Annotated in this window: 98 protein-coding genes (1 of these 98 only partly in view); 66 read left to right on the forward strand and 32 right to left on the reverse strand. The window is 67.2% G+C overall.

The window, feature by feature from the left end:
* Positions 1-116 precede the first annotated feature (116 nt).
* From ACFXP9_RS12745 to ACFXP9_RS12770, 6 genes are all read left to right on the forward strand, one after another.
* On the forward strand, positions 117-989 hold the full coding sequence (locus ACFXP9_RS12745) for a branched-chain amino acid ABC transporter permease (protein WP_397208936.1): 873 nt from the start codon (positions 117-119) through the stop codon (positions 987-989).
* Positions 990-991: 2 nt separating this feature from the next.
* Positions 992-1,948, forward strand: a complete 957-nt coding sequence (locus tag ACFXP9_RS12750; protein WP_397208935.1) for a branched-chain amino acid ABC transporter permease — start codon at positions 992-994, stop codon at positions 1,946-1,948.
* Positions 1,945-2,718 (forward strand): ABC transporter ATP-binding protein, encoded by a 774-nt coding sequence (locus ACFXP9_RS12755; RefSeq protein ID WP_397208934.1) that lies wholly within the window; start codon positions 1,945-1,947, stop codon positions 2,716-2,718. Before ACFXP9_RS12750 ends, ACFXP9_RS12755 begins: the two co-directional genes overlap by 4 nt.
* A complete protein-coding gene (locus tag ACFXP9_RS12760) occupies positions 2,711-3,412 on the forward strand; it encodes an ABC transporter ATP-binding protein (protein ID WP_397208933.1) in 702 nt (233 codons plus the stop codon). The genes ACFXP9_RS12755 and ACFXP9_RS12760 overlap by 8 nt, the downstream gene beginning before the upstream one ends.
* Before the next feature lies 1 nt (position 3,413).
* A complete protein-coding gene (locus ACFXP9_RS12765) occupies positions 3,414-5,360 on the forward strand; it encodes a 3-hydroxyacyl-CoA dehydrogenase NAD-binding domain-containing protein (protein WP_397208932.1) in 1,947 nt (648 codons plus the stop codon).
* A gap of 267 nt (positions 5,361-5,627) precedes the next feature.
* Complete coding sequence (locus ACFXP9_RS12770) at positions 5,628-6,710, forward strand: glycosyltransferase family 2 protein (RefSeq protein WP_397208931.1); 1,083 nt, start codon at positions 5,628-5,630, stop codon at positions 6,708-6,710.
* Here ACFXP9_RS12770 and ACFXP9_RS12775 read toward each other — a convergent pair.
* Together ACFXP9_RS12775 and ACFXP9_RS12780 are read right to left on the reverse strand one after the other, a co-directional pair.
* Positions 6,692-7,708 (reverse strand): NAD-dependent epimerase/dehydratase family protein, encoded by a 1,017-nt coding sequence (locus tag ACFXP9_RS12775; protein ID WP_397208930.1) that lies wholly within the window; start codon positions 7,706-7,708, stop codon positions 6,692-6,694. The two genes, ACFXP9_RS12770 and ACFXP9_RS12775, sit on opposite strands and share 19 nt — an antisense overlap.
* Positions 7,708-8,874 carry a nucleotide sugar dehydrogenase gene (locus tag ACFXP9_RS12780; protein ID WP_397208929.1) on the reverse strand — a complete coding sequence of 389 codons (1,167 nt, stop codon included), beginning with the start codon at positions 8,872-8,874 and terminating at the stop codon, positions 7,708-7,710. The genes ACFXP9_RS12775 and ACFXP9_RS12780 overlap by 1 nt, the downstream gene beginning before the upstream one ends.
* 267 nt (positions 8,875-9,141) lie before the next feature.
* Here ACFXP9_RS12780 and ACFXP9_RS12785 point away from each other — a divergent pair, with 267 nt between their 5' ends.
* The gene (locus ACFXP9_RS12785) at positions 9,142-12,270 is read left to right on the forward strand and encodes a DUF6973 domain-containing protein (RefSeq protein ID WP_397208928.1); all 3,129 of its coding nucleotides are present in this window, start codon (positions 9,142-9,144) and stop codon (positions 12,268-12,270) included.
* 20 nt (positions 12,271-12,290) lie between these two features.
* Complete coding sequence (locus ACFXP9_RS12790; RefSeq protein WP_397208927.1) at positions 12,291-12,680, forward strand: hypothetical protein; 390 nt, start codon at positions 12,291-12,293, stop codon at positions 12,678-12,680.
* A 169-nt stretch (positions 12,681-12,849) separates the two neighbouring features.
* Here the strand turns inward: ACFXP9_RS12790 and ACFXP9_RS12795 are convergent, their stop codons facing one another.
* Positions 12,850-13,854 carry a hypothetical protein gene (locus ACFXP9_RS12795; protein WP_397208926.1) on the reverse strand — a complete coding sequence of 335 codons (1,005 nt, stop codon included), beginning with the start codon at positions 13,852-13,854 and terminating at the stop codon, positions 12,850-12,852.
* A 191-nt stretch (positions 13,855-14,045) separates the two neighbouring features.
* Here ACFXP9_RS12795 and ACFXP9_RS12800 point away from each other — a divergent pair, with 191 nt between their 5' ends.
* The 16 genes from ACFXP9_RS12800 to ACFXP9_RS12875 all read left to right on the forward strand — a co-directional run bounded on the left by ACFXP9_RS12800 (position 14,046) and on the right by ACFXP9_RS12875 (position 25,224).
* A complete protein-coding gene (locus tag ACFXP9_RS12800; RefSeq protein ID WP_397208925.1) occupies positions 14,046-14,828 on the forward strand; it encodes a hypothetical protein in 783 nt (260 codons plus the stop codon).
* A gap of 14 nt (positions 14,829-14,842) precedes the next feature.
* Positions 14,843-15,148, forward strand: coding sequence for a hypothetical protein (locus ACFXP9_RS12805; protein ID WP_397208924.1), 306 nt, complete (start codon positions 14,843-14,845; stop codon positions 15,146-15,148).
* 10 nt (positions 15,149-15,158) lie between these two features.
* The gene (locus tag ACFXP9_RS12810; RefSeq protein ID WP_397208923.1) at positions 15,159-15,632 is read left to right on the forward strand and encodes a hypothetical protein; all 474 of its coding nucleotides are present in this window, start codon (positions 15,159-15,161) and stop codon (positions 15,630-15,632) included.
* 2 nt (positions 15,633-15,634) lie between these two features.
* Positions 15,635-15,856, forward strand: coding sequence for a hypothetical protein (locus tag ACFXP9_RS12815; protein WP_397208922.1), 222 nt, complete (start codon positions 15,635-15,637; stop codon positions 15,854-15,856).
* Between the two features lie 231 nt (positions 15,857-16,087).
* Positions 16,088-16,432, forward strand: a complete 345-nt coding sequence (locus tag ACFXP9_RS12820; RefSeq protein ID WP_397208921.1) for a hypothetical protein — start codon at positions 16,088-16,090, stop codon at positions 16,430-16,432.
* A complete protein-coding gene (locus ACFXP9_RS12825; protein WP_397208920.1) occupies positions 16,426-16,776 on the forward strand; it encodes a hypothetical protein in 351 nt (116 codons plus the stop codon). Before ACFXP9_RS12820 ends, ACFXP9_RS12825 begins: the two co-directional genes overlap by 7 nt.
* A 53-nt stretch (positions 16,777-16,829) precedes the next feature.
* Positions 16,830-17,642, forward strand: a complete 813-nt coding sequence (gene sctJ / locus ACFXP9_RS12830; protein ID WP_397208919.1) for a type III secretion system inner membrane ring lipoprotein SctJ — start codon at positions 16,830-16,832, stop codon at positions 17,640-17,642.
* A complete protein-coding gene (locus ACFXP9_RS12835) occupies positions 17,639-18,466 on the forward strand; it encodes a hypothetical protein (protein ID WP_397208918.1) in 828 nt (275 codons plus the stop codon). Before sctJ ends, ACFXP9_RS12835 begins: the two co-directional genes overlap by 4 nt.
* Positions 18,463-19,212 (forward strand): hypothetical protein, encoded by a 750-nt coding sequence (locus ACFXP9_RS12840; protein ID WP_397208917.1) that lies wholly within the window; start codon positions 18,463-18,465, stop codon positions 19,210-19,212. Before ACFXP9_RS12835 ends, ACFXP9_RS12840 begins: the two co-directional genes overlap by 4 nt.
* Positions 19,209-20,543 carry a FliI/YscN family ATPase gene (locus tag ACFXP9_RS12845; RefSeq protein ID WP_397208916.1) on the forward strand — a complete coding sequence of 445 codons (1,335 nt, stop codon included), beginning with the start codon at positions 19,209-19,211 and terminating at the stop codon, positions 20,541-20,543. The genes ACFXP9_RS12840 and ACFXP9_RS12845 overlap by 4 nt, the downstream gene beginning before the upstream one ends.
* Positions 20,540-21,046 carry a hypothetical protein gene (locus tag ACFXP9_RS12850; protein ID WP_397208915.1) on the forward strand — a complete coding sequence of 169 codons (507 nt, stop codon included), beginning with the start codon at positions 20,540-20,542 and terminating at the stop codon, positions 21,044-21,046. Before ACFXP9_RS12845 ends, ACFXP9_RS12850 begins: the two co-directional genes overlap by 4 nt.
* Positions 21,043-22,437 carry a FliM/FliN family flagellar motor switch protein gene (locus tag ACFXP9_RS12855; protein ID WP_397210263.1) on the forward strand — a complete coding sequence of 465 codons (1,395 nt, stop codon included), beginning with the start codon at positions 21,043-21,045 and terminating at the stop codon, positions 22,435-22,437. Before ACFXP9_RS12850 ends, ACFXP9_RS12855 begins: the two co-directional genes overlap by 4 nt.
* A gap of 6 nt (positions 22,438-22,443) precedes the next feature.
* Positions 22,444-23,103, forward strand: a complete 660-nt coding sequence (sctR, locus tag ACFXP9_RS12860) for a type III secretion system export apparatus subunit SctR (RefSeq protein WP_397208913.1) — start codon at positions 22,444-22,446, stop codon at positions 23,101-23,103.
* Positions 23,103-23,363, forward strand: a complete 261-nt coding sequence (gene sctS, locus ACFXP9_RS12865) for a type III secretion system export apparatus subunit SctS (RefSeq protein WP_397208912.1) — start codon at positions 23,103-23,105, stop codon at positions 23,361-23,363. Before sctR ends, sctS begins: the two co-directional genes overlap by 1 nt.
* Positions 23,363-24,205: an EscT/YscT/HrcT family type III secretion system export apparatus protein gene (locus ACFXP9_RS12870; protein ID WP_397208911.1), complete on the forward strand. Its 843-nt coding sequence runs from the start codon at positions 23,363-23,365 to the stop codon at positions 24,203-24,205. The genes sctS and ACFXP9_RS12870 overlap by 1 nt, the downstream gene beginning before the upstream one ends.
* Positions 24,202-25,224: an EscU/YscU/HrcU family type III secretion system export apparatus switch protein gene (locus ACFXP9_RS12875; RefSeq protein ID WP_397208910.1), complete on the forward strand. Its 1,023-nt coding sequence runs from the start codon at positions 24,202-24,204 to the stop codon at positions 25,222-25,224. Before ACFXP9_RS12870 ends, ACFXP9_RS12875 begins: the two co-directional genes overlap by 4 nt.
* 140 nt (positions 25,225-25,364) lie before the next feature.
* On the opposite strand, the gene ACFXP9_RS12880 is transcribed toward ACFXP9_RS12875, so the two are convergent.
* Positions 25,365-26,357, reverse strand: a complete 993-nt coding sequence (locus tag ACFXP9_RS12880; RefSeq protein WP_397208909.1) for a hypothetical protein — start codon at positions 26,355-26,357, stop codon at positions 25,365-25,367.
* Positions 26,358-26,635: 278 nt separating this feature from the next.
* Between ACFXP9_RS12880 and ACFXP9_RS12885 the strand changes: the two genes are divergently transcribed.
* From ACFXP9_RS12885 to ACFXP9_RS12920, 8 genes are all read left to right on the forward strand, one after another.
* Positions 26,636-26,887: an EscE/YscE/SsaE family type III secretion system needle protein co-chaperone gene (locus ACFXP9_RS12885; RefSeq protein ID WP_397208908.1), complete on the forward strand. Its 252-nt coding sequence runs from the start codon at positions 26,636-26,638 to the stop codon at positions 26,885-26,887.
* A 15-nt stretch (positions 26,888-26,902) separates the two neighbouring features.
* Complete coding sequence (locus ACFXP9_RS12890) at positions 26,903-27,067, forward strand: hypothetical protein (RefSeq protein WP_397208907.1); 165 nt, start codon at positions 26,903-26,905, stop codon at positions 27,065-27,067.
* Positions 27,068-27,185: 118 nt separating this feature from the next.
* Positions 27,186-28,169, forward strand: a complete 984-nt coding sequence (locus ACFXP9_RS12895) for a SctD/MshK family protein (protein WP_397208906.1) — start codon at positions 27,186-27,188, stop codon at positions 28,167-28,169.
* 28 nt (positions 28,170-28,197) lie between these two features.
* Positions 28,198-28,572, forward strand: a complete 375-nt coding sequence (locus ACFXP9_RS12900; protein WP_397210265.1) for a hypothetical protein — start codon at positions 28,198-28,200, stop codon at positions 28,570-28,572.
* A gap of 20 nt (positions 28,573-28,592) precedes the next feature.
* Positions 28,593-29,195 carry a tetratricopeptide repeat protein gene (locus ACFXP9_RS12905; RefSeq protein WP_397208904.1) on the forward strand — a complete coding sequence of 201 codons (603 nt, stop codon included), beginning with the start codon at positions 28,593-28,595 and terminating at the stop codon, positions 29,193-29,195.
* On the forward strand, positions 29,192-31,252 hold the full coding sequence (gene sctV, locus ACFXP9_RS12910) for a type III secretion system export apparatus subunit SctV (protein ID WP_397208903.1): 2,061 nt from the start codon (positions 29,192-29,194) through the stop codon (positions 31,250-31,252). The genes ACFXP9_RS12905 and sctV overlap by 4 nt, the downstream gene beginning before the upstream one ends.
* Positions 31,249-32,475 carry a type II and III secretion system protein family protein gene (locus ACFXP9_RS12915; RefSeq protein ID WP_397208902.1) on the forward strand — a complete coding sequence of 409 codons (1,227 nt, stop codon included), beginning with the start codon at positions 31,249-31,251 and terminating at the stop codon, positions 32,473-32,475. The genes sctV and ACFXP9_RS12915 overlap by 4 nt, the downstream gene beginning before the upstream one ends.
* Positions 32,476-32,483: 8 nt before the next feature.
* The gene (locus ACFXP9_RS12920) at positions 32,484-32,915 is read left to right on the forward strand and encodes a hypothetical protein (RefSeq protein ID WP_397208901.1); all 432 of its coding nucleotides are present in this window, start codon (positions 32,484-32,486) and stop codon (positions 32,913-32,915) included.
* Positions 32,916-32,927: 12 nt separating this feature from the next.
* Here the strand turns inward: ACFXP9_RS12920 and ACFXP9_RS12925 are convergent, their stop codons facing one another.
* The 5 genes from ACFXP9_RS12925 to putA form a co-directional block, all read right to left on the reverse strand.
* Positions 32,928-33,680, reverse strand: coding sequence for a tetratricopeptide repeat protein (locus ACFXP9_RS12925; protein ID WP_397208900.1), 753 nt, complete (start codon positions 33,678-33,680; stop codon positions 32,928-32,930).
* A gap of 264 nt (positions 33,681-33,944) precedes the next feature.
* Complete coding sequence (locus ACFXP9_RS12930; protein WP_397208899.1) at positions 33,945-34,499, reverse strand: SMI1/KNR4 family protein; 555 nt, start codon at positions 34,497-34,499, stop codon at positions 33,945-33,947.
* Positions 34,500-37,523, reverse strand: coding sequence for a DUF4781 domain-containing protein (locus ACFXP9_RS12935; protein WP_397208898.1), 3,024 nt, complete (start codon positions 37,521-37,523; stop codon positions 34,500-34,502). It lies immediately after the preceding gene.
* A 140-nt stretch (positions 37,524-37,663) separates the two neighbouring features.
* Positions 37,664-38,779 carry a CaiB/BaiF CoA transferase family protein gene (locus ACFXP9_RS12940; RefSeq protein WP_397208897.1) on the reverse strand — a complete coding sequence of 372 codons (1,116 nt, stop codon included), beginning with the start codon at positions 38,777-38,779 and terminating at the stop codon, positions 37,664-37,666.
* Between the two features lie 82 nt (positions 38,780-38,861).
* Positions 38,862-42,332 carry a bifunctional proline dehydrogenase/L-glutamate gamma-semialdehyde dehydrogenase PutA gene (gene putA, locus ACFXP9_RS12945; protein ID WP_397208896.1) on the reverse strand — a complete coding sequence of 1,157 codons (3,471 nt, stop codon included), beginning with the start codon at positions 42,330-42,332 and terminating at the stop codon, positions 38,862-38,864.
* Between the two features lie 118 nt (positions 42,333-42,450).
* On the opposite strand from putA, the gene ACFXP9_RS12950 reads away from it, so the two are divergent.
* On the forward strand, positions 42,451-42,906 hold the full coding sequence (locus tag ACFXP9_RS12950) for an Lrp/AsnC family transcriptional regulator (protein WP_397208895.1): 456 nt from the start codon (positions 42,451-42,453) through the stop codon (positions 42,904-42,906).
* A gap of 6 nt (positions 42,907-42,912) precedes the next feature.
* Here ACFXP9_RS12950 and ACFXP9_RS12955 read toward each other — a convergent pair whose 3' ends face one another.
* From ACFXP9_RS12955 to glpD, 6 genes are all read right to left on the reverse strand, one after another.
* Positions 42,913-44,025, reverse strand: coding sequence for an ABC transporter permease (locus ACFXP9_RS12955; RefSeq protein WP_397208894.1), 1,113 nt, complete (start codon positions 44,023-44,025; stop codon positions 42,913-42,915).
* A gap of 7 nt (positions 44,026-44,032) precedes the next feature.
* Positions 44,033-46,810: a ribosome-associated ATPase/putative transporter RbbA gene (gene rbbA, locus ACFXP9_RS12960; RefSeq protein ID WP_397208893.1), complete on the reverse strand. Its 2,778-nt coding sequence runs from the start codon at positions 46,808-46,810 to the stop codon at positions 44,033-44,035.
* Positions 46,807-47,874, reverse strand: coding sequence for an HlyD family secretion protein (locus ACFXP9_RS12965; RefSeq protein WP_397208892.1), 1,068 nt, complete (start codon positions 47,872-47,874; stop codon positions 46,807-46,809). Before ACFXP9_RS12965 ends, rbbA begins: the two co-directional genes overlap by 4 nt.
* Positions 47,875-48,003: 129 nt before the next feature.
* Positions 48,004-49,110, reverse strand: coding sequence for a Hint domain-containing protein (locus ACFXP9_RS12970; protein WP_397210268.1), 1,107 nt, complete (start codon positions 49,108-49,110; stop codon positions 48,004-48,006).
* A 225-nt stretch (positions 49,111-49,335) separates the two neighbouring features.
* The gene (glpK, locus tag ACFXP9_RS12975; protein WP_397208890.1) at positions 49,336-50,823 is read right to left on the reverse strand and encodes a glycerol kinase GlpK; all 1,488 of its coding nucleotides are present in this window, start codon (positions 50,821-50,823) and stop codon (positions 49,336-49,338) included.
* Complete coding sequence (gene glpD / locus ACFXP9_RS12980) at positions 50,820-52,427, reverse strand: glycerol-3-phosphate dehydrogenase (RefSeq protein ID WP_397208889.1); 1,608 nt, start codon at positions 52,425-52,427, stop codon at positions 50,820-50,822. The genes glpK and glpD overlap by 4 nt, the downstream gene beginning before the upstream one ends.
* A gap of 159 nt (positions 52,428-52,586) precedes the next feature.
* On the opposite strand from glpD, the gene ACFXP9_RS12985 reads away from it, so the two are divergent.
* From ACFXP9_RS12985 to ACFXP9_RS12995, 3 genes are all read left to right on the forward strand, one after another.
* Entirely contained in the window at positions 52,587-53,357 is a 771-nt protein-coding gene (locus ACFXP9_RS12985; RefSeq protein WP_397208887.1) for a DeoR/GlpR family DNA-binding transcription regulator, read from the forward strand.
* Complete coding sequence (locus ACFXP9_RS12990) at positions 53,330-53,782, forward strand: hypothetical protein (RefSeq protein ID WP_397208886.1); 453 nt, start codon at positions 53,330-53,332, stop codon at positions 53,780-53,782. The genes ACFXP9_RS12985 and ACFXP9_RS12990 overlap by 28 nt, the downstream gene beginning before the upstream one ends.
* Before the next feature lie 81 nt (positions 53,783-53,863).
* Complete coding sequence (locus ACFXP9_RS12995; protein ID WP_397208885.1) at positions 53,864-55,222, forward strand: PepSY-associated TM helix domain-containing protein; 1,359 nt, start codon at positions 53,864-53,866, stop codon at positions 55,220-55,222.
* 67 nt (positions 55,223-55,289) lie between these two features.
* Here ACFXP9_RS12995 and ACFXP9_RS13000 read toward each other — a convergent pair whose 3' ends face one another.
* Genes ACFXP9_RS13000 through ACFXP9_RS13015 form a run of 4 tightly spaced genes read right to left on the reverse strand, consistent with a single transcriptional unit; the run spans position 55,290 to position 57,356 of the window.
* Complete coding sequence (locus ACFXP9_RS13000) at positions 55,290-55,682, reverse strand: type II toxin-antitoxin system VapC family toxin (RefSeq protein WP_397208883.1); 393 nt, start codon at positions 55,680-55,682, stop codon at positions 55,290-55,292.
* Positions 55,682-55,933, reverse strand: coding sequence for a type II toxin-antitoxin system Phd/YefM family antitoxin (locus tag ACFXP9_RS13005; protein ID WP_397208881.1), 252 nt, complete (start codon positions 55,931-55,933; stop codon positions 55,682-55,684). The genes ACFXP9_RS13000 and ACFXP9_RS13005 overlap by 1 nt, the downstream gene beginning before the upstream one ends.
* A 53-nt stretch (positions 55,934-55,986) precedes the next feature.
* Complete coding sequence (locus tag ACFXP9_RS13010) at positions 55,987-56,358, reverse strand: hypothetical protein (protein ID WP_397208880.1); 372 nt, start codon at positions 56,356-56,358, stop codon at positions 55,987-55,989.
* Positions 56,355-57,356, reverse strand: a complete 1,002-nt coding sequence (locus ACFXP9_RS13015) for a 3-hydroxyacyl-CoA dehydrogenase NAD-binding domain-containing protein (RefSeq protein WP_397208879.1) — start codon at positions 57,354-57,356, stop codon at positions 56,355-56,357. Before ACFXP9_RS13015 ends, ACFXP9_RS13010 begins: the two co-directional genes overlap by 4 nt.
* 154 nt (positions 57,357-57,510) lie before the next feature.
* Between ACFXP9_RS13015 and ACFXP9_RS13020 the strand changes: the two genes are divergently transcribed.
* Positions 57,511-59,115: an adenine deaminase gene (locus ACFXP9_RS13020; RefSeq protein WP_397208878.1), complete on the forward strand. Its 1,605-nt coding sequence runs from the start codon at positions 57,511-57,513 to the stop codon at positions 59,113-59,115.
* Between the two features lie 21 nt (positions 59,116-59,136).
* On the opposite strand, the gene ACFXP9_RS13025 is transcribed toward ACFXP9_RS13020, so the two are convergent.
* On the reverse strand, positions 59,137-60,429 hold the full coding sequence (locus tag ACFXP9_RS13025) for a replication initiation protein (RefSeq protein WP_397208877.1): 1,293 nt from the start codon (positions 60,427-60,429) through the stop codon (positions 59,137-59,139).
* Between the two features lie 685 nt (positions 60,430-61,114).
* On the opposite strand from ACFXP9_RS13025, the gene ACFXP9_RS13030 reads away from it, so the two are divergent.
* From ACFXP9_RS13030 to pbpC, 4 genes are all read left to right on the forward strand, one after another.
* On the forward strand, positions 61,115-62,506 hold the full coding sequence (locus ACFXP9_RS13030; RefSeq protein ID WP_397208876.1) for an AAA family ATPase: 1,392 nt from the start codon (positions 61,115-61,117) through the stop codon (positions 62,504-62,506).
* Positions 62,493-63,569, forward strand: a complete 1,077-nt coding sequence (locus tag ACFXP9_RS13035; RefSeq protein WP_397208875.1) for a ParB/RepB/Spo0J family partition protein — start codon at positions 62,493-62,495, stop codon at positions 63,567-63,569. The genes ACFXP9_RS13030 and ACFXP9_RS13035 overlap by 14 nt, the downstream gene beginning before the upstream one ends.
* 273 nt (positions 63,570-63,842) lie before the next feature.
* Complete coding sequence (locus ACFXP9_RS13040) at positions 63,843-69,395, forward strand: alpha-2-macroglobulin family protein (protein ID WP_397210269.1); 5,553 nt, start codon at positions 63,843-63,845, stop codon at positions 69,393-69,395.
* Positions 69,396-69,492: 97 nt separating this feature from the next.
* Complete coding sequence (gene pbpC / locus ACFXP9_RS13045; protein WP_397208938.1) at positions 69,493-71,523, forward strand: penicillin-binding protein 1C; 2,031 nt, start codon at positions 69,493-69,495, stop codon at positions 71,521-71,523.
* Here the strand turns inward: pbpC and ACFXP9_RS13050 are convergent, their stop codons facing one another.
* Positions 71,524-72,684, reverse strand: a complete 1,161-nt coding sequence (locus ACFXP9_RS13050) for an alpha-D-ribose 1-methylphosphonate 5-triphosphate diphosphatase (protein WP_397208873.1) — start codon at positions 72,682-72,684, stop codon at positions 71,524-71,526.
* Positions 72,685-72,995: 311 nt separating this feature from the next.
* On the opposite strand from ACFXP9_RS13050, the gene ACFXP9_RS13055 reads away from it, so the two are divergent.
* Both ACFXP9_RS13055 and ACFXP9_RS13060 read left to right on the forward strand, forming a co-directional pair.
* Positions 72,996-74,030: a calcium-binding protein gene (locus ACFXP9_RS13055; RefSeq protein ID WP_397208872.1), complete on the forward strand. Its 1,035-nt coding sequence runs from the start codon at positions 72,996-72,998 to the stop codon at positions 74,028-74,030.
* A 187-nt stretch (positions 74,031-74,217) separates the two neighbouring features.
* On the forward strand, positions 74,218-75,033 hold the full coding sequence (locus ACFXP9_RS13060; protein ID WP_397208871.1) for a glycosyltransferase family 61 protein: 816 nt from the start codon (positions 74,218-74,220) through the stop codon (positions 75,031-75,033).
* 4 nt (positions 75,034-75,037) lie between these two features.
* On the opposite strand, the gene ACFXP9_RS13065 is transcribed toward ACFXP9_RS13060, so the two are convergent.
* Positions 75,038-75,769 (reverse strand): helix-turn-helix transcriptional regulator, encoded by a 732-nt coding sequence (locus tag ACFXP9_RS13065; RefSeq protein ID WP_397208870.1) that lies wholly within the window; start codon positions 75,767-75,769, stop codon positions 75,038-75,040.
* A gap of 102 nt (positions 75,770-75,871) precedes the next feature.
* Here ACFXP9_RS13065 and ACFXP9_RS13070 point away from each other — a divergent pair, with 102 nt between their 5' ends.
* From ACFXP9_RS13070 to ACFXP9_RS13080, 3 genes are read left to right on the forward strand one after another with little or no spacing between them, the layout of a single operon-like run.
* Entirely contained in the window at positions 75,872-76,831 is a 960-nt protein-coding gene (locus ACFXP9_RS13070) for an MBL fold metallo-hydrolase (protein ID WP_397208869.1), read from the forward strand.
* Positions 76,832-76,836: 5 nt separating this feature from the next.
* Positions 76,837-78,456, forward strand: a complete 1,620-nt coding sequence (locus ACFXP9_RS13075; protein ID WP_397208868.1) for an FAD-dependent oxidoreductase — start codon at positions 76,837-76,839, stop codon at positions 78,454-78,456.
* Positions 78,453-78,641: a DUF2783 domain-containing protein gene (locus ACFXP9_RS13080; RefSeq protein WP_397208867.1), complete on the forward strand. Its 189-nt coding sequence runs from the start codon at positions 78,453-78,455 to the stop codon at positions 78,639-78,641. The genes ACFXP9_RS13075 and ACFXP9_RS13080 overlap by 4 nt, the downstream gene beginning before the upstream one ends.
* A 142-nt stretch (positions 78,642-78,783) precedes the next feature.
* Here ACFXP9_RS13080 and hmgA read toward each other — a convergent pair whose 3' ends face one another.
* Both hmgA and ACFXP9_RS13090 read right to left on the reverse strand, forming a co-directional pair.
* Positions 78,784-80,136 (reverse strand): homogentisate 1,2-dioxygenase, encoded by a 1,353-nt coding sequence (hmgA, locus tag ACFXP9_RS13085; RefSeq protein ID WP_397208866.1) that lies wholly within the window; start codon positions 80,134-80,136, stop codon positions 78,784-78,786.
* Between the two features lie 62 nt (positions 80,137-80,198).
* Positions 80,199-80,660, reverse strand: coding sequence for a MarR family winged helix-turn-helix transcriptional regulator (locus ACFXP9_RS13090; protein WP_397208865.1), 462 nt, complete (start codon positions 80,658-80,660; stop codon positions 80,199-80,201).
* 147 nt (positions 80,661-80,807) lie between these two features.
* Between ACFXP9_RS13090 and fahA the strand changes: the two genes are divergently transcribed.
* Together fahA and maiA are read left to right on the forward strand one after the other, a co-directional pair.
* The gene (gene fahA / locus ACFXP9_RS13095; RefSeq protein ID WP_397208864.1) at positions 80,808-82,016 is read left to right on the forward strand and encodes a fumarylacetoacetase; all 1,209 of its coding nucleotides are present in this window, start codon (positions 80,808-80,810) and stop codon (positions 82,014-82,016) included.
* A complete protein-coding gene (gene maiA, locus ACFXP9_RS13100) occupies positions 82,016-82,657 on the forward strand; it encodes a maleylacetoacetate isomerase (protein ID WP_397208863.1) in 642 nt (213 codons plus the stop codon). The genes fahA and maiA overlap by 1 nt, the downstream gene beginning before the upstream one ends.
* On the opposite strand, the gene ACFXP9_RS13105 is transcribed toward maiA, so the two are convergent.
* On the reverse strand, positions 82,654-83,286 hold the full coding sequence (locus ACFXP9_RS13105; protein ID WP_397208862.1) for a TetR/AcrR family transcriptional regulator: 633 nt from the start codon (positions 83,284-83,286) through the stop codon (positions 82,654-82,656). The two genes, maiA and ACFXP9_RS13105, sit on opposite strands and share 4 nt — an antisense overlap.
* Positions 83,287-83,541: 255 nt before the next feature.
* On the opposite strand from ACFXP9_RS13105, the gene ACFXP9_RS13110 reads away from it, so the two are divergent.
* Positions 83,542-85,233: an alpha-keto acid decarboxylase family protein gene (locus ACFXP9_RS13110; RefSeq protein WP_397208861.1), complete on the forward strand. Its 1,692-nt coding sequence runs from the start codon at positions 83,542-83,544 to the stop codon at positions 85,231-85,233.
* Positions 85,234-85,350: 117 nt separating this feature from the next.
* On the opposite strand, the gene ACFXP9_RS13115 is transcribed toward ACFXP9_RS13110, so the two are convergent.
* From ACFXP9_RS13115 to ACFXP9_RS13135, 5 genes are all read right to left on the reverse strand, one after another.
* A complete protein-coding gene (locus tag ACFXP9_RS13115) occupies positions 85,351-86,595 on the reverse strand; it encodes an ATP-binding cassette domain-containing protein (RefSeq protein WP_397210271.1) in 1,245 nt (414 codons plus the stop codon).
* A complete protein-coding gene (locus tag ACFXP9_RS13120; protein ID WP_397208859.1) occupies positions 86,592-87,821 on the reverse strand; it encodes a hypothetical protein in 1,230 nt (409 codons plus the stop codon). The genes ACFXP9_RS13115 and ACFXP9_RS13120 overlap by 4 nt, the downstream gene beginning before the upstream one ends.
* Positions 87,818-88,651, reverse strand: a complete 834-nt coding sequence (locus tag ACFXP9_RS13125) for an ABC transporter permease (protein ID WP_397208858.1) — start codon at positions 88,649-88,651, stop codon at positions 87,818-87,820. The genes ACFXP9_RS13120 and ACFXP9_RS13125 overlap by 4 nt, the downstream gene beginning before the upstream one ends.
* 479 nt (positions 88,652-89,130) lie before the next feature.
* Positions 89,131-90,534 (reverse strand): aldehyde dehydrogenase family protein, encoded by a 1,404-nt coding sequence (locus ACFXP9_RS13130; protein ID WP_397208857.1) that lies wholly within the window; start codon positions 90,532-90,534, stop codon positions 89,131-89,133.
* Positions 90,535-90,630: 96 nt separating this feature from the next.
* The gene (locus ACFXP9_RS13135) at positions 90,631-91,497 is read right to left on the reverse strand and encodes a helix-turn-helix domain-containing protein (RefSeq protein ID WP_397208856.1); all 867 of its coding nucleotides are present in this window, start codon (positions 91,495-91,497) and stop codon (positions 90,631-90,633) included.
* Between the two features lie 293 nt (positions 91,498-91,790).
* On the opposite strand from ACFXP9_RS13135, the gene pcaF reads away from it, so the two are divergent.
* The 12 genes from pcaF to ACFXP9_RS13195 all read left to right on the forward strand — a co-directional run bounded on the left by pcaF (position 91,791) and on the right by ACFXP9_RS13195 (position 102,965).
* Positions 91,791-92,996, forward strand: coding sequence for a 3-oxoadipyl-CoA thiolase (gene pcaF / locus ACFXP9_RS13140; RefSeq protein ID WP_397208855.1), 1,206 nt, complete (start codon positions 91,791-91,793; stop codon positions 92,994-92,996).
* Positions 92,997-93,023: 27 nt separating this feature from the next.
* Positions 93,024-94,016 (forward strand): 1,2-phenylacetyl-CoA epoxidase subunit PaaA, encoded by a 993-nt coding sequence (paaA, locus tag ACFXP9_RS13145; RefSeq protein ID WP_397208854.1) that lies wholly within the window; start codon positions 93,024-93,026, stop codon positions 94,014-94,016.
* Between the two features lie 95 nt (positions 94,017-94,111).
* Positions 94,112-94,396, forward strand: coding sequence for a 1,2-phenylacetyl-CoA epoxidase subunit PaaB (gene paaB / locus ACFXP9_RS13150; protein ID WP_397208853.1), 285 nt, complete (start codon positions 94,112-94,114; stop codon positions 94,394-94,396).
* Entirely contained in the window at positions 94,396-95,250 is an 855-nt protein-coding gene (gene paaC / locus ACFXP9_RS13155; RefSeq protein ID WP_397208852.1) for a 1,2-phenylacetyl-CoA epoxidase subunit PaaC, read from the forward strand. The genes paaB and paaC overlap by 1 nt, the downstream gene beginning before the upstream one ends.
* A 4-nt stretch (positions 95,251-95,254) precedes the next feature.
* Positions 95,255-95,767, forward strand: a complete 513-nt coding sequence (gene paaD / locus ACFXP9_RS13160; protein ID WP_397208851.1) for a 1,2-phenylacetyl-CoA epoxidase subunit PaaD — start codon at positions 95,255-95,257, stop codon at positions 95,765-95,767.
* Between the two features lie 29 nt (positions 95,768-95,796).
* Complete coding sequence (gene paaE, locus ACFXP9_RS13165; RefSeq protein WP_397208850.1) at positions 95,797-96,867, forward strand: 1,2-phenylacetyl-CoA epoxidase subunit PaaE; 1,071 nt, start codon at positions 95,797-95,799, stop codon at positions 96,865-96,867.
* Positions 96,868-96,879: 12 nt separating this feature from the next.
* Positions 96,880-97,632 (forward strand): Phenylacetic acid catabolic protein, encoded by a 753-nt coding sequence (locus tag ACFXP9_RS13170; RefSeq protein ID WP_397208849.1) that lies wholly within the window; start codon positions 96,880-96,882, stop codon positions 97,630-97,632.
* 10 nt (positions 97,633-97,642) lie between these two features.
* Entirely contained in the window at positions 97,643-99,697 is a 2,055-nt protein-coding gene (gene paaZ, locus ACFXP9_RS13175) for a phenylacetic acid degradation bifunctional protein PaaZ (RefSeq protein ID WP_397208848.1), read from the forward strand.
* Between the two features lie 303 nt (positions 99,698-100,000).
* Entirely contained in the window at positions 100,001-100,480 is a 480-nt protein-coding gene (locus tag ACFXP9_RS13180; protein ID WP_397208847.1) for a hypothetical protein, read from the forward strand.
* Between the two features lie 142 nt (positions 100,481-100,622).
* Positions 100,623-101,660, forward strand: a complete 1,038-nt coding sequence (gene exbB / locus ACFXP9_RS13185) for a tonB-system energizer ExbB (RefSeq protein ID WP_397208846.1) — start codon at positions 100,623-100,625, stop codon at positions 101,658-101,660.
* A 4-nt stretch (positions 101,661-101,664) separates the two neighbouring features.
* Entirely contained in the window at positions 101,665-102,111 is a 447-nt protein-coding gene (exbD, locus tag ACFXP9_RS13190) for a TonB system transport protein ExbD (protein ID WP_397208845.1), read from the forward strand.
* On the forward strand, positions 102,108-102,965 hold the full coding sequence (locus tag ACFXP9_RS13195; RefSeq protein WP_397208844.1) for an energy transducer TonB family protein: 858 nt from the start codon (positions 102,108-102,110) through the stop codon (positions 102,963-102,965). Before exbD ends, ACFXP9_RS13195 begins: the two co-directional genes overlap by 4 nt.
* Before the next feature lie 168 nt (positions 102,966-103,133).
* On the opposite strand, the gene ACFXP9_RS13200 is transcribed toward ACFXP9_RS13195, so the two are convergent.
* On the reverse strand, positions 103,134-105,809 hold the full coding sequence (locus ACFXP9_RS13200) for a molybdopterin-dependent oxidoreductase (RefSeq protein WP_397208843.1): 2,676 nt from the start codon (positions 105,807-105,809) through the stop codon (positions 103,134-103,136).
* Between the two features lie 118 nt (positions 105,810-105,927).
* Between ACFXP9_RS13200 and ACFXP9_RS13205 the strand changes: the two genes are divergently transcribed.
* On the forward strand, positions 105,928-106,647 hold the full coding sequence (locus ACFXP9_RS13205) for a response regulator (RefSeq protein ID WP_397210273.1): 720 nt from the start codon (positions 105,928-105,930) through the stop codon (positions 106,645-106,647).
* A 105-nt stretch (positions 106,648-106,752) separates the two neighbouring features.
* On the opposite strand, the gene ACFXP9_RS13210 is transcribed toward ACFXP9_RS13205, so the two are convergent.
* Complete coding sequence (locus tag ACFXP9_RS13210) at positions 106,753-109,689, reverse strand: ATP-binding protein (protein WP_397208841.1); 2,937 nt, start codon at positions 109,687-109,689, stop codon at positions 106,753-106,755.
* On the opposite strand from ACFXP9_RS13210, the gene torT reads away from it, so the two are divergent.
* The 4 genes from torT to ACFXP9_RS13230 form a co-directional block, all read left to right on the forward strand.
* Positions 109,640-110,647, forward strand: a complete 1,008-nt coding sequence (gene torT / locus ACFXP9_RS13215; RefSeq protein ID WP_397208840.1) for a TMAO reductase system periplasmic protein TorT — start codon at positions 109,640-109,642, stop codon at positions 110,645-110,647. The two genes, ACFXP9_RS13210 and torT, sit on opposite strands and share 50 nt — an antisense overlap.
* Before the next feature lie 10 nt (positions 110,648-110,657).
* Positions 110,658-111,773 (forward strand): NnrS family protein, encoded by a 1,116-nt coding sequence (locus tag ACFXP9_RS13220; RefSeq protein WP_397208839.1) that lies wholly within the window; start codon positions 110,658-110,660, stop codon positions 111,771-111,773.
* 66 nt (positions 111,774-111,839) lie between these two features.
* Positions 111,840-112,940, forward strand: coding sequence for an ABC transporter ATP-binding protein (locus ACFXP9_RS13225; RefSeq protein ID WP_397208838.1), 1,101 nt, complete (start codon positions 111,840-111,842; stop codon positions 112,938-112,940).
* A 195-nt stretch (positions 112,941-113,135) separates the two neighbouring features.
* On the forward strand, positions 113,136-113,889 hold the 5' portion of the coding sequence (locus tag ACFXP9_RS13230) for an extracellular solute-binding protein (protein WP_397208837.1). 269 nt of this gene lie beyond the right edge of the window; only the first 754 of its 1,023 coding nucleotides appear in the window; it begins with the start codon at positions 113,136-113,138; the stop codon falls past the right edge of the window.

Here is a 113,889-nt window from a genome sequence, read left to right on the forward strand (position 1 = left end):
CCCCCCCCCCCCCCCCCCCCCCCCCCCCCCCCCCCCCCCCCCCCCCCCCCCCCCCCCCCCCCCCCCCCCCCCCCCGCAGCCAAGACGTGCCGCACAGCAGCCTTACGGGAAAAGCGATGTCTGAACTTTTACAGTTTCTGTTGTCAGGGGTGACGGTGGGCGCGGTTTACGCGCTGGTCGCCCTTGGCTTTACCATCATCTTCAACGCCTCGGACGTGGTGAATTTCGCCCAAGGGGAATTTGTCATGCTGGGGGGGATGATCACCGTCTTCACCTATGCCGCCGGGCTGCCGCTGCCGCTGGCGGCGCTGATCGCGGTGGCGGTGACCGCCGCTGTCGGCGTGGCGCTGAACAAGCTGGCCATCGAACCCGCGCGCGGTGCGCCGGTGGTGTCGCTGATCATCATCACCATCGGGGCCTCGATCTTTTTGCGCGGGCTGGCGCAGGTGATCTTTGGCAAACAGATCCACCGCTTTCCCGCCTTTTCCGGCGATGACCCCATCCGCGTCATGGGCGCGACCATCCTGCCGCAAAGCCTGTGGGTGATCGCGGGGGGGCTGGCGGTGTTCGGGGTGCTGTATGTGTTCTTCACCCGCACCCTGACCGGCAAGGCCGTGCTGGCGACCAGCAATAACCGCGTCGCCGCACAGCTGGTGGGCATCAACACCAACTGGGTAATGACGCTGTCCTTCGCGCTGTCGGCGGGCATCGGGGCGCTGGCCGGGGTGCTGGTGACGCCGATCACGCTGACCAGCTATGACGTCGGGATCGCGCTGGCGCTGAAGGGCTTTGCCGCGGCCATGCTTGGCGGCATGGGCAAACCCGCGGGGGCGCTGGCGGGCGGGCTGATCCTTGGCCTGCTTGAGGCGCTGACGGCGGGCTATCTCAGCAGTCAGTACAAGGACGCGGCGGCCTTTGTCGTCATTCTGGCGGTGCTGTTCGTCATGCCGCAGGGCCTGTTCGGCGCCAAGACCACGGATCGGGTGTGACCATGCGGATAACTGCGAAACAAGCCACGCTTGGCGTGCTGGCGGTGCTGGTGCTGCTGACGCCGTTCTTCTTTCCGTCCAGCTTTTATTACCGCGTGGGCGCGCTGATCTTCATCAACGGTCTGGCCGTCACCGGGATGGTGATCCTGATCGGCTATGCCGGGCAGATCAGCCTTGGCCATGCGGGGTTTGCCGGGATCGGGGCATACAGCTGTGCGCTGATGCCGGTGCATTTCGGCCTGCACCCGGCGCTGGCCGCCGTGGCGGGCGCGGCGATTTCGGCCGCGATCGCCTGGCTGGTGGGGCGCCCGATCCTGCGGCTGAAGGGCTATTACCTTGGGGTGGCGACGCTGGGGTTCGGCATCCTTGTCTATATGGTGCTGACCAATGAAACCGCGCTGACCGGCGGCCCGGATGGCATGGCCGTCCCCGATATCGGCCTGCGCGGGCTGCTGAAGGATATGGGCCTGAACATCAAGAACACCCAGTTCTGGTATTACTTCTGCGGCCTGTTCCTGATCCTTGGGGCATGGCTGGCGCTGAACCTGTATGACAGCCCGACGGGCCGCGCCCTGCGCGCGCTGCACGGGTCCGAGGTCGCGGCCCGCACCGTGGGCGTCGATGTCGCGCGTTACAAGCTGAAAGCCTTTGTGATTTCGGCGGTTTACGCATCGGTTGCCGGGTCGCTGCTGGCGCTGCAAAACAAATTCATCACCCCCGATGTCGCGGGCTATATGCACTCGGTCGAGATGGTGACCATGGCGGTGCTTGGCGGCGCGGCCAGCGTGATCGGCGCCATCCTTGGTGCCGGTATCCTGACGCTGCTGCCGCAGGTGCTGACCGTGTTCGCGGAATACGAACAGCTGGTGCTGGGTCTGGTGATGATGCTGGTGATGATCTTCATGCCCTCGGGGCTGTTGCCGTCGATCATCCGCCTGCTGAGGGGGAAAGACGAATGACCAAACTTTTGTCAGTCGAGGGGCTGGGGATCAGCTTTGGCGGTTTGCGCGCCGTCAATGACGTCACCTTCGGGGTCGAGCCGGGCGAAATCGTGTCCGTCATCGGCCCGAACGGTGCCGGCAAGACCACGCTGTTCAACATGATATCCGGGGTCTATACCCCCAGCGCCGGCAAGGTGGCCCTGTCGGGCGAGGACGTGACCGCGATGCGGCCCGACCTGCTGGCCCGGCGCGGCATGTCGCGGACCTTCCAGAACCTTCAGGTGTTCCAGAACATGACCGTGCTGGACAATGTGATCGCCGGGTTCCACCTGACCGAATCGGGCGGGCTGCTGGCCGATATGCTGTCGCTGCCCGCCTCGCGCCGCCGCGCCCGCGTGGCCCGCGATGCCGCGATGGGGCTGCTGGACCGGGTGGGGCTGGACCGCGCCGCCGGGGTCGAGGCCGCGAACCTGTCCTATGGCAAGCTGAAACGGCTGGAAATCGCCCGCGCGCTGGCGATGAACCCGCGCGTGCTGTTGCTGGACGAACCGGCGGCGGGCTGTAACGCCGTCGAGACCGAGGAAATCGACCATCTGATCGCACAGGTCGCCGCCGATGGCGTGGCGATCCTGCTGGTCGAACATGACATGAAGATGGTGATGCGCATTTCCAATCACATCGTGGTGCTGGATCACGGCGAAAAGATCGCCGAGGGCGACCCCGCCACCGTCAGCCGCAACCCGGCGGTGATCGCCGCCTATCTGGGATCGGAGGCCGCCCATGCTTGAGGTCAGTCAACTGCGCTCGCGCTATGGCCGTATCGAGGTGCTGCACGGCGTGGACCTGAACGTCCAGTCCGGCGAGATCGTGACCGTTGTCGGCGCGAATGGCGCGGGCAAGACCACGCTGCTGCGCTGTATTTCCGGCATCCAGCCGGTATCGGGCGGCCAGATCGCCTTTCGCGGCGACACCATCACCACCGTGCCCGCCCATCGCCGCCTGAGGCGCGGCATCGCGCAATCGCCCGAGGGGCGGCAGATCTTTACCAACCTGACGGTCGAGGAAAACCTGCGCCTTGGCGCGTTTCTGTTCAGCGACGACCGGGTGGAAAAGGACATGGACGACGCGTTCCAGATGTTCCCCATCCTGCGCGAGAAACGCAATCTGGCGGCGGGCGGCCTGTCGGGCGGCCAGCAACAGATGCTGGCGATTGCCCGCGCGCTGATGGGGCGGCCCTCGTTCCTGCTGCTGGATGAACCGTCCATGGGTCTGGCGCCGATTCTGGTGCAACAGATCTTTGACGTGGTCAGCGGGCTGAAGGCGCTGAACGTCACCGTGCTGCTGGTCGAACAAAACGCCTTCGGGGCCTTGAAGATCGCGGACCGGGGCTATGTGATGGAAACCGGCCGCATCACCATGGACGGCGCGGCCACCGACCTGATCGCGGACCCCCGCATCCGCGAAGCCTATCTGGGGATTTGACATGACCGACACACCCGTTTCCATCGCCCGCGACGGCGATATTGCCATCGTTACCGTGAACAACCCGCCGGTGAACGCGCTGGGTCAGGCCGTGCGTCAGGGGCTGTGGGATGCTGTTGCCACGCTGGACGCCGATGACAGCCTGCGCGCCGTGGTGCTGACCTGCGCGGGCCGCACCTTCATTGCCGGGGCCGATGTGCGCGAATTCGGCAAGCCCCCGGTCGAACCGCACCTGCCCGATGTCGTCGCCCGGATCGAGGGCGCGGCAAAGCCATGGTGCGCCGCCATCCACGGCAGCGCCCTTGGCGGCGGGTTCGAGGTCGCCATGGGCTGTCGCTGGCGCGTGGCGCTGGACACGGCGCAGATCGGCCTGCCCGAGGTGAGCCTTGGCATCATCCCCGGTGCCTCGGGGACGGTGCGCACGCCGCGTCTGGCCGGGGTGCCGGCGGCGGTCGATCTGGTGACATCGGGCAAGCCGGTGCGCGCCGCCAAGGCACAGCAGATGGGGCTGATCGACGCGGTGATCGACGGCGACCTGACCGCCGCTGCGGTCGCGTTTCTGCGCGCTGCCCTGACCCGCGACCTGCCGCCGCCCGCCAGCCAGCGCCCGATCAGCGCCCCGGATGCCGGGTTCTGGGATCAGGCCCGCGAACAGGTCGCCAAATCGGCCAAGGGCGCCGCGGCGCCGCTGGCGGCGCTGGACCAGATCCGATTTGCCGCCGAACATGATTTCGACGACGCCATGGCCCGCGAACGCCAGACCTTCATCACCCTGCGCGACAGCGATCAGGCCGCCGCCCTGCGCCGGATCTTCTTTGCCGAACGCGCCGCGACCCGGCCCGACAGCATCAGGGGCGTCACCCCGCGCCCGATCACCCGCGTCGGCGTGATCGGCGGCGGCACGATGGGGGCGGGCATCACCGCCGCGCTGCGCGATGCCGGGCTGCCGGTGGTGCTGATCGAACGCGACGATGACGCGCTGGCCCGTGGCATGGCCAACCTGACCGCCATTTTCGACGGCGGCCTGAAACGCGGCAAACTGACCGCCACCAGCCATGCCGAGCGTCTGGCCGGTGTCACCCCCAGCACCGATTACGCCGCGCTGGCCGATGCCGATCTGGTGATCGAGGCGGTGTTCGAGGATCTTGCCGTCAAGCGTGCAGTCTTTGCCGAACTGGCCAGGGTCTGTCGCCCCGATGCCGTGCTGGCGACCAATACCAGCTATCTGGACCCGCGCGCCATTGCGGATGGCGTGACCGGGCCGGAACGGGTGATCGGGCTGCATTTCTTCAGCCCTGCCAATATCATGAAATTGCTGGAAATCGTCCCCACCCCCGACACCGCGCCGGATGTTCTGGCCACCGCTTTCGCGCTGGCGGCGCGGTTGAAAAAGATGCCGGTTCAGGCGGGGATCTGTGACGGGTTTATCGGGAACCGCATCCTCAAACGCTATCGCAACGCGGCCGAATCGCTGCTGCGCGAGGGGGTGGCCGTGGCAGAAATCGACGGTGCCATGCGCGATTTCGGCATGGCGATGGGCCCGTTCCAGATGACCGATCTTGCGGGCCTCGACATCGGCTATCTTCAGCGCAATGCCGCCCGCGAACGCGGCGAGGACGTGCCCCCCGCGCTGGCCGACCTGCTGGTCGAGGCCGGGCGCAAGGGGCAGAAAACCGGCGGCGGCTGGTATGACTATGCCGAGGGCGACCGCAAGCCGCGTCCATCTGCGGCGGTGGCCGATCTGCTGGCGCCGCATGTCGCCGCGCCCAACCCGATGCCCCGCGACCAGATCGCGGCGCGGCTGGTGGACGAAATGGCCGCCGAAGGGCAGGCCATTCTGGACGAAGGCATTGCCGCCAGCGCCACCGATATCGACCTGGTAAAGATCCACGGCTATGGCTTTCCGCGCTGGCGCGGCGGGCCGATGTTCGTGGCTGGCAAGGGCTGATCGGCCTGCCGCAGCCATCGGAGACGGGGCCAGTTATGGCACCGGACCCCGGCACGGCGTGGGCGGACAATGGGTGAAACCCGCGTCCTGCGGCGGGTGGCGCCCTGTTCCCTGCGCCGGGGATCTGGCGTTGGTGCCTGCGCGCGGGGCAGATAGGTGACGCGCGGGGCGGGCGGGCGATGGGTGACGCGCGGCGCGCGATACTCGACAAACGCGGTGCGGCGCGACACAATTGCGCCGCATCGCAGATAACCGCCGGGGACCGATTTGCGCACCATCGTGACCGCCATGCGCAATGAAGGCCCGTTCATTCTGGAATGGCTGGCCTATCACCGCCTGATCGGATTTACCGATTTTCTGGTGTTTTCAAATGATTGCGAGGACGGCACCGATGCCATGCTGGACCGGCTGGCGGAAATGCGGCTGCTGTGCCATCTGCCGAACCCGCGATCAGGGCGCAAAACCGTCCAGTGGAAGGCGCTGAACCGGGCTGGAAATCACCCGCTGGTCAAACGCGCCGACTGGGTGCTGGTCAGCGATGTCGACGAATTTCTGTGCATCCATGCCGGGGCCGGTCATCTGGACGATTTATTCGCGGCCTGCCCCGGTGCCAGCGGCTTTGCCCTGCCATGGCGGATGTTCGGCAATGCCGGGGTGATGGGGTTTCGCGACGCGCCGGTCATCGGCCAGTTCGTGCATTGCGCCCCCGAATCGCTGATCTGGCCGTGGCGCGCGGTCCAGTTCAAGTCGCTGTTCCGCCCGTCCCCCGCGCTTGGCAAGCTGGGGGTGCACAGCCCGCAAAAGGCGCTGCGACCCGGCACGGTCGCGGGCTGGGTCGATGGCAATGGCGCCCCGATGCGGCCCAACCCCGGCACCATGCAGCCGCTGACCGGGCCTCGATACGGGCTGGCACAGATCAACCATTACGCGCTGGGATCGGCGGAAAGCTTTCTGGTCAAGGCCGCCCGTGGCCGCCCAAACCGCAGCGATGACCCCATCGACCTGACCTATTGGACCGAACGCAACCTGTGCGACCGGACCGACCGCCGCATCCTGCGCCATGCCGACGCGGTCACCCAACAGATCGACGACTGGCTTGGCGACCCGCAACTGGCGGCGCTGCATCAGGGCGCGGTGGCGTGGCGGCAACAGCGCATTGCCGATCTGCGCGCCAGTCAGGCCGGGTTCGACCTGTTCGCGGCCATTGCCAGCGCCGGGCCGACCCATGTCATGCCAATGCCAGACCAGATCGCGCTGTTGCGGGAACTGGTGGCGCTGAACCACCGGCTGGCGGATGCGGCCCGCGACCGGTCAGCCACCCCGTCCAGCGATCAGCCCGCCACACCGTAATAGTCGCGGAACCAGTCGACATAAGCCGCCACCCCCGCCCGCACACCGGTTTGCGGGGCATAACCCGTCAGCCGCCGCAACAGCGTGGTGTCGGCCCATGTCGCGGGCACATCGCCGGGCTGGATAGGCAGCATGTCCCTGATCGCCTGACGCCCTGCCGCGGCCTCGATTGCGGCAATGAAATCCAGCAGCTGCACCGATTCGCCATTCCCGATATTGACCACCCGCCACGGCGCCACCGGCGACAGGCTGTCCCCGGCCTCGGGTCCGTTGTCGGGCCGCACCGGCACCGCGTCCATCAACAGCCGGATGCCGCGCACCAGATCGGTGACAAAGGTGAAATCGCGGCGCATATCGCCGTGGTTGAAGACCTTGATCGGCCGCCCTTCGAAAATGGCGCTGGTGAACAGATAGGGCGCCATATCGGGCCGCCCCCAGGGGCCATAGACGGTGAAAAAGCGGAACATGGTGATCGGCAGGCCGAACAGATGGGCATAGGAATGCGCCATCGCCTCGTTCGCCTTCTTGGTCGCCGCATAATAGGACATCTGCGTGTCGACCTTGTCTGTCTCGCGATAGGGCATGTCGGTATTCGCCCCATAGACCGAGCTGGTCGACGCCATCAGCAGATGCGCCGGCGGATGGGCGCGCGCGGCCTGAAGCAGTTCGAACGTGCCCATCAGGTTCGACTGGGTATAGGCGCGCGGATTGTCGATGGAATAGCGCACCCCCGCCTGCGCGGCCAGATGCACCACGGCATCGGGGCGGTGGGTCGCGAACAGGTCCATCAGCAGGCCCGCATCCTCGACCCCGCCGCGAATGCCGGTATAGGCGGCGTGGCGGCGCAGCATATCCTCGCGCGCGGTTTTCAGCGCCGGGTCGTAATAATCATTGTGATTATCCAGCCCGATAACGGTGAACCCCTCGTCCAGCAAAAGCTGTGACAGGTGAAAGCCGATGAATCCCGCCGCACCGGTGACCAGAACCGTTTTTGTCATCAATCCACCCCGAACAGATCGCGCGTGAACACCTTGTCCGCGACATCGCGGATGTCGTCGGTCAGGCGGTTGGCCAGGATCAGGTCGCTTTCGGTCTTGAACGCCTCAAGGTCCCGCACCACGCGGCTTTTGAAGAAATCGTCGTCTTTCAGCACCGGCTCATAAACGATGCATTCAATGCCCTTGGCCTTGATCCGCTTCATGATGCCCTGGATCGAGCTGTCGCGGAAATTGTCCGACCCGGCCTTCATCACCAGCCGGTGCACGCCCACCACGCGCGGATTGCGGGCGATGATCTGATCAGCGATGAAATCCTTGCGGGTGCGGTTCGATTCCACGATCGCGGCAATCAGGTTTTGCGGCACCTGATCGTAATTGGCCAGCAATTGCTTGGTATCCTTGGGCAGGCAATAGCCGCCATAGCCAAAGGACGGGTTGTTGTAATGCCCGCCGATGCGCGGGTCCAGGCTGACCCCCTGAATGATTTCGCGCGTGTTCAGCCCGCGCGCCATGGCATAGCTGTCCAATTCGTTGAAATAGGCCACGCGCATGGCAAGGAAAGTGTTGGAAAACAGCTTGATCGCCTCGGCCTCGACGGGGTTGGTGAACAGGACGGGCATGTCCTTGTCCAGCGCGCCCTGAACCAGCAATTCAGCAAAGCGATGCGCCGCAGGCCCGTGATCGCCCACCACAATGCGCGAGGGGTGCAGGTTGTCATACAGCGCCCGCCCTTCGCGCAAAAACTCGGGCGAGAAGATGATCCCGTCCCAGCCCACCTGCTGACGCAGCCCAAGGGTATAGCCGACGGGAATGGTCGATTTGATCACGATCACCGCATCCGGGGCGTGCTGGCGGGCCAGCGCCACCACCGCCTCGACGCTGGAGGTGTCGAAATGGTTGCTGCGGCTGTCGTAATTGGTCGGCGTCGCAACCACCACGAAACCGGCCCCGGCAAAGGCCGCCGCGGCATCGGTGGTGGCGGTCAGGTCCAGCGGGCGTTCGGCCAGAAAACTGCTGATCTCGGCATCCTCGATCGGAGAGATGCGGTCATTGACCTGCGCCACCCGCCCGGCATCGATATCCAGCGCGCAAACGCTGTTATGCTGCGCCAACAGCACCGCATTCGACAGCCCGACATAGCCCAAACCTGCAACGGCGATCTTCATCTGGGTTCCTTCCTGATCCGGCCTTCGCGGGGCGCTGCTGCGTCATGATGGGCCTGACATCGGCGCCAGATCACGGATCGCGGCCACGGCACCGCACGACAATAGCCACAACCGCTTGCTAGTAAAACATAAGCATTTTGAAAATCGGCTTTTTCGGCAAATCCCTGCTTTTGACGTAAAACTTTTACGCATCACGGGCAGATTATGCACGAACAGGCGCCTGTTTCCAAAAGCGTCCCCCAGACCCGCAACATGAAAGCCCGACCGATGTTTGATCATATCCGCAACGGCATGGCCAGCCTGCTGCGCCCCCGCGCCCCCCGTCCTGCTGCCCTCCCCGCATCCAGACCCCTGCCCCACAGCGGATCAGGCAGTGCCAGCGGACGCGATGGCGGGCCGGACCGGGCGACGGGCCGTGCCGGGTCAGGATCGGTCGACGGAATGCGGGACGCGGCGCAAGGCACCGTTGATGGTGCCCGCATCCGCGACGGCATCGACAAACTGAACAGCGCGGGTGATTCGGCCTTTCTGCGCATGACCCCCGAAGCCAAGGTTCAGGGCAGCCTGCGCGTTGGCAAGGTTGGCGTGAAAAGCCAGCTTGGCAGTCAGCTTACCGTCATCCGCGACAGCGACGCCCCGGACAGCAGCTATACCGTGCGTTATGACAAACAGTCGCTTCTGGCCGCCACCGGTGAGGTCGGCACCGACGCGCTGGGTCGTGGCAAGGCCGCCGCGACGGCAGGCAGCAAAAGCGTCGGGGCCAACCTGAAGGCCGAGGCCGGGGCGCAGGGCTTTGACGTTGTCGAGATGAAATTCGACAATAAGGAAGACGCCATTCGCGCGACGCAGGCCCTGCAGCGCCTGCAACAGGCCGATATGCTGGACGATTCGATGGATCTGGCGGCCAGCGGCCTGACGCCCGGCCTGCCGGGATTTGGTCCAAAACCCTCGACCATTTCGGGCGGGGGTGACAACCCGGCGGCCAACCCGCTGAACAAGGATGGCGCGCCCGGTCGCATCAGTGAAAGCGTCGCCGGGGTTGACCGGGGCGATATGGATTTCCTGCGCGACCATATCAGTGCCTATGAAACCACCATCGGCAGCCGCGCCCGGCTGGCCGCCGAGGTCAAGGGCGACCTGAAATTGCTTGATGGCGCGCTTGAGGGGCGTCTGGACGGCACCCAGCGCATTACCCGCCGGGTCGAGATGCCGACCGCCGATGCCGATGGCCGGGTGACCTATTCGGTCAGCGGCGGCCTGCGCCTGTCGGCCAAGGAACGCGCCAATCGCGGGGCCGGCAACCTTGGGAAAAAGTTCAGCCTGCCCGACGTGACCAACGCTGCGGGCAAAACCGGTGTCCCCGGTGGCCTGACCCTGAAGGCCGATAACCGGCTGGAACTGGGACAGGCCAGCGTCACGGCCAGCTTGCATTATACCCTGCCCAAAGGGACCACGCCGACGACCTCGGGCGGGGGGAGGCCGGTGCCGGAACGCGATGCCTTGTCGGGCGATACACCGATGCAGCTGGACGCGGTGACGCTGGAAAACCGGCTGGAATACCGCACGCAGGGTCTGACCGACCTGTCGCGTGGTGACAGCGCCGTTGTCACCGAAAAACTGACCGCCGATAACCCGCAGGGCCTGAAGGACGCAGCGGGTCAGTTCTTCAGCGGCGATTTCAAGGGGGCCGCGGAAACCGCCGATGCGCGCCTTGATCTTGGGCTGAAAACCATCGACCGCAGCGGCGTTGACGTTCAGCCGGGGTTCAAGCTGGACGCGGTGGTGGGCGATGTTGAAGGCTCGGTCATTCTGGCCAGCGGCGTCAATGATGTGACCGGCAGCAAGACGATCACCATCCAGCCCGGCAAGGATGCCGTGCCCGGCACGACCGACACGCATCTGCCCCCGGCACCGCTGGACGATGGCAAGACCTTTGCCGTCCAGCCTTATGTCGGTGCCCATATCCGCCATGACCCGCAGGGCGACAGCGCGGGCGTCATCCAAAGTGGCAGCTTCCTGCGCGACGCCGGGGGCCGCCGGACCGATGCCGAGGGCCATGAATGGATGCAGGTCAGCGGCACCGACCGCGACGATGCCCCGGTCACCGGCTGGATGCGGGCGGACCTGCTGACGCAGCATTCATCCGCCACCGGCGCAATGGACGATCAGGGCCGCATTAACCCCACCGCCGAACATAACCGCATGGACAAGATCACCGTGCAGCAGGATGACAACCTGTGGAACCTGGCCCGTGAACATGGCTGGGATTACGACGCGACCGTCGCGGCCAACCGCGATCACCTGCAAAACCCCTCGCTGATCTTCAAGGGCGATACGGTTTATGTGCCGGGCAGCGCGCGTGGACCCAAGCCGGAACAGGTCACAACCCCCGGCACCCCGGCCACGCCCTCGGTCCAGACCGAATCGTCGGGCGATACCGGGTCGGTCATACCCGGCCTGTCAGGTTCGGCATCCGGCGATCCTGCCGCATCCGGCACCGGCACGCCGCCTGCCACGGGTTCTGGTCCGGCCCCGACCCTGTCACCCGCGACCCCGGCCAGCGGGCCGGCACAGCCCCGGCCCACCAGCCCGGCGACACCCCCCGTCGCACCGCAGGGGACAACCCCGGCAAATGCCCCGGCCCAACCCGGCCCCGTCCCCGGTCGGCCCGATCTGGGGGGCATCCTGCGCGATTTTCAGGTCAATGCCGACCGACAGACCCGCGACTGGCAGCCCGACACGGTGAACGGCTTTACCGAGGGTTTGGTGAATGCGGGTGATTTCGTGATGCGCCAACTGCCGGGCGATCATGACCTTGAGGGGGCCAAAGACGCCATCGCCAAGCTGAAGCGCAGCGCCATGCCCGCCGCCGAGGCCGACATGCTGGACCAGTTGGGTCCGATGGAACAGCTGCGTTGGGCCAAAATGACCAAGGACACGATGGATCAGGCCCCCGGTGCCATCGACAAGCCCGCAGGCTTTACCGGAAACAGCGGCCACTGGCAGAATGACGGCCATGTCGATGCCTATCGCCACGCCTTGTGGAATGCCCGCATGACCCGCGCCTTTGGTGAGGGCTGGACCCGCAACTATGCCACCGGTCACGAGATGATCGCGGCCAACCCCGCCCAACGCGAGGCGATGGATCTGTATAACAACAGCATCGGTCGCCAGATCGCGGTGGATAACCCCCACGCCTCGGATGCTGACCTGCAACGGCTGGTCAGGCAGGCGCTGGACAAGGGCGATCTGGTGGTGATCGACCGCAATCTGGAACTGGCATGGTCAGATCAGGTTGCCGTGGGCGCCCATGGTTTCGTCCCCCACAACGCCGCCGAAGCCGCCGGCAACCCGGCAATGGCCCCCGATGCCATCGACACGGCCAGCGGCTGGTAACCTGACAAAAGCGAACACAAATGAACACGATCCTGAAAACAACGGCCCTGATCGCCATGACCCTGCTGACCACCCCTGCCCTTGCGGCCAGTGACTTTGACCCCGCCGTTTGGGAATCGGTTGCCGATGATCCCGATGCCAGCGACCCGCGCTTTGACATGATCGACGCGGCGATTGCGGCGGTGCCCCCCGGCACGCCCCGCGACAAGGTGCGCCAGACCTTGGGCGCCCCGGACGAGGATTACGGCACGGAATGGGTCTATTACGCCGGGACCACACTGTTTGGCGGCGAATATATCCTGCTGGTACTGGCGTTCGAGGGCGATGATCTGGTCCGCGCCGAACGGGTCGAGCACAGCGAAACCTATGTCCCGCCCCAATCCCGCGACAAGATGCAACCCGCCGGTTAAGCGCGGGCTGAGGGGGCGGAACCCGCGACACGGTCGCGGGCCAGACCGCGCCGCCAAGGGCGGCCAGCCGGATCGGCCTGTCTGTGCGTGACTGGCAAAACGGGTTATCTGCGGCAGGCCGGACCGCGCACCCGTCCCGGCCAGCCCGGCAGGGTCGCGCGGCTGCCCTTCAATAGCCCTGCGTCATATAGCGATAGCTTTCCCAGCTGTGCATTTCGCCGGTCATGGCCGACCAGTTGTTCAGCCGCATCAGCTGGTTGGTCGCCGCCCCCAGCGCCGCCATTCCCGCCGCACCGTTATTGCCCTGCGCCATCAGCGCGGCCAGCGGTTCCAGCATCGGCCCCGCAAACACCCCCGAGGCAGTGAATTTCAGCAGATCCGGGCTGGCCTGACGTTCGGCGGCGCTGACCGGCAGGTCGACCGCGGCGATCCAGAACATCATTTCGGGGCTGCCGGTGATCTTGCGCACCAACGCGGCGGGCGGCGGGGCGTCGTTTTCCACCACCCCGGTGGCCAGATCGCGCTCGGCCGGGGTCAGCCGGTCCCAGGCGGCGGTAACGCCCTCGGCCCATGCGGCCAGCCGGGTGGGCAGCACGCGGTTGACGGGCTTGTCCGCCTGCGCCGCCCAATAGGCCATCAGCGGCCCCGGATCGGCAGGCTGGCCCGCCAGCTTTTTCAGCCGCACATAGCCCGCGACATCGCTTTCGGCCAGCCCGCTGCCGGGGACCAGTTCGGCACGCATGGGATCGGCCTGTTGCCATGCCGCGACCAATGGTTCCTGCGGCCCATCGCCCGCCATATCGGCCAGCGTCCACAGCATGTCGCGCAACAGATCATGGGCCAGCGCGCGGCTGGCCGGGCGTTCGGCACCGCTGGCCAGACCCGCGCCCTGCGCAATCGCGGCTGGCAGGCGGGTTTGCAGATCGGGGCGGTCAGCCAGCCCGTCGATCATCGCGGTCAGCCGGGTTTCGGCCTGTGCGGCATCGAACGGCGCGCCCATCTGTGCATAAACCGGTGCCAGCGCCCGCGCGACCTGTTCCGGCGTCACCGCCGCAGCCCCGGCCGCCCGCGCCGCGCCCGGCGCCGTCAGCGCCAGTGCCAGCGTCAGGGCGACCCCAACCGGCCCGCCGGGGGTGATAAAACGGAAATGCGGATCGGGGGAAAAAGCGGTCATGCCGGGCCTGTGAAGCTGAAGCGAAGCTGGTCGCACCAAGGCTGGCAATGCCGCATGACAGCCCCGTGACACCCCCGGCTGAACCGCACGGATCGGTGCTTTTCCGCCGATCCGAACGATTCACCGAAACGACTCGGCATTGTCACCCGAGTGTCAAGAATCTGCGGTTCAGTCCCCGCAGGTGAACGACCATGACCGACCCTGACCGCGCCGCGGGCGCAGCCCTTCTGCGCGCCACGCGACGCCATCCCGGCAGCTTGCTGCGGGGGCTGGCCGTTTTGGTGCTGACGGGGATGGGTCTGGTTGCCTTGCCTGCGCGGGCGCAGCCCGTGGACCGTTTTGTTCTGGACCAGCCGTTCCCCTATGCGGCCAAGGATGTGACCCTGACGACCATGCTGCACGAGATGGCACAGAAAACCCAGGTTCCGGTCATCCCCGCGCAGGGGCTGGCCGGGCGTGGCGATCTGGACAACAGCGGCGGCAGCCTGCGCAATGCGCTGGACAGGCTTGGCGCGCAGGGGCTGGCGCTGTGGTGGTTCGACGGCGCCGCCGTGCATGTCGAACCGCCCGAGGCCCTGACCAGCCGCCTGATCGCGCTGCAAGGCGTGACAATGGCGGATCTGCGCGGCCAGCTGCGCACGCTGGGGCTGGACGATCCGCGCTGGCCGCTGATCGGCGGCACCGATGCGCAAATGGTGCGGCTGGTGGCGCCGCAGGGCTATGTCCAGGCAGTAGAGGCCGTGATCGCGGCCTTGGTGCAGGCGCAGGCCAGCCGCGACGCCGCCGGCCTGCCGGTGATCATCCGTGGCCCCGGTCGCGGACGGGCGGCGGCGGCCCCCGTGATGAACGTCCCCCAGACGCACATGCCCGTGACGAACGCCGCGCCCCGACAGACCGCCAGCCCCACGGCACAACCCGCCGCGCCGCAACCGGCGCCCCCGGCATCCGGCGCGCGCAGCGGTGCAATTCACTGATGAAAGGACCAGCCATGACCCGCCAACCGGCCTGTGACGACCAGATCGACGACCTGCACCTGATGATGGCTGCGGCCATTTTGTGCGGTCAGCGCGGGGTGGACGCGGCGCTGATGCCGATCTTTGACACATGGGCCGATCATTACCCCGACGATGCGCTGGCCAATATCGGGCGCGGGCTGTTCATGATCGGCCATGGCAACCCCGAGGCGGGCGTGGCCATCATCGCGGACGCTGCGGATCAGGCCACCACCCGCGCCGATCAGGCGCGCGAGGTTCTGGCCTCGCTGCGCGCCGATCTGCCGGAACTGGCGGGTTAAGGGGGCGACGGTGATGCAACTGGACCGGGCCGATATGAAATTGCTGATTGAGGCGGGCTATTCCGGGGTGATGCGCGGCATCGACACCGACCTGACCCCGATCTTTCAGGCCATCGCAGACTGGATGCCGCAATATGCGGCGGGCCAGATCGGGCTGGCGCTGCAAACCATGGTCAGCGGCGACTTTGCCGGGGCCGACCGGATGCTTAGCGCCATCATCGCCTCGGATCTGGAAGGCCGGGCCGAGGCACAGGCCATTCTGGCCATGTGCAAGACGCTGCAACATCACCACGAAGATGCCCGCAAACTGGCGCAAGGGCTGGAGGGGGGCGACAGCCACGCCGCCGCCTTTGCCGAAGCGCTGGTCAGCGAGGACACAGAGACCACGCAAGGCAATCAGGGACTTGCGATGGAGGCCGCGACGACGCCCGTGCGTCACGGCGATTCAGGTCAAGCGGGCGATTTCAATGGCATGGAGAAATGAATATGGGACTGTTTAGCGGAATCGGCAAAGCCCTTGGTGGCATTGGCAAGGTGTTCAGCGGCCTCGGTCAGGTGGCCAAGGCGCTGGGTGGCATCATGAACTCGCCGCTTGGCGGGCTGCTCAAGATGGCGTTCCCGCCGCTGGGGCTGGCCTCGGGCTTTCTGAACTTTGCCGGCATGATGGGTAACCTGGCCGGTGGTATCGGCGGGGGTCAGAACTACTGATCCCGGCGGCGGGGGGCGGCCCCGGTCGCCAGCAACGCCAGCCGCCTTCCCCGCATCCGCCACATCACGCAGGCGCGCGACCGGCCAGCCCGGACCGCAACGCCACACGACCACGACCACGACCACGACCACGACGGCATCGGCGCACAGACACAGCGCCGCGACATCACGAAACCAACCCGCAGCGCCATCCGGCCCTGCACCACCAAACCAGACACGGATTTCCGGCCCATGACCGCCCGCCACGCCCCTTCCCGGACCGACCCCCAGCGCGCGCAGATCGCCGCCGCGCTGCGGGCGATCCTGCGTCGCCGGATGGCGCGCGCGGCGGGGCGCCGGTCACTGGCCAACCCCTTCCGCCGCCTTGCCGCGGCGGTCGCACATGCCCCGCGCATGTGCAAACTGGCCCGGCCTGACCAGCCGGGGCAACGCCCCCTGACCTTCGACATGCCATTCGGACCATTCAGCCTGCCCGCGCTTGGCCTTGGCCTTGCCGGTGGCGGCGGCGGCGGTCCCGGATGGCGCGCGATGGTCACGCAAGGCTTTCCCCCGGCACAGGAGACGACGACATGGTAACCTCGGTCACGGCAATGGCGAATGCGGCCCCCCTGCCCGTCGCGCAAGGCGATGCGGGCGGCCCGGCCCTCAGCGATCTGGCGCAGCGGGCCCTGACGGGTCTGGGGCAAATGCACAGCGATTTCGCCGCCAGCGCGCAGGCGATGCAGGCACAGACCGCAGCCCCCGCCGGATCGCCCGCCAGCGCCGGCAGTGATCTGTCGCTGGTTCAGCATATGCAGGCGGTTCAGGACAGCTATCGCACGGCGATTCAGGTCCAGCACCAGATCATGCAGTTTTCCATGGCGACCTCGATCTCGCAAAGCCTTGGCAACAACCTCAACAGCTTTCTGAAAGGTGCCTGACGGACACCCCGGACGGCCCGGCCCGCCGGATGCGCGCGGCCTGGATGCATGACATGAGCCTGACCCGACATACCCGCCGCATGGCGGCCCTGACCTGCCTGATCGTCGCGCTGACCGCCTGCAAGGCCGAGCTGTATACCGGCCTGACCGAACGCGAGGCGAACGAGATGGTCGCAGCCCTTGTCGGCGCCGGTATTCCGGCGTCCAAATCCGGCAATGGCGGCACCCTGACCGTTACCGTTGACGATGCCCGCTTTGCCGATGCCATGGCGGTGCTGGACGCCCGTGGCCTGCCCGCGCGGCAATATGACAGCATGGGCGACGTGTTCAAAAAGGAAGGGCTGGTCAGTTCCCCGACCGAGGAACGCGCCCGGCTGGTCTATGCGCTCAGCCAGGAATTATCGCGCACCATCGCGGAAATCGACGGCGTGCTGTCGGCGCGTATTCACGTCGTGCTGCCCGAATCCGACATGCTGGGGCGCGATGTGAAACCGTCCTCGGCCTCGGTCTTTCTGCGCTATGCCCCAGATTCCGACGTGGCCGATTACAGCGCGCAGATCAAGCTGCTGGTGGCCAATTCGATCGAGGGGCTTTTGTATGACAATATCACCGTGGTGATGGTGCCCGCCGCCCGGCCCGCACCGGCCCCCGATGCCCCGGCCCTGACCCAGGTTCTGGGGCTGTGGCTGCACCCGGCCAGCACCGGGCGGCTGTGGACCATCCTTGGCGGGATGGCAGCGCTGGCACTGGCGGCGCTGGCCTTGGCAGGCTGGCCGCTGTTGCGCGCGCAACTGGCACGCCGCCAGAACGCCACGCTGACCGGGGCCGAAGCCGCGGCACCACCCCATGACGAGGGCCGGGCATGACCGCCGCCCCGTCCCTGCCCGCGCCCCCCCTGTCCGGCGACCCGCAAACCGCAGCGGCGCGGTGCCGTGTCGACCGCGCGGCGGTGGCGGCGGCGCGTGCGCGGGTGGCGCTGGCCAATCGCCGGGGGGCGAACCGGCTGGACCGGATGGGCGCACAACCGTCAGCGCAGGGGCGTCTGGCCGGACGGGTGGCCAGCCGCCTGCCGCCTTTGCCACCCGATACCGATGCCAATGACCCGCTGTTGGGGTTGCTGCTGGATGACGCCCGCGCCGCGCAGGTGCTGGCGGCTGCCGCTGCCGCGCTGATCGCGCAGGATCTGGCGCGGACCATCACCCCGCAGGCTCGCGCTGCCGCAGATGCGCTGATCGACCCGCAGGCCCGCAATTTCGCCCTGCATCACCGGCATCTGTCGGCACCCTCAACCCCCGGCGGGCTGGCCGATACCGATCTGACAGCGGCGCTGGCGGCGGCCCATGATCGCGTCCGTGACGCGTGGCTGCACGCCCTTCCCGCGCCGCTGCCGGCCGAATTCGCGGCCCGCCCGCAGGCCGACACGACGCCCGCCGCGCCAAATCTGCCCGCCCCGACGCTGGCAACGGCCCCCGCCCCCACGGCGACCGCCCATCCTGTCGCGACCCTCGCCCCGACCCGCCGCGCAAAGCTGTGGCAGCCGCGTTTCGGGCGCCGCCGCACGCCACAGATCCTGCCCATGGCGCAGCCCCTGCCCGCCGCCGTTGACCGGCCGCTGGCGGCGCTGATGGCGGCGCTTCTGGCCCTGCCCGCCAGCACCGGCACGCATACCGGCAAGGGGGACACGCCATGACCAATGGTCCCCGTATTCTGCGCCGCGATCAGGTCGGGCGGTTGCGTCAGGCCGACGCCATTTTGCGCGATGCCGAACAGCACAGTCAGGCCAGCCGCGCGCAGGCCGAACAACATCAGCGCGACCTGATGGCCGAGGCCCGCGGAAAGGCCCTGCGCGAATCGGCCCGCACCGCCGCCCGCGTTCTGGCCGAGGCCGAGGCCGCCGCGCAGCGCCGCCTGACCGCGCTGGAACCCGAACTGGCGCGGCTGGTGGCAATGACCGTGCGCCGGATCATCGGTGATTTTGCCCCCCATGACGCGGCCCATCGCGCCGCCCTGACCGCGCTGCGGCAGATGCGCGACCATCGGCGCGGGCGAATCTTTGCCGCGCCCGACGCACTGGAACCGGTGGAACGCGCGGTGGCCGATCTGGGACCGGACGGCGGCCCGCAGATCTTGGGCATCCACCCCGACCCGGCACTGGATGCGGGCCGGGCGGTTCTGACCAGCGACCACGGCAGCGTGGAAATCGGGCTGGCCGCCCTGACCGACCGCGCGCTGCAAGCCTGGGAACCCGATGGTGCCCCCGACCCACAGCCCGCCCCCGGCGACGCCGCTGCAAAACCACCCGCGGCCCCATCCATGGCGCGGCCCGGCACGGCACCGGCCACGCAACCCCATACCCGCAGGCCAGACACCACCCCGCCCGCGACGACACCACCCGGCGCCCCGCTTGCCGGGCCTGACCGGCAGGACCAGCCATGACCGGCACCGCCCCCATCGCGGATGACGGGCTGGCCGCCAGCCTGCGCGCACGGGCCAGCCGGGTCGCCACGGTCGAACTGCGCGGCCGGGTCACGCGCATCACAGGTTGCGTGGTTCACGCCCATCTGGCCGATGGCCGCATCGGCGAGGAATGCCTGCTACGCGACCCCGTCAGCCGCGTGGAAATGACCGCCGAGATCATCGGCTTTGACGGGGAACAGGCCATTCTTGCGCCCTCGGGCGACCTGCGCGGTCTGTCGGGCCGGACCGAAGTCATCCCTACGGGCGGCGAACCGCGCGGCCCGTCCGGCGCGGCATTGCTGGGGCGGGTGATCGACGCCTTTGGTAACCCGCTGGACGGCGGCGCGGCCCTGCTGCGCGATACGCCGTTACAGGCCGACCCGCCCGCCCCGCTGGACCGCCCGGTCATCGACACCCCTTTTGTCACCGGTCTGCGCGCCATTGACGGGATGCTGACCATGGGTCAGGGCCAGCGCATCGGCATTTTCGGCGCTGCCGGGGTCGGTAAATCGACCCTGCTGTCGCAGATAATCCGCGGCGCCGAGGCCGACGCCATCGTCCTTGGCCTGATCGGGGAACGGGGCCGCGAGGTGGCTGAATTTCTGGAACGCGACCTTGGCGAACAGGGCCGCCGCCGCGCCGCCGTGGTCGTCGCCACATCCGACCGCCCCGCGACCGAACGCCTGCGCGCCGCGCTGACCGCCACCGCCGCCGCCGAGGCCTTTCGCGCGCAGGGCAAGCGGGTGCTTTTGCTGATCGACAGCGCCACCCGCGTGGCACGGGCACTGCGCGAAATAGGGCTGGCGGCGGGCGAACCGCCGGTGCGGCGCGGGTTTCCGCCCTCGGTCTTTGCGCAATTGCCGCGACTGGTGGAACGGCCCGGTCGCACACGGCAGGGCGCCGTCACCGCGATCTATACCGTGCTGGTCGAGGGCGATGACGATGCCGCCGACCCGGTGGCCGATGAAATGCGCAGCCTGCTGGACGGCCATATCGTGCTGTCGCGCGATCTGGCGGCGCGCGGCCATTACCCCGCCATTGACGTTCTGCGGTCCAAAAGCCGGGTGATGTCCGCCGTTGCCCCCCGTGACCAGATCACCGCCAGCCAGACCGTTCTGTCCCGGCTGGCCAAGCTGGAAGAAATCGAGATCCTGTTGCAGGTTGGCGAATACCAGCCCGGTTCGGACGCGCTGGCCGATGACGCCATTGCCAGCCGCGCCGCGACACAGGCATTCCTGTGCCAACCCCCGGATGACGCCAGCACGCTGGCCGACACCCGCGCCGCGCTGGCCGGGTTGGTGGCGACATGACCAGCCTGTCACACATCGCCTGCCGCCTGTCACAGACCGACGCGCTGATCCGGCTGGCCGCGTTGCGCCGCGATCTGGCACGCCGCGATCTGGCCCGCGCCCGTGTCGCGCTGGCCGATGCCGTGGCGGCCCGAGATGCGGCGCGCGCGCAGGCCGACGGTCTGGCCCGCGAACAGGCGCTGCGCAGGGCGGCGCTGCGCGACCCGCTGCTTGGCTCGGCACAGTTGCGGGGGGCGCTGGACGGGGTGCTGACCACCTTTGCCGCCGACCGCCAGCGCGAAGCCGCCGCAGAACGCGCCGTGGCGCAGGCCGCGCAACAGATCCAGACCGCCCGCGCCGCGCTGGATGGTGCCCGCGCCGCGCTGGCCGGGGCCGAAATGGTGCTGGACAAACGTCAGCGCCTGCGCCGCCCGCTGGCCGAGGCCCAAACCCGCGCGCGCGCGCAGGCTGACGAGGCCGAAGCCGCCGAATATCGCCCAATCACCGCACGAGGGCACAGATGACACCGCCCACCCCGGATAGCCCCGCCACGGCTGGTTTCGGTCTGGGTCTGGACCTGCGCGGCACATCGCTGCCCGGTCTGCCCGGTTCCGGCCAGCAAGGCGCGAAACCTTTGCCCCCCGGTCCCGCAGACGCGCTGAAAGCCGGTCGCACGCCTGATCTGGGGTCGGATTCCGGGTCAGGCCGGGGAGCGGATGGGGTGGCGGACGGGGCGACAAATATCGGGCTGAACCACCAGCAGGCGGCGTTGCGCAATGCTTTGTGCCGCCGCCGCGCGCCGGTGCCGCTGGCGCAGGGGGCGGGCCGGTTGCAATTCATGATCGGCCCGCCGCGACCCGCCCCCGCCGATGCGCTGTGGCTTTCGCTGCGCCTTGACGGAACGCCTGCCGCGCTGGCCCTGCCACCGATGCTGGCGCGGCGGCTGTATGGCCAGCCGCTTGAGGCCGCCAGCCCCCATGACGGCGCGCTGCTGCTTGAGGACGCGCTGAGCGGCTGGCTGGACGCGGCCGAGGCGCTGACCGGCCTGTCGCTGGCCTTTGACCGCCTGTCCCCGCATCTGCCGCTGATCCGCGATGCCGTGGCCGTAACGCTGGCCGCCGAAAGCCCCGCACAGGCCGCAAAAACCGCACCGGCCCGCGCCGCGCTGGCGCTGATGGTATCGGCCCCGGCGGCACAGGCACTGGCACGGGCGCTGCGGCGCTGGGACCAGCCGCGCCCCGCCCCGGCGCTGATGCTGCGTGTCGCCATCGAATCCGACAGCGCCCGTCTGTCACTGGCCGACCTGCACAGCCTGCGCCCCGGCGATGCGCTGGTGCTGGAACCAGACCCCGCCCCCGGCGCAACCCGTCTGGTGGTGGAAAACCGGCTGTCTGCCCCGGTGCTGCGTGACGGGCCGGGCAGCTGGCGGCTGCAATCCGCGCCGCTGCCCCGCCCCCCGCAACAGGCCAGCCCCTGCCCCCCGCCCGAGGACATCATGACAGCTGACACACCCAATCCCGACGCCGCCACGCCCGACAGCCAGACACCGCATATCCCCGACACCGCCGTGAAAAGCGGCCCCGTCGCCCCGCCCGTCACCCCCGCCGCTGCCCACCCCGCTGCCGGTGACAGCGCCGCCCCGCCCGCCGGGGTCGGCCAGCCAACTACACCGCCCGCCGCCGCGCCCCGGCATCTGGACGCGCTGGAAATGCGCCTGTCCTTCCGCCTTGGCGAGGCGCTGATGTCGGTTGCCGATCTGCGCGCTGCCGGGCCGGGCACGCTGATCACGCTGGACCGCCCTGACGGCGCGCTGGTCGACATCGTTGTCAACGGTCAGGTCATCGGTCAGGGCGAGGTCGTCACCATCGCCGGGCAAAAAGCCTGCGAGATCCGCCGTATCTTTGGCGAGGGCTGAACGCGCGTGCTGGACAACCCTTTCCCCCTGCTGATCGCCGCAACCGGCCTGATGATCGTGCCTTTCATCGTCGTCAGCCTGACCGCCTTCGTGAAAATCGCGGTGGTGCTGTTTTTGGTGCGCTCGGCGCTGGGGGTGCAACAGACGCCGCCAAATCTGGTGCTGTATGGGGTGACGATCGTGCTGACCGGCTATGTGATGTCGCCGGTCATGGCGGCCTCTTACGCGGCCATCATGGACGGGGGCGGCGGGCCGGGGGCGCTTGGCGACCCGGCAGCATGGCCCGGAATGGTGCAGCGCGGGATGGACCCGGTGCGCGCATTCCTGACCCGGCTGACCACCCCCACCGACCGCGCGTTCTTTTTGCAGGCCGCGCAGGAAATGCACGCCGGGGGCAGCGTGATACCGGCGGAAACCGACCTGTTCATTCTGGCCCCGGCCTTTGTCACGGCCGAGCTGACCCGTGCCTTTGAAATCGGCGTTTTGCTGTATCTGCCCTTTATCGTGATCGACCTTGTGATCACCAACATCCTGACCGCGATGGGGATGATGATGGTTTCGCCCATGGTCATTTCGCTGCCGTTCAAGCTGTTGCTGTTCGTGGCGGTGGATGGCTGGTCACGGCTGACGCATGGGCTGGTGATGTCTTATGTCGGGGGCGGCTGATGGCGTTGTACGAGGCGCTGAATCACGCGCTGGTGCTGGTGCTGCAATTGTCGATGCCGGTGATCGTGGCCGCGACCGTGGTCGGGCTGTTGATCGGGCTGTTGCAGGCGCTGACCCAGATCCAGGACCAGACCCTGCCGCACGCGGTCAAGCTGGTCGCCGTGGCCGCCACGATCATGCTGCTTGGCGGGGCACTGACCGCGCAGCTGGTGGGCTTTGCCGACGAGGTCTTTGCCCGCATCGCCGGCAGTGGCCGCTGATGCTGACCGGGGCCGACACAGCACTGGCCGCGCTGACCGCACCTGACCGGCTGGGGCAGATGCTGATCGTGCTGGCGGTGGTCGCGGCCCGCCCGCTGGGGTTTATCGCGCTGCAACCGGTATTTGGGCGCTTCAAGCTGAATGCCGGCTATCTGCGCGGGGCGGTGGTCGTGGCGATGTGCTTTCCGGTCATGCCGGGCGCGCTGGCGGCGCTGGCCGCCGACCCGACGCTGGCCAGCCCCGCCCGCATCCCCGGCCTGATCGCGCGTGAACTGGCGGTGGGCATGATCATGGGGCTGCTGAGCGGGCTGCCGTTTTGGGCGGCGCAAACCGCGGGTGACATTATTGACCAGCAACGCAGCGCCAGCATGGCCAACCTGCTGGACCCCGGCGCGGGGGGCGAAACCTCGGTCAGTGGCACCTTCCTGATGCTGGTCTGCCTGCTGGTTCTGGCGGCCTCGGGGGGGCTGGTGACGGCGCTGTTCGGGCCGCTGCTGCGCAGCTATGCGGTGATCGGGCTGTTCGCGCCGCTGCCCCCGCTGGATGCGCGGCTGGGGGCGCAGGCGCTGGCGCTGCTGGACCAGCTGTTGCGCAGCGGCGTTCTGCTGGCACTGCCGGTGGTGGTGCCGCTGTTGCTGACGGAAATGGCGGTGGTGGTGGCAACCAAATACATGCCGCAACTGAATGCGATGTTCCTGTCAATGTCGGTCAAACAGGCGGTGCATGTGCTGCTGATGATCCTGGGGGCGACCGCGCTTGCGGGCTATGCGGTGGCGCTGCTGTCCAGCCCCGCCCTGCGCCCCGAGGCCCTGCGCCTGTTCTTCCCCCCGGCCACCCCATGAGCGGTGATTCGTCCGAGGAAAAGACCCTTCCCCCCTCGCGTCACAAGCTGAAAAAAGCGCGCGAGAAAGGCCAGGTCGTCACCTCGCGCGAGGCTTTGGCATCGGTCAGCACGCTGGCGGTGCTGCTGTATCTGTTCGCGCGGCGCGATGCGATCTGGCACGACATGACCCGGCTGTTCACCGCGCAACCGCCACCGGGGCTGGCATTCTGGCCGCATCTTGCGGCGCAGGCGCGGCTGGCGCTGGATCTGGCCATTGGTCTGGTCGCGCCGGTTCTGGGGCTGGTGGTGGCGCTATTGGTGCTGGGGGGGCTGGTGGTGTCGGGCGGGCCGGTGTTTTCGACCCACCCCCTGCTGCCCGATTTCAACAAGCTGAACCCGGCCAAGGGCATAAAAAAACTGTTTGGCCGCGCCGCATGGGTCAAGTTCCTGATGCATCTGATCCGCGTCTGCGCCATTGGCGCCTTGTTGGCGGTGATGCTGCGCGGCCAGATCGGCGCGCTGATCCCGACACCGCCTTGCGGGCTGGACTGCGCGGCGCGGGTCATCACCGATACGCTGGGTCCGCTACTGGCCGGGCTGACGGCGGTTCTGGTGCTGTCAGCCTTGCTGGATTACCTTGTCAGCCGGTCGGAATTCATGCGCGAACAACGCATGTCCATCACCGAATTCAAACGCGAATTCAAGGAACAGGACGGCGACCCGCTGCTGAAAGGCCAGATGCGGCAAACCCAGCGCGACATGGTCGAACGCCCGACCGGCATTGGGCAGGCCACCGCGCTGATCCGCGATGGCAGCCGCGCCGCCGTCGCCATCCGCTGGGTCGATGGCGATACGCCCGCGCCGTTGCTGGTGATGCGCCTGCGTGGGGGCGCCGCCATTGGCCGGGCCATGCGCGCCCGCCCTGACCTTGCCGCCGCGCAGGATGCCACGGCGCTGGCCATGCTGGATGGGGTGGCGGTGGGCGACTATATCACCGGGGACGACCAGATCACCGCCATCGCGCCTTATCTGCGCTAAGCGCGACGGGGTTTCTTCGTTGCACAAATACCCATCATCCCGCCCTTGCCCCCAAAGCCCCCGCCAATGCCAAAGCCAAAGGCCCCGCAAATGCGGGGCCAATGTCGAATCATGCTGGTCTCAGCCCGAAGGCCGGATGATCAGAACAGATAGGGGTTCGCGTCGCCGCCGCCCCAGCCCCACTGGTTCTGGTTGCCAAACAGGCTGTTGGACAGGGTGGTAAAGCTGGACATCATCACCATCTGCAACGGGGCCGCGGCATCGGCAAAGGCGCTTTGATTGGCATAGTCGCGGTTATGGCTGCCGAAAGTGGTATCCCACAGCGTGTCGACCTCATAGCTTTTGACAGCATCCTTATCACCCGCACGGGCGATATTGCCGTTGGCGTCCTCGATCGCGCCGCCGCCCTGCGCGCCCATGTAACGGTCGCCGTTGCGGGCCTTGCCGTCGCCGTCAAAGGTCTGGCCGATCAGGCCATGCGGTTTGACACCGTCGGCAATCGCGTTGTCGGTCTTGATGTCCATATTGATATGGTCGCCACGGGTCTGGAAGTTCACTTCCCATTCGCCCTTCTTGACGACGACATCGTTGCCACGCTTTTCGGCATAGCCGCCATCGCGCAGCGCAACGCGCTGGCCGTCCTTCAGCGCCTGACCGTTGACGGTCGCGGTGCCGTTCTTGGACACGCTGATATAATTCGAACCAGCGCTGATCCCGACCTCTCCGACCACGGTCTGACGCGGGTCGCCGCCCCATTTGTCAAAGCGGCCATTCATCTGGAAGCCTTTGTCCGACAGCAGGTTATAGGTCTTTCCGGCCTCGCCCTGCACGTCGAATTTGCCGCCATCAGCACCGATGAAATGGGGGTCGCCCCAGATCCGCGCGGTGCCGGCGATCGGCTTGGCGCCCGGCGCAGCCACACCGCCCGCCGGGTTGCCCGACGCGCCGCCCTGACCGTTGCCCTGCAAGCCGCCGATCAGATCGGCCAGACCCTGGAACGCCGTGGCCAGACCGCCGAACAGACCGGCCAGACCGCCGCCCGCCGACTGGCCGAACGCGCCCATGCCACCCATGCCGCTCATCGGCAGCATCGGACGCATCATCTGGATATTCAGCATCGAAAGGATGTTCATTGCATATGTCCTCAAGTTTGCCCCGCTGGGGGCTGTCCATGGAATCATGTCGCCAGCGCGGCCACCCTGACGGGCCTTTGCATCAGGAATGTGACGCGCGGCCGCTTTTTGCCCGGCCCCGGCAAGGTTTCGCACATGCCGCGACGCCGCCCGCGCCCGTCCCGGCAAGACCCCGCCTGCGTCGTTAAAGTTTTTCCGATCTTTCACTTCACCGTCACAAACCGCGGCCAGTCTGCGCCTCGGACGATGCGGGCCAGACCCGCGACAAGGAGGTTTCGATGTCCGATCGCAATATCGAGATCGTCGAGCTGGACCGACGCTTTGCAAATGACCCCGACGGGGTCGAGCTGCGGCGTCTGACGGAACGGCTTGCGGTGGGTAAAGGGCGTGTGGCTCAGGAAATGGGCCGAGGGGTCAGCACTGACGAATATGCCCGGCTGTCCCTTCTCGCTCAGGCGTATGATGCTGGCATCGACGCGCTGCCGAAGCTGTGGGCATCCATCAACGAAGACCAATCCCAACATTCTTAATCAGGAGACGACGACATGAACACCGATGCGACCCTGGCCAATTTCCAGAAAAACATGCAGGACATGCAGACCAAAGCCCTGAAATTCCAGACCGAGATGAACACCCGTTCGATGCTGTTCAACTCGGCCATGGCGGCCAAGGATGCTGAAAAGAAAGCCTGGGACAAAGTCCACGGCTGATCGCGCTTCCCACCGGGGGCGCGGCCAGTGTCGCGCCCTTTTTCCACCACGACGCGCAACTTTGCACAGCCACCGGCGCCCGCGGGCGACCCGGTGCGATGCCGCAAAAGGGGGACCGATGACCCGCGCCACACCTTTCCGCCTGACCGTCATCAGCGGGCCGAATGCCGGGGCTTCGGCGCTGTTGCCCGCCGGCGCCAGCAGCATCGGCGGCGGGTCCACCGACAATGTGGTGCTGGATGGCATCGCGCCCGGTGCGTTGCGGGTGGTCCTGGACAACCAGCGCCTGCGGATGCAGGCCGCGTCCCCCGGACTGGCCCTGACCGGCACCGGCGCTGACCGCCCGCTGGCACCCGGACAGGCGCATATCGACGCCTTGCCGGCCACGCTGCGGCTGGGACCGGACACGGTTGTCACCCTCAGCCGGGCCAAGCCCCAGACCGGCAGCCAGATCGCCTTGCGCCACGGCGTTGTCATGGCCGGTCTGGCACTGGCAGCGGGGCTTGCGGTGGGGCTGCAACTGCCACCCGGCAGTGCCAGTCTGACCGGGTTTCAGGCACTGGCCGCGCGCCCCGATATCGCCCCCCCGAACACCGCAAGCCATAACGCGGCCGCCCCTGCTGCCGTGACTTCGCCCGCCAAAACCGGCCTTCCCCCCGCCGCCACCGTCGGTCTGCACAGCACCTCGCCGCGACTGACGGCCTGCACCGGGGCCTGTCGCCAAGCCGCCGCCGACAGCCTGCGGCAGCGGCTGGAACAGGCCGGTCTGGACGGGCTGACCATCACCCCCGGCGATGGTGTGCTGCGGGTCAGCGGCGACCTGCCAGCGGCAAAAGGCGCGCTGTGGCATGACCTGCGGCACCGCTTTGAAACCGATTTCGGCACCAGCCTGCCGCTGATTGTCGACATTACCCAGGGACCGGATGCGCCGGTTCTGACGGTGGCCTCGGTCTGGCTGGGACCGCAGCCCGAATTGCGCACCAAAACCGGCCAGACCCTGCGCACCGGCGACCGCACCGGCGATGGCTGGACCATCACCCGCATCGCGCCGGGCCGCATCGCCCTGCAACGCGAACAGCGTCAGGTCGAGATCCGTTTCTGACGGGTCACGACAAGGAAAGGACAAGACCATGAAACCGACGCTGCCGCCGCAACTGCCCCGCAGCCAGCCCCAGCCAGCCCCGCGCACCCGCGGCGCCGCGCCGCGCCACGCGCCGCCGGCACCCCGGCACCCGCTGCAACAGCCCGCCGGACCGGCGGTTCGCGACCGGCTGCGCAATCATGCGGACGAATCGCCGCTGCGCGGTCTGGACGCGCTGTTGCAAGATGGGCTGGGGCGGGCCGAACTGCCGCCCGCGCTGGATCTGGTGGCCGCGCTGGAGGCCGCCGAACGCTTTGCCCCGATGGCCGATGACGCGGTGCCGGGGCTTGGCCGTCTGGTCGGCGCGGTGATCGCGGATGAACGGCACAAGCTGTCCCGGTTGCTGGACCTTGGCGGTCGCTAAGGCGCCGACAGACCCGGATCGTGACAGACGTGACCGCCCTTTCCCACCCCCTGAAACCGCCAGCCCCCCAAGCCGGCACCGCGCAGGCCGCATCTGACGACCTGCGCGCACTGCCCGCACCGCCCCCGGCAAGGGCGGCAGGGACCGCGTTTGACGACGATTTCGGCCATCACGCCGATCACGGGGCCGCATCGGGCGAAAAGCCCCAGACTGCCCGTCATGGGCGCAACCTGTCGGCGCTGGCGCTGGTTTATCTGCGCCATGCCGACCCGGCCCGCGCAATGGTGCTGGGGCTGGCGGCCATGGCAATGGGCGATTTGCGGGCGCAGACCGTGCTGCTGGTGGCGGAATCGCTGTTGCGGGCGGGTGATCCGCGACAGGCGCTGGCGGTGCTGACACGGTTTAACGACCCAACCCACGGCCTTGATGGCGACCCGCGCCCGGAACAGATCGCCGCGCGCCATTACCTTGATGCGCGCATCCACGACCGGCTGGGGGACATGCCCCGCGCCCGCGCCGCGCTGGACAGGGCGCTGTCGCTGGCCCCGGCGCAACCCGGCCCCGACCGCGCCGCAACCGAACCCGTGACGCCCGGCACAGGCACCGGTGGGGACAGGTCATGACCGCGCTGTCACGCGCCCTGCGCCATATCGCGATGCGTCAGGATCTGGCGCTGATCGTGCTGCTGGTGCTGATCGTATTCATGATCATCCTGCCGTTGCCGACATGGCTGCTGGATGTGCTGATCGGCACCAATATGTCGCTGTCGATTCTGATCCTGATCACCTCGGTCTATCTGAAACAGCCGACCAGCTTTTCCACCCTGCCCGCGATTTTGCTGTTCGCGACGCTGTTTCGGCTGGCCATCGGCATTTCGACGACCCGGATGATCCTGCTTCAGGCCGATGCGGGCCAGATCGTGCGCACCTTTGGGCAGTTCGTGCTTGGCGGGTCGCTGGTGGTGGGGATCGTGGTGTTTCTGATCATCACCATCGTGCAGTTCATCGTCATCACCAAAGGCGCCGAGCGCGTGGCCGAGGTCAGCGCCCGCTTTTCGCTGGACGCGCTGCCGGGGCGGCAGATGTCCATCGACAGCGACATGCGCGCGGGCGAGATCGACATGCCCGAGGCCCGCCGCCGCCGCGAAGCCCTGCAACTGGAATCCGAATTTTACGGCTCGATGGACGGGGCGATGAAATTCGTCAAAGGCGATGCCATTGCCGGGCTGATCATCATCGCCGTGAATATCCTTGGCGGGCTTGGCGTCGGGGTGGGCCAGGATGGCATGGCCTTTGGCGATGCGCTGGGGCTGTATTCGGTGCTGACGGTGGGCGACGGCATGGTCAGCCAGATCCCGGCGCTGCTGATGGCGATCGCCTCGGGGGTGGTGATTACCCGCATCACCCATTCGGAATCGTCCGATCTGGGGCGCGACATCGCCAGCCAGATCGGCGCCAGCCCGCGCGCCATGCAGGTGGCGGGGATGGTGATGGCCGGCTTCGCCTTTATCCCCGGCTTTCCGATGCTGACCTTTCTGGCGCTGGCCGGGCTGATCGGCGGGGCCGGGCTGTGGATCGCCCGCGATGCCCGGCTGCGCGCGGACGAGGGCGACCCGCTTGGCGCCGACGCCCCCACCGCCGTGGGCCGCACCGACCTGATGATGGTGCCGATGTCGCCCATCCAGCTGACCGTCGGCACCGAGGTCGCGCAGGGCCTGCAACGCGGCGCCTTCGACCGCGCGGCGCTGCGCGAACGCACGCGGCTGTTCGACGAACTTGGCGTGCCCTTTCCGCGCCTGCAACTGTCCTCGGACGCGGATCTGCCGCCGGATCGCTGGCAGTTACGGGTCGAAAACGTGCCGGTGGCCGAAGGTGCGGTCCCGCCCGCCCAACTGCGGCTGCTGGATCAGCCTGACGCGGCGCGCATTCTTGGCGTAAGCCTGTCCCACGCGCCGCTCTCTGCCGCCGAACAGCACAGCTGGTGGGCCAGCCCCGACAGCGCCGCGACCCTGCGCAAGGCGGGTGTCCGGTTTCAGACCCCCGAACAGGCGCTGGCCGCCATCGCCACCGCCCGCCTGCCCCGCCACGCGGCCGAATTTCTTGGCGTGCAAGAGGTCGGCGCCCTGCTTGGCGCGATGGAAAGCCGCTATGAAAGCCTGGTGGCCGAGGCCCAAAAGGCCCTGCCCATCCAAAAGATCGCCGCCATCATGCGCCGTCTGGTGGAAGAGGAAATTCCCGTCCGCAACCTGCGTATTCTGCTGGAAACCATCGTCGAATGGGCACCACGGGAAAAAGACACCGACCTGCTGGCCGAATATGTCCGCGCCGCGCTGGCCCGGCAGATCAGCCATAAATACGCCGATAGCGACCGCATGATCGCCGCCTATGTGATCGAGGCCGATATCGAGGAAACCATCCGCGCCGCCATCCGTCAGGCACCGTCCGGCGTCTATCTGGCGCTTGAGGCACAGCAATCGCGGCGGCTGCTGGATGTGCTGAAATCGGCCATGGGCGATCTGTCCGATCATGCCCGCTTGCCGGTCTTTATCGCGGCGATGGATGTGCGCCGCTTTTTGCGCCGTTTCCTGACCAATCACGACATGGACCTGCCGGTGCTGTCGCATAAGGAAGTTGCCCCCAGCTATAAGGTTCAACCCCTCGCTATGTTGTCGATTCAATGACTTGCCTGATCCACCTGCTGCGTTTTCTGACCCTGTCCCTGCTGCTGTCCGCGCCGGTTGCGGCCAGCACCGCACTGACCCTGACCGAGGGCGAGGGCCGCGCCTTTACCCTGCCCCAGGGGGCGGCGAATGTGTTTGTCGCGGACCCGATGGTGGCCGATGTTCAGGCCTCGTCACCGACCTCGATCTATATCACCGGGGTGTCGCAGGGACGCACCAATATCATCGTGCGCGACATGCAGGACGGCACGATGGTTGATTTCGCCGTCACGGTGCGGCGCGGCACCGGGCGGGTGCAGTCGCTGCTGGGTGCGGGGCTGTCACTGGACGATCAGGGCGATGCGGTGGTGATTTCGGGACAGGCGCAGGATATCGGCGCCGCGCAATCGGCGCGTGCGGTGCAACAGGCGCTTGCGGCGCAGGGCACCCCGGTCATTGACAAATCCACCTATGGCGGCGCGACGCAGGTGTCACTGCGGGTGCGCTTTGTCGAGGCATCGCGCGGCGATCTGCGCCGGGTCGGGGTGGATCTGTCGGCGCTGGGGCGGTCGGCGGGCGGGCCGCTGCGGGTGGTGACCGGGCTTGGCGACCCGACCGGCTTTCTGGGGGGTGGCGCGGTCAGCGGGCCAGCCATCGGCGGTCGCGCCACGGCAGGCAGCTTTACCATCGACACGCTGATTGACGCGCTGGAACAACGCGGCGTGGTCCAGATCCTGTCGGAACCGACGCTGACCACGGTGTCGGGCCAGACCGCCAGCTTTCGCGCCGGGGGTGAATTTGCCTATCCGGTCAATCAGGGCGATGGGGTGATTTCCGCGGCTTTCAAGGAATATGGCGTATCCATCGACTTTACCCCCACCATCCTGCCCGGTGATCGCATCGCCGTGCATGTCCGCCCCGAGGTCAGCTTTGTCGACAAGACCAATTCGGTTTCGGTCGACGGGTTTCAGGTGCCCGGCGTTTCGGTCCGCCGCGCCGATACCACGGTCGAGGTCGGCAGCGGCCAAAGTTTCGCCATCGCGGGGCTGTATGAACAGTTTTCCGAAACCAGCGGGCGGGGCGTGCCCGGCATGACGCGGCTGTTTGGCCAGAACAGCCGCACCCGCAGCGAACGAGAGCTGATGATCTTTATCACCCCCTATCTGGCCGGGGCGCAGGACGCCGCCCATCCGCGCCGCGCCCGCCCCGCCCCGCAACGCAGCGTCGGGTTTATCACCAGATGAGGTCCGCCATGTTTCCCCGCCCCCTTTCCGCACTGACCATCATTGCCGCGCTGGCGCTGGCGGGTTGTGACGAACCGATGGTGCGCGATGGCGATGTCATCCGCCGCGCCGCCGACCCGGCATATGCCTATGACCAGCTTGGGGATGTGCAGGCGGTGTCATGCAATGTGTCGCGGCCCTCGGGCTATTCCTCGGTGCCGTCAGGGTGTCAGCGTGACGTGGTCTTTGCCCGCCAGATCGCCCGCCCCGCCGATATGATCGACCCGCGCCGCCCCGGTCCGGCACCTGCGGGACCGGTGGGGCGGGCGGCCGATGCCTATGCCGGTGCGGCGGGGTCGGCCAATCTGGCGATGGCGGCGGCATCGGCACCCCCCGGCGGGCGCGGCACGGTGGTCTATCCACCCGCGCCGGTGCCTGCCGATCCCTATTACGGGCGCTGACCGGACCGGGGGTCAGCTGGCCAGCACGGTAAACGCACGCATCCCCTGCACCCGCGCGCGGCGGCCCACGGCCAGAATATCACCGATCTCGGCCGGGTCCATGCCGCGCTGTTCAGCGTCCGAGCGTGCATTGCCATCCATCCCCGTTATGCCGCCCACAAGGATCATGTTGCGGATGTGACGGTTCTGCGCATCCGGCGCAAAGGCCACCGCGCGCGCAATCGCATAGGCCTGCGGATCACCCGACAGCGCCGCCACCACCGCGATATTGCTGCGCACATCCAGATCGCGCGGGTTCAGGCCCCGCGCCGCATCCAGCACGCCGCGCGCCTTGCCAAGCTGTCCCAACCCGGCCAGCGCGCCCGCCCGCAACAGCAGCACATCGACATCGCCACCGCCCGCCTGCTGCGCCGATTTCAGCGCCCCGGCATAATCGCCAAGCGCCAGTTGCGCCCGACCGTAACCCAGCACCAGATCGCGCTGGCCGGGGGTGACGATCAGCGCCTCGCGATAGGCGCCCATGCTTTCGGTCCAGAACCCCTGATCGGCATAGATGCGCCCGATCTCGGCCAGAACCCTGGTGTCGTTGGGGCGGCTGCGCAGTTCCGCCTTCAGTTGCCCGACACGCTGTGCGGCGCTGGTTGTGGTGGTTTCAGCCATGCCGAAATTCGGGTCGTTGCACGCGGTCAGGGCGACCACCGCGCCCCCGGCAAGACCAAGGCGGACGAGCAAACCAATCGGGTGGGCAAAGCGGGTGCGGGTCATGGACAAATGGCCTGTTCAGTCAAGAAGATCCGCGCCGGATGACGCAGCCAAACACTGCGCGAAACCCCCGGTTTTTTCAAGCGGAACAGGGCGTTTGAGGGTGTATTTTCAGGGAAATCCCGACGTTTGTGGCATAATCACCGGCACCATTACGAACTGCTGCCACGCGCCGGTCGCGACGCATGGCCACGCAGACATAACCCCCCGGCAGGCGCATCCGCCGGGGGCCGGACGGGGTGGTGCGGGCCGGACCGCAAGCCCCGGTCAGCCGCCTTTCGGCGCCATCAGCCGCGTCTTCAACGGCAGGTCGTCCCACAGATCGTCGGGGAACGCCCTGGGGCGGATTTCACCTTTGATCAGACCCAGCAGGAACGGGCCGATACCCATGTCAAAGGTTTCGACCTGACGGCTTTCCTCGTCCAGAACGGCGATGGGCCAATCGGCGGGGTTGCCGGTGTCGATGATCCAGCCAAGGTAATCGCCGTTATCGGTGACGGCGAAACTTAACATGCTGCCGGTTTGCGGAAAGGCCGGCAGCGGATAGAAATCGCCGCCATGCGCGCGCAGCGTGGCATAGGCCTGTGCCTGACCCTGCGCCGCGGATGGCCATGTCATTACCGGATGAAACCCCGGCAACACCGTGTAAAGGGTCAGGAAATCGCCCACTGACACCGCCCCCCAGCGGGTGCTGAACGCCTTGAGGTCATCGGGCAGGGCCACGCCAAGAGCATCCTCGACGCCAGACCAGGCCGTCATTTGCACGGCGGGGGCAGGGTCCTGCGGGGGCATGAAGGTGGCAATTTCGTCCATCCAGATCATTTAGCGACCGTCCCTGTTGATAATCGTCACCGCGATATCCAGACCCTGATCGCCTTTTGCCTGCAACGCAACCGCGGTCGGCATGGCCTGCCCGTCTTCGTAAATGGGGGTGACGCGGTAATTCACCGTCTCGCCCGCCTGCGCGGCCAGATAGACCTGACGTTCGAAATCGCTCATCACCGGGGAATTGGTATCGCGCTGGAACAATGTCACCAGATTGCGCGGGTCATCGCCGCTGCCGCCAAGCATCCGCGCCAGCAAATGCCCGCGCGAATGGTTGGCGCCGCCACCATCGAACCCCGGCGGCCGGATCGAGCTGCGGGCATGGGTGCCGGTGTCAAGGCTGGCGCGGGTGATGGTGGCCTGAATGCCCTGCGCCTGACCGGCAGCGTTGACCTGCCCGTAATCGACGCGGGGTGCCGCATGGGCCGCCGGTGCGTCCAGCGCCGCCAGACCCGCCGGAACCCCGCGCCGGATCGCGCCCGAGGCGGCGTAATGCGTCAGGATGTCGTCCAGCGATTTGGGCGCGGCGACAAAGCCCTGCCCCATGCTGCCCGCCGCATCCAGCCGCTGTTGTTCGCGCAGCAGCGCCTGATCCAGTTCGCGCTGGCGGGTGGTCAGCGTTGCCGGGTCGATGCTGCCATCGCGGGCGCCCTTGGCAAGGGCCAGCGATTCGGCCTCGATCTTGCTGATTTCCAGCCGGGCCTCCCACGCGGTCGACCCGACCTCGGGGCGGGGCTGGCCGTCCAGCAAGCCCTGCAACCGGTCACGCAGCCCGCCCGCCGCGCGCATCTGGTCGGCAACGTGGCGGTGACGGTCCAGCGCCTGCGGGTTGATGGCCCCCGGCCCGGTTTCGATATGAATATTGGTCGCCCGCCGCCCGCTGGCATCCAGATCATAGGCCACGCGGATCTCGCCGGGGGTCAGGGCGTTGTTCGCGGCCACCGGCACATCGGCACCGGCCATGCCGCGCACCCGCAGGTTGGCGTCGATGCCGCCAAATCCCCGCGCCCGCGACCCCGCCACATGCGATGCCGCACCCATGCCGCCCCAGAAGGCGATGTTCAGCAACGCCCCGGCGCGGTCGCTGCCCGACATCCGGTCCCAGTTCTGGCCAAGCTGCACCGACTGGTCCAGCATCGTCAGCGCATCCGCCGCATCGGCGGCATAGCTGACCCCTGCCACCATCCGCGCCATACCCGGCGTCACCCGAGCCCCTGCGGTCCCCAGCTTCAGCGCGCCGCCAATGGCGCCCACCGACAGCGCGCCTGCCGCGACCTCCAGCCAGTTGGCCCGGACAGAAGGGTCGGACAGATCGGTGATGTCTTCGCCATGGGTGGCCTTGTCATGCAGCTGCTGCCCGGCGCGGCCCGCACCCCACAGCCCCGCCGCCCCGGCCACGACCAGCGGCGTCGCGGTGCCGCCCGTCCCGGCGATCAGCGCCACGCCCGCCACGATGCCCGCACCGATGGCGACCCCGTCAACCACCGCGCCAAGCCCCTCGGCAAAGCTGTCGACGACGCCCGGCGTATTGCGATGCGTCATCTGCGCGGCGGACAGGTCCAGCCCCTGCACATAGGTCATCTTGCCCTTGGGCAGGGTGTTGTGTTCTTCCCAATCGGCCAGATCGCGATAGCTGCGGCCCGTGTGATCGACGAATTTCGCGGCACCGCCCTGCGGGTCCTCGACCCGGAACACCGGCACCACGGCGGCGCCCTGATCCTGACTGGTGATCGTCACCGGCACCACGGTGACGCGCGCGGTGTCGCCACCAACGGCGCGGATCTGGTCGGCCACCTTGTCCAGCGCCGGGTTGTTGTCGCTGTAAAAGCGGTTTTCCAGACCGCGATCCAGCCATTGCGCCGACAGTTCGCTCTGCGGAAGGGCATCGGGGGCAAGGCCCATTGCCTGCCCGACCGTGTTGCGCAGCGCCTGCCCCGACAAGTCCTGCGGGGTGGTACCACGGGCGCGGTAAGCCTCGGTCGCGCGCTCGGCATAGGCGCGCGACACCCCTTCGGATTCCCACCCGCCTTTCAGCGCATCCGCCCCCCGGCAACAGGTGCCGTCACCGGCCAGATGGTCCAGCGCCCATACCCGCAATTCGGGGGGGGTCTGCTGGCTGAACAGCATGTCGCGGGTGTCGCGGTCGGCCAGCGCATCGGTCAGGTCGCGCGTCATCTGCTGGCGGCGGATGCGGTCGGCATCGCTGCTGCCGGGGGCGCGGGCACTGGCGATAGCGGCGGCGAAATCCTGACGCGCCTGCGGGGTGGTCAGGGCGCGGCCATCCTCGAACATGAATGCGGCGGTGGCCATGCGTTCGGCCTGCGCCGGGTCCAGCCGCCCGCGATCGGCCAGCACCGACCACAGCTTGCCCCGCGTGGCCGCCGGCATGGCCGGCAGGGTCGAGGCCAGCCCCGGTTCCACCCCCTGCGCGGCCCGGATAACGGCGGCAGGGTCCATGTCCAGCGCCTGTTGCAGCATGTGGTGGCGGCTGCTGCCATCGCCTTCGGCGGTGACGATGCTGCTGCCCTGCGCATAGCTCCGCTGCGCGTCCAGTTCCGGCGCGGCCAGCGCCTGTGCCAGCGCCGCACGCGCCGCCGGGTCCTGACTGGCCTGATCGGCGGCCTCGCGGATGTTTTCGCGCTGGCTGCCGCCATGACCCTGCGCCCGCCATGCCTGCACCGCCCCTTGGGCCAGCAGGTCACGTTCGGCGGTGCTCAGGCGCCCCAGATCGGATTCGCCCCGCAGCGCCCGCCCGACGCGGCTGCCGCCGTCGCTGTCGGTGAACACCAGCAAATGGCGGTTTTCGGCGGTGGCATTGTCGCGCAACCAGCCCTCGATCCGGGCTTTGCGGTCCGGGCTGACCGGGGCGGCGGGTGCCGGCGCAGGCGCCGGGGCCAGCGGTCCCTGCGCAGGCGCGGCGGGCGGATGCTGGACCGCCGCGCGGGCCGAGGGCACGGCAACAGGTTGCTGATCCGGCCTGACAACCGGGCGGGCGCGGCGGATTCCGTCGATCATATACATCGTGACAAGACCTTGGCTGACAGGCAGGGGCGGGCGAGTGTCGTGAAATCGCCCCGATCCTGCCTGCGCAAAATGTCACTGATATGACGCCCGGCCCGGTTTTTCCGGCGTCCGGGCGAAAAATCGCGCAGCCCCGCCCCTTAATCGCGCCAGCGCGCGCCCTGATCAGCCCCCAGCGCCGGGGCGCCGCGATCCAGCGCCAATTCGCCCTGGCCAAAGCGGATCGGGCTGCGCACCCCGGGTACGCCATCCGCGCTGATCTGCATTCCCCGCGCGATGACCTGCGGGTCAGCGAAAACCTCGGCCATGGTGTTGATCGGCCCGGCGGGCACGCCAAGCGTGGCCAGTTCCGACAACAGCCGGTCCTTTTCAACCCCCGCCAGCGCCGCCGACAGCGCGGCGGTCAGCGCGTCGCGGTTGGCCACCCGCGCGGCATTGGTGGCAAAGCGCGCGTCCTGCGCCAGACCGGCCAGCCCCAGCCAGTCGCACAGCCTGCCGAACTGGCGGTCATTGCCCACCGCCAGAATCACATGCCCATCGGCCACGGCAAACACCTGATAGGGCGCGATATTGGGATGCGCATTCCCCAGCCGCACCGGGTTTTCGCCGGTGGCAAGGTAATTCATCGCCTGATTGGCCATTACCCCGGTCATGCAATCCAGCAGCGCCATGTCGATATAATCGCCGCGCCCGCTGCGGTCGCGCGCGGCCAGCGCGGCCTGAATGGCGATGACCGCGTAAAGGCCGGTAAAGATGTCGGCAAAGGCCACGCCGATCTTTTGCGGCTGGCCATCGGGTTCGCCGGTCAGCGACATCACCCCGCCCATCCCCTGCACCAGATAGTCATATCCCGCCCGCGCCGCATATGGCCCATCCTGCCCGAAACCGGTGATGGAACAATAGACCAGACGCGGGTTGACCGCCGACAGGCTGGCATAATCCAGCCCGTATTTGGCCAGCCCGCCGGCCTTGAAATTCTCGATCACGACATCGGCGTCGCGGACCAGATCCAGCACGCGGGCCACGTCATCGGGGTTGCGGAAATCGGCAATCACCGAACGCTTGCCCCGGTTGGCGGCGTGGAAATAAGCGGCGGTGTCACCGATAAAGGGCGGGCCCCATTTGCGGGTGTCGTCGCCCTCGGGGGATTCGACCTTGATCACATCGGCCCCCAGATCGGCCAGCACCTGCCCGGCCCATGGCCCGGCCAGAATGCGGGCCAGTTCCAGAACCTTCAACCCTTGCAACGGTTTCATCGCATGTCCCCCCACGGCATGATTGGCAAACCGGGGCCATATAGCCCCGCTTTCCCGGTAAAGAGAAGGGGCCGCCTTTCCCTTACCCCCGGACCCCGGCCAGCAGGGCGGCATTGCCGCCCGCCGCCGTGGTGTCGACACACAGGTGACGTTCGAACAGCGCATGACCTGCGTCGGGGGCGGCGGTGATCAGCGGCACAATGGCGCCGTCACGGGCCGCCAATGCCTGTGCCAGCGCGCGGGCGGTTTCGGCATTGCCCCACCAGATCACCCCGGACAGTCCCGCCAGCCCGGTCAGGTCGGATGGCTGCACCGCGCCCTGTGCCGCCACTGCCTGCCCGCCAAGCGCCTGCACCATCGCCACCTGACGCGCGGCGGCATCAGCCCCCGGTCCCAGACACAAAAGCGGCGGGCGCGACAGGCTGTGCAGGCGGTTCAGCTCGCCCGTGGGGCCGGGCATGTCGCGGGCCGACACCTGCGCGCCCCCGGCACCGGCCAGCGCCTGCGCCAGCCGCGCCGTGCTGTCGCGCGCGCCGCCCCAGTCGCCGCCTGCCTGCGCGGCAGGGCGGGCGAAACGGGTCAGGTAATGCGGCCCCCCGGCCTTTGGCCCGGTGCCGGACAGGCCCTCGCCCCCGAAGGGCTGGCTGCCGACCACCGCGCCGATCTGGTTGCGGTTGACATAGATATTGCCGCACGCGACCGAGGCCGCGACCTGATCGACCCGGTCGTCGATCCGGCTGTGCAGCCCGAAGGTCAGGCCATAGCCGCGGGCATTCACATCCGCGATCACCTGCGCCATACCGCCTGCGGGGAAGGTCGCGACATGCAGGACCGGGCCGAACACCTCGTGCGTCAGGTCGTCGATGCCATCGACCGCCAACAGCGTGGGGGCGATGAAATGCCCGCCCGCCAGCGCCCCCTTGGGCGGGGCCAGCTCATGCAGCACCTTGTCGCGATGCTGGTCCAGCCAGTCGCGGATGCCGCGCTGCGCGCCCGCGTCGATCACCGGACCCACATCGGTCGACAGCGCCCATGGATCACCAATCGCCAGTTCATCCATCGCGCCTTTGATCATCGCGATCAGCCCCGGCGCGACATCGCGCTGGACATACAGACAGCGCAAGGCCGAACAGCGCTGGCCCGCCGACCGGAAGGCCGAGGCCACCACATCGCGCACCGCCTGTTCCGGCAGCGCGGTGGAATCGACGATCATCGCGTTCAGCCCGCCGGTTTCGGCAATCAGCGGCGCGCCGGGGTCCAGATGCGCGGCCATCGTCTGGCGGATCGCCTGCGCCGTCGCGGTCGATCCGGTGAACACCACGCCATTGACGCGCGGGTCGCGGGTCAGCGCCGCCCCCACCGTCGCGCCATCGCCGGGCAGCAATTGCAGCGCCGTTGCCGGCACCCCGGCCTGATGCAACAGCCGCACCGCCAGCGCGGCGATCAGCGGCGTCTGTTGGGCGGGCTTGGCCAGCACCGCATTGCCCGCCATCAGCGCCGCCGCGATCTGGCCGGTAAAGATCGCCAGCGGGAAGTTCCACGGGCTGATGGCGGTGAACACGCCGCGCGGCGCCAGATCCGCCGCCGCCCCCTGCGCCGCGTAATAGCGCAGGAAATCCACCGCCTCGCGCAGTTCGCCCACGGCGTCGGGCAGGGTCTTGCCGGCCTCTTGCGCCAGAATGGCAAAGATGTCGCCGTAATGCGCCTGATACAGATCGGCCGCGCGGCGCAGCACATCGGCGCGGGCGGTGGCGGGGGCGTCCCAGGGCGCGGCGGCGTCCAGCGCGGCGGCAATGGTGGCTGGCCCGGCCTCGGTCACATGGCCGATGGGGGCGCCGGTGGCGGGGTTGGTGACCGCGCGGCGGGTGTCGCCCCCGCCCTGACCGGCAATCACCGGCGCGGCGTCCAGCGCGCCGGACAGCGCCTGTTCCCGCGCCGCCGCAATGCGGGCCAGCGTGGCGGCGTCGGTCAGGTCGAACCCGGCGGCATTGACCCGCCCTTCGCCAAAGATCGCCTGCGGCGCCACCAGCCCGGCGGGCGGCTGCGCCCCGGCCAGCGCGTCGAACGGATCGCGGGCGATCTCCTGCGGTGCGACGTCTTCGTCGACGATCTGGTTGACAAAGGACGAATTGGCGCCGTTTTCCAGCAGCCGCCGCACCAGATAGGCCAGCAGGTCGCGATGCGCCCCCACCGGCGCATAGATGCGGCAACGCGGGCGCGCGCCCGCCGCCGCGCCATCGGCCAGCACAATATCGTGCAGCCGTTCGCCCATGCCATGCAGGCGCTGAAATTCGTAATCGACACCCTGCGCCATCTCGGCCACGGCGGCGACGGTATGGGCATTATGGGTGGCAAATTGCGGATAGATCCGGTCGGCATAGCCGATCAGCCGCCGCGCATGGGCGATATAGCTGACATCAGTCGCGGTCTTGGTGGTAAAGACCGGGAAATCGTCAAAGCCCTCGACCTGCGCGTGCTTGACCTCGGTATCCCAATAGGCGCCCTTGACCAGCCGCACCATGATGCGCCGGTCCAGCCGCCGCGCCAGCGCATAGAGCCAGTCGATCACCGCCCCCGCGCGGCGGCCATAGGCCTGCACGACCACGCCGAACCCGTCCCATCCGGCCAGCCGCGGATCGGCCAGCACCGCCGCGATCACCCGCAGCGACAGGGCCAGCCGGTCCTGTTCCTCGGCGTCGATATTCAGCCCCATCCCGGCGGCGCGGGCCTGAAGCGCCAGATCCAGCACCACCGGCACCAGTTCCGCCATCACCCGGTCGGCCTGCGCGACCTCGTATCGTGGATGCAGCGCCGACAGCTTGATCGAGATGCCGGGATTGTCGCGCACCCCGCCCTTGTTGCAGGCGGTGGCAATGGCGGCGATGGCCTGCCGATAGGCCTCGGCATAGCGGGCGGCATCGGGGGCGGTCATCGCCGCCTCGCCAAGCATGTCATAGCTATAGCTGTATCCGCGCGCCTCTTGCGCCTGCGCGCGCTCAAGCGCGTCTGTGATGGTCTGGCCAAGCACGAACTGGCGTCCCATTTCACGCATGGCGCGGCCGACTGCGGCGCGGATCACCGGTTCCCCCAGCCGCCGCATCGCGCCGCGCAGCACGCCCGCCATGCCGGGGCGTTCGTCATCCAGCACCCGCCCCGTCAGCATCAGCGCCCAAGTCGAGGCATTCACCATCGGAGAGGCCGCCTGCCCCAGATGCGCGCTCCAGTCCGAGGGGGCGATCTTGTCGCGGATCAGCGCGTCGATGGTGCCGGCATCGGGGACGCGCAGCATCGCCTCGGCCAGACACATCAGGGCAACGCCTTCGCGGGTGGACAGCCCGTATTCGGCCAGAAAATGTTCCATCAGCGATGGCTCGGCGCTGTCACGGATGCGGCGCACCAGATCGGCGGCGCGGGCGGAAATGCGGGCGCGGGTTGGGGCGTCCAGCGCCGCCTGCGCGACCAGACGGTCCAGCAGCGGGCCTTGGGGGGTGAATTTATCGGCGGTGACATCAGCCGCAAAATCGTCCGGGCGGGGCGGGGTCGTCGGGGTCATGGCGCGGTTCCTGAACACAAGGTCGCGCCATGATAGCCGCGCACGGCTGGACTGTTGGCCCAAAAACCGCCAGTCTGGCAGGCGCTTTGCCCAAATCATCACCCAAAAACAGGCCGACATGACCGACCAGCCCGTTCGAATCGACCAGATCGACCAGAAGATCCTGAATATCCTGTCCCATGACGCGCGCATTCCGATGGCGGAACTGGCGCGCAAGGTCGGGCTGTCGAAAACCCCGGTGGCGGCGCGGGTGCGGCGGCTGGAACAGGCCGGGGTGATCACCGGCTATCGCGCCGTGATCTCGCCCATCCGGCTGGGGCGCAGCTATGTGGTCTGGGTGGAAATCAGGGTCACCGACACCCGCGAACCGGCCCTGCGCAAGTTCAACGACGCCGTGCGCCTGATCCCCGAGGTCGAGGAATGCCACATGATCGCCGGCGGCTTCGATTACCTGCTGAAGCTGCGCACCCGCGACATTGACGATTACCGCCGGCTGATGGGGGACCGGATATCCGCGCTGCCTTATGTCAACGCGACCTCGACCTATGTCTCGATGGAGGCGGTGATTGACTGACCGGCCTTACCGCAGGAACAGCCGGAAGCGCCGCGCCGCCAGCCAGAACAGCGCCGCCCCGATCAGCGCCAGCGCCAGCATCTGGGGCCAGACCACCGACAGGCCCGCGCCCCGGAACAGGATTGCCTGTGCCAGCGCCACAAAATGGGTGTTGGGCGCCGCCAGCATGATGTCCTGAATGAATTGCGGCATCGATTCGCGCGGCGTCATCCCGCCCGACAACAGTTGCAGCGGCACCAGAACCAGCATCAGCAACAGCCCGAATTGCGGCATTGACCCGGCCAGCGTGGCCAGGAAAATGCCCATCGCCGTGGTCGCAAACAGCATCAGCAGCGCCCCCAGCAAAAACAGCAGGACCGATCCATGCACCGGCACCGCCAGCACCCCCTGCACCACTAAAACCAGCGCAAAGGACGACGCCACCAGCACCACCAGCCCCATCGACCAGATCTTGGACAGCATGATCTCGATCGGCTGCACCGGCATGACCAGCAGGTGTTCGACCGTGCCATGTTCCTTTTCACGGATCAGCGCCGCCCCGGTCAGGACGATCGACAGCATGGTAATGGACAGGATGACGTTATTGATGGCGCCGAACCATTTCGGGTTCAGCTGCGGGTTAAAGGCCGCCCGCAGGTTCAGCCCCACCGGCAGCGCCATGGGCGCGCGGCGACCGGCGGTGAATTCCTGCACCTCGGCGGCGATGATCTGCTGAATATAGCCCGCCCCCGAAAACGCCTGCGTCATGCGCGTGGCATCGACATTCAGTTGCAGCGTCGGGCGCTTGCCGGCCAGCAGGTCGCGTTGAAACCCCGGCGGAATGTCCAGCGCAAAAGTGTCCTGCCCGGCATCCATCCGCGCGTCCATCTGATCTGCGGTAATATCATGCGGCGGCACGAAATAGGGCGACTGGAACCCCGTCGCAATGCGCGTCGACAAGGGCGAGCGGTCCTCGTCCACCAGCCCGATCGTGGCGTTTTTCAGCGATTCCGGCATGGCGCTGGCCTCGGTATAGACCGCCAGCGAAAAGGCATAACAGATCAGCAGCACCATCACCGGGTCGCGCCACAGGCCCCGCAGTTCCTTGATCCCCAGATGCCAGATATTGCGCCAGTTCATGCCGCCTTCACCTTGCCTGTTTGCGGGTCATGGCCACGCCGATGCCAATGATCAGCGGCACCGCCAGCGCCATCGGCCAGATCGCCGCCCACAGCGCCGGCAGGTCCAGCCCTTTGGCAAAGACCCCGCGCGAAATGGTCATGAAAAACGCCGCCGGATAGATTTCACCGATCAGCCGCCCGGCCCCGCCAAGTGCGCTGACCGGGTCCAGCAGCCCGGAATACTGAACCCCCGGTATCATGGTCAGCAGTGCGGTGCCAAAGATCGCCGCGATCTGGCTGGAAATGAAGGTCGAGATCAGCAACCCCATCCCCGTCGTCGCCATGACATAGATCAGCGCCGACACGCACAGCGCCAGCGCGCTGCCCTTCAGCGGCACACCAAACACCAGCACCGCCGCCAGCACCATCAGCACGAAATTCAGCATCGCCACCGCGACATAGGGCAATTGCTTGCCAAGCAGGAATTCGACCCGCCGCGTCGGGGTGACATACAGGTTCACGATGGACCCCAGTTCCTTTTCGCGCACCACCGACAGCGCCGTCAGCATCGCCGGAATGATCAGCAGCAACAGCGGAATGACCGCCGGCACGATGGCGTTGATGCTTTTGACATCCGGGTTATAGCGATAGCGGATTTCAAGGTCATAGCTGCCCGGCAGGTCACGGTCGCCATAAACCCGCCGCATCTGGCGTTGCAGCCATGACAGGTGAATGCCCTGAACGTAACCCTTGATGGTTTCGGCGCGCTGGGGCATGGCGCCGTCGATCCAGGCGCCGATCACCGGGCTTTTGCCGCGCGCGACATCGGCGGCGAAACCGGGCGGGATCTCGATCGCAAGGGCGATGTCGCCGTCACGCATCCGGCGGTCCAGATCGGCATAAGACAGCAGCGCCGGCCCCGCATCGAAATAGCGCGAGCCTGACAGTTCCGCCACATAATCGCGGCTGGCGGTGGTCTGGTCGCGGTCCAGCGCGGCAAAGGACAGGTGTTCCACGTCAAGGTTGATGCCATAGCCGACCACGAACATCAGCATCAGCGACCCCAGCAGCGCCATCGCGGCGCGGATCGGGTCGCGTTTCAGTTCCAGCCCCTCGCGGGCGGAATAGGACAGCATCCGGCGCAGGCTGAACCGGCCCGGCCCGCGCCCGCCATGCTGGCCCGCCGCGCCCGCATCCGGGGCCATGTCGGCGGCCATCTGTTCGGGCGGTGCGGGCGGTGCGGGCGGGGCCTCGCCGGCGGCCTGTTCCAGCACGGTGATAAAGGCGTCCTCCAGCGTGGCGGCGCCGTGGCTGTCGATGATGCCCTGTGCGCTGTCGGTGACCAGCACCCGGCCGCCATGCATCAGCGAAATGCGGTCGCACAGCATCGCCTCGTTCATGAAATGGGTGGACACAAAGATCGTCACCCCGTCCTGCCGCGACAGATCGGACAGGATCTGCCAGAAACGGTCACGCGCCACCGGATCGACGCCCGATGTGGGTTCGTCAAGGATCAGCAATTCCGGCCCGTGGATCATCGCCACCGCCAGCGACAGCCGCTGACGGATGCCAAGCGGCAGGGCCTCGGGCAGGCTGTCCATGACGTCTTGCAGGTCGAAACGGCTGGCCATGTCGCTGACGCGGGCGGGGATCGCGGCCTCGGCCATGCCGAACAGGCGGGCGTGCAGCAAAAGGTTCTGGCGCACGGTCAGTTCGGCATACAGCGAAAAGGCCTGGCTCATGTATCCGACGCGGCGGCGCACCGCCATGTCGCTGGCATCGACGGGCTGGCCGAACAGGCGGGCGCTGCCCTCGGTGGCCTCCAGCAGGCCGGTCAGCATCTTCATCGTGGTGGTCTTGCCGCACCCGTTCGAGCCGAGAAAGCCGAAAATCTCGCCCTGGGGAATGCGGAAACTGACATTGTCCACGGCGGTGAAATCGCCAAAGCGCCTGGTCAGGCCGCGGGCCTCGATCGCGATGGGACCATCACCGCTGCGCGGGGGGATGACGACCTGATGGTGACCGTCGCGGTCGGCCTCGGGCAGCAGCGCGATAAAGGCGGCATCCAGATCGGCACAGCCCGTGCGCGACATCAGGTCCTGCGGCGTGCCGGTGGCCAGCAGCTGACCGGCATTCATCGCCATCAGCCAGTCAAAGCGGGCGGCTTCCTCCATATAGGCGGTGGCGACGATGACCGACATTTGCGGACGGGCGGCGCGGATGCTGTCGATCAGCTGCCAGAACTGGCGCCGCGACAGCGGGTCAACGCCGGTGGTGGGTTCGTCAAGGATCAGCAGGTCCGGGTCGTGGATCAGCGCGCAGCACAGCCCCAGTTTCTGTTTCATGCCCCCCGACAGCTTGCCCGCCGGACGGTCGATAAAGGGCGACATGCCGGTCGCGCGCAGCAGGCTGTCGATGCGGCGGCGGCGTTCCGCCCCGCCCTGCCCGAACAGGCGGCCAAAGAAATGCAGGTTTTCCGCCACCGACAGCGTCGGATACAGGTTCTTCCCCAGCCCCTGCGGCATATAGGCGATGCGCGGGCAGACCCGGTCGCGGTGGCGGGCATCGCGCATCGCGCCGCCAAGCACTGTGACATCGCCCGCCTGCACCGCCCGCGCCCCGGCGATCAGCGATAACAGGCTGGACTTGCCGACCCCGTCCGGCCCGATCAGCCCGACCATACAGCCGGCGGGAATATCGGCGCTGACGCCATCGACCGCGCGCACCGGGCCGTAATTCAGCGTCACCCGGTTCAGCGCGACGACCGCCGCAGCCCCCGCCCTGTCGCTGGCGGGCGCGGTCATTGGACCGGGTTTTGCAGATGCGCGGGCCAGTCGGCCTGCGGGTCCAGCCGCAGCCAGGCCATGCCCGGCACCCCGGTTTTCACCACATCAAGATGCGCGCGCAGCAACTGGGGCGCGACACGGGCGCGGATACGGAACATCAGCTTTTCGCGTTCATCCGCGGTTTCGACGGTCTTGGGGGTGAATTGCGCCACATCCGCGACATAGCTGACCATCGCCGGCACCACCAGATCGGGCGCGGCATCCATGACCAGCCGCACCTCGTCGCCAAGCCGCACCCGACCCGCCTGCGAGGTCGGCAGGAAAAACGTCATATACACATCCGTCAGGTCAACCATGTTCACCACCCGACCGCCCGCGCCGACGACCTCGCCGGGTTGGGCGACAAGGTATTGCACGCGGCCATCACGGGGGGCGGTCAGGGTGCTGTCCTCGATCGACTTGGTGACCGAATCAATGGCGGCCTGCGCGGCCACGACCTGTGCCTGCGCATCGACCACCTGCGCCTGCGCGGCACTGACCCCGGCCTCGGCGGCGGCCAGTTGCGCCTGCGCGGCCCCCAGCCCGGCCTCGGCCTCCAGCGCGTTGGCGCGGTCATTGTCCAGCACCTGTTGCGACACCGTGTTCGACCGCACCAGCGATTCCGACCGGGCCAGCCGTTTGTCGGTATTGGTCTTGACCGCCTGCGCCTGACGCACCTGCGCATCGGCTGCGGTCTGTTGGGCCTGTGCCTGACGCACCAGCGCCTGCGCTGTCTGCACGCCGATTTGGGCGCGTTCCAGCGCCGCCTCGGCCTGACGTTTCTGCGCATTCAGCTGGACCACGTCCATCTGCGCCAGCACCGCGCCACGGGCAACGAACTGGCCCTCTTGCACCGGAATATCGGCAATGCGCCCGGCCATCAGGGCGGCGATGTCGATCTCGGTCGCCTCGATACGGCCATTGCCAGCGGCAAAGCCCGCGGGCGTGCCCCCGGTTCCCAGCATCCGCCACGCCATCCAGCCCGCCAGCGCCAGCACGACCAGCGCCGCGCCCCAGACCAGTTTCTTGCGATTTTCAGACATATCCGCCCCTTTGCGAAAACAGGTGCATTCAAAGGCCGGTTTCAGCCTGCACCCGGTTCCGCGCAAGGGTCAAGGCGGCGGCGGCGCATAGCCGCCATGCCGCCGGTTTTTCGTGACGTTACATCGGCCTTACACCGGCATCGCGACCAGCGGCTTGCGGTTGCGCAGGTGCCGGATCGCCAGTTTGCGCCCCAGCCGCCCCGAGGGGATGGGCCGGGCCGGTTCGGCCTGATGACCGGGCACCGCCAGTTCGGGAAAGATGGTCAGAATTTCCGCCCGCGCCGCTGGCCCGACGGCCTTCAGCGCCTCGGGTCCGGTGAACAGCGACTCGGCCTCGGCGCCCTCGGCAAAGACCACCTGATGCCGGTCGAACATGAAATGGACATAGGTGACACTGGTCAGATCCACGGCAATGTCGATCCCGTCCAGCAGGCACAGATGCTTGGCGGCGATCAGCACCTCGGACGTGCCGAACATCTTTTGCGCAATGGCCGAGCGCACCAGAACCCGGTGCTGCGGGCTGACCACAAGGTCACGCAGCGGCAGCCCGCCCCCCAGCGCCCCCGCCCGGATGCGGATCGGGCGCAGATGCGGCGCGCGCGCCAGATCGGCGGCGCTGTAATGGCGCTGCCCGACCCAGCGCACCGGCTGCGCCCCGTGATCGCGCGTCAGCACCCGGTCGCCCACCGCCACACGGCCCGCCGGCACCGGCCCGTCGCGGGTCTCGATCAGCGCGTCAGCGGCAAAGCAATAGGCCATGTAGTCATACATGATCTCCGGAATAGCCCTCGTGCCCGGCCCGTTCTTTGTCGTATATGTTACCCCTGCTTTCAGCGGTCGAACCGCAGTCGGGCTGTTGCTGACAACGAACCCGACAGGTTGACCGTCGATTTTCAGCAATCCCAGCAGATTAGTGGACCCGTCGCTGCCGCTGACCTCGATCGAATATCCAAGCCCCAGATTATCACCCGCCGCGAAGGTGACGCCATCAATCGTTATCCCCGACACCAGCTCTTGCGAGGATGGGCCGCTGCCCAGGCCGTGATCGCCCAATGCCAGCGCCTGAGTGCCCCAATCCGTGTCATTGATCTGAAAGCTGATGACCTGCGGGCTGGGGCCGACAGTCAGGTCCTGCCCGATTTTTCTTGAACCGACAATCTCAGTGTTGTTCAGCAGATCAGGATCGACATAGCTGAAGCTGCTCAGCGGGTAAAAATAAACGGTTTTAATTGCCATCAAGCACTCCATCGAGGGCACGAAGCCCGGTGATCAGACGGTGTTGCACCAAACTGTATGTCTCGGCGCATGTGGGGGATAACATGTGATGCGATCCCTGACAACGCTATTTTAGAAAATCGCAAACAGATCCTTTACTTTACATTAGGCTGTAAGGTCATACCAACAATACAAACTGTCATGAATCCGTCATGTTTCCTTCACACTTAAAGGTTGCCACCCCCCTCAAAACCCCGTTTCCATCGCGATCACCGCCTGCACGGCGCGGCGCCAGCGGGCGGTGCGGGCGGTGCGCTGGTCGGCGGGCATCTGCGGGCAAAAGCGCCGGTCCAGTTGCCAGTTGGCGGCGTAATCCTCGGGGCCGGGGCAGATGCCCGCCTGCCAGCCCGCCAGCCATGCCGCGCCCTGTGCGGTGGTCTCGGGGTTGGTGGGGCGGTCCACCGGCGCCCCCAGAATATCGGCCAGAAACTGCATCGCCGGTTCGCTGGCGCTCATGCCGCCATCGACGCGCAGCACCGCATCCCCGGTGCCCACCCAGTCCGCCTGCATCGCCTGCCACAGATCGAGGGTCTGGAACCCCACGCTTTCCAGCGCCGCGCGGGCCATCTCGGCCGGGCCGGTGGCGCGGGTCAGACCAAACACCGCGCCGCGCACATCGGGCTGCCACCACGGCGCGCCAAGCCCGGTAAAGGCCGGCACCATGACCACCTGCTGCCCCGGATCGGCGCGGTCCCACAGCGGCCCGGTTTCGGCCGCGTCGCGGATCAGCCCCAGCCCGTCGCGCAGCCACTGCACCACCGCCCCGGCGACAAAGATCGACCCCTCCAGCGCATAGGTCGTCTGCCCCTTCAGCCGATAGGCCACCGTGGTCAGCAACCGGTTTTCGGACGTCACCGCCTGCGTGCCCGTGTTCAGCAGCGCGAAACAGCCGGTGCCATAGGTCGATTTCATCATGCCGGGCTGAAAACAGGCCTGCCCCACGGTCGCCGCCTGCTGGTCGCCCGCCACCCCCAGTATCGGGATCGGACGGCCAAACAGGTCGGGGCGGGTCTGCCCGAAATCATCGGCGCTGTCGCGCAGATCGGGCAGCATGGCGCGGGGGACGCGGAACAAATCGCACATCTCGTCCGACCAGTCGCCGCTGTGAATGTCATACAGCATCGTGCGCGCGGCATTGGTGGCATCGGTGACATGGGCCTGCCCGCCGCTCAGCTTCCAGATCAGGAAACTGTCGATGGTGCCAAAGGCCAGCTCGCCCGCCTCGGCCCGCGCCCGCGCACCATCGACATGGTCCAGAATCCACGCGATCTTGGTGGCGCTGAAATAGGGGTCCAGCAACAGCCCGGTCACCGCGCTGACCCGCGGCTCGAACCCCTGCGCCTTCAATCCCGCGCACAGATCGGCGGTGCGGCGGTCCTGCCAGACAATCGCGTTATGCACCGGCTGCCCGGTCTTGCGGTCCCAGATCACCGTGGTTTCGCGCTGGTTGGTAATGCCGATGGCGGCAATCGGCGGGTTCCCGGCCTTTTCCAGCGCACCACGGGCCACGGCGGCGGTGCTGGACCAGATGTCCGCAGGGTCATGTTCCACCCAGCCGGATCGCGGGAAATGCTGGGGAAATTCCTCTTGCGCGACAGCCAGCACCCGCAGATCCGCGGAAAACACCAGCGCCCGGGACGAGGTCGTCCCCTGATCAATCGCCAGAATGGTCATGCCGCACCCCCCTGCCCTTCTTCGTTGCCCAAATACCCGGCCCCCGGTGCCGCCTGCATCCACGCCTGCAATGCCGCGACCTGCGCCGCCCCAAGCCGCAGCCCCAGCTTGGACCGCCGCCAGATCACATCCCCGGCGCTGCGGGCAAATTCATGCCGCATCAGCCAGCTGACCTCGCGCTCGGTCAGGGTGGCGCCGAAATCGCGCCCCAGATCGGCGGCGTCGCGCGCATCCCCCAGCATCACCGCCGCGTCACTGCCATAGGCCCGCACCAGCCGCGCCGCCCATTTCGGCGTCAGAAAGCCATAGCGGTCCTGCAAATGCGCGCACAGCGCAGCGACGCCATCGACGGGGAAATCGCCGCCCGGCAACGGCACCCCCGCCGTCCACGCCCCGCCCGCCTGCGCGACATCCCCGGCCAGCTTGTCCAGCGCCTGCTCGGCCAGCCGGCGATAGGTAGTGATCTTGCCGCCGAACACATTCAGGCAGGGCGCCTGATCGCCGGTCCCGCGATCGACCGACAGCACATAATCGCGCGTCGCCGCCGTGGCGCTGCTGGCGCCGTCATCATAAAGCGGCCGCACCCCGGCATAGGTCCACACGATCTGGTCCCGCGTGACCGGCGCGCGGAAATACTGGCTGGCGAAATCGCACAGATATTGCTGTTCCGCGGGGCTGCATTCCGCCGCCTGCGGGTCGCCGGGATGGTCGCAATCGGTGGTGCCGATCAGGGTGAAATCGCCCTCATACGGGATGGCAAAGATGATCCGCCCGTCGCGCCCCTGAAAGAAATAGGCCTTGTCGTGGTCAAACAGCCGCGGCACCACGATGTGACTGCCGCGCACCAGACGCACGGTTTCGCGGCTGTCCAGATGCGCCACGTCACGGATGACCTGCCCCACCCACGGCCCACCGGCATTGACCAGCATCCGGGCCTGAAACACCCGGCCATCGGCCAGCGTAATGCGCCACAACCCGGCATCGCGGCGGGCCTCGGTCACGCGCGCACCCACCAGCACATCGGCCCCGCGCTGTGCCGCATCGCGCGCGTTCAGCGCCACCAGCCGGGCGTCATCGACCCAGCAATCGCTGTATTCATAGGCCCGCACCAGACGGTCCTGCAACACCGCCCCTTCCGGGCTGCCGCGCAGGTCCAGCCCCGAAGTGCCGGGCAAGATCCGCCGCCCGCCAAGGTGGTCATACAAAAACAGCCCGGCGCGGATCATCAGGCTGGGTCGGCGCCCGCGCAGCCACGGCATCACCCACCCCAGCATCCGCGACACCGGGGTGTCGGATTCGAACCGCATCTGCGGGTCCAGCGGCAGCACAAAGCGCATCGGCCAGCTGATATGGGGCATGGCGCGCAGCAGGGTTTCGCGTTCCTGCAACGCCTCGCGCACCAGCCGGATTTCCAGATATTCCAGATAGCGCAGCCCGCCATGGAACAGCTTGGTCGAGGCCGAGCTGGTCGCCTGTGCCAGATCGCCCATTTCCGCCAGCCGGACCGACAGCCCGCGCCCCGCCGCATCGCGGGCGATCCCGCACCCGTTGATGCCGCCGCCGATGATGAACAGGTCGGTGATCTTGTCCACGGGAACCTCCATTTCGCGCCGCCCCTCATTTCGCGCCACCCCTGTCGACTTGGCGCGCGGGGCGGGCGGTTGTCAATCGCGGATATTCGTTTTTGCGCGCATTTCCCCGTATTGACGCAAAACGAACATTCGTTTTCAATGCCGCATCGCCCCCAGACGGACAGCGCCGCCATGACCCTGACCCTTCGCCAGCTTCAGATCCTTGACCGCGCGCAGGCCACGGGCCGGGTGTCGGTGGACGATCTTGCCAGCCATTTCGATGTCGCCGTCCAGACCATCCGCCGCGACCTGGCGGGGCTGGCCGATCACGGGGTGATGGACCGCGTGCATGGCGGCGCGGTGCTGCGCCGGGGGGCGTCGAACCTTGGCTATGATCAGCGCCGCCAGATGCATATCGCCGCCAAGGACGCCATTGGCCGCGCCTGCGCCGCACGCATCCCCGACAATGCCAGCCTGATCCTGAATATCGGCACCACGACCGAGGCCGTCGCCCGCGCCCTGCTGGACCACCACAACCTGACGGTGATCACCAATAATATGAACGTCGCCAATATCCTGATCCGCAACCCCAGCGCCGAGGTCATCGTGGCCGGCGGCACGGTGCGGCGGTCCGATGGCGGGCTGGTGGGCGACCTGACGGCGGGGTTCATGGCGCAGTTCAAGGTCGATTACGCCATTATCGGCTGTTCCGCGCTGGATGCGGATGGCGATATTCTGGATTACGACCTTGCCGAAACACGGGTCAGCCGCGCCATCCTGCAACAGGCGCGCAACCGCTGGCTGGTCACCGATCTGGCCAAGCTGGGGCGGTCGGCACCGGGCCGCATCGCCGCGCTGTCAGACATGGACGCCATCTTCACCGAATCCCCCCTGCCCGCCCCCCTGCGCAGCGCCTGCGCGGACTGGGGCACAGAATGCGTGGCGGCCAGTATGACGGCCTGACCCGCTCGACATTGACTTTTCGGCAAATTTCTTCAGAAGATGGCGCCATGACAAGGCGCTGGCGCCATCATATCCGCTGGTGGGCGATCTGGGTGCTTTTAGCACCTTTTTTCATGCTGTCGACCATCGCGGATGGCGTTATGCCGGTTGCAACGCCGCAGGGGGTCCAGATGATCATCTGCACCCCACAAGGTACCAGCTATGTCACCGTTGATCCTGAAACGGGCGAACCCGTAAAGGGCAAGGCATCGCCCGGCTGCGATTGGGCGGCCACGAAAGCAACGGCCATGCTGGCCCGCGATGCGGCAACGCTGATGCTGGCGGATCACATGACCAGCACCCAGCCACCGACACCCCCAACCTTGTTGCGCATGGCGCAGGCCACCGGCTTGCCACCTGCGACCGGCCCGCCTTTTCCTGCCTGATTTTTCACAACCGAAATCAACTTCATCTCAGGAAAAGTCATGTCTTATGCAACCAACGGGTCCCAGGACCCGGCAGCTTCATTGACTGCAAACAAATATTACTTCCTCGCCTGGCGCTGGCACTTTTACGCCGGGCTGTATGTGGCCCCGTTCCTGATCATGCTGGCCGTGACAGGCCTTGCAATGATGTGGATCTCTTGGGGCGCGGGCATCGCAGACGAACGTCTGGCCATCCCTGCCGGCCAGGCCCCGCAAGCCGTCAGCACCCTGCAAGCGGCAGCCGAGGCCACCCTGCCCGGCAGTCAGGCCTTCCAATATGTCGAACCTCTGGCCGCTGACCGCGTGGCCGTCATCGCCGTCCAGTCTGGCGACACAAAGACCGGGATCGCCCTGAACCCCTATACCGCGCAAGTGGTCCACAGCTTTCCGTGGCGCGGCGGCTGGTATAATTTTCTTGACGACATCCACGGCAGCCTGCTGATCGGCACCATCGGTGACCGGCTGGTCGAAATCGCCGCCAGCCTTGGCATCTTGCTGATCGTGACCGGGCTTTATCTGCACTGGCCGCGAAACGGTAATGGCTGGCGCAAAACACTGTTGCCGCAGACCCGCGCCACCGGCCGTAACCTGTGGAAATCGCTGCATGGCGTGATCGGCCTGTGGATGGCACCGGTGTTGCTGATCTTTCTGCTTTCGGGCCTCAGTTGGGCAGGGATCTGGGGCGGCAAGTTGGTGCAGGCATGGAACACCTTCCCGGCTGAAAAATGGGACGCGCCGCTGTCGGATAAAACCCATTCCGACCTGAACCGGGCCCCATCGGCCGAGGTGCCGTGGGCCATCGAACTGACCCCGATGCCGGTCTCTGGCTCGCCCGCGGGGCAGGCGGCGATTTCCGGTCCGGTCACCGCCGACAACGTCACCGCCTTTGCCCGTCAGCTTGGCTTTGACGGACGCTTCCAGCTGCACTTTCCCAAAACCGAGGACGGCGTCTGGACCATCAGCCATGACAGCATGTCCAATGACGGCCCCAACCCGGCGGATGACCGAACCCTGCATATCGACCGCTTTACCGGCAATGTATTGGCTGATCTGCGCTATGCCGATTATTCGCCCTATGCCAAGGCGATGGCCTGGGGGATTGCCTTTCACGAGGGCGATCTGGGGGTCTGGAACCTGACACTGAATACCGCCTTCTGCCTGTCGGTGATCTTTATTTCTTTGTCAGGGCTGGTGATGTGGTGGAAGCGCCGCCCCAGCCGCGCGGCACGGCTGGCCGCGCCGCCCAAACCGGCCAATCTGCCGCTGTGGAAAACCGCCTCGGCGCTGGTGGTTGTGCTGGGGGTGCTGTTCCCGATGGCGGGGCTGGCGATTTTGCTGGCACTGGCAGTTGACCTGACCCTGTTGCGGGCCGTGCCGCCGCTGAAACGCGCCATGTCATAAATACGAAATGGGCGCGGCGGTCTGGCTGTCGCGCCCCACCACCGAAGTGGTCATCCGGCTGTCACCCTCAACTGCAGGTGGCAACACCTTCGGCCTGCGCGGCCTTCAACAACGCGGCATCCAGACTGGCCAGTTCCGCCCCGTGACGCAAGGCCAGTTCCAGATACAGCGCGTCATAGGCCGACAGCCGGTGCCGCCGCGACAGGTCCATCACCACCGCGCCCGATGGCGCGTGGTCCAGCGCGATCCCCAGTGCCTCGACCGTTTCCAGAATCTGCTCGGCCATGCCGGCGGGCAGGCGGCCACGGCGTTCGCTGACGATCAGGATGTTGCGCAGCTCGACCCATAACAGCGAAGGCGCGATCAGGTCGGGGTGACGCGCCAGCGCGCCGTCCAGATCCAGCCCCTTTTCATCCGGCATCACCCAACCGATCAGCGCCGATGCATCCAGCACCAGCATCAGCGGCGGCCCTCGTCGCGGGCCGACAGGATATCGGCGCACGACATCGCCGCCCCCTGCCCCGCCAGCCGCGCCCGCAGGCCCGCCATCCGCCGCAGCGCGGCGGCGCGGTCGCCGGTCGCGGCGGGGGCCGGGCCAAGCTGTGCCACCGGGGTGCCGCGCCGGGTGATCAGCACCGATTCCCCGGCCTCGGCCGCGGCCAACAGCTCGGACAGGTGGGTTTTGGCTTCGAATGTGCCGATCTCGCGCATGGGTCTGTCCCTGAATAAACTGGTTAGAAATCTAGTTTATTGGGGCCGTGGTTTCAACCCCGCCGCAGCCGGACCAGAACCAGTGCCGCCAACACCACCCCGGCCAGCGCAGCGATCAGCACCGCCGGGGCCGACCGGTGCGCGTCAGAAAGCCCGGCGCAATCGCGCGCCGCCGCCCACAGACCCGCCCCGGCAACAAGCGCGCACAGCCCGAACACCCCGCATTCGGCCAGACCGGCCCGCTGGCCAAAGCGCAAAACCCGCATGACCAGCGCCAGCCCGAACACCCCCAGAACCGCCATGCGCGCGCCATCGCCCGACGCAGGGCCACACCACGCCTGACCGGGCCAGAACAGGTCCCAGCCCATGCCGATCAGCATCACCGCCCCCAGCAGCAGGGCATAAACCACCGACCAGCCCGTCATCCTGCCGCCGGGTCGGGGCGGTCCGGGTCGCGCGCTTGCGGGTCGGGCACCCGGTCCAGAACCGGCGGCACCTGCAACACCGCCAGCAAGGCGGCATCGCGGGCCTGTTCCAGCGCGGCAATCGGGCGCCCGCCCACCTGTTGCGCAACCCCGTCGCGCAGCGCGCCGCAGGTGGCGGCATCCAGATGCGGCTGACCCAGATCACCCCACCACTGTTCCGCCGCCGGTCCCAGATGGTCCAGGAAATGCCCGATCCCCCCGGCGCCCCCGGCCAGATGGAAGGTCAGGTTCGACCCCATCACCGCCCATCGCAACCCCGGCCCCGCGACCAGCGCCCGGTCGATATCGGCCAGCGAGGCGACATTGTTCACCACCAGATGAACCGCCTCGCGCCACAGCGCCGCTTGCAGGCGGTTGGCGATATGGCCGGTTATTTCCGTGTTCAGCCGCACCGGCGCCTTGCCGATGCGGGCATAAAACGCCATCGCCAGATCGACCGACCGCGCGTCGGTCTGTTGGCCGCCGACGACCTCGACCAGCGGCACCAGATGCGGGGGGTTGAACGGATGCCCGATCACCAGCCGCCCCGGATGCGCCATCCCCTGCTGCATCGGCGTTGGCATGATCCCGCTGGTGGAACTGGCAATGACCACATTGTCCCGCAGCGCCGGTTCCAGCCCGGCCAGCAGCGCGCGCTTCAGCGGCAGGCGCTCGGGGGCGTTTTCCTGAACGAAATCGGCCCCCTGCGCGGCGTCAGCGGCATGGCGGTGAAAGCCAAGCCGCGCCTGCGCGTCGGTCACATCGCGCCCCGCCGTCAGGCCCAAAGCCTGAAGGTCGGTCCAGAACCGGGCCACCGCCGCGCGCAACGCCGCCTCGGCCCCGTCGGCGGGGTCATGGGCCGCGACCTGCAAGCCCGCCGCCAGAAACCGCGCCGCCCAACTGGCGCCGATAACCCCGGTGCCGATCACCGCCACCCGTGAAATATCCTGCACCTTCATCGCCCTGCCCCGCTGCTTTGCCAGATACCGCGCCATGCAACCCCAGCCCCGGCAGCCGCGCAACCCCCTTTGCCACCGCCCCGGCGCGGGCTAGGATCGCCCGATCCGGCAACCCGGCAAACGGGGGGGGCGGGCAAACGTGGGGGGAACAGCCATGACCGATATGGGAACACACATCGCACAGGCGCGTGGCGACGCGCCCGCCGATCTGGTGCTGCGCGGGGGGCGGGTCTTCTGCACCGTCACCGGCAACCTGACCGAGGGCGATGTCGCCATCAGCGGCCAGACCATCATCGGCACCGGCGCGCCCTATGACGCGGCGCGGGTGATCGACGTGACCGGGCTGACGCTGGTGCCGGGCTTCATCGACACCCACCTGCATGTCGAAAGCGCCTGCGTCACCCCGTATGAATTCGACCGCTGCGTCACCCCGCGCGGCATCACCACCGCCATTTGCGACCCGCACGAGATCGCCAATGTCATCGGCGCCCCCGGCGTGCGCTGGTTCCAGCAGGCCGCCGAACATATGGTCATGGACCTGCGGGTGCAGATCCCGTCCTGCGTGCCCTCGACCGATATGGAAACCGCGGGCGCGCGGCTGGATGCGGATGACATCGCCGCGCTGCGCGGCCATCCCTCGGGCATCGGGCTGGCGGAATTCATGAACTATCCCGCCGTGATCGGCGCCGACCCGGACGCACTGGCCAAGCTGGCGATCTTCGCGGGCGGGCATGTCGACGGACACTGCCCGCAACTGACCGGACGGGCGCTGAACGCCTATATCACCGCCGGAATCCGCACCGAACACGAGGCCACAACCGCCACCGAGGCCCGCGAAAAGCTGCAAAAAGGGATGCGCGTGCTGATCCGCGAAGGCTCGGTCTCCAAGGATCTGGACGCGCTGGCGCCGCTGCTGACCGACGCCACCAGCGCCTTCATGTGCCTGTGCACCGATGACCGCAACCCGCTGGACATTGCCGAGGAAGGCCATCTGGACGCGATGATCCGGCGGCTGATCGCGCAGGGCGTCAGCCCGCTGGCGGCCTATCGCGCGGCCTCGCTGTCGGCGGCACAGGCCTTCGGGCTGCGCGACCGGGGCCAGATCGCGCCGGGGATGCGCGCCGATATCGTCGCCGTGGGCACGCTGGCCGATTGCGACGCGCGGCTGGTGATCTGCGGCGGGCGGGTGGCCGATGACGCGGCCTTTGCCGCCCGCCCTGCCCTGCCCGATATCGGCCGCGATTCGGTGCGCGCCCCGGTGCTGGACCCGACCGATTTCCGCCATCGCGGCAATCGCGCCCGAACCGATGTGATCGGGGTGCGCGCCGGACGCATCATTACCGACCACCTGCGCGAAACCATTGCGCCGCGAAACGGCGACAAAGCCCCCGACCCGGGCCGCGACCTGGCGCGCGTCGCGGTCATCGAACGACACGGTAAAAACGGCAATATCGCCACCGGCTTTGTGCGCGGTTTCGGGCTGAAGGCCGGGGCGATTGCCGCAACCGTGTGCCATGACCACCACAATATCGTCGCGGTCGGCGTCGATTACGGCGATCTGGCGCTGGCGGCGAACCGGCTGGCCCGGATTGGCGGCGGCTTTGTGGTGGCCCGCCTGCGCAAAGCCGCCGCCAGCCTTGGCACCACCCTGCCTGAACCGTTCCTGCAACTGGCTTTCGTCGCGCTGCCGGTGATTCCGGCGCTGAAAATCACCGACCGGGGGCTGGTCGATGTCACGAATTTCCAGATCATCCCCTGACCGCCCACCTGTCAGGCGGTATTATTCCACCGCTTCCGGGTCAAATGCCGCGGGCGACATTTCGCGCCAGAAGGCAATGATGGCACGGGCATTCAGCGCGCTTTGCCAGCCCTCGCGGGCGAAATGCGCCCGGTCCAGATCATTGTCCAGCCGCTCGGTGAACAGCTTGCGGTCGGCATCGCGCTGGGTCGGGTTGCGGGCGGCGACCAGCGCGGCCACGACCTCCATATCGCGGCGGCGCGCGGCGGCCTGACGCTGGCGCGCGGCCTGTTCGGGGTCGGCCGGCACCGGCGCAGGCCCGGCAACGGGGTGCGGCCGCGGCGCTGCCGGCGGGGGTGCGGCCGCGGCGCTGAAATCGCGTTCAATCGCAGCGGACAGGTAGCGCAGCGGCGATTTCACCCCGCCCTGCCCGGCGACGTAATCCAGCTTGTCGCGGACGTAATCCTCGCCATGTTCGGAAATCCACTGCCGCGCCAGCCGGTCGCTGACCCCCAGCGCCCGCAGCCGGGCATAGACCGCACCGCTGCGCGTGCCCGCCCCGTCATCCATCCCCAGCATGGCCAGTTGCGGGTTTTCCTGAATCAGAAACCGGATCTCGGCGATGGCGCGGCCTTTGCGGGCAAATTCGGGGGTGATGGTAATATTGGAATTCTTGTTTACCTCGGCCACGGCTGGCTTGATGACCTTGGCATTCAGGTGTTTGAAATTGCGGTAATAATCGCTGTCCTCGACACCCATCAGCCGGCGAAACAGGTCCAGATCCCACCAGCCCGTGCTGCCGGTGCGCACAAAGCGGTAACAGTTTTCATACAGCGCCAGCCCGTGCCCCGAGGCAAAGCGGCGCTGGATATTCAGATTGATCAGGGCAAAGACCTTGGGGTCATGCAGCTTTTCCGCCAGCGCCGGGGAATAGGCATATTCGCACACCCCGCCCTTCAGCCGGGCATAGGACAGCAGCGCCGAGACCCCCCATTCCTGCCGGCCCTTCGCGTCCAGCATGTCCCATTCGGCCACGGTTTCCGCCAGCGAACGCAGCGCATCTTTCAGCGTGTCCATATCGTTGCTGTTATAGCCGATCATCAGGCACAGCGTGCGCGCATCGATGGAATGTTTGGGCGCCGTGACCAGCGCGTCATAGGCGTTCAGCAGCAGCACATTCGACAATTTGCGCTGCAACAGCGTCAGCTTGCCCGAAACATGGATCGCGGCCACATTCTTCTTGACCGAATCGCGCCGCAGCGCCCCTTTCAGCTGCCCCTGCGGCAATGCATCCTGCATCCCTGCCTGCGTCATCGGCATTGCACCTTTGGTCATGCCCGCCTCGTTTGCCATGTGATGGGACCTGTCTTGATGGATATCGGCCCCGCGATGCGATCTGACGTCGCCTTGCCGCATATGATGCCGCAAAAAGCACCCACCCTCAAGCACCCTCAGGATACCCTTTCCAGCGGCGGCACGGGCATCCCGCAGACGGGTGCTTTATCAGGTTACGAGCCGTTGCCGGCTTCCCGGAAACGGGTGCTTTTATCCGCGGGTTGTGTGACACGGCCATCCTGTGAATAGGTGCCTGTCGCGTTGCGATACAGCGAAACGCCGCAAAATCCCGCAATCGCCGCAGGCTACGTCCCAGCCTGCGCCCTTTGCCGCCACCAAACCGCAGCCCGGTTCCCCAGCCCCCGGAATCAGGCACCCCTGCGCCCGTATCCGGGCACCCGGCCTCCCGTATCCGGGCACCACTGATCCCGGAATCAGGTGCCTGAAATGCTATAAGCACCTGATATAAAGAAATTATATCGGAGCAAAGATTCTAAAGAAGATAAAGATTCACATATAATATGGCGGGTGTGTTTGCATTCATTAGGTGTTTTGGGAAGGGGTTTCGTGGCGAAACTGGGTGTGATGTTCGAAAATTCCCACAGCTGATTCACATTGGCGCTGTGATGTGCGACTATCTGCGCAATAATCGCAAAACCGCGCATCTGCATCCTAAAGGCAGGACATGAGCAAGAAACCCGAATCCCCGCTGCCCCCCTATCTGAACATTGACCCGCAACGCGCCGCAACCCGGTTGGGCGAACCGGTCGACACCACCCGATTCGCCCGTGCGGCCGCCTATTGCGGGCGTGGTCGCGACGATCTTGCCAAGCGCGGCTATGCCCCCGACGGCAAAAAGCGTCTGCGTCGATTCTCGATCTGGGAAATCACCCGCTATATGATCCCGGTCGCCCCGGCCCATCTGCGCCGGGTCCTCAAGGCCAACCCGGATCTGCCGCAGGGCGATGGCGAAGCCAATCAAAAGTGGTTCACGCTGGAAGAAGTGTTGCGCCTGCGCGATCACTTCGCGGCCGAGGGGTCCAGCGCCAAGGAATACCGCCCCTGGCGCCCCAAAGGCGCCCCGGCCAAGATTGTCGGCGTGGCCAATTTCAAAGGCGGCTCGGGCAAGACCACCACCTGCGCCCATCTTGCCATGGCTGCGGCGCTGGATGGCTATAAGGTGCTGGTGATTGACCTTGATTCGCAAGGCTCGATGACATCCATCCTAGGCGGTCAGGTTGCCGACGAATGGCAGACGGTGTTTCCGCTGATCGCCAAAGACTATGCGCTGGCGGTCGAGGCTGAAAACGCGGTCCGCGCCGCCCGCTCCGAGGCCCCCCTTCCCCTTGATGAGACCTTGACCGAGGCGCTGAAAGTTTCGCCGCGAAACCTGATCCAGAAAACCCACTGGCCCAATATTGACCTGATCGGCGCACAACTGAACCTGTATTGGGCTGAATTTCAGATCCCGGTCTGGCGCATGGGGCTGCGGTCATGGCCGTTATGGGATGCGCTGGGGAACTTTCTCCAAAATGAAGGTGTGGTCGATGATTACGATATCATCTTCCTCGACACCCCTCCTGCACTTGGGTACCTGACGATCAATTCACTGGCGGCGGCTGATATTCTGCTGGTGCCTCTGGGGGCCAGCTTTCTGGAATTCGATTCGACCGGCCGGTTTTTCGACATGCTGTATTCCACCTTCGCCTCTATCGAAGAGGGCGAAAACAGCGCCCGCCGGGCCGCCGGCCTGCCCGAGGTCAAATTCGAATGGGACGTGGTGCGCGCGATCATCACCCGGTTCGACGCCAGCCAGCAAACCGATCTGGCCAATGTGATTCAGGCCTATTTCGGTGATTTCATGAATGCCTATCGGCAAGAATTCACCGCGCTTGTCGGTCAGGCCGGCGAACAGGTGAATGGTATTTACGAAGCCGATTACCGAGATTTCAACCGCGACACCTATTTGCGTGGGCGCGAAGCATTTGATCGCACCTATGCGGAATTCAAGGAATTGCTGCTGGGGGCGTGGTGGCGCGATGAACAGATGAAGGAGGAAGATCATGGCCAAGCGTAAACGTCTGACCGCCCCCTCGGCCGAGGAGCTGGCGCAGCTTGACGAAGGTTTCGCCGCGAAACCGGTGCCCGACCGTCTGGGGGTCACGGCGCCGATCGCGCAGGTCGCGGCGGAAACCGCGCGCCAGTCCAGCCCGGTTGCGCCGGCGGACCGGGCGCGTCAGGCCGCGACCGAAAGCGATGCCGCCGCATGGCGCAAGGCGCAGGCGGCCGGTCTGGTGATTCGTGAAATCCCGCTGGATCAGATCCACGCCGATCATCTGGTCCGTGACCGGGTCGCTATGGATCACGAAGCGCTGGACGAGCTGAAAACCTCGATTCGCAGCGGCGGGTTGAGGATGCCGATCGAGGTGGTGCCGCTGCCGGATGGGTTCGGGCTGATCTCGGGCTGGCGGCGTTTGTCGGCGCTGCGGGCGCTGCGGGCCGAGGGGCAGGGCGGGTTCGACACCATCCGCGCCATCCTGCGCCAGCCACAAGAGCTGGGGCAGGCCTATGCCGCCATGGTCGAGGAGAACGAGGTTCGCCTGCAACTGACCCCGTATGAGCGCGGGCGCATCGCCGTGGTGGCGGCCGCGCAAGGGGCTTTTGACAGCATGGAACAGGCGGTCGACGCCATTTATGCCGCGGCATCCAAGGCCAAGCGGTCCAAAATCCGGTCTTTCGCGCTGGTGCATGAAGAGCTTGGCGATCTGCTGAGCTTCGGGCCGGACCTGTCGGAAAAGATGGGCCTGCGGCTGGCCAGTGCCATCCGCGAGGGTTTCGCCGCGAAACTGCGTACCGGTCTGGCGGCGGGGCAGGGCGACAGTGTGGCGGAAGAGGTCGCCCTGCTGGAGGTGTTGCTGACCGGGATCGAGGCCGATGCCGCACCCAGGCGCACCGGTCGCCCGCGTCAGGCCCGCCCGCGTCCCGAACGGTTCGGTGAGGTGCAGCTGGCCAATGGCATCAGCATTGAACGGGTCTGGCAGGATGGGAAATGGTCGATCCTGTTCCACGGCGCCAATGTCGATGTCGAGATGGTCGAGGCGGTCATGCTGGAAATCCAGCGATTGCTGGAGCCGATCTGACGATACCGTAAACGGGTTCCTTTGGGTGGTCCATTTGATATAATTTAATTAAATCAATGTGATATCATAAAGAATCCGGGCCGGCATCCATGATGCGATGTTCAGCCATCAGCGCGACGGGGTGTTGAAAGTGGCGATCACGCCCTGACCCCGACTGCCCCGCCCGACTGTCCCGGCGCGTGGCCGGGGCATGTTGCCGGGCGGGGCGGGCTGTGGCATCCTTGCGGCCAAATCATCTGGTGATGACGCGGCGCCGCCGCGCGGGGGGCAGGGATGCGGTTGGTCAAGGCGATCTGGCACAGGCTGGCACGGCCCGGTCTTGTTCTGGCGGTGGCGGTCGCGCTGAATGGGGGTGCGGCAGCGGCGGAAACGGCGCTGGTGCCGGACCGGCGGATCAGCGTCATGCCTGACACCGACCTGCCCGGCGGCGACCTGACCCCGGCCTTCAACACCAGTTTCGATGCCTGCCAGCAGCTTTGCGCCAATGACCCGGACTGTATCGCGCTGACCTATAACCAGCGGGCGCGGGCGTGTTTTCCCAAATCGGTGATGAATGCGCCGCAGGTTTTCGTGGGCGCGGTATCGGCGCAGGTGATGGACAACGCGGTGACGCGTGCGCAGGCGGAAAAGCGGGCGGCAGCGGCGGACTGGCTGGACCGGCCCGACCTTGACGCGGCGCTGGCGCAGGCGCGGAGCCTGCCCGGCCTGTATCCGCCGCTGGACAGCGATGACCCGGTGCGCGATGCCCGCCGGGCGGCGGGGCAGGGCGATGGCGACACGGCCTTGCGGTATTATGCCACCGCTGTCGGCCAGACCGATTCGGCCAGTGCCTGGCTGGCGATGGCGGAACAGCTGATTTACGGCGTCGGGGCGGACAACAGCGATGCGGCGCGGGCGGCAGCCAGCATGGCGCTGAACGCCTATCTTCGGGCGGGCGACGATGCCACGGCGGCGCAGGCGCTGAATGCGCTGTCAATGGCGTGGGAACGGCTGGACCGGGGCCGCGACGGGTTGCGGGCGCTGCGGCTGGCGGCGGATCTGTCCGACAGCCCGCAAATCGCCGAGGCCTTGGAAAAATCCCGCGAACGCAACGGCTTTCGCGTCACCGATAACGATGTCCAGTCTGACAGCCTGACCCCGGAAATCTGTGCCAGCTTTTCCGAGGCGCTGAACCCCGGCCTTGATTACGCGCCCTATCTGCGCCTGCCCCAGACCGGCCTGACGGTCGAGGCCCGCGACCAGCAATTATGCGTCGGCGGGTTTGGCCACGGCCAGCAGGTCGCGATCACGCTGCGCGCCGGGCTGCCATCCGGCAGTGGCGAGGTGCTGGCGCGGGATGTGCCGATCAACAGCTATATCCGCGACCGGGCGCCCTCGGTCCGGTTTCCGGGGCGGGCCTATGTGCTGCCGGCGGGGGGCGATCAGGGGCTGGCCATGGCGACGGTCAACCTGGACAGTGTCGATTTGCGGCTGATGCGGATTTCGGACCGCAACCTGATCCGGGCGATGCGCGACGACCTGTTTGCCCGCCCGCTGGACCATTGGTCGGCGCGTGATTTCAATGACAGCATGGCCACGCAGGTCTGGTCGGGCCGTGCCAGCGTGCCGGGCGCGGGGCCGAAGGCGATGAACCGCGACCTGACCACCCGGCTGGCCATCCCGGCCGAGGCCGGGCCGCTGGCGCCGGGGATCTATGTGCTGGAGGCCACGGTGCCCGGGCGCTCGTCCGAGGAAACCGGGATCGCGGCGCAGTGGTTCGTGATCTCGGATTTCGGGGTCTCGACGCTGTGGGGCGCGGATGGGCTGGTCACGGTGGTGCGCGGTCTTGGCGATGCCGGGCCAAAACCGGGGGCCGAGGTCACGCTGATCTCGCGCGCGAATGCGGTGCTGGCGCGGGCAATGACCGATGCGCAGGGGGTGGCGCGGTTCGACGCCGGGGCCGTGCGCGGCGAGGGCGAGGCCGCACCGGCGCTGGTCATGGTCACCGACTGGCAGGGCGAAGGCGCGGATCGCGCGCCCGCCGATATGGCGTTTCTGTCGCTGACCGACCCGGAATTCGACCTGTCCGACCGCGGGGTCGAGGGGCTGCCCCCGGCGCCGCCGGTCGATGTGTTCCTGACGCTGGACCGTGGCGCCTATCGCGCGGGCGAGGTGATCAACGTCACCGCCACCGCCCGCGACAGCGCCGCCCGCGCCATCGAGGGGATGCCGATGACCGCGCTTTTGTTCCGGCCCGACGGGATCGAGGCCGCGCGTCAGGTGGTGCAACCCAGCGGGGCGGGGGGCTATGTGCTGTCCTTCCTGGTGGCCAATACCGCGCCGCGCGGCACCTGGCGGGTCGAGATGCGCGCCGCCGCCGATGGCCCGGCGCTGGCCACCGCCCGCGCGCTGGTCGAGGATTTCATGCCCGAGCGGATAGATTTCACCCCAGACCTGCCCGAGGGGCCGCTGAGGGCGGGCGGCGATGTCGCGCTGTCGCTTGAGGCGCGCTGGCTGTTCGGCGCCCCGGCGGCGGGGCTGCCGGTCGAGGTCGGCCTGCGTCACGCCCCGGCGCGCACGGTGCCGGGCTTTGCCGGGGTTCAGTTTGGCCGCCACGATGCCGAGGCCACGCCCGAATATGACAGCCTGCCGGGCGGTCAGACCGATGCGCAGGGCCGGTTTGCCACCGATCTGCACCTGCCACAGGCACAGCCGCCCGCCATTCGCAGCACCGATGTGATCGTGTCGGTGCGCGAGGGGGCGGGCCGTCCGGTGGAACGGGTGGCGACGCGTCTGGTCATGCCCGGCCAGCCCGCGCTGGGGGTCAAGCCGATGTTCACCGATGGCGTGGTGTCCGAGGGCACCGAGGCGCGGTTCGAACTGGCCGCCGCCGCGCCCGACCTGTCGGCTGTGCAACTGCCGGTGCAATGGGTGCTGAACCGCATCGACACCGATTATCAGTGGTATGCGCTGGACGGGCGCTGGAACTGGGAACCGGTGGTGCGGCGGCGCAAGATCGCCGGGGGCGAGGCGGTGACCGGTCAGAGCGAAATCGCGGTGCCGGTGGAATGGGGCGAATATGAGCTGGTGGTGACGCAGGCCGAGGGTCAGGCGGCGCCGGCCTCGGTCCTGTTTCAGGCGGGCTGGGGGGCTGCGGCCTTGGGCGGGACGGAAACCCCTGACAGGCTGACCGTGTCGCTGGACCGGCCCGATTACCGCAGCGGCGACACCGCCAGGGTGCATGTCACCGCGCGGGCGGCGGGGCAGGCGGTGGTGTCGGTGCTGTCGAACCGGGTGGTGTCGCTGGATGTGGTGGCGCTGAACACGGGGCAGAACACGATTTCCCTGCCGGTGACGGATGACTGGGGGGCGGGGGCCTATGTCACCGTCAGCGCGCTGCGGCCGCTGGCCGGGGAACAGGCCCCCGAGGCCGGGCGCAGCCGCGAACCGGCGCGCGCGCTGGGGCTGGCCTATGCCGCCGTGGACCCGGCGGACCGCGCCTTGCAGGCAAGTGTGGAAACCCCGGACAAGGTCAGCCCGCGCGGCACCCTGCCGGTGCGGCTGGCGGTTCAGGGCGTGGCGGCGGGCGAAACCGCCTTTGCCACCGTGGCGGTGGTCGATCAGGGCATTCTGAACCTGACCGGCTTTGAATCGCCCGACCCGCAGAACCATTATTTCGGCCAGCGCCGTCTGGGGGTGGGGCTGCGCGACCTTTACGGGCGGCTGATCCTGCCGACCGGGGCGCCGGACGGGGCGCTGCGGCAGGGCGGCGATGCGGGGGCGTCGCTGAACAGCAAGGCGCCGCCGCCGACCGAAAAGCTGATGAGCTGGTTTTCCGGCCCGGTGCAGCTGGCGGCGGATGGCAGCGCGACGCTGGATGTGCCGGTGCCCGATTTCAACGGCGAAGTGCGGGTCATGGCGGTGGTCTGGACCAGATCCGCCATCGGTCAGGCCGAGGCCACGGCGGTGATCCGTGACCCGGTGGTGATGACCGTGACCGCGCCGCGTTTCCTGTCGCCGGGCGACAGCGCGCAGGTCACGCTGGCGCTGACCCATGTCAGCGGCCCGGCGGGGCAGGTGGGCCTGTCGGTCAGCGATGCGGGCGATGCCAAACTGTCGCCCGGTGCCGTGCCTGACCATGTGACGCTGGCGGAAAAGGGCCGCACCAGCCTGCGCGTTCCGGTCACGGCCGGGGCCGGGGGGCTGGGGCAGTTGCGCTTTGGCCTGACCACGCCGGATGGCCGCGCCGTGAGTAAGGACATCACCATTCCGGTGTCGCTGGCCGAACCCGATATGCTGCGCCAGACCCGGATCACGCTGGCGGGCGGCCAGTCGGCGCCCATCGACCCGGCCCTGACCGAGGGGCTGATGCCGGGGGCGCGGATGGTGCTGACCACCGGCCCGTTCGCGGCGCTGGATGTGGCCGGGGCGCTGGGGCGGCTGTCGCGCTATCCCTATGGCTGCACGGAACAGGTGGCTTCGGTGGCGATGCCGCTGATTTATATGCCTGATCTGTCGGCGCAGGCCGGCGCCGGCAGCGATGCGGCGGCGGGCGATGACAGCGCGGGCGAAAGCCGCAAGGCGGTGCAGGACGCGATTGGCACGGTGCTGACGCGTCAGGCCTCGGGCGGGTCGTTCGGGATGTGGTCGCCGGATTCGGGCGATCTGTGGCTGGATGCCTATGCCACCGATTTCCTGTCGCGCGCCCGCGCCGCAGGCTTTGCGGTGCCTGACCAGCCCTTCCGCAGTGCCATTGCCAATTTGCAGAACCGGGTGAATTACGCCCCCGATCCGGGCGCGGCGGATGGCGATGACAATGCCGCGCTGGCCTATGCCGTCAGCGTGCTGGCGCGGGAACGGGCGGCGACGGTGGGCGATCTGCGCTATTACGCCGATGCGGCGGCGGCGGGGTTTGTCACGCCGCTGTCGGCGGCGCAGGTCGGGCAGGCGCTGGCCGCCTATGGCGATCAGGCCCGCGCCGACCGCATGTTCGCCCGCGCCAATGCGCTGTTGGTCAGGCAAGGCGCCGCCGTGTCCGAGGACCAGCGCCTGCGCGGCGATTACGGGTCCAATCTGCGCGACCGGGCCGGGGTGCTGGCCATCGCCGCCGAGGCCGGGTCCGCCGCCATCGACCAGACCGCGACCAGCCGCACGCTGGCCGGTCAGATCGACGCGCGGATTCAGCGCGGATGGGGGCTGTCGACGCAGGAATCGGTCTGGACGGTGCTGGCCGCCCATGCGCTGGGGCAGGGCAAGCCCGATGTGGCCGTGGACGGGGTGCCGCTGGACCGGGTGGTGACGGCGCTGCCGCCCTTTGCCGGGCAGGTCAGCAATACCGGGCGGGCGGAAACCGACATGACCATCGGCGTGTTCGGCAAGCCGCAATCGCCGCCGCGCGCGGGGGGCAATGGTTATGCCATCCACCGCAGTTTCTATGCGCTGGATGGCGCGCCGCTGGACCCGGCGCAGGTGCCGCTTGGCACCCGCATGGCCGTGGTGGTCGAGGTCACGCCCTTTGCCCGCAGCGACGAGGCCGGGGGGCGGCTGATCGTCAGCGATCCGCTGCCCGCCGGGTTCGAGATCGACAACCCCGACCTGATCCGCGCCGGCGATGTGGCGGCGCTGGACTGGCTGGACGATCTGGCCGAACCCGAGGCCGCGCAGTTCCTGCATGACCGCTTTAACGCGGCGGTAACATGGCGCGGGGCACAGCCCTTCCGGCTGGCCTATCTGGTGCGGGCGGTCACAGAGGGCACGTTCCGTCACCCCGCCGCCAGCGTCGAGGATATGTATCGCCCCGAATACCGCGCGTGGTCCGATGGCGGCATGGTTCAGGTCACGCCCTGATCCGCAGGGCGGGTCGGGCAACGGTGGCGGCGATGCGGGCATGAGGCCCGCCCCCACGCGGCGGGTGGGTGATGACCGCCGTGCCGGGCGGCGGGTCATGGCGCTGGCGCTGGTTTTGTTTGCTTTCGCGCTGGGGCGCGATCAGGCGGTGGCGGCGCTGGACCGATGGGTCGCGGGGACGCCGATGCCGTCGCTGGCCGTGCCGGTGGGGACACAGGTGCTGGCCCGCGACGGCAGCTTGCTGCGCGCCTTTCAGGTGGCCGATGGCCGCTGGCGGCTGGACCCCGGACCTGTCGATCCGCTGTTGATCGCGCTGTTGCTGTCATGGGAGGACCGGCGCTTTCGCGACCATGCCGGGGTTGACCCGCGGGCGCTGGCGCGGGCGGCGGTGCAGGCGCTGCGGCATGGGCGGGTGGTGTCGGGCGGCTCGACCCTGACGATGCAGGTCGCGCGCCTGCTTGAGGATGGCCCGACCGGGCAATGGGGTGGCAAGCTGCGCCAGATCCGGCTGGCATTGGCGCTTGAGCGGCGGCTGGACAAGGACCAGATCCTGGATCTGTATCTGCGGCTGGCGCCCTATGGCGGCAATACCGAAGGGGTGCGCGCCGCCAGCCTTGGCTGGTTCGGCAAGGAACCCCGCCGCCTGACCCCGGCGCAGGCCGCGCTGCTGGTCGCCCTGCCGCAATCGCCCGAAACCCGCCGCCCCGACCGCTTTGCCGATGCCGCGCGCCGCGCCCGCGACCGGGTGCTGGACCGCGCCGCGCAGCTGGGGGTGATCAGCGCCGGGGATGCCCGCGCCGCCCGCGCCGAGGCCCTGCCCACCCGCCGCCGCCCGTTTCCGGCGCTGGCCCCGCTGCTGGCGGCGCGGCTGCACCGCGCCTTTCCCGGCGCGCAGCGGATCGAAACCACCATCGACCCGGATTTGCAGCGCCATGCGCAGGCGCTGGCACGGCGGGCGGTGCGCGGGCAGGGGGGGCGGATGTCGGCGGCGCTGGTGCTGGCTGATCACCGCAACGGGCAGGTGCTGGCGCTGGTCGGGACGGCGAACTGGACGGATACGCCGCGCGCGGGCTTTGTCGACATGACACGGGCGCTGCGTTCGCCGGGGTCGACGCTGAAGCCGTTCGTCTATGGGCTGGGGTTCGATGACGGGCTGGCCCATCCCGAAACCCTGATCGAGGACCGCCCGGCGATTTTCGGCAACTGGCAGCCGCAGAATTTCGACAATATGTTCCGGGGCACGATCAGCATTCGCCGCGCCCTGACCGAGTCGCTGAACATCCCCGTCGTCCGCGTGGCCGAGGCCGTCGGCCCGGCGCGCATCGTGCAGGCGCTGGACCGGGCGGGGGCGCGGCTGGTGGTGCCTTCGGACAGTGCGGGTCTGGCGGTGGCGCTTGGCGGGGCGGGGATCAGCCTGATGGATCTGGCGCAGGCCTATGCGGCGCTGGCGCGGGGCGGGCGCGGGGTGGTGCTGTCGGCGCTGCCCGGCCCGGTGCAGGAACGGCCGATGGCGATGTTTGGTCCGGTGGCGGCGTGGCAGGTCGGGCAGATTCTGTCGCAACTGCCGCCGCCGCCGGGGGCGCGTCCGGGGCGGCTGGCCTATAAGACCGGGACCAGTTACGGGCATCGCGACGCCTTAGCGGTTGGGTTTGACGGCGGCTATGTCGGCGCGGTCTGGCTGGGGCGGCCCGATGGCACGCCGGTGCCGGGGGCGTTTGGCGGTGATCTGGCCGCGCCGGTGCTGTTTGACCTGTTTGCCGCGCTGCGCCCGGTGCCCCTGCCGCCACCGCCGCCCGCGACGCTGATTGTGGCCAATGCCGCGCTGCCGCTGCCGCTGCGCCGCTTTGCCCCGCCGGGTCAGGCCAGCCGTCCCGATGCCACGCGGGCCGAGGCGCTGCGCATTGCCTGGCCGCCCGATGGCGCCGAGATCGAGGCCCCCGACCTGCACCTGACCGCCAAGCTGCGCGGGGGGCAGGGGCCGTTTACGTTGCTGCTGAACGGGGCGCCGGTGGTGGTGGGCGCGCGCGACACGCAGCTGGGGCTGCGGCTGGGGGGGGCGGGCTTTTCGCGGCTGACGGTGATTGACGCCACCGGCGCGTCGGACAGTGTGCTGCTGCGGGTGCGCTGATCAGGCCACCCGCCGCCCCCGCACCCATGTCGCGACCACGCGCGGGGTCTGCGGCAGTGCCGGGTCGGGGGCCGCGATGCGGATCAGGTCGGCGCGTAGGCCCGTGGCCAGCCGCCCGCGGTCGGTCAGCCCGGCGGCGCGGGCCGGGTTGGCGGTGACGGTGGCCAGCGCGCGGGGCAGGTCGTCCCAGATCGCCGCCAGCCGCCACGCCCCCAGCAGCAGCCCCGCCGGCACATAGTCCGAGGACAGCACATCGACCAGCCCCGCGCGCGCCAGATCGGCCACCGCGACATTCCCCGCGTGCGAACCGCCCCGGATCAGGTTGGGCGCCCCGGCCATGACCGTGATGCCGTGGTCGCGGCAGGCGCGGGCGGCATCCGCCGTGGTTGGAAATTCGGCCAGCGTGGTTCCCAGTTCTGCGCTGTCGGCCACCTGCGCGGCGGTGGTGTCGTCATGGCTGGCCAGCACCGCCCCGTGCCGCGCCGCCCATGCCACCGCCGCCGCCAGATGCGCCGGTCCCAGCCGGGCGCGCATGTCGCGCAATTCCCCGACATAGGCGGCAAAGCGGTCATCCGACATGCCGGTCTTGCCCTGCACATAGTCCGCCAGTCTGGCGATATCGCGATATTGCCGCTGGCCGGGCGTGTGATCCATGACCGACAGGATGCCGACGTGATCCTGTGCGCCGAAACCGGCCAGTTCGTCCAGCAGGGTTTCGCTGCACAGTTCCGCCCGCAGGTGCAGGCGGTGGCTGATGCGCAGCAGGCCCGCGTCGCGCAGGGCGATGATGCGGCTGGCCAGATCGCGGGCATAGGCCGCGTAATCGGCCCCCTGCGCCGGGATCGAGCCGATGCGCAGCGCGTCGAACACCGTGGTGATGCCTGCCCCCGCCAGTTCGCAGTCATGCGCCAGAATGGCGGCATCATGGGGCCAGTCGACGCGCGGGCGCGGCTGGATGTGGCGTTCCAGATTATCTGTATGCAGCTCGACCAGCCCCGGCGCCAGGAAATCGCCGCCGCAATCGACCGCATTGGCGGCAAGGGGGGCGTCGGGGGGCGCGCTGTCGATGGCCTCGATCCGGCCATCGCGGATGGTGATCGCGCCATGGCGCACCGCATCGGGCAGGATCAGGCGGGCATTGGCAAGGATGGTGCGGGGCATGGTATGTCCTGACAGGCTGGTCCCCCAGCATCGCGTCTGATCACGGATGGTCAAGACGGGTCAGGGCGTTGGGGTCGCGCAGATGTGACCTTAAAAAGACAGGGTCGTTCAGAAATACAATTTGTGAATTTAAACGGAAAATATTAGGTAATTTGGAAGAGCCTTCGATTCTGGGTGGAATTCCCAAGTCTGACAAAGGTTTGGCAAGATTTTCCGGCTGAATATCGCTTTGCCGCCCTGTCATTCCCCGTATCGCTGGTTCCTTTCGTCGTCCGCATGTCGCGGAACGGCTGTGACCAAGGGGCAGATTTATGACAGTTGTATCCTTTAACGCGCTTTTCATCGGCACTCTGCCGGATATGGACCCGCAGGAAGATCCGTACTACCCTGCACTGGGAAATGGTGAGTATGTCCATTATTATTTGAATAATCAGACATTTGGTGCTGGCACCGACCCGCTGTATTCGCACAGCACCCGTGTGACGCTGACCGACAATGGAAGTGACGGCGGGGTCGAGCATAACCAGTATAATCCCGGCGGCGATACCATCAGCTATTACGCGAATGGATACCTGCAATCTGCCCAAGTGGACACTGGCGGTGTTATCAATAATGTGCTGATCACCCAAGCGATGCCCGGCGGCACGACGCGAAGCTTTTACGCGACCGTACGGATCATGCAGGATACCTATGGCAATACGTTCATCCTGCCGCCAAAGGCTGACGGTTCGGATTCGACCGAAGGTGACGTGTCGCAATACCCGATCGTCAGCGTCAGATTTCCGTCTTACCAGGGGAATTACGATACCAACTATGGCGGGGTCTCGACCGATCGCACCAGTTTGGCGAATTTCCAGGACGGTTATGTCGACGGCAACGATTTAGCCAATACCATTGATTATGACTATACCGGTGACCGTGATGGTGATCGGGTTGACCACAATGACCCCTGGCTTCCCGGCGCGGTCGGGAATGATGACTATATCCGTGCTTATGGCGGCAATGACACGGTTTATGCCGGTGCTGGACGCGACGTCGTCGAGGGCGGTGAGGGTGACGACCTGATCTATGGCTACAGCCGAGGCTCGGATGACGGGGCCAGTGATACCTTGTATGGCGAGGATGGAAACGATTCGCTGGATGGCGGTGATGGCCGCGATCTGCTGGATGGTGGCACGGCGCGGGCGCGAAAGCGGTGCGCTGACCCCGCAACAGGCCGCACGTCTGGCCCGCCGCGCCGAGGTGCCCGACTGGCTGCAACAGGGGCTGGCAGATCACGCCGGTCTGGCGCCCTTGCCCCGCAAGACCCTGCCGCAGACCCCGCTTTTGCCCGCGCACAGCGTTGATCTGGACGATGCGCGACAGGTCGGGGGCGGCACCGGCGCGCTGGGGCGGTTTGCGGCGGAACAGGCCAAGGGTCGACCCATGCAGATGATGCAGGGGGGGGCTGCGACCTATTTCACCAATAATTTCGAAAAGCTGCTGCATGATGACAGCCATATTTTCGCGCAGGGCACCGACCTGATCGGGGAAATGCTGTATCCGCTGTTGTGCCAGATCCAGCCCATCGCGCTGAAAGGGCTGTCCTTTCTTGGCGTGGTCGAGGGGTCCGCGATCTATACCCACTGGCTGTTGGACACGCTGCCCCGGCTGCTGGCGCTGATGGATCACGGCTGGCGGCTGGATCAGTTCGACAATCTGGTGATCGCGGATCATTCCAAGCCGTTTCAGCAGGCGGTGCTGGACCAGCTTGGGGTGCGCCCCGAACAGGTGATCAGCCGCCGCGCCCGCGGGCGGCTGTTCCGGGTCGAGGGGTTTGTCCATGTCTCGGCGCCGCGCACGCGCTTTGTCGCCCACCCGCGCGCCTATCAGATGGTTGACGCCTTTATCGGGGGGCCGCGCACGCGCAGGCCCGAACGCCGCATTCTGGTCAGCCGCAGCGATGCCAGGCGCCGCAAGATCGTGAACGAGGACGCCCTGCGCGCCGAGCTGGAGCCGCGCGGCTTCGAGACCGTCCGCTTCGAGGATCTGAGCATCGCGCAAACCGCAACCCTGATCAGCGAGGCCAGCCACATCGTCGCCCCGCATGGCGCGGGTCTGGCCAACCTGATCTTTGCCAATCCCGGCACCCGTGTGCTGGAACTGTTCAGCGGCCATCTCTCGCGCGAGTACTGGACCATCTGCGCGCAGCAGGGGCTGGACTATTGGAACCTGCGCTGTGACGGGCCTGACGGGCCGGTCAGCGATGAAGCATTGAAAAAGATGGATTATTTCGCCCGCAATGGGCTGGATATCGCGGTGCCGGTCCGGCAGGCGGTCGATTTCATCGACAACATATTTTTGGCGTAAGGCGTCACAGCAAATCGCCCAACAGGTCGCTGGCGCGGCTGATCCCCAGCTTCTGATAGGCCCGCTGGCGATAGGTCAGCACCGTGCCGGGGGCCAGCCCCAGCGCCTGTGCGCTGGCATGGGCTGGCTCGCCGGTCAGGGTGCGGGCACAGACCTGAACCTCGCGCGGGGTCAGCACCGGCCAGCGCGCCGCCAGACGGCGCTGAAGCTGGGGCAGGGGGTCTGCGGGCTGCGGGCGGGCCAGCCGCGTCAGGCCGGTGATGGCGATCTGCGCCAGCGCGCCAAGCTGCATCAGGTCAGGCCCATCGGTGCGGCGCTGGTAAAAGCTGACGATCAGCGCATCGTCCCGGCCCCGCCAGCCGAAACAGATCTTTTCGGTGAAACGCGGGCGGTCGAAACACAGCCGCCGGTAATCGCCCGCCGCAATGGCCCCGGCGGCGATGCGGATGTGAAAACCGCTGCCCGGCGCGGCCGCCTGTCGCGCATCGGCTGCCGGGTCGCGGCGGAAAAACCGGCGCGCATACAGCCGCACCCGGTCCCCGGCATCGCCCAATTCGCTGCTGGAAGCGACGGGTTCGGGCATTCCGGCGCCGTCGCGCAGACGATAGGCAAAGACCTCGTCCACGCCGGTCGCGCTTTGCGCCGCCGCCAGCAGCCGCGTCGAAAACTGTGCCGCATCCGGGGCCGCCAGCAGGTCGGCAGCCAGTTCCGGGTCGATCAGCCCGCCTGATTGCATGAATTCTTCCCCCCGTCCCCATCATGTCCCCAGATCTGCTGACAGACAAGAGGTCGCACCCCCTGCTAGTTTCATCTGCAACGAATCATGAGGAGGTCAAGCATGAGCAAACCATTCGCGTCATCCGCCGATACCGAGGTCAAGACCGACACGCTGGAAATCCTTGGCGACGGCGTCTATGCGCTGACCGCGCAGGGCGACCCCAATGTCGGTGCGTTCGAGGGTGAGGATTTCGTCGTCTGTATCGAGGCCCGCGCCACCCCCGCCGCCGCCCGTGATTGGCTGAAAATTCTGCGCAGCCAGACCGACAAGCCGGTGAAATACCTGATCCTGACCCATTACCACGCCGTGCGCGTGCTGGGGGCCAGCGCCTATGACGCCGGTGACATCATCATGTCCGACGCCACCAATGCGCTGGTGGAGGAACGCGGCTTGCAGGACTGGAAATCGGAATTCGGGCGGATGCCGCGTCTGGCCAAGAACCCCGAAGAGGTCCCCGGCCTGACCCATCCCACCATCACCTTTGCCGACGAATACAGCATCGACCTTGGCGGCGACCGTGGCCGGCTGGATCTGCGCTTTCTGGGGCGCGGCCATACCGGTGGTGACATCGTGGTCTGGCATGACAAGACCCGCACCCTGTTCGCCGGCGATCTGGTCGAGGCCGAGGCCGCGCTGTATACCGGGGACGCCTATCATTTCGATTGGGCGGGCAAGACGCTGGATGCGGTCAAGGCTTACCGTTCCGACAACCTGATCGGCGGGCGCGGCCCGGTGGTGCGCGGGGTCGCGGCAACCGACGCAGCGGTGGAACAGACCCGCAAATTCCTGAACGGCATGATCGAGAATGTCGGTCGCGTCCACCACGCGGGCGGCGACCTGAAGGCCGCGTTCGAGGCCACCCACGCAGCCCTTGCCCCCGAATTCGGCAACTGGCCGATCTTCGAACATTGCCTGCCCTTTGACGTCCAGCGCCTGTGGGATGAATTCGACGGTATCGAACACCCCCGAATCTGGACCGAGGACCGCGACCGCGAGGTTTGGGCGAAACTTCAGGGGTAAGACCGATGGCACAGGTGCAACAATTGATGCAGGCCGGGCAGGTGGGCGCACAGCGCGCCGGCCTGCCGGTTTACCGCGATTTTGGCGCCACGCCCGTGCCCGACGGGCCGTCGCGGGTGCCGGTCACGGTGGTGGGCGCGGGGCCGGTCGGCCTTGCGATGGCGCTGGATCTGGCGCAGCACGGGCATCCGGTGGTGGTGCTGACGCGGCTGGATTTCATCGCCCATTGTTCCCGCGCGATCTGTTTTTCCAAACGCTCGCTGGACATTCTGGACAGGCTTGGCGTGGCCGATGCGGCGGTGGACAAGGGCGTGGTGTGGAATGTCGGCAAGGTGTTTCGGGGCGCCGACCCGGACCCGGTCTATCAATTCGACATGCTGCCGGTGAAAGACCAGAAACAGCCCGGCTTTATCAACCTGCAACAGTTCTATCTTGAGGAAATGCTGGTCGAGGCACTGGCCGCGCTGCCCCATGTCGACCTGCGCTGGGGCCACCGCGTCACGGCGCTGGATGCGCAGGCCGATGGCGCCACGCTGACGGTTCAGGCCGCGGGCGGCGAATACCGGATGCAGACCGACTGGCTGATCGCCTGCGACGGGCACCGCTCGACCATCCGTGACCTGATGGGGCTGGATTTCGAGGGCCGCGTGTTCGAGGATAACTTCCTGATCGCAGATATCCGCCTGAAACGCGACATGGCCCCGGAACGCTGGTTCTGGTTCGACCCGCCCTTCAACCCCGGACAGTCGGCGCTGATGCACCGTCAGCCCGATGACGTCTGGCGGCTGGATTTCCAGCTTGGCTGGGGCATTGACCGCGAAGCCGCGATGCAGCCCGAAAACGTGGAACCCTTCATCCGCGCCATGTTGGGTGATGACGTGGATTTCACCCGCGAATGGTATTCGGTCTATACTTTCCAATGCCGGCGAATGGCGCGGTTTTTGCATGGCCGGGTCATCTTTGCCGGCGATTCGGCGCATCTGGTGTCCCCCTTCGGGGCGCGCGGCTGTAATGGCGGCTTTGCCGATATCGACAATCTGGGGTGGAAGCTGGATCTGGTGCTGACCGGTCAGGCAGACCCGGCGCTGCTGGACAGTTACAACGCCGAGGCGGTGGTGACAGCGGATGAAAACATCCTGAACTCGACCCGCTCGACCGATTTTCTGACGCCCAAAACCCCCGGCAGTCTGGCGCTGCGCGATGCGGTGCTGGATCTGGCGCGCGACTACGCCTTTGCGCGGCCCTTCGTCAATTCGGGGCGGCTGTCGACGGCGGTCAGCTATCCCGGCAGCGGGCTGAACACGCCCGATCGTGACGAATGGCAGGGGCAGGGGGTGGCGCCGGGATCGCCCATCCCGGATGCCCCGCGTGGCGATGACTGGCTGTTAAAACAGGTGGGCGGCGCCTTTACACTGGTCAGCAACGGCTATGACGGGCCGGTGCCGGACGGTGTCGCGCATCTGCGCCTGTCGCCGCAGGATGTTCTGGCGCTGGACCGTCTGGCCCTGCCGCCGGGGGGCGCGTGCCTGCTGCGGCCCGACCAGTATGTCGCCGCGCGCTGGCACCGCCCCGATGGCCCTGCCATCACCCAGGCCCTGAACCGCGCGAAAGGAGGCCCGGCATGACCCGCCTGAACACCGCCCCCAATCTGACGGGGGTCGACGATGTCTATGAATCGCTTGTCGGCCTGCTGGACGATCCCGACCCGCAGGTCAGCCTGCGCCGCCAGTCGCGGCTGATCCTGCTGCTGGCAAATCACATCGGTGACCGGCAGGTCATCACCGAGGCCATCCGCGCCGCGCGCGACTGACCGCCCCACAGGGGGTATTTGAACAACAGAGAAAACCCGCCGGCCCGAAAACGGCTGGCGGGTTTCTTTGTTGCCCAAATACCCATAAAAAAACCCGCGCCGGGCGTGGCGCGGGCTGAATGGGGCGACGCTTTGCAGGGGCTTATTTCACCCCCGGCGTGCCGTCGAATTTCTTGTCCAGACTGTCCCAGCAGTCGATGTAATCGTCCTGCATCGGGGCCTCGGTCGCGGCAAAGCGGGTCAGGTGCTGGGGGAAGCGGGTTTCGAACATGAACTGCATTGTCTCGGACTGTTTGACCGGGACCATGGGTTCGGTGCTGCCGTGTTCGAAGGCATCGCGGTCGGGACCGTGGGGCAGCATCATGTTGTGCAGGCTCATGCCGCCAGGAACGAAGCCCTGCGGTTTGGCGTCATAGATGCCGTGAATATTGCCCATCAGTTCCGACATGATGTTCTTGTGATACCAGGGCGGGCGGAAGGAATGTTCGGCCACCATCCAGCGGTCGCGGAACAGCACAAAGTCGATATTGGCCGTGCCCGGTTGCCCCGACGGCGCCGTCAGCACGGTAAAGATCGAGGGGTCGGGATGGTCGAACAGGATCGCGCCGACCGGGGAATAGGTCCGCAGGTCGTATTTATAGGGCGCGTAATTGCCATGCCATGCCACCACATCCAGCGGCGACTGGTCGACAAAGGTTTCATGGAACTGGCCGCACCATTTGACCACGACGCGGGACCGGACCTCGCGGTCCTCGAAGGCGGCGGTGGGGCATTTGAAGTCGCGCGGATTGGCAAGACAGTTCGCCCCGATCGGGCCGCGTCCGGGCAGCTGGAATTTCTGGCCATAGTTTTCACAGACAAAGCCGCGGGCGGGGCCGTCGATCAGTTCGACGCGATAGACCAGCCCGCGCGGGATGATGGCGATTTCCTGCGGGGCCAGCTCGATCACGCCAAGTTCGGTGCAAAAGCGCAGGCGGCCTTGCTGGGGGACGACCAGCAATTCGCTGTCGGCGGAAAAGAAATATTCGTCCTGCATCGACCGGGTGACCAGATAGATATGGCTGGCCATGCCGACCTGTGTGTTCACATCGCCCGCCGTGGTCATGCTGCGCATTCCGGTCAGCCATGTGACATCGCCCGCAACCGCGACCGGGTCCCAGCGATATTGCCCAAGGCTGGCCACATCGGTCAGCACATTGGGCGCCGAGACCCAATAGGGCAGGTCGATCCGGGTAAAGCGCCCGGTATGTTTGACCGAGGGCCGGATGCGATAGCACCAGCTGCGTTCGGGCGGATCGGCGGTAAAGGCGGTGCCCGAAAGCTGTTCGGCATAAAGGCCATAGGCGCATTTCTGCGGGCTGTTCTGGCCCTGGGGCAGGGCGCCGGGCAGGGCCTCGGTTTCGAAATCATTGCCAAAGCCGGGCATATATCCGGGCGTGGTGCCGGTGGTGCCGGTCGCACGGATCAGCCCGTTTTGCAGGGTTTCATGGGTCATGGCGTCTTCCTCCCGTTGGTCCCGAAGGGGTTGCGGGCAGAATAGTTGCAAATGAAACCAAGTCAAGCGGGCGGGTCGGTCGGCCCCCCGGACAGCCCCAGCACCTGTTCCAGATCGTCCAGCACCTGCGCCAGCCGGTGCTGCTGATCGGGGGTCAGCTGCGCCAGCAGCGCCGATTCGGCGGCCAGCATGTCCGGGGTCAGCCCATCCAGCGCCGCGCGGCCCTGCGGCGTCAGCGTCACCAGCTGTGCGCGCCGGTCCTGCCGGTCGGGGCGGCGGCTGATCCATCCGCGCGATTCCAGCGCCGCGCAGGCCCGGCTGACGCGCACCTTGTCCAGCGCCGTCAGCGTCACCAGCTGGCTGGCCGTGGCGCCGTCATCGGCCCCCAGATGCGCCATCACCCGCCATTCCGCCCGTCCGATCCCCTGCGCATCGCGATAGATCGGCATGATCTGGCGCGACAGCCGGTCGGCCAGCCGGTTCAGGCGAAAGGGCAGAAAGCGGGACAGGGTGAAATCGGGCATGGCGGTCTTTCGGTCGGGGGGTGGCACCGGCCCTGTGCCGGCGGATCGGCGCCCGCGCGAGGGTGCCGGGCAGATGGATGGTTGCAAGTGAAACTATCGCTTCCTATACAGTCTGCATACCGCATTGCCGATGAAGGGGGAAAGGCCATGACCGCACAGAAAAGCTGGATCGACAGCGCGAACGCGCCCGATTGCGACTTTCCGATCCAGAACCTGCCTTATGGGGTGTTCTCGGTCGGGGGGGATGCGCCGCGTTGCGGGGTGGCGATTGGCGACCGCATCGTCGATCTGGCCGCGGCCGAAGCTGCGGGCCTGCTGGATGCCGGCGGCACCTTCAGCGCCCCGCGCCTGAATGATTTCATGGCGCTGGGACCGGCGGCATGGGACCGGGTGCGCCATGACCTGACCGCGCTGCTGGCGGCGGATGGCAACCGCGACACCCCCACCGTGGCCATGGCGGATGCGGTGCTGCACCTGCCGGTCGAGGTCGCGGAATATACCGATTTCTATGCCTCGAAAAACCACGCCTATAATGTCGGGGTGATGTTTCGCGGCCCCGAAAACGCGCTGCCGGCGCAGTGGACGCATATGCCCATCGGCTATAACGGGCGGGCGTCCTCGGTCGTGGTGTCGGGGACCGGTATTCACCGCCCGATGGGCCAGCTGAAAACCGATGGCGGGCCGGTCTTTGCCCCCTGTCAGCGGCTTGACCTCGAGCTGGAGCTGGGGGCGATTGTCGGCCAGCCCTCGGCCATGGGGCAGCGGGTCAGCGTCGATCAGGCCGAGGCGATGATCTTTGGCTATGTGCTGCTGAACGACTGGTCGGCGCGCGATATCCAGACATGGGAATATCAGCCGCTGGGACCGTTTCAGGCCAAGGCCTTTGCCACCAGCATCAGCCCCTGGATCGTGACCCGCGCCGCGCTGGAGCCGTTTCGCGCCGCAGCCCCCGAACGGGTGAACCCGCTGCTGCCCTATCTGGCGGAAACCCGGCCCGGCCTGTTCGATATTGCGCTGGAATGGGGTCTGAACGGGCATGTGCTGGCGCGGACCAATTACAACACCATGTATTATTCCAGCGCACAGCAACTGGCCCATCACGCCAGTTCGGGCTGTCCGATGCGGGTGGGTGATCTGCTGGGGTCGGGCACCATCAGCGGCCCCACCCCCGACAGCACCGGCGCCCTGCTGGAGATGACGCTGGCGGGCAAAAACCCGGTCAGCCTGCCCGATGGTCAGACCCGGACCTTCATTCAGGATGGCGACACGGTCAGCTTGCGCGGCCATGCGCAGGGCGACGGCTTTCGCATCGGCTTTGGCGAATGCAGCGGCACGGTGTTGCCGGCGGTCGGCTGATGGGTGCGGTCCTGCACGATTACTGGCGGTCCTCGGCGGCCTATCGGGTGCGCATCGGGCTGGCGCTGAAAGGGGTTGGCTGGCGGTCACGGCCCGTCGATCTGGCGGCGGGTGCGCAGCGCGGCGCCGACCATCTGGCGCGCAATCCGCAGGGTCTGGTTCCGGTGCTGGATATTGACGGGCTGCGGCTGACCCAGTCGCTGGCGATTCTGGCCTATCTGGACGAAACCCGGCCCGCGCCGCCGCTGTTGCCTGCCGATGCGGGCGGGCGGGCGCGGGTGCGGGCGCTGGCGCTGGCGGTGGCTTGCGACATTCACCCGCTGTCGAACCTGTCGGTGCTGAACAGGGTGTCGGCGCTGGCGGGCGATGCCGCGCGGGCCGACTGGAACAGCGGCAATATCCGCCGTGGTCTGGTCGCGGTCGAGGCGATGCTGGCCGATCTGCCCGACGCCTTTCGCGATGGCCCGTTCTGTTACGGCACCATGCCGGGGCTGGCCGATTGCTGTGTGATTCCGCAGCTTTACAACGCCACCCGCTGGGGCGTCGATTATGCCGATCTGCCCTGCCTTGCGCGCGTCGCCGCCGCCTGTGCTGCGCATCCGGCCTTTGTCGCGGCCCATCCCGACCGCGCCGGCGCCTAGGTTCGCGCGCGGGCCAGTTCGGTAAAGCGGGCGATGTCGGCGGGGTCGGCGGGGCGCCCGGTATGGGTCAGCAGGAAATCGGCGGTGCGCGACAGCCGGGTGTCCAGCGTGTCATGAACATCCAGCGTATATTGCCCGATCTGCGAGAAATACAGGATGCGCGCCCGCACCAGCGCCTCGGCCGGGGGATAGTCATATCGCGCGAACATCCGCGTCAGCGCGTCCAGCCGCTGATTGTCGGCATCGGCCACGACCTTGCGCACATCCGCATCGCGCCGCCCCCATAACCGGACAGCAATGTCCAGCGCCGGGTCGAACAGCTGGTCGTCGATCCAGCATTCGAACACGTTCAGCACCGCCGCGCCAATGCTGTCGGCGGGGCGCAGGGCGCGCTGGATGATCGGGCCGGTATTGTGGTCCAGCCAATGCCCCAGCATCTGGTCGCGCAGGTCCTGCGTCGATTTGAAATGCCAGTAAAAGCTGGACCGCGACACCCCCAGATTGCGCGCCATGATCTGGATCTTCAGCCGGTCGATCCCGTCACGCACCAGCGTGTCCAGCGCCAGCGCCAGCCAGTCCTCGCGCGTGGTGCGGGGGGCGGTGTCGCTGGTTTGCGGGCTGTCGGTCATCTTGCGGTCCGGCTGGATGGGGTGGCGCGGGGTGGCGGCATCAAACCCCGTGTCGCGGCCAAGGTAAACAGGGCGCGGCCGATTTTTCTGGACAGAAGTGAACAGTTATGGCGAAATAGGGGCAGGTATATTGACCCGAACCCACGTTGTTTTCTGATAAACATGCATAAAAACAGTGGGTTGGGTCGTGAACACAACTGAACGGATGATGGCCCGGCAACTGCGGCGATTCGTCCGCTCGACAGGGGGTAAGGCATGAAAACCAGCATCGGCGCATTCCTGCTGCAACGCTTGCGCGAAATCGGCGTGACACAGATTCCGGGCGTTCCGGGCGATTATAACCTGCAATTCCTGGAACAGATCGACGATGCGCAGGGCATTGATTTCATTGGCGCCTGTAACGAACTGAACGCCGCCTATGCCGCCGATGGCTATGCCCGTATCCGGGGGGCGGGGGCGGTGCTGACCACCTATGGCGTGGGCGAATTATCGGCCCTGAACGGCATTGCCGGCGCCGCGTGCGAGCATGTCCCCGTCGTCGCCATTACCGGCGCCCCGCCGCTTTACGCGATGGAGGAAGGCTGGCTTTTGCATCACACGCTGGCCGAGGGCGATTATGACGACATGATGGCCGCCTTTACCCCCTTTACCGTCGCGCAGACCCGCCTGACCCCGGCCAATGCCGCCGCCGAAATCGACCGCGTGCTGATCGCCTGCCTGCGCGAGAAAAAGCCCGTCTATATCCAGCTGCCGTCCAATATCAGCTATCTGGAGATCGAGGCCCCGGACACGCCCATCGCCACCCGCAGCTCCAGCGACCCGGCCAGCCTGTCGCGGGCGGCGGATCATCTGGCGCGCAAATGGCAGGCGGCGCAGCGCCCGGCGATTCTGGTCGATATGGATGCCGCGCGTTTCGGTCTGGCCGCGCCGCTTTTGCGGCTGGCGGAAAAGACCGGCACTCGGTTTGCGGCGCTGACCACCGGCAAATCCATCCTGCCCGAGGCGCATCCCCTGTCGCTGGGGCTTTATAACGGCAAGGCATCCGCCCCCGAGACCCGCGCCGCGATTGAGGGGTCGGATTGCCTGCTGGCCACCGCGCCCCGCTTTATCGAGGTCAATTCCGGCCTGTTTTCCGCCCGTCTGCCCGATTGCGCCGCCATGCTGCGTGGTCACAGCCTGCGTCTGGACGGCACCGTTTACGAAGGGGTCGAGGCCGCCGATCTGATCGAGGCGCTGACCCAGCGCCTGCCCGCCGCGCAGGCCCCCACCCGCAGCCCCGCCGCCCCCGCGCGCCCGCCCGCGCCACAGCCCGACGCCCCCCTGCGCCACGCCACCCTGTGGCCGCGACTGGCCGGGTTCCTGCGTCCGGGCGATGTGGTTCTGGCGGAAAACGGCACCTCGAATATCGGGCTGACGCCGCAGGTGCTGCCCTCAGGGGTGACGCTGGTGAACCAGAATATCTGGGGGTCCATCGGCTATACCCTGCCGGCCACGCTGGGGACGGCGCTGGCCGCGCCCGACCGGCGGCATGTGCTGTTCATCGGGGACGGGTCGCTGCAGCTGACGGTGCAGGAATTGTCCACCATGCTGCGGCTGGGGCAAAAGCCGGTGATCTTTGTGCTGAACAACCGGGGTTACACGATCGAGCGTTACATTCTGGGGATGCGCGATGCCTATAACGACATCGCGGACTGGCGCTATACCGACCTTCCGGGGGTGTTTGGCGGCACCGATTTCACCACCGCCCAAGCCCGCACCGGCGCCGATCTGGAAGCCGCGCTGGAACAGGCCGAAAACGCCGAAAACCTGACCCTGATCGAACTGCATCTGGACCCGTTCGACGCCCCAGAGGCGCTGAAAAGTTTCGGTCCCGCCGTGGCCGATTTCGACTATGGCCCCTCGGGTCCGCAGGGGGCGGCCAAGCACCGCCCGCCCGTCAACGCCTGAGGGGGGGGGCGCCCCCGGCGCAACCGGCGGGCAACGCCCTGACCGCGCACCGCATCACATGGCCCCGCCTCCGGACCGGCCCTGCCATCCGGGGGTTTTGCGTGGTGGACAGGGCTTTCAGCCCTTGTCGTCCGGCGCAGGCGTTGTCTTGCGTGGCCCCGCCGCCGAGGCCGGCCAGACCGGTCCCCGCGCCGGGGCTGCGGCGGCTGTGTCGCCGGTCGGTGCCGGATCTGGCCCATCGACCGGGCGGGGGGCGCTGACCGCTGCATTTGGGTCGGGGGTCGCGGCGCGGGACGGTGCGGGCGCGCGGTCGGTTTTGGCAGGCTGCGCCCCCGCCGCCGACGGCGCCGCGGCGGGTGTTTTGGGCGACGGCGCTGGATCGGCCGGTTTTGCAGGGGGCAGCTTACCCGCCCCCGTGGCCTGCGGCGGCACAGGTTTGGCAGGGGTTTGGGATGGCGCAGCGGCGGGCTTGGCCGGGGCGGGCTTTGCAGCTTGCACGGGCGTGGCTTGTTTCGCCGGTGCCGGTGCCGGTGCCGGGGCTTTTTCGGGCTGTGACCCGGCGGGGCCTGCGGGTTTGGGGGCGGCAGTGGGCTTGGCCGCGGCGGGTTTGGCTGGCGTGGCGGGGGTCGCCTGCGCTTGTGCCTGTGCCGGTTTGGGCGGGGTCAGCGGTGCGGCGGGTTTGGTGGCGATGGCGGGGTTGCTATGCTTGGCGCCGACATTGTTTTCATGCACCCAGATCGCCTGTTCCAGATCGTCATAAAAATCCAGCCGCCCGCCTTCCAGCACCGCGCCCATCGTGCACATGCGCCGCACCAGCGGCATCGAGTGGCTGATAAAGATCGCCCCCGCATCGCGCATCCGCAGCTTGAACAGCGCCTCGCTTTTTTCCTTGAAATTGGCGTCCCCCACCGCCGACACCTCGTCGATCAGATAGGTGTCGAAATTCAGCGCCATGTTGATGCCAAAGCTTAACCGCGCCTGCATCCCCGATGAATAGGTCCGCACCGGCAGGTAAAACCGTTCGCCCAATTCCGCGAAATCCTCGACAAAGGCGCGGACCTTATCGGTATCGGCGCCATAGATGCGGGCAATGAACCGCGCGTTCTGCGCCCCGGTCATCTGTGGATGCATCGAATTGGCCAGCCCGATCGGGAACGAGATATTGCCGTCGCTTAACACCCGTCCGGAATTGGGCAGGATCGCCCCCGACATCACCCGCAACAGGGTCGACTTGCCCGCCCCGTTGCGCCCCAGAATCGCCACCGAGGTGCGCGACGGGAACACCGCGTTCAGGTCGCGAAACACCGTGTTGACGACGTGACGCGACCGGTAAACCTTGGTCAGCCGTTCCAGCACGATCATTTGCGGTCCCTTATCGCGTAAAAGATGAACACCGCCGCGAACCACAACAAAAAGCCGGTGCCCGCCACCGCCAGCAACAGGCCCGCCAGCCCCGGCACCCGCTGTGCGCTGAGGGCCGAGCGCCCGGAATAGGTCGCGGCATAAAGGTTGTCGCCAATGGTGGAATTGCGCTCGGTCTCCCACGCGGCGCGGGCGGCCATCAGGCGTTTTTGCGCCAGTTCCTGATCAAAGCGCAGCTGGGTATATTCCTCAAGCTGGGTCGCGGTGACGGTGGTGCCGCCGGCGGCGCTGCGGCTGTCGCCGTGCTGGTCGGGCAGCACGCTGAGGGTGCCGCGCCCTTCGGCTGTGGCGCGTTCCAGGCTGTCGGCCCGCACCCGCGCCCGCTGTGCCAGCAGCGAATCGTCCCCCGCCGCGCGGACCGACTGGCTGAGGCGCAGCGCCGCCTCGATATGCTTCATCCGCAGCTTTTGGGCGATCTCGGTTTCGACTTTGGCCAGCGCCTGCGGGTCCAGCATCCGGTTGTCCTTGCGCCATTGGTCAAGCTGGTGCAGCGATTCGTCGACATGCTGTTGCGCCAGCTGCATCTGCTGTTCCAGCGTGGCGACCCGGTGCAGCGACATATCCTGCGTCAGCACCCGCATCTTGTCCTCGATCGTGGTGATCACGGCTTCCAGCAGGCGCTGGCCGTCCTGTTCGGAAAAGGCGCGGACATAGATGCGCAAAATCTCGTCACGGGTGCCGACATGCATCCAGACCATGCGGCGCCAGAATTTCAGGCGTTCCTCGACCGGGTCGCTGGCGCGATATGGGCGCAGCGACAGGGCATAGCGTTTGTCCTGCGGCCAGATCTGTGCCAGCGGCACACGGGCATCTACCGCCTCCATGAAGTCGCGGCTGGCGATCAGGTCGCGGGTGATGGCGCGGTCGGTGGCGTCCTGCCCCGACAGGCCCGACAGCGTCAGCTTGCCACCGCCAAGCACGGATTTGTGCCGCTCGGATTGCAGGATGACGGAATTGCGGATCTCATAGGCCTGATCCGACAGCAGGGTGACATGGGCCAGCATCAGCAGCGCCGGCATCAGCACCATCAGCACGAACCCTGCCGCCATGACCCGGTGGCGCAGCTTCAGCCGGGCGCGGGGCACGTCGATAAAGCGAAACGCGGCCCCATCCGGGGCCACGCCGATCCCGCCCGAGGTGCCGGTGGGGTTGGGGGCGCTGTTCATTGGTCCAGAATCTCGCGGCTGAACAGAAAGATCGCGAACAGCCCGACAAAATTCAGCACCAGCGCGATCTGGTTGGCATAAAACAGCGATGCATAGGCGCCGTTGTAATCGACATAGGTCAAATCGCGCATCCGCCCGGTGATATGGACCAGCGGGTTCAGCATCAGCCAGTCCGAATAGGGCCGGGGCAGCGATTCCACCAGAATGATGATCCCGGAAATGAACAACAGCGGCCGGGTGGCAAAGGACCAGATGAATTCCCACAGCGGGAACTTGGTCTTGATCGCCAGATTGGTCAGCCCCACCCCGGTGCCAAGGAAGGCAGCGGTCAGGTAAACCTCGGCGCTGCCGAACAAATCAAAGGTGGTGTCGGTGTCATACATCCCCAGAATCGCCGCCATGATGATCACGGTGATGATGATCTGGGTGCCGAAGGTCACCAGAAACGAGGCCAGAAACACGTCGAAAAACGTCACCCGCGGAAAATTCAGCAGGTTGCGCGCGCGCTGGACGGACCATTCCATCTTGCTGCTCATGTTGCGGAACATGGTAAAGGGCAGCACCCCGGTGGCATAGAAGATGGCGAAATCATGGCCGATTGGCGGGGTGCGGGAAATGGCCGAAAACACCAGCACCAGCGCGATGATGCTGATCACCGGCATGATCAGCGACCACAGATAGCCACCGGCAAAGCCGCTGTTCTGGCTGGAAATCTCGCGCAGGCACATGGCCATGATGGTGCGCGCCCCGGCATAGCGCGGCATGACGCGGTGCCCCAGAACGGGGCTGCGCAGCGGGGCTGACGGGTCCGGTATGGGCGATGTGTTCATCAGGCTGGCTGTCAGTTCCGTTCGGATGGGCCGGGTCAGGCGGCGAAGGGCACGGCCCGGTTGCGCCTTGGGGATGGCCCAAGCCCGGCGGCGGGTCAAGCCCGCAGCGCATCACCCCCGCGCGGGCAGGGTGCGTGCCGGGCCTGCGCAGGCATGAACATGCCGACCCGCCGCGCGCCCTGGCGGGACGGGGTGCTGTGGCCGTGCCTGTGCCCTGCCGGGGGGGGCGGCAGGGCGCATGGGTTGGCGCGGGCCATCGCGGGGCTTGGGCGATCAGGGGAATGGCCCCGGCACATGCGCGCTGCGGGTTCTGGCCCGATCTGTCAGCCGCCCCGTCACGGCCAGCAAGCGGGGGCGCACCGCCCGCCCACCGCGCGGTGCCATGCGGCGGGGGCGCCGGACCGTGACCCGCCCCGGGCCTGCGGCACCGACCGCCATGCTGGTCCGGGCCAGGGTTTTGGTCACAGGCCGGGGCGGGGTCAGGTGATGATCACCTTGACATTGGTGCATTCGCGCAGCCCCTCGACCCCGAACTGCACGCCGATGCCGGACTGGCGCACGCCGCCGAACGGGGCGTTGGGCTGAATCGCGCCGTGCTTGTTGATCCAGACCGTGCCGGCGCTGATACGGTCGGCCAGCGCCCGTGCCCGCACCGGATCGCCCGACCAGACCGAGGCCCCCAGCCCGCATTTATCGGCATTGGCCAGCGCGACGACCTGATCTTCGTCCTGCCATTTCGTCAGGCCGATGGCCGGGCCGAACTGTTCCAGATCGTGGAGCTTCATCCCCGGTTCGACCCCGGTCATCACGGTGGTGGGAAAGAACAGGTCATTGCCCTGCGCCAGCCCGCCGCACAGCGCGGTCGCGCCCTTGTCCAGCGCGTCCTGAACGAAATCGCGCACGATATTATACTGGTCGCGGTTCTGGACCGGGCCGATGACATTGGCCTCGTCGCTGCCATCGCCCATGGGCAGCGCCCGCGCCATATCGGCCAGCGCCTGCGCCACGGCGTCATAGACATCGGCGTGCACATATAACCGCTTCAGCGCCGCGCAGGTCTGGCCGTTATTGATGAAACAGCCCCAGAACAGCCCCTCGGCAATGGCCTGCGGGTCGACATCGGGCAGCACGATGCCCGCGTCATTGCCCCCCAGTTCCAGCGTGACGCGCTTGATCGTGCCCGCCGCCGAGGCCATCACCCGCGACCCCGTCGCGATCGAGCCGGTAAAGCTGATCTTGTCGATCCCCTCATGCGCGGTCATCGCCGGTCCCAGCCCCCCGTCCGAGGCCAGCGCCTGCACCACCCCCGGCGGCAGCGCCTGTTGCATCAGCCGCACCAGTTCCAGCGTCGACAGGGGGGTGTTTTCAGACGGTTTGATAATGACGCAATTGCCCGCCAGCAACGCCGGGATCAGATGCCAGATGCCGATCAGCACCGGCCAGTTCCACGGGGTGATGGCGCCGATCACGCCGATGGGCACGCGGTGCAGCTCGACCCGGCCTTCGGGGGTGTCCTGCAAAACCTCGGGGTCCAGTGTCAGGCTGGCGGTGTGGCTGGTCCAGGCCTGACAGCCGCCGATCTCGAACCGTGAGCCGACGCCGTTCAGCGGCTTGCCCTGTTCGGCGGTCAGCAGCCTGGCCAGCGACTCGGCTTGATCAGCGATCAGGGTGGCGATTTTGGCGCAGGCGGCCTGACGTTCGGCCCACGGGGTCGCGGCCCATGCCGGAAAGGCGCGGCGCGCGGCAGCCACGGCGCGGTCCAGCGCTGTGGTGTCGGCGGACACGGCCTGCCCGACAACCGCGCCGGTGGCCGGGTTCAGCACGTCAAAGGCGGTGCCGGTCTGGTCGGGCTGGCCGTCGATGATATTGGGGTGAATGGTCATGGTGTCTTTTCCTCCCGCTGGTGGCCCTTTGGGCCGTCCTCCTGACCTCAGGTTAGGGGCGGGGCGGCGGCGTTGTCTTGGCGAATCGCGACAGGGTTAACCCGCGTTGGCGGCCCGCCACGCGCCGGGGGATTGGCCATGCCGGGCGCGAAACGCCCGCGTAAAGCGCGAGATGTCGGGAAAGCCCGCCATGGCGGCAATGCCGGTCACGGTCATCCGCGGGCAGGCCCGCAACAGCGCGCGGGCATCGGCCATGCGGGCCGATTCGATGGCACCCGATGGCGTCTGTCCCAGATCGGCCAGCGCGCGCTGCAACTGGCGCAGATGCACCCCAAGGTCCAGCGCCAGCCGCGCCGGGGTCAGGGCCGGGTCGCGGCTGCCGGCGGCGATCAGGGCAAGGGCGGTGGCGGCCAGCCCGGTGCCCGGCGGAACCTGCCCGCGCGCCGCCAGTTGCAGCAGCCGCAGCATCCGGTCCGGCCCGTCGCGGTCCAGCCGTGCCACGGCCCGCGCCAGCGCCAGCCCCGCAGCCGACCCGCCGCGCAGCACCAGCCCGCCCGTCAGCCCCGCGCCCCGCGTCACCTCGTGCGGCAGATGCAGCGAGACCTGCCGCGCCGCCGCGCGATAGCCAAAGACAGACGGGCGGGCGGAATCGGCCAGAAAGAAATCGCCGGGGGACAGATCGGCCCGGCTACCATCCTGATCCATCCGCGCCCGGCCCGCGCATTGACGGATCAGGAACAGATGTCGCCCCGGATCGCGGCGGATCGCCCCGGTGTCGCGGCTGATGGCCCCCGGTGGCGCGCTGACGGCAACAAGGTCCAGCCCGCCCGCCGACCCCCGCAATACCCGACCGGTCCCTGCCGGGGCGTGGGCGGGGCCGGCGGTGACCTGAAACCGGCCACAGGCGGCGATCAGCGCGTCCTGAAAACCGCGCGGCCCCGTTCTGCCTGCCTGCCTGTCCATTCGCCCCCCTTCGCCAGCTGCCTTGCGCCGCGCGATCCCCCCGGTGGCGCGCCCGCCGGCAAAGCCCACCCTGACGCAGCCAGCGGCGTTTTGTCAAAGCCGGGCATCATGCCGCAGCCCGCCAACATCCCCGCCGCGCCCTTTTCTTTTCAGCCCCCCGGTCCCAGATTGGTTTTGAACCGGATGGTGAAAAAACATTTGTCAGGACGACGAATCGCCGTATAACTAACCGAACGGTCGGTCAAAGGGTTTGGAGGCCCCGCGCCCGGCACGCACGAATGAGGAGGGATTCCATGGCCGAGGCTTTCATCTGCGACGCGGTGCGCACACCGATCGGGCGCTATGGCGGGGCACTGTCGACGGTGCGCGCCGACGATCTGGCGGCGCTGCCGCTGAAGGCCCTGATGGATCGCAACGCCAGCGTGGATTGGGCGGCGGTGGATGACCTGATCTATGGCTGCGCCAATCAGGCGGGCGAAGATAACCGCAATGTCGGCCGCATGGCGGCGCTGCTGGCCGGGCTGCCGACCAGCGTGCCGGGCACCACGGTGAACCGGCTGTGCGGGTCGGGCATGGACGCCATCGGCATGGCCGCGCGGGCGATCCGCGCCGGCGACTGCGATATGGTCATTGCCGGCGGCGTCGAAAGCATGTCGCGCGCGCCCTTCGTGATGCCCAAGGCGGAATCGGCCTTTTCGCGCGCCAATGCGGTTTACGACACCACCATCGGCTGGCGGTTCGTGAACCCGAAGATGAAGGCACAGTTCGGCGTCGATTCGATGCCCCAGACCGCCGATAACGTGGCGGATGACTACAACGTCTCGCGCGCCGATCAGGACGCCTTTGCCGCGCGCAGTCAGGCGCGCTGGGACGCGGCGCAGAAGGCCGGTGTTTTCGCGGATGAAATCGTCCCCGTCACCATCCCCCAGCGCAAGGGCGATGCGGTGATCGTGGATACCGACGAGCATCCCCGCCCCGGCACCAGCGTCGACAAGCTGGCGACGCTGAAAGGCGTCAATGGCCCCGACAAGACGGTGACGGCGGGCAATGCCTCGGGCGTCAATGACGGTGCTGCGGCGGTTGTCATCGCGACCGAAGAAATGGCCCGCGCGCAGGGCCTTACCCCGCGCGCCCGTGTCGTCGCCATGGCCGCCGCCGGGGTCGAGCCGCGGATCATGGGCATCGGCCCCGCGCCCGCGGCGAAAAAGGTTCTGGCCCGCGCCGGGATGACCATCGACCAGATGGATGTGATCGAACTGAACGAAGCCTTCGCCAGTCAGGCGCTGGCCACGCTGCGCGACCTTGGCCTGCCCGACGACGCGGCGCATGTGAACCCCAATGGCGGCGCGATCGCCATCGGCCACCCCTTGGGCATGAGCGGCACCCGCCTTGTCGGCACCGCCATGTATCAGCTTCACCGGACCGGCGGGCGCTTTGCGCTGTGCACCATGTGCATCGGCGTCGGTCAGGGCATCGCCATGATTATCGAGCGCGTCTGACCGCGCACAGGAGGAGGAGGACCGGACATGTATGCACAGATGGTCAAGACCGACAGCGACCGCGTAAAATCGCTGGACGAGATGACCCCCGAAGAGCGTGCCTTTCAGGAACGTATCAACGCGGGTGAAAAGATCGAACCCAAGGACTGGATGCCCGAGGGCTATCGCAAGACGCTGATCCGCCAGATCGGCCAGCACGCCCATTCCGAGATCGTCGGCCAGCTGCCCGAAGGCAACTGGATCACCCGCGCCCCCACACTGGAACGCAAGGCGATCCTGCTGGCCAAGGTGCAGGACGAGGCCGGTCACGGCCTGTATCTGTATTGCGCCGCCGAAACGCTGGGTGTCTCGCGCGATGAGCTGCTGGAAAAGTTGCATAACGGCAAGATGAAATATTCGTCGATCTTTAACTATCCGACGCTGAATTGGGCTGATATCGGCGCGGTCGGCTGGCTGGTCGATGGCGCGGCGATCATGAATCAGGTTCCGCTGCAACGCACCAGCTTTGGCCCCTATTCGCGCGCCATGATCCGCATCTGCAAGGAAGAATCCTTCCACCAGCGGCAGGGCTATTCCATCATGATGAAAATGGCCGCCGGCACGCCGGACCAAAAAGCCATGGCGCAGGATGCGATGAACCGGTTCTGGTATCCGGCGCTGATGATGTTCGGCCCGTCGGACAAGGACAGCATCCATTCCGCACAGTCGATGAACTGGAAGATCAAGATCAACACCAATGACGAATTGCGTCAGAAATTCGTCGATCAGACGGTGCCGCAGGCCGAATATCTTGGCCTGACCATTCCCGACCCGGACCTGAAATGGAACGAGGAAAAGGGCGGCTATGATTTCAGCGAACCCGACTGGTCCGAATTCTTCGAGGTCATTCAGGGCAACGGCCCGTGCAACAAGGAACGTCTGGGCGCCCGCGTCAAGGCGTGGGAAGACGGTGCCTGGTATCGCGACGGCCTGATGGCCCATGCCCGCAAACAGGCCGCCCGCCGGGTTGCCGCCGAATAAGCCGCGTCCCCACGCGGCATGGAAACGCGCCACACACGGACAAACGGGCGGCCGCCGCCCGTTCCCTGACAGCGAGACATGAGGGAGGATACACCATGTCCAGCGAATGGCCCCTTTGGGAGGTCTTTATCCGCGGCCAGCACGGCCTGAACCACCGTCACGTCGGCAGCCTGCACGCGCCCGATGCCGATATGGCGATCAAGCACGCCCGCGACGTTTATACCCGCCGCAATGAAGGCGTGTCGATCTGGGTGGTCGAATCGGCGCATATCACGGCCTCGTCGCCCTCGGATAAAGGGCCGCTGTTTGAACCCTCGAACAGCAAGGTTTACCGCCACCCGACCTTTTACGACATCCCGGAAGAAGTGGGGCATATGTGATGCCGTCGCTGTCTGATGTCGCAACCCCCGACGCCGCCAAGCTGGCCCGACAGGCCGCCGCGGCACAGGGGCAGACCCCGCAGCCCGACCTGCCCGATGTCGATCAGGACGCCCTGACCGAATTTCTGCAGCGCATGGGCGACAACACCCTGATCCTTGGGCATCGCTGTTCCGAATGGTGCGGCCATTCCCCGGTGCTGGAAGAGGACATCGCGCTGGCCAATATGGCGCTGGACCTGATCGGGCAAACCCAGCTGTGGCTGGGTCTGGCCGGCGAGGTCGAGGGCAAGGGCCGCGATGCCGACAAGCTGGCCTATCGCCGCGATGCCTGGGATTTCCGCAACCTGTTGCTGGTGGAACGTCCCAATGGCGATTTCGGCGCCACCATCATGCGTCAGTTCCTGTTCGACGCGTGGCATTTCCACATGCTGACCGCGCTGACCCAATCGGCCGATCATCGCGTGGCGGAAATCGCCGCCAAGGCGCTGAAAGAGGTGTCCTATCACCTTGAACGGTCGTCCGAACTGGTGATCGCGCTGGGGGATGGCACCGATGAAAGCCACCAGCGGATGCAGGATGCGCTGGACGACCAGTGGACCTATGCCGGTGAAATGTTCCTGACCGACGACACCGACCGCACGGTTGCCGCCGCGGGCATCGCGCCCGACCCGGCCAGCCTGCGCGCGGCATGGGACAAGACCCTGGCCGAGGTGCTGGACGCCGCAACGCTGAAACGTCCCGAAACCGACTATGTCCACAAGGGCGGTCGTCAGGGGCGGCACACGGAACATCTTGGTTATATCCTTGCGGATATGCAGTTCCTTCAGCGTGCCTATCCCGACGCCGAATGGTAATGCCATGCAGGTTTCGACCGAACAGATCTGGGATTGGCTGGCCGAGGTGCCGGACCCCGAGATCCCGGTCATCTCGCTGACCGATCTGGGGATTATCCGCGATGTCGAATGGCAGGATGACACGCTGGTCGTGACAGTCACGCCGACCTATTCTGGCTGTCCCGCGACCAGCATCATCAACCTGGATATCGAAACCCATCTGCGGGCCAGGGGTATTGACAAGCTGCGTCTGGAACGCCGCCTGTCGCCACCCTGGACCACCGACTGGATCAGCGACGAAGGCCGCGAGAAACTGCGCGCCTATGGCATCGCACCGCCCATCGACGGCACCGCCGCCGATGGCCAGATCGCGGGCCGGATCGCCGCGCTGACGGGGCAGGGCAACCGCACCGTCGCCTGTCCGCGCTGCGGGTCGACAAATACCCGCCGCGTCAGCCAGTTCGGATCGACCCCCTGCAAGGCCAACTGGCAGTGCAACGACTGCCTTGAGCCGTTCGATTATTTCAAATGCATCTGAGGATGCCCCGATTTTGGTAAGGAACGCCTATGTCCCGCTTCCATCCACTGACCGTAACCGACATCCGCCGCGATACGCGCGATGCCGTGGTCGTCACGCTGCAACCCGGTGCTGACGCCGATTTCACCTTTACCCAAGGCCAATACCTGACCTTCCGCCGCGATTTCGACGGCGAGGAACTGCGCCGGTCCTATTCCATCTGTGCCGGGCTTGACGATGGCGCGCTGCGCGTCGGCATCAAGCGGGTCGATGGCGGTGCCTTCTCGACCTGGGCCAACGAGGACCTGAAGGTCGGTGACACGGTCGAGGCCATGCCCCCGATGGGCCGGTTCTTCACCGCGCTCGACCCCGCCAGCGCGCGCCACTATCTGGGGTTTGCCGGCGGGTCCGGCATCACCCCGGTGCTGTCGATCATCAAGACCGTGCTGGCGCGCGAACCCCAAAGCCGCTTTACGCTGGTTTACGCCAACCGCCAGGTCAGCTCAATCATGTTCCGAGAGGAACTGGAGGATCTGAAAAACACCTATCTTGGGCGGTTCTCGGTCATCCATGTGCTGGAAGCCGAGGCGCAGGAGATCGACCTGTTCACCGGCCGCATCGACGCCGCCAAGATGGACGCGCTGTTCGAAAACTGGCTGGATGCCGATGACATCGACACCGCCTTTATCTGTGGGCCGGAACCGATGATGCTGGCCATTGCCGACAGCCTGCGCAAGCACGGGCTGGACGACGCGCAGATCAAGTTCGAACTGTTCGCCAGCTCGCAACCGGGGCGGGCGGCCAAGCGGGCGGTCAGCAAGGATGCCGCGCATTCGGGCAATACCACCACCGCCACCATTACGCTGGACGGCACCACCCGCACCTTCCAGATGCCCAAGGATGGCGAAAGCCTGCTGGACGCCGCGCTGGGGGCCGATCTGGATGCGCCCTATGCCTGCAAGGCGGGCGTGTGTTCGACCTGCCGCGCAAAGGTGCTGGAAGGCGAGGTCGACATGGTCACCAACCACGCGCTGGAAGATTACGAGGTCGCGCAGGGCTATGTTCTGACCTGCCAGTGTTTCCCGCTGACCGACAAAGTCGTCGTCAGCTATGATGAATAAGGGGGCCGTGTCATGACTGGAATGAACATTCAGGACTATCTGGAACAGGGCGGCAAGCTGACCTCGCCGGAAAACGTGCCGCCGCGCTATCGCGGGGAACTGATGCGGCTGATGGCGTCCTTCGTCGACAGCGAACTGGCGGCAGCGGCGGGGTTTGCCGATGCGATCAACGACGCGCCCGGCATCCGTAACCGCATTGCGGCGGCGCAGATCGTGCAGGAAAAGCTGGCCAATGCCGGTAAGGTGCTGGCGGTGATGTCCGAATTCGGCGCCGATACCGCGCGCTATGACAACCAGCACACATGGTCGGCGCGGATGGACCGCCACGCCGATCTGGCGGCGGCCCGCCACGGCGGCGACATGCGGCTGTCGGTATTCCACTATCCGGTGCAGGGCTGGATCGACGCCGTGGTGCTGCAATTCCTGATGGGTCTGGCCACCGATGTGCAGATGTCCGACATGACCCGCGTGTCCTATGCCCCGCTGGCCGATGCCTTCCGCGACATCGCCCTGCGCGAGGCCCATCACACCGACATGGCGCGGCAGGGCCTGTCCCTGATCGTCGACACCACCGAGGGCCGCAGTCAGGCCGGTCAGTCCGTCGGTTATTGGTTGCCGCGGGTCGAGGCCGCCTTTGGTCAGGCCGGGTCGCAGCGCTTTGAAACCCTGCGCAAATTCGGCCTGCGCCACAGCCCGAACGAAGACCTGCGCGATACATGGCGCGCCAAGGCGGCCGATGAACTGGCCGCGCTGAAACTGAACTAAGGACGTTCACATGAATGACCAATCGAACACGCCCCGCGTGCTGCAAAGTTATGTCTGCGGGGAATGGCGCACAGGTGCGCGCGATGGCAAACCGTTGTTGAATGCCGCCACCGGGGAACCGGTGGCGCTGATCGACGCATCGGGGCTGGATTACGCCGGCGCGCTGGATTACGGGCGCCGCGTGGGCGGCACCGCGCTGCGCAAGCTGACCATCCACCAGCGCGCGCTGATGCTGAAGGAAATCGGCCTTAAGCTGCTGGATATGAAGGAAGATTTCTATCGCGAAAGCCTGTGGACCGGGGCGACCCGCGCCGATGGCTGGGTCGATATCGAGGGCGGCATCGGCACCATGCTGACCATGGCCAGCAAGGCCCGCCGCGAATTGCCCAATACCCGCATTTTGACCGACGGCCCGGTCGAGGCCCTGTCGCGCGATTCCAGCTTTTCGGGCCAGCACATCCTGACCCCGATGCAGGGCGTGGCAATTCACATCAACGCTTTCAACTTCCCGATCTGGGGGATGCTTGAAAAGATCGCGCCCAACCTGATCGCCGGGATGCCGGCACTGGTCAAACCGGCCAGCCAGACCGCCTATCTGACCGAACTGATGGTGCGCCGGATCGTCGATATGGGCATCCTGCCCGATGGCGCGCTGCAACTGGTCAGCGGCTCGGCGGGCGATATGCTGGACCATGTGACCTGTCAGGACGTCGTGACCTTCACCGGCTCGGCCAGCACCGGGCGGATGCTGAAAACCTCGGGCGCGATTGTGGAAAACAGCGTCCGCTTCACGATGGAGGCCGACAGCCTGAACGCCTCGGTCCTGGGACCGGACGCCGCGCCGGGCACCGAGGAGTTCGACCTGTTCATCAAAGAGGTCGCGCGCGAGATGACCACCAAGGCGGGCCAGAAATGCACCGCCATCCGCCGCGCCATCGTGCCCGCCGACCGGGTCGAGGCCGTCACCGCCGCCCTGCGCGACCGGCTGGCCAAAACCACGCTTGGCGACCCCGCGGTCGAGGGCACGCGCATGGGCCCGCTGGCCAGCCTTGACCAGCGCGACGAGGTGCGCGAGCGGATCGCGGATCTGCGCGCCAACGCACAGATCGTCATCGGTGACCCCGAGGATGTGCGTGTGGCCTCGGGCAGTGCCGAAAACGGGGCCTTCCTGAACCCGGTGGTGCTGGTCGCGGACGACCCCTTCGCCGCCTGCGCCGCCCATGACGTCGAGGCTTTCGGCCCCGTCGCCACGATCATGCCCTATGACGGCATCGAACAGGCGGTGGAACTGACCCATCGCGGCAAAGGCTCGCTGGTGGCCTCGGTCTTTACCGATGACAAAACCGTGGCCGCGGAAATGGTGCTGGGGCTGGCCCCGATGCATGGCCGCGTCCTGATCGGCAATCGCCGCAGCGCCAAATCCTCGACCGGGCATGGCAGCCCGCTGGCCCCGCTGGTCCATGGCGGCCCCGGCCGCGCCGGCGGCGGCGAGGAATTGGGCGGGATGCGCGCGGTCAAACACTATATGCAGCGCAGCGCCGTTCAGGGCGCCCCGCGCCTGCTGACCGCCGTGACCGGCATCTGGTCCGAAGGCGCCGATGCACAACAGGGCACACACCCGTTCCGCAAATCGCTGGCCGAGTTGCAGATCGGTGACCAGCTGGTGACCGATGCGCGCGAAATCACCAAAGATGACGTGGAACATTTCGCCCATTTCACCGGCGACACCTTCTATGCCCATATGGACGAGGCCGCCGCCAGGGCGAACCCGTTCTTTGACGACCGCGTGGCGCATGGCTATCTGATCGCGTCCTTCGCGGCGGGCCTGTTCGTCGAACCGAATCCCGGCCCGGTTCTGGCCAATTACGGCGTAGACAACCTGCGCTTCCTGACCCCGGTCTATTTCGGGGACAGCCTGCGCGTGCGCCTGACCTGCAAAGAGATCAACCCGCGTGAAAATGCCGATTACGGCGAGGTGCGCTGGGACTGTCAGGTCACCAACCAGAAGGACGAGGTCGTCGCCCAATATGACGTGCTGACCATGGTGGCCAAGACCTGGGGCTGACGCCCCGGCCCACCCCATGCACGGCGCGTGGGGTCGACCCGCACTGCCACAGCCCCCGGCGCGTCGCCTGTTGTCGCGCCGGGGGTTTGCGTTTCTTCGTTGTCCAAATACCCGGCCCACGTCGCCACCTGCACCGGGGTCGATGGGTATTTCAGCAACGAAGAAACCCCTTTGCCCCCCATTGCTGTGTGGTTCAGCCCCGCGCCCCGGCTCGCCCAAAGGTGAAGCGGCGACGGATTGACCCCCGCCGCCCCGCCCCGCGATAGAGGGGGCACAAGAACAGGCCGGGCAGGGGGGCGGATAATGCGGATTTCCGGGGTTTTGGGGGCGGGGCTGGCGCTGATGCTGGCGGGGTGTGTGGCCCCCGTGCCGGTGGCGGCGCCACAGCCGGGGACGACGATGCGGGTTGCGCAGGGCGCACCCATTACTATTCGCAACGACAAGGGCGGCAATGTCATGCAAATGGTCGCGCGGCGGCAACAGCTGGCGGCCAGCGGGCGGCCGGTTCAGATCCGGGGGGTCTGTTCGTCGGCCTGCACGATGCTTCTGTCGCTGCCCAATGCCTGTCTGGCGCCGGATGCCTCGGTCGGGTTCCACGCCCCGCGCCTGCCCGGCACGCAGGTGATTCCGCCGCTGGTCGATCAGATCATGGCGCAGTATTACCGCGCCGGCATTCTGTCGCGCTGGAACGAAGACTGGAAATACCGGCTTGAGATGACGCGGATTTCCGGCCGCGAGGCCGCGCGGCTGGACCCGCAGATCCGGTTGTGCCCGCCCGGCTGATAGCGCCGGGATGCCTTAATTACTTGACTGTTTTGCTTTTGTGCGCCATATCGCGGCCCGATCAGCCAGCGCCTTGTCGTCAGCCAGAACCCGTCCGCAATGCCCGTCAGGGCCAGCGGGCAAAATGAAAAATGGTGATGGCATGACGGATAGGGCAATGATGGGGTTCAGGGCAGCGGGTCTGGCGCTGGCGGTGCTGGTCGCGGGACCGGTCAGCGCGCAGCAGACCGGGGCGGCGGCCCCGGTTCAGGCCGGCCCCGCAGACCCGGCCCCGGTTTCCGCCACCGCCCCCGATGTCAGCCCTGACGCCGCCGCGCCCATGCCCGCGCCCGAGGCTGCGGCGCTGTCTGCTGCCACCCCGCTGCCTGCTGCGCCGGTGCCTGTCAGCCCCGCCCCCACCACCGATGCAGCGGCCCCTGCTGCCGGGGCGGCGGGCCCGTCCGTCGCTTTGGCCCCCGTGGCAGGCGGCGATGATGCGGCGGCCAACCCGACCCTGCCGCATGACCTGTCGCCCTGGGGCATGTTCATGGCCGCCGATATTGTGGTGCAGGGGGTAATGGTCGGGCTGGCCTTTGCCTCGGTCGTGACCTGGACGGTGTTGCTGGTCAAGATGCTGGAACTGTGGGGCGCGGGGCGGCGGGCGGCGCGCAGCCTGCGGATGATCGCGGATGCCGACAGCCTGCATGACGCGCTGGTGCGCACCGGCAAGCGCCGCGATCCGGCCAGCGCCATGATCCGCGCCGCCGTGGGGGAATATGACCGCAGCCTGCCCGCTGTTGCGCAGGCTGGCGGCGCGGGCCTGAAAGAACGTGTGACATCGCATCTGGCGCGGATCGAGGCGGTCGCGGCGCGGCGCATCGCGCGTGGCACCGGGGTTCTGGCCACCATCGGGTCCACCGCGCCGTTTGTCGGGCTGTTCGGCACCGTCTGGGGCATCATGAACAGCTTTATCGGTATTTCGCAGGCGCAGACCACCAATCTGGCGGTGGTTGCGCCGGGCATTGCCGAGGCCCTGCTGGCCACCGCCATCGGTCTGGTGGCGGCGATTCCGGCGGTGGTGATCTATAACCTGTTTGCGCGGGTGATCACCGGCTATCGGCTGCGGCTGGCCAATGCGGCGGCGGGGGTCGAACGGCTGGTCAGCCGCGATCTGGACCTGCGCAGCAGCATGGGGGCCTGAGGTCATGGCGGGCGGCATTCGCGAAACCGACGACCTGGTCGAAAACCACGAGATCAACGTCACCCCGTTCATTGACGTGATGCTGGTGCTGCTGATCATCTTTATGGTGGCCGCGCCGCTGGCGACGGTGGATGTGCATGTCGACCTGCCGGTCTCGAACGCGACCCCGGCCAAGCGCCCGGACGAACCGGTCTGGCTGACGGTCGGGCCGGATCTGTCGCTGACGCTGGGGAATGATATCGTGTCGCAGGCGGGTCTGGCGCAGGCGCTGGCGCAGGCCACCGGGGGCGACCATGACAGGCGGGTGTTTCTGCGCGCCGATCAGGCGGTCAGCTATGGCGATCTGATGAATGTGATGAATGCGCTGCGTCAGGCGGGCTGGCTGAAAATTGCGCTGGTCGGGCTGGAGGGTGCCGAGGCCGCCCCGGCAGCGGGCGACCAGCCGACATGAGCGCGGCGCGCAAGGCCCTGCGGGACGGGGCGGTCTGGGGCATCGCCGGTCTGGCGGTGATCGCGGCGCATCTGGGGGCGGGTTACGCCCTGTCGCGGGTGACGGTGGTGGGTGCGGTGCCCGGCCTGCCCGACGCCATACATATCGACATGGAGGCCCTGCCGCCCAAGGGCGATGCGCTGGACACCACCCCCGACAGCGAGGATCTGGCATCCGAGGAATCCAGCCCCGAACAGCCCGAGGAAACCGAACCAGAGCCCGCGCCACAGCCCGAGCTTGCCCCCCCCGCGCCGGATTTCCTGCCGCCGCCGCTGACCGAATTACCGCCGTTAAGCGACCTTGCGCTGGCTGACGCGGCTGTGCTGCCGCCGGTCAGCGATGCCCGCCCGGTGGCGCGGCCCGACCGGCCCAAGCCGGAACCCAAACAGCGCGCCAAGGTCCAGCCAAAGGTTGATCGCAAACCGGCGAAGGACAAGCCCAAACCCCCCGCCGCGCAGGCGTCCAGCCGCAGCGGCCAGCGCGGCGACCCCGATGGGGTGCGGACGGGCCGCGACAGCCGGGGCGATGGCGCCAGCCGGGCACAGGTCGCCAGCTGGCAGGCGCAGGTCGGGGCGCGCATCATCCGCCATATGCAGCGCACCCGCGTTCAGGGGCGCGGCCAGCGGGTCAGCATCAATATGCGCATTACCATTGCGGCCAATGGCTCGGCCACCGGGCAGTTGGGGCGATCCACCGGGGATGCGCGGATGGACGCGGCGCTGCGGCGTCAGGCGGCGCGGCTGCCACGGCTGCCGGCACCGCCGGGCGGGCGGCCGGTGACGGTGACCCTGCCGGTGACGATTGTCTTCCGCTGACCGGGGTGCCGGGGGCGGGTCCGGGATTGGGTATTTGGGCAACGAAGAAACCCGCTGCGGCGTGGTTTCCGCACTGTGCAACCGGGTGACGCGGCGGGGTGTCGCGTCGTGAGTGGGCAACAAGAAAGGGGCCGCACGGGGCGGCCCCTTCCCTTGGGACGGCGGTGATTATTTGGCCGGGGCGTCCGAGGCATTGGCCATCAGATAGTCCATGACCAGTGCCTGTTCGGCCTCGTCCAACCCGGCGCGGGGGAACATCGACGGTGTGATGCCCTTCCACTGAAGCTGGGTAAAGGCACCGGGGTCGCGCGGGCCGTGACAGACCGTGCAGCGTTCAAAGAACAGCTTTTCGCCCGGCGTCATATCGGCATACAGCGCCTCGGTCAGGGCGGTGATGCGGTCCAGCGCCAGCTTGTCCTCGGGCAGGTCGGGCATCTCGGCGCCCTCGATGATGGCCGGCTTTTCATAGGCGGTGTTCGGGCCTTCCGGGTCCTCGCATTTGCGCATACTGACAAGGCAGGTATTGGCCGTGGTCGCCTGCGACAGCCCCGAAGACCGCTGGGTCGAGGTCAGGAAATTCGCCAGACCCGAGTTGCAGCGCCCCTTGCTGTCAAGCTGTGGCCATGCGCCTTCATAGATCGACACCACGCCGGGCATGATCTCGTCCGAGACGACAGCCCCGGCGATGACGGTGCCGCGGTCGTTATACAGTTCGACCAGATCGCCATCCTCGATCCCGCGGGATGCGGCGTCTCCGGCGTTGATGCGCACCGGCTCCCGGCCCTGCACCTTATAGATGCCGCGCAGGGTTTCGGACTGGTCCATCTGGCTGTGCAGGCGGAACCACGGGTGCGGGCTGACCATGTGCAGCTGACCGTCCCTGGCGTTGCCCAGGTATTCATGCGGTTCCATCCAGACCGGCATACCGGGGCAGTCGTCCAGTTTCTGATCCGCGATATTGGCGCAGAACATTTCGATCCTGCCGGATTTGGTGTGCAGCGGATGGGCCACCGGGTCGGTATAGAAATCGCCGTGGCGCACCCATTGGCGGGCCTCTTTGGGCATTTCAAGCCGGACGAAACCCTGTTCCCAGAATTCCTCGAACGGCATGACCTTGGCCGCGTCGGAACGGTCGTAAGACGCCTGAACGTGGTCGATAATGTCCAGCCCTTCGGTGAACTGCGTCCACAGGTCCAGCTTGTCGGCCAGATCGGCGAAGATCTCGTAATCCGGTTTGCTTTCCCCGATCGGGTCGATGACCTTTTTCATCGCATAGACGCGGTCATTCGAATAGGTCCCGCCCGAGCTGATATCGTCGCGTTCCAGCGTCGAGCAGGCGGGCAGAACAATATCGGCCCACCGCGTTGCCGCCGTCCACCACACGTCCTGCGACACGATGGTTTCAACTTTTTGCAGCGCCTTGATCAGCCGGTTGGTGTCCTGCTGGTGCGACATGAAGTTGTTGCCGGCGTTATAGATCATCCTGACGTCGGGATAGACGCCCTTGTTGCCGTTATAGACAAAGTCCATGCCGGGGTTTTCCAGCATTTCCGTAATGCGCGAGGCCGGGCAGATGCCCTTGACCAGGTTGCGGCCCTGCGACAGGCCGGTCGGCACCGCCTTGCCCGATTGCGGCATCCCGCCGCTGCCATAGTGCCACGAAAAGCCCACGCCTTCGCCCGGCTTGCCGATCTTGCCGCACAGCGCGGAAAAGTTGATGATCGCCCAATGGGTCATTTCGCCGTGATGGGCGCGTTGCAGCGACCATGCGCCCGCGATCTCGGTGCGTTTGGTGGCCATCAGCTCGGCCAGTTCGCGGATCTTGGCGGCCTCGATCCCGGTGATGGCGGCGGCCCATTCGGGGGTTTTCGGGGTGCCGTCATCCTCGCCCTTCAGATAGGCGATATACTGATCGGCGCCGACAGTGTATTTGTCCAGATAGGCCCGGTCTTCCAGACCTTTTTCCAGCACATGATAGCCCATGGCCGCGAACAGCGCCACGTCGGTATTGGGCACGATGCGCACCCAGTCGGCATTCAGATATTTGTCCGATGCCGTGCGCTGCGGGTTGATCGAGATGAACCGGGTGCCGTTATCGCGGATTTCCTCCCACGGGGCATACATGCCGTGATCCGCGACGCTGAATTCGATGCGGTTGTTCTTGATCGGGTCACAGCCGACCAGCACGAAGACCTCGGTATGATCGCGGATGACCTCCCACGCGGTTTGCGCGGAATAAACCTCCATATCGCCGATAATATGCGGCAGGCTGATCTGCGACGCCCCGCCGGACCAGTCGCCCTGGGTGTTGGTGCAGCCCCCCAACAGGTTGAAGAACCGGCCCTGCAACACGTTGGGTTTCATGATCCCGGCATGGGCCCACCCGCCATAGGACGAGCTGAAGATCGCCTCGTTGCCATGCGTTTCGACGGTGTCCAGAATCGCCTTGGCGACCAGGTTCAGCGCGGTATCCCAGTCGGTCTGGACATACTCTTCCTTGCCGCGCAGTTCGGGCTTGGTGTCGCCGCTGTCCCAGCCTTCCAGATAGGATTTGCGCACCATCGGATAGTCGATGCGCGATTTGTCATAGACGCGGTCCTTGACGCCATAGGCCAGCATTTCGGTCGGGCGCGCGTCCAGATCCATCAGGCTGTTGATGCCGACAATCTGGCCATCCTTCACCACGGCCTCGAACGGGCCGAAATGGGTGGCGTGGAAAACCCGCCCGGTGAACGAGTTGGGGTCAATGGATGCCAGCGCGGTCGAGGACATCAGCCGCGCCGAACCCAGCGCGGCGGCGGTGCCGATCAGGAACCCGCGGCGGGTGGGGGAATGAAAGGTCATGGCAACCTCCTTTTGAATTCGCTGGCGTCACCCTAGCACAGGCAGGGCGAAAATTCTTGACTTGGACCAAAAGCTGCTGTGCAAGAATGTAAAGAAATGTAACAACCCGGTCCACCCGATGCCCGCACATATCGTCATTGTCGAGGACGACCCGATCACCCGCCGCCGCCTGTCGGCCTATCTGTCGGCCAATGGCTATCGCGTGACCGAGGCCCCCGATGCCGACACGATGGAACAGATCATCGACACCGACCCGCCGGAATTGCTGATCGTGGACATCAACCTTGACGGCAAGGACGGGCTGACCATCACCCGCGAACAGCGGTCCCGCTCGCAGGTGGGGATCATTCTGCTGACCAGCCGCGATGACCAGATCGACCGGATCGTGGGGCTGGAAATGGGCGCGGATGATTACGTCACCAAGCCCTTTGACAAGCGCGAATTGCTGGCCCGCGTCAAGAACCTGCTGACCCGGATCGCGGCCATCGGGCAGGCCCCGGACGGGCCGGCGCCCCTGTCCGATTTCGGGCGCTGGCGCTTTGACCGTATCCGCCGGCGGCTGGTTTCGGCACAGGGTGTGGTGCCGCTGACGCGGTCGGAATTCGACCTGCTGCACGCGCTGACCGCCCGCCCCGGCATTACCCTGTCGCGCACCCGCCTGTTCGAGGCCATCGGTCAGCCCAACGCCGCCCCCGACAATCGCAGCATCGACGTGCTGGTCGGCCGCCTGCGCCGCAAGATCGAGGATGACCCCGCCGCCCCGGACTGGCTGTTGACGGTGCATGGGCAGGGCTATGTCTTTGCCGACCCGCGCGCAGCGGCACAGCGCGGCGCCTGAACCCGCAGCCCGCGCCCGGCGACAGGACGGGGGTCAATGACCCTTCGCGCCGTGGCCAGACCAGCGGTCAGCCCTTCACCCGTGCCCAAGGCCGCGCTTTAGCCGTTATAACCGCAGGTCCAGCCGCGCCGCCGCCGCGCGCAGCGCCTGCGCGGCCTGATCGGCCAGCGCGGGCAGGGCGGCCAGCGCTGCCTTGGGGGTCTGGCCGTCGCGGGCGGCGGCCTCGATCGCGGCCAGATGCGCGGTCAGCCCGTCCAGCGCAAAATTCGCCGCCGCCCCTATCAGCCGATGCGCGCGGGCGCGGATTGTGTCGGTGGCCAGCCCGGCCTGTGCCAGCCCGGAAACCGCCGCAGGCAGGTCGGCCAGAAAGGCGCGGACCAGATCGGCGGTGATGTCGGCACCGATATCGGCGCAATCGGCGCGCAGGCTGGCGGTCACCGGGTCATCTGCGCCCCCCTCTGCCGGGGGAACCTCGGGCGGGGAAACGGCTGTCGGCACGGGATGCGGCTCTGGCGCGTCGGGCGGCGGGGGTGCGGCGGCAATGTCGGGGGTCAGCAGCGCCGCCAGCATCCGGGCCGAGGCCGGCTTGACCAGCACCTGATCCACCGCCAGCCGCTGGCGCGTGGCGGCATCGTCCCCCGGCATCGAGGCCGTCAGCGCCACCCGTCGCGCCGGATGCCCCGCCCTGCGCAGGGCCGCCGCGACCTGCGCGCCATCCATATCGGGCAGGCCAAGGTCGATCAGGATCAGATCAAATTCCCCTGCGGGCGCCTGACCCGGACCCGCAGCGGGGTCAAGCGCCAGCCGCAGCGCCTCGGCCCCGGTGGCGGCCTCGGTCACCTCGGCGCCAAGCCGCTCAAGACAGCCGCGCGCCACCATCCGGTTCACCGGATGATCGTCGATCACCAGAACCCGGATCGGGGCGGCGTGCCTGCGGGTTTCTTCGTTGCCCAAATACCCGGCCGCGCCCGCCACCATTGACCGGGCCTGATGGTCGCGTCCCGCCGCCACCTGTTCCGGGTCGCCAAAGGCCAGCGGCACGGTCAGGGTAAAACACGACCCCGCCCCCGGCGCGCTTTGCACCACCAGCCCGCCGCCCATGGCCTGCGTCAGCCGCTGCGCGATGGCCAGCCCCAGTCCCAGCCCCTCGATCCCGCGTTCAGGGTCGGCGCGCTCATAGGCGCTGAACACCCGCGACACGGTGTCCGGGCGCATACCGGGGCCGGTGTCGCGCACCGCCAGCGACAGCACCGGCTGGCCCGCGTCATCCTGCGCCAGATCGACCGACAGGCTGACCCCGCCCTGCGCGGTGTATTTCACCGCGTTCGAGATCAGGTTCAGCATCACCTGACGGATCTTGCCGGCATCGCCATACAGCGTCACCGGTCCCTGCGCCGACAACCCGCTGCGTGCCTGCAAACCCTTGGCGGCGGCTTGGGCGCGCAGATGACCGTCCAGCTGACCGACCAGCGCGCGCAGGTCGAAATGGCTGCGAATCAGCGCGTCACCCTGTGGCGGGGCGGCGGAAAAGGTCAGGATGTCATTGACCAGCGCCAACAGATCCGCCGCCGACTGGCGCGCGATGCGGGCGCGGTCGCGCTGTGCGGCGGGGGCCTGTTCCAGATCGGCCTCCAGCAGGTCCAGCATCCCCAGCACGCCATTCAGGGGGGTGCGGATCTCGTGGCTCATGCGGGCCAGAAAATCGGTCTTGGCGCGGCTGGCGGCCTCGGCGCGGTCGCGGGCGGCGTCATGGGCCTGCATTTCGGCCACCAGATCGCCGGTGCGCACGCGCACGGCCTGTTCCAGATCGCGGCGCAGACGCCGTGCCTGTTCCGAGCGCTGGCGCAGGATCTCAAGCGCGCGTTCCATGCGCCCGATCTCGTCCTCGCCGCTGATCGCGATTGGCCCGTCATGGCGCCCGCGCGCCACGCTGACAATGGCCGATGACACCGCCGCCAGCCGCGCCACGATGCGCCGCCGGGCAAAGCGCCACGCCGCCAGCCCCCCGGCCAGCGCCAGCGCCAGCAGCCCCGCCAGCCCGGCCAGCCCGATGCGGGCACTGGCCTGAAGCCGTTCCAGCTTGCGGTCGGTCTGTGCCAGAACCTCGGTCTCGGCGCGATGGGCGGCGCTGGCCAGCCCGGCCAGATTGGCGCGCAGCCCGGTCAGCGCCGCGTCCAGCCGCATCCCGGTGGCGATCAGCCGGGACTGGCGCTGAAATGCCCCCTCCGGTCCGGTGCTGGCCATCAGCGCCGCGACCAGTTCGGCCCCCCGGCTGCGCGCCGTCTGCCCCGGCATATCGGCCAGCCGGGCACGCGCCAGCCGCATTGCCTGTGCCAGATCTTCGCGCAGCCGCAGCACTTGCGCGCTGTTGGTCTGGTCGCGCAGCGCAAACAGCACCGCCCCGGCCTGTGCCACGGCACCCGACAATTCGGTCAGCCGTTCAAAGGCAAAGAAATCGCGGTCGGCCAGCGCGTCAAGCCGGGCGCGGGTGTCGCGGCCCGGATGGGCATACAGGTCAGCGATGCCGGCGGTGACGCGGATGCGGGCGATGTCGATCTGGCCTTCGGCCAGCGCGGCCAGTTCGGCCTGTTGCGGGATCAGCCGCGCCAGCGCCGCGTCCAGCGCCGCCACCTGGTCCAGCCGGTCGCGGGCGCGGGCGTGCAGCGTATCCATCCGCGCCCGCAACGTGTCGGTGCGCAGGGTGCTGGCCAGCCCCGGCCCGGCATCCGTGCCCTGCGGGGTCAGCACCCGCGCCGCGGCGGCAATGCGGTCCAGACCCTGATGCAGCTGACGATGCACCTGTTCCAGCGCCTCGGGGCTGTCGGCGCGGCCATAGGCGGGGGCCAGTTCCGCCAGCCGGACGCTTTGCGCGGCCAGGGCGCGGGCGGCCTCGGCGGCGGGCAGATTGCGCTGGATCAAGGCGCGGCTTTGTGCGCTTTGATACAGGTTCGCCCCAATCGCGGCGACACCAACCAGCAGGGACAGCCCCAGAATGACGGCCATCACCCGCAATAATTGTTTGTCGAAACCGCTGTGCCTCATGTCCCGGTTCTATGCCGCGCTGCGCGGTGCGGCAATCGCCCTGCTGCTGGCGGTATCGGGGCCTGTTACCGCGCAACCCGCCGCAACCGGTGCCGAGCTGTGCGTGCTGGTGCCGCATTTCAAGGATGAATACTGGATCAGCGTCGGCTTCGGGCTGGAGGCCGAGGCCCGCCGCCGCCATTTGTCGCTGTCACTGCACGAGGCCGGGGGCTATCGCGCGCTGGACCGGCAGATTGCGCAGCTTGATGCCTGCGCGGCAGATGATTCGGCGGCGGTGCTGATCGGTGCGGTGTCGCGCGACGACCCGGCGCTGTTGGCAGCGGTGGCGCGGGCGGCGCGGGTCAAGCCGGTCTGGGGGCTGGTCAACGCGCTGGATTCGCCCGATCTGGCCGGGCGTGTCGGCGTCGACTGGCGGCAAATGGGCGCGGCGGTGGGCGATTACCTGCGCGCGCGCCACCCCAGTGGCGGGCCTCAGGTGACGGCGGTGCTGATCTCGGGTCCGGTTCAGGCGGGCTGGACACCGCTGGTCGAGGGCGGCTTGCGCGCGGCGCTGCGCAACAGCGCGGTCCGGCTGGCTTGGGTGTTCAGCGCCGATACCGGCCTGCGCCAGCAGATGGTTCAGGTCGAGGCCGCTTTATCGCTGGACCCGGCCCCGGATTACATCATCGGATCGGCCCCCGCGATCGAGGCCGCGATGGGTCTGCTGCGCGGGCGGGCGGGGCCGCAGCCGGTGCTGATTGCGACCTATGTCAGCCATTCGATGCGGCGCGGTCTGCAAAACGGGCAGGTGGCCGCGCTGCCTTTCGATGACCCGGTGCGGCAGGGTGAGATGGCGGTGGCGCGGGCCAGCGGCGCGGTCGGTGCCGATGATCCGCCGCTGGCGGTGCGGCTGGTGGGGCAGGGGGATGCGGCGGGCCTGCGCCTGTCGCCCGCCGGATATATGCCGCCGATCCGCTGAAGGGGGTGGGGTGCTGATATCCATTCCTCCGCCTGATCGCGCGGCTGATCCGCCGCCTGCGCATTCGCCGCGAAACCGCCCGCAGGGTGACAGCCCCGCCGCCCCACGCCTGACCGCGTGGCGGCTGTTCTTTCCGCTGGCCGCGCTGGCGGCGGCGCTGTGGCCGCTGTTGCCCGTGATGCTGGGGCAGGGGACCGGGGGGCACGCGCTGGTGCTGGTGCCGGGTCTGGCTGGTGCGGCAATGGCCGGATATGCGCTGACCGCGCTGCCGGGCTGGGATGGCGGGCCGGTGCCGGCACCTGCGGCGCTGACAGGGCTGGCGGCGGTCTGGCTGGCGGGGATGATCGGCGTGGCATTGGGGGCGGGGCTGGCGATCTGGCCCTTTGCGCTGGGGCTGGCCGCGCTGTTGCTGCGCCGTCGCCACGGCAAGCGGCGGCGGCTGGCGGTGGCGGGTGTGATGTTGGCGCTGGCGGGGCTGGTGACGCTGGGGGCTGCGCGACCGGCGGTGCTGTTGGTCGCGGCGCTGATCGCGGGCATTGGCGGGCGCGCGGTTCCGGCCTTTCTGGCCAGTGCGGCCAGGGCCCCCACCCCGCCGCTGGACCGTGCTGCGCAGGCGCTGCCGGTTGTGGCGCTGGCCGGGGCGGTCTGGCCGCCGCTGGCGCTGGTCGCGGCGGGGCTGGCGCTGGCACAGATGCGGCGCTGGCCGTGGCGCGGGATGCGCCCGGCGGGGGCGTTGCTGGTGGCGGGCTGGCTGTGGCTGGCACTGGGTCTGGCGCTGTGGGGTCTGGCGGGGCTGACCCCGGCGCTGTCGCCGCTGGCCGGGCTGCACGCGCTGGCGATGGGGGCGATGGGCGGCATGATCATGGCGATTGGCGGGCGCGCGGGCTTTCCCCGCCAGAACGGCATTCCGGCGGCACCACCGCTGGCGATTGCGGCGGGTCTGGCAGTTGGGCTGGCCTGCCTGTTGCGGCTGGCGGCGGTGCTGACGGGTGACGCGGCCTTGCTGCTGATGGCGGCGGCGCTGTCGTGGTCGCCTGGCTGGCTGGTCTGGCTGGCGATGCTGGTGCCGCATTTGCGCGGCCCGGCGATCCGCCCTGCCTTTTCGGGCCGGGTGACGCCGGATTGACCGCATGTCAGTTGGACAGTTCCGGCGCGGGGGCTTAAAACCCCCCGAAACCATCAGGAAGCACCCATGACCGATGATCCCCGCCCGATTCTGAAACTGGACCGGATCAGCCGCCGCTTTGGCGCCACCTGCGCGCTGGACGCGGTGTCGCTGGACATCCGGCGCGGCGAGGTGGTCTGTCTTGTCGGGCCGTCGGGTTGCGGGAAATCCTCGCTTTTGCGGCTGATCGCGGGGGTGGATGTGCCCGACAGCGGTGCCATCACGCTGGATGGCCGCCAGATCGCCGGGCCGGACGGCTTTGTCGAGCCGGAAAACCGCCATGTCGGCTTTATGTTTCAGGATTACGCGCTGTTTCCGCACCTGACCGTGCGCGACAATATCCTGTTCGGGCTGAAACACCTGCCCCGCGCACAGGCCGCCGCACAGGCCGATGCGGTGATCGCGCGCATCGGGCTGGGGGCCTTGGTGGCGCGTTACCCGCACACCCTGTCGGGCGGCGAACAACAGCGCGTCGCGCTGGCCCGTGCTCTGGCGCCGCAGCCGCTGGTGCTGTTGATGGACGAGCCGTTTTCGAACCTTGACCGCGGTCTGCGCGAATATGTCCGCGAGGAAACGCTGGCCACGCTGCGCGATATGGGCGCGACCGCGATCATCGTCACCCACGACCCCGAAGAGGCCCTGTCCGTGGGTGACCGCGTGGTGCTGATGCGCGATGGCCGGGTGGTGCAGGCGGGCACCGGTTATCAGCTGTATGACCGGCCCAATTCGATTTACGCGGCGCGGTTTCTGGGGCCGTGCAACCAGTTGCCCGCACAGGTCGCGGGCGGCCGGGCGCGCACCGCGTTGGGCGATTTTGCCGCACCCGGCTTTGCCGAGGGGGCAGCCGTGGTGGTCTGTATCCGTCCGCAGGCGCTGTTCCCGGTCGAGATTTGCGCCGATCACATCACCGCCGATCAGCGCGGCACCCTGACCGACCGCGCCTTCATGGGCGAGGTCGAGCAACTGACCCTGCGCGTCGCCGGGCTGGACCAGCCGGTGCGGATGCGCACCACGCGGCGCCTGAACAGCATGATGGGCGAGGTGGTGCGCTTTGGTGTCGACACCAAACAGGTGATGATCTTCCCGCCCGAGGCTGACAGCGCCCCTACCCCGGTTGCCCGCAGCTGATCGCGGCACCCGTCCCCGGCACGACGCGGCGCGACGCTGCACCGGTCGGGGCGGATGGTCAGGCATTGACGGCAAGCCCCGGCAAGTCCGACTAAAATTCTTGGCAAAATACTTGACCGGAAAACTTAGATATGGCACCCGGTCAGGAATATGGCGCCGCGGCGCCCCGTTTCGTGACCTGAATGAGGCCGTATCATGACTGCTTTTCCCGCCCTGCGTCTGACCCTGATGGGTGGTGTTCTTGCCGCTGTCGCCGCCCCGGCGCTGGCTGATGAGGTCAATATCTATACCACGCGCGAGCCGGGGCTGATCCAGCCGCTGCTGGACGCCTATACCGAAAAGACCGGCGTCAAGGTCAACACCGTGTTCATGAAGGATGGCCTGCCCGAGCGCGTGGCCTCGGAAGGGGCCAGCTCGCCCGCGGATATTCTGATGACGGTCGATGCCGGTAAACTGGCTGATCTGGTCGACAAGGGCCTGACCCAGCCGGTCGATTCGGCGGTGCTGACCGATGCGGTGCCGGAAAACCTGCGCGACCCCGGCCATAACTGGTTCGCCCTGTCGATGCGCGCCCGTGTGCTGTATGCCGCCAAAGATCTGGATCTGGACCATTTCCATTACGCCGATCTGGCCGACCCGAAATACAAGGGCAAGGTCTGTATCCGGTCGGGCCAGCATCCGTATAACACGGCGCTGTTCGCCGCCTATGACGTGCATCATGGGGCCGAGGCCACGCAAAGCTGGCTGGCCGGCATCAAGGACAATCTGGGGCGCAAGGCCGGCGGGTCCGACCGCGAGGTCGCCAAGGATATTCTTGGCGGGATCTGCGACCTTGGCTTTGCCAATTCCTATTATGTCGGGCTGATGCGGTCCGGTAAGGGCGGCGAGGAACAGAAAGCCTGGGGTGACGCGATCAAGGTCATCCTGCCGACCTTTGAAAACGGCGGCA

It is taken from the genome of Paracoccus jiaweipingae (assembly GCF_044335505.1).
GTDB lineage: Bacteria > Pseudomonadota > Alphaproteobacteria > Rhodobacterales > Rhodobacteraceae > Paracoccus.

What these genes read in the sequence shown, in the direction of transcription:
- ACFXP9_RS13015 (WP_397208879.1), bottom strand. Translation starts at nt 57,356, where the DNA reads ATGAAGGTGCAGGATATTTCACGGGTGGCGGTGATCGGCACCGGGGTT.
- ACFXP9_RS13205 (WP_397210273.1), top strand. Translation starts at nt 105,928, where the DNA reads ATGCCCGCACATATCGTCATTGTCGAGGACGACCCGATCACCCGCCGC.
- ACFXP9_RS13035 (WP_397208875.1), top strand. Translation starts at nt 62,493, where the DNA reads ATGGCCAAGCGTAAACGTCTGACCGCCCCCTCGGCCGAGGAGCTGGCG.
- exbD (WP_397208845.1), top strand. Translation starts at nt 101,665, where the DNA reads ATGGCGGGCGGCATTCGCGAAACCGACGACCTGGTCGAAAACCACGAG.
- ACFXP9_RS12940 (WP_397208897.1), bottom strand. Translation starts at nt 38,779, where the DNA reads ATGAAACCGTTGCAAGGGTTGAAGGTTCTGGAACTGGCCCGCATTCTG.
- ACFXP9_RS13110 (WP_397208861.1), top strand. Translation starts at nt 83,542, where the DNA reads ATGAAAACCAGCATCGGCGCATTCCTGCTGCAACGCTTGCGCGAAATC.
- ACFXP9_RS13030 (WP_397208876.1), top strand. Translation starts at nt 61,115, where the DNA reads ATGAGCAAGAAACCCGAATCCCCGCTGCCCCCCTATCTGAACATTGAC.
- fahA (WP_397208864.1), top strand. Translation starts at nt 80,808, where the DNA reads ATGACCGCACAGAAAAGCTGGATCGACAGCGCGAACGCGCCCGATTGC.
- ACFXP9_RS12765 (WP_397208932.1), top strand. Translation starts at nt 3,414, where the DNA reads ATGACCGACACACCCGTTTCCATCGCCCGCGACGGCGATATTGCCATC.
- pbpC (WP_397208938.1), top strand. Translation starts at nt 69,493, where the DNA reads ATGGCGCTGGCGCTGGTTTTGTTTGCTTTCGCGCTGGGGCGCGATCAG.
- ACFXP9_RS12950 (WP_397208895.1), top strand. Translation starts at nt 42,451, where the DNA reads ATGACCGACCAGCCCGTTCGAATCGACCAGATCGACCAGAAGATCCTG.
- ACFXP9_RS13210 (WP_397208841.1), bottom strand. Translation starts at nt 109,689, where the DNA reads ATGAGGCACAGCGGTTTCGACAAACAATTATTGCGGGTGATGGCCGTC.
- ACFXP9_RS12845 (WP_397208916.1), top strand. Translation starts at nt 19,209, where the DNA reads ATGACCGGCACCGCCCCCATCGCGGATGACGGGCTGGCCGCCAGCCTG.
- putA (WP_397208896.1), bottom strand. Translation starts at nt 42,332, where the DNA reads ATGACCCCGACGACCCCGCCCCGCCCGGACGATTTTGCGGCTGATGTC.
- ACFXP9_RS12795 (WP_397208926.1), bottom strand. Translation starts at nt 13,854, where the DNA reads ATGACCGCTTTTTCCCCCGATCCGCATTTCCGTTTTATCACCCCCGGC.
- ACFXP9_RS12990 (WP_397208886.1), top strand. Translation starts at nt 53,330, where the DNA reads ATGCGTGGCGGCCAGTATGACGGCCTGACCCGCTCGACATTGACTTTT.
- ACFXP9_RS13195 (WP_397208844.1), top strand. Translation starts at nt 102,108, where the DNA reads ATGAGCGCGGCGCGCAAGGCCCTGCGGGACGGGGCGGTCTGGGGCATC.
- ACFXP9_RS13055 (WP_397208872.1), top strand. Translation starts at nt 72,996, where the DNA reads ATGACAGTTGTATCCTTTAACGCGCTTTTCATCGGCACTCTGCCGGAT.
- paaD (WP_397208851.1), top strand. Translation starts at nt 95,255, where the DNA reads ATGCAGGTTTCGACCGAACAGATCTGGGATTGGCTGGCCGAGGTGCCG.
- paaE (WP_397208850.1), top strand. Translation starts at nt 95,797, where the DNA reads ATGTCCCGCTTCCATCCACTGACCGTAACCGACATCCGCCGCGATACG.
- ACFXP9_RS12920 (WP_397208901.1), top strand. Translation starts at nt 32,484, where the DNA reads ATGTTTCCCCGCCCCCTTTCCGCACTGACCATCATTGCCGCGCTGGCG.
- ACFXP9_RS13075 (WP_397208868.1), top strand. Translation starts at nt 76,837, where the DNA reads ATGGCACAGGTGCAACAATTGATGCAGGCCGGGCAGGTGGGCGCACAG.
- ACFXP9_RS12760 (WP_397208933.1), top strand. Translation starts at nt 2,711, where the DNA reads ATGCTTGAGGTCAGTCAACTGCGCTCGCGCTATGGCCGTATCGAGGTG.
- ACFXP9_RS12970 (WP_397210268.1), bottom strand. Translation starts at nt 49,110, where the DNA reads ATGGCAATTAAAACCGTTTATTTTTACCCGCTGAGCAGCTTCAGCTAT.
- ACFXP9_RS12745 (WP_397208936.1), top strand. Translation starts at nt 117, where the DNA reads ATGTCTGAACTTTTACAGTTTCTGTTGTCAGGGGTGACGGTGGGCGCG.
- ACFXP9_RS13170 (WP_397208849.1), top strand. Translation starts at nt 96,880, where the DNA reads ATGACTGGAATGAACATTCAGGACTATCTGGAACAGGGCGGCAAGCTG.
- ACFXP9_RS12835 (WP_397208918.1), top strand. Translation starts at nt 17,639, where the DNA reads ATGACCGCCGCCCCGTCCCTGCCCGCGCCCCCCCTGTCCGGCGACCCG.
- ACFXP9_RS12750 (WP_397208935.1), top strand. Translation starts at nt 992, where the DNA reads ATGCGGATAACTGCGAAACAAGCCACGCTTGGCGTGCTGGCGGTGCTG.
- ACFXP9_RS13070 (WP_397208869.1), top strand. Translation starts at nt 75,872, where the DNA reads ATGAGCAAACCATTCGCGTCATCCGCCGATACCGAGGTCAAGACCGAC.
- hmgA (WP_397208866.1), bottom strand. Translation starts at nt 80,136, where the DNA reads ATGACCCATGAAACCCTGCAAAACGGGCTGATCCGTGCGACCGGCACC.
- ACFXP9_RS13080 (WP_397208867.1), top strand. Translation starts at nt 78,453, where the DNA reads ATGACCCGCCTGAACACCGCCCCCAATCTGACGGGGGTCGACGATGTC.
- ACFXP9_RS12915 (WP_397208902.1), top strand. Translation starts at nt 31,249, where the DNA reads ATGACTTGCCTGATCCACCTGCTGCGTTTTCTGACCCTGTCCCTGCTG.
- ACFXP9_RS13005 (WP_397208881.1), bottom strand. Translation starts at nt 55,933, where the DNA reads ATGCGCGAGATCGGCACATTCGAAGCCAAAACCCACCTGTCCGAGCTG.
- sctS (WP_397208912.1), top strand. Translation starts at nt 23,103, where the DNA reads ATGGCGTTGTACGAGGCGCTGAATCACGCGCTGGTGCTGGTGCTGCAA.
- ACFXP9_RS12785 (WP_397208928.1), top strand. Translation starts at nt 9,142, where the DNA reads ATGTTTGATCATATCCGCAACGGCATGGCCAGCCTGCTGCGCCCCCGC.
- ACFXP9_RS13115 (WP_397210271.1), bottom strand. Translation starts at nt 86,595, where the DNA reads ATGATCGTGCTGGAACGGCTGACCAAGGTTTACCGGTCGCGTCACGTC.
- paaZ (WP_397208848.1), top strand. Translation starts at nt 97,643, where the DNA reads ATGAATGACCAATCGAACACGCCCCGCGTGCTGCAAAGTTATGTCTGC.
- ACFXP9_RS13125 (WP_397208858.1), bottom strand. Translation starts at nt 88,651, where the DNA reads ATGAACACATCGCCCATACCGGACCCGTCAGCCCCGCTGCGCAGCCCC.
- ACFXP9_RS12775 (WP_397208930.1), bottom strand. Translation starts at nt 7,708, where the DNA reads ATGACAAAAACGGTTCTGGTCACCGGTGCGGCGGGATTCATCGGCTTT.
- ACFXP9_RS12825 (WP_397208920.1), top strand. Translation starts at nt 16,426, where the DNA reads ATGGTAACCTCGGTCACGGCAATGGCGAATGCGGCCCCCCTGCCCGTC.
- torT (WP_397208840.1), top strand. Translation starts at nt 109,640, where the DNA reads ATGACGGCCATCACCCGCAATAATTGTTTGTCGAAACCGCTGTGCCTC.
- ACFXP9_RS13010 (WP_397208880.1), bottom strand. Translation starts at nt 56,358, where the DNA reads ATGACGGGCTGGTCGGTGGTTTATGCCCTGCTGCTGGGGGCGGTGATG.
- ACFXP9_RS12925 (WP_397208900.1), bottom strand. Translation starts at nt 33,680, where the DNA reads ATGACCCGCACCCGCTTTGCCCACCCGATTGGTTTGCTCGTCCGCCTT.
- pcaF (WP_397208855.1), top strand. Translation starts at nt 91,791, where the DNA reads ATGGCCGAGGCTTTCATCTGCGACGCGGTGCGCACACCGATCGGGCGC.
- ACFXP9_RS13105 (WP_397208862.1), bottom strand. Translation starts at nt 83,286, where the DNA reads ATGACCGACAGCCCGCAAACCAGCGACACCGCCCCCCGCACCACGCGC.
- ACFXP9_RS12900 (WP_397210265.1), top strand. Translation starts at nt 28,198, where the DNA reads ATGAAACCGACGCTGCCGCCGCAACTGCCCCGCAGCCAGCCCCAGCCA.
- ACFXP9_RS12895 (WP_397208906.1), top strand. Translation starts at nt 27,186, where the DNA reads ATGACCCGCGCCACACCTTTCCGCCTGACCGTCATCAGCGGGCCGAAT.
- ACFXP9_RS12850 (WP_397208915.1), top strand. Translation starts at nt 20,540, where the DNA reads ATGACCAGCCTGTCACACATCGCCTGCCGCCTGTCACAGACCGACGCG.
- ACFXP9_RS12855 (WP_397210263.1), top strand. Translation starts at nt 21,043, where the DNA reads ATGACACCGCCCACCCCGGATAGCCCCGCCACGGCTGGTTTCGGTCTG.
- ACFXP9_RS13090 (WP_397208865.1), bottom strand. Translation starts at nt 80,660, where the DNA reads ATGCCCGATTTCACCCTGTCCCGCTTTCTGCCCTTTCGCCTGAACCGG.
- ACFXP9_RS12840 (WP_397208917.1), top strand. Translation starts at nt 18,463, where the DNA reads ATGACCAATGGTCCCCGTATTCTGCGCCGCGATCAGGTCGGGCGGTTG.
- sctV (WP_397208903.1), top strand. Translation starts at nt 29,192, where the DNA reads ATGACCGCGCTGTCACGCGCCCTGCGCCATATCGCGATGCGTCAGGAT.
- sctJ (WP_397208919.1), top strand. Translation starts at nt 16,830, where the DNA reads ATGAGCCTGACCCGACATACCCGCCGCATGGCGGCCCTGACCTGCCTG.
- ACFXP9_RS13000 (WP_397208883.1), bottom strand. Translation starts at nt 55,682, where the DNA reads ATGCTGGTGCTGGATGCATCGGCGCTGATCGGTTGGGTGATGCCGGAT.
- paaC (WP_397208852.1), top strand. Translation starts at nt 94,396, where the DNA reads ATGCCGTCGCTGTCTGATGTCGCAACCCCCGACGCCGCCAAGCTGGCC.
- ACFXP9_RS12955 (WP_397208894.1), bottom strand. Translation starts at nt 44,025, where the DNA reads ATGAACTGGCGCAATATCTGGCATCTGGGGATCAAGGAACTGCGGGGC.
- ACFXP9_RS13040 (WP_397210269.1), top strand. Translation starts at nt 63,843, where the DNA reads ATGCGGTTGGTCAAGGCGATCTGGCACAGGCTGGCACGGCCCGGTCTT.
- ACFXP9_RS13050 (WP_397208873.1), bottom strand. Translation starts at nt 72,684, where the DNA reads ATGCCCCGCACCATCCTTGCCAATGCCCGCCTGATCCTGCCCGATGCG.
- ACFXP9_RS12820 (WP_397208921.1), top strand. Translation starts at nt 16,088, where the DNA reads ATGACCGCCCGCCACGCCCCTTCCCGGACCGACCCCCAGCGCGCGCAG.
- ACFXP9_RS12880 (WP_397208909.1), bottom strand. Translation starts at nt 26,357, where the DNA reads ATGAACATCCTTTCGATGCTGAATATCCAGATGATGCGTCCGATGCTG.
- ACFXP9_RS12930 (WP_397208899.1), bottom strand. Translation starts at nt 34,499, where the DNA reads ATGATCTGGATGGACGAAATTGCCACCTTCATGCCCCCGCAGGACCCT.
- ACFXP9_RS13200 (WP_397208843.1), bottom strand. Translation starts at nt 105,809, where the DNA reads ATGACCTTTCATTCCCCCACCCGCCGCGGGTTCCTGATCGGCACCGCC.
- ACFXP9_RS12800 (WP_397208925.1), top strand. Translation starts at nt 14,046, where the DNA reads ATGACCGACCCTGACCGCGCCGCGGGCGCAGCCCTTCTGCGCGCCACG.
- ACFXP9_RS12965 (WP_397208892.1), bottom strand. Translation starts at nt 47,874, where the DNA reads ATGTCTGAAAATCGCAAGAAACTGGTCTGGGGCGCGGCGCTGGTCGTG.
- paaA (WP_397208854.1), top strand. Translation starts at nt 93,024, where the DNA reads ATGTATGCACAGATGGTCAAGACCGACAGCGACCGCGTAAAATCGCTG.
- ACFXP9_RS13025 (WP_397208877.1), bottom strand. Translation starts at nt 60,429, where the DNA reads ATGACCAAAGGTGCAATGCCGATGACGCAGGCAGGGATGCAGGATGCA.
- ACFXP9_RS13130 (WP_397208857.1), bottom strand. Translation starts at nt 90,534, where the DNA reads ATGACCATTCACCCCAATATCATCGACGGCCAGCCCGACCAGACCGGC.
- paaB (WP_397208853.1), top strand. Translation starts at nt 94,112, where the DNA reads ATGTCCAGCGAATGGCCCCTTTGGGAGGTCTTTATCCGCGGCCAGCAC.
- ACFXP9_RS12985 (WP_397208887.1), top strand. Translation starts at nt 52,587, where the DNA reads ATGACCCTGACCCTTCGCCAGCTTCAGATCCTTGACCGCGCGCAGGCC.
- exbB (WP_397208846.1), top strand. Translation starts at nt 100,623, where the DNA reads ATGACGGATAGGGCAATGATGGGGTTCAGGGCAGCGGGTCTGGCGCTG.
- ACFXP9_RS13020 (WP_397208878.1), top strand. Translation starts at nt 57,511, where the DNA reads ATGACCGATATGGGAACACACATCGCACAGGCGCGTGGCGACGCGCCC.
- ACFXP9_RS12890 (WP_397208907.1), top strand. Translation starts at nt 26,903, where the DNA reads ATGAACACCGATGCGACCCTGGCCAATTTCCAGAAAAACATGCAGGAC.
- ACFXP9_RS12875 (WP_397208910.1), top strand. Translation starts at nt 24,202, where the DNA reads ATGAGCGGTGATTCGTCCGAGGAAAAGACCCTTCCCCCCTCGCGTCAC.
- ACFXP9_RS12885 (WP_397208908.1), top strand. Translation starts at nt 26,636, where the DNA reads ATGTCCGATCGCAATATCGAGATCGTCGAGCTGGACCGACGCTTTGCA.
- ACFXP9_RS12870 (WP_397208911.1), top strand. Translation starts at nt 23,363, where the DNA reads ATGCTGACCGGGGCCGACACAGCACTGGCCGCGCTGACCGCACCTGAC.
- ACFXP9_RS13225 (WP_397208838.1), top strand. Translation starts at nt 111,840, where the DNA reads ATGACCGATGATCCCCGCCCGATTCTGAAACTGGACCGGATCAGCCGC.
- glpD (WP_397208889.1), bottom strand. Translation starts at nt 52,427, where the DNA reads ATGGAGGTTCCCGTGGACAAGATCACCGACCTGTTCATCATCGGCGGC.
- ACFXP9_RS13065 (WP_397208870.1), bottom strand. Translation starts at nt 75,769, where the DNA reads ATGCAATCAGGCGGGCTGATCGACCCGGAACTGGCTGCCGACCTGCTG.
- ACFXP9_RS13120 (WP_397208859.1), bottom strand. Translation starts at nt 87,821, where the DNA reads ATGAACAGCGCCCCCAACCCCACCGGCACCTCGGGCGGGATCGGCGTG.
- ACFXP9_RS12815 (WP_397208922.1), top strand. Translation starts at nt 15,635, where the DNA reads ATGGGACTGTTTAGCGGAATCGGCAAAGCCCTTGGTGGCATTGGCAAG.
- ACFXP9_RS12755 (WP_397208934.1), top strand. Translation starts at nt 1,945, where the DNA reads ATGACCAAACTTTTGTCAGTCGAGGGGCTGGGGATCAGCTTTGGCGGT.
- ACFXP9_RS12790 (WP_397208927.1), top strand. Translation starts at nt 12,291, where the DNA reads ATGAACACGATCCTGAAAACAACGGCCCTGATCGCCATGACCCTGCTG.
- glpK (WP_397208890.1), bottom strand. Translation starts at nt 50,823, where the DNA reads ATGACCATTCTGGCGATTGATCAGGGGACGACCTCGTCCCGGGCGCTG.
- ACFXP9_RS12935 (WP_397208898.1), bottom strand. Translation starts at nt 37,523, where the DNA reads ATGTATATGATCGACGGAATCCGCCGCGCCCGCCCGGTTGTCAGGCCG.
- rbbA (WP_397208893.1), bottom strand. Translation starts at nt 46,810, where the DNA reads ATGACCGCGCCCGCCAGCGACAGGGCGGGGGCTGCGGCGGTCGTCGCG.
- ACFXP9_RS13135 (WP_397208856.1), bottom strand. Translation starts at nt 91,497, where the DNA reads ATGGACAGGCAGGCAGGCAGAACGGGGCCGCGCGGTTTTCAGGACGCG.
- ACFXP9_RS13060 (WP_397208871.1), top strand. Translation starts at nt 74,218, where the DNA reads ATGCTGTATCCGCTGTTGTGCCAGATCCAGCCCATCGCGCTGAAAGGG.
- ACFXP9_RS12780 (WP_397208929.1), bottom strand. Translation starts at nt 8,874, where the DNA reads ATGAAGATCGCCGTTGCAGGTTTGGGCTATGTCGGGCTGTCGAATGCG.
- ACFXP9_RS13180 (WP_397208847.1), top strand. Translation starts at nt 100,001, where the DNA reads ATGCGGATTTCCGGGGTTTTGGGGGCGGGGCTGGCGCTGATGCTGGCG.
- maiA (WP_397208863.1), top strand. Translation starts at nt 82,016, where the DNA reads ATGGGTGCGGTCCTGCACGATTACTGGCGGTCCTCGGCGGCCTATCGG.
- ACFXP9_RS12805 (WP_397208924.1), top strand. Translation starts at nt 14,843, where the DNA reads ATGACCCGCCAACCGGCCTGTGACGACCAGATCGACGACCTGCACCTG.